106 protein-coding genes, 4 tRNA genes and 1 pseudogene (2 of these 111 cut by a window edge) are annotated in these 115,343 nt (G+C 69.4%); 84 read left to right on the top strand and 27 right to left on the bottom strand.

Going from position 1 to position 115,343, the window contains the following annotated elements; all coding sequences use genetic code 11:
- The 5 genes from thrB to HBK84_RS05010 form a co-directional block, all read left to right on the top strand.
- A protein-coding gene (gene thrB / locus HBK84_RS04990) for a homoserine kinase (RefSeq protein WP_167319129.1) crosses the window boundary here: on the top strand, window positions 1–189 show its 3' end. The gene continues 816 nt to the left of window position 1, outside the view; only the last 189 of its 1,005 coding nucleotides appear in the window; its start codon lies beyond the left edge, outside the window; its stop codon occupies window positions 187–189.
- A gap of 291 nt (window positions 190–480) precedes the next feature.
- A complete protein-coding gene (gene rho, locus HBK84_RS04995; RefSeq protein WP_085106353.1) occupies window positions 481–2,616 on the top strand; it encodes a transcription termination factor Rho in 2,136 nt (711 codons plus the stop codon).
- Between the two features lie 48 nt (window positions 2,617–2,664).
- Window positions 2,665–3,771 (top strand): peptide chain release factor 1, encoded by a 1,107-nt coding sequence (gene prfA / locus HBK84_RS05000; RefSeq protein ID WP_144998098.1) that lies wholly within the window; start codon window positions 2,665–2,667, stop codon window positions 3,769–3,771.
- Between the two features lie 6 nt (window positions 3,772–3,777).
- Window positions 3,778–4,644 (top strand): peptide chain release factor N(5)-glutamine methyltransferase, encoded by an 867-nt coding sequence (prmC, locus tag HBK84_RS05005; protein ID WP_098054778.1) that lies wholly within the window; start codon window positions 3,778–3,780, stop codon window positions 4,642–4,644.
- Window positions 4,645–4,752: 108 nt separating this feature from the next.
- Window positions 4,753–5,781, top strand: coding sequence for an L-threonylcarbamoyladenylate synthase (locus tag HBK84_RS05010; RefSeq protein WP_144998100.1), 1,029 nt, complete (start codon window positions 4,753–4,755; stop codon window positions 5,779–5,781).
- Between the two features lie 127 nt (window positions 5,782–5,908).
- Here HBK84_RS05010 and HBK84_RS05015 read toward each other — a convergent pair whose 3' ends face one another.
- Window positions 5,909–6,877 (bottom strand): NAD(P)-dependent oxidoreductase, encoded by a 969-nt coding sequence (locus HBK84_RS05015; protein WP_085106384.1) that lies wholly within the window; start codon window positions 6,875–6,877, stop codon window positions 5,909–5,911.
- A 244-nt stretch (window positions 6,878–7,121) separates the two neighbouring features.
- Between HBK84_RS05015 and HBK84_RS05020 the strand changes: the two genes are divergently transcribed.
- From HBK84_RS05020 to murA (HBK84_RS05090), 15 genes are all read left to right on the top strand, one after another.
- Window positions 7,122–8,054, top strand: coding sequence for a glycosyltransferase (locus tag HBK84_RS05020; protein WP_144930706.1), 933 nt, complete (start codon window positions 7,122–7,124; stop codon window positions 8,052–8,054).
- Entirely contained in the window at window positions 8,041–8,898 is an 858-nt protein-coding gene (locus tag HBK84_RS05025; protein WP_167318349.1) for a glycosyltransferase, read from the top strand. Before HBK84_RS05020 ends, HBK84_RS05025 begins: the two co-directional genes overlap by 14 nt.
- Window positions 8,899–8,924: 26 nt before the next feature.
- Entirely contained in the window at window positions 8,925–10,883 is a 1,959-nt protein-coding gene (locus tag HBK84_RS05030; RefSeq protein ID WP_231885433.1) for a nucleoside-diphosphate sugar epimerase/dehydratase, read from the top strand.
- Entirely contained in the window at window positions 10,880–12,010 is a 1,131-nt protein-coding gene (locus HBK84_RS05035) for a glycosyltransferase family 4 protein (RefSeq protein WP_167318350.1), read from the top strand. Before HBK84_RS05030 ends, HBK84_RS05035 begins: the two co-directional genes overlap by 4 nt.
- Window positions 12,007–12,600: a hypothetical protein gene (locus HBK84_RS05040; RefSeq protein ID WP_085106347.1), complete on the top strand. Its 594-nt coding sequence runs from the start codon at window positions 12,007–12,009 to the stop codon at window positions 12,598–12,600. Before HBK84_RS05035 ends, HBK84_RS05040 begins: the two co-directional genes overlap by 4 nt.
- The gene (locus HBK84_RS05045; RefSeq protein ID WP_064845328.1) at window positions 12,597–12,977 is read left to right on the top strand and encodes a hypothetical protein; all 381 of its coding nucleotides are present in this window, start codon (window positions 12,597–12,599) and stop codon (window positions 12,975–12,977) included. Before HBK84_RS05040 ends, HBK84_RS05045 begins: the two co-directional genes overlap by 4 nt.
- 30 nt (window positions 12,978–13,007) lie before the next feature.
- Window positions 13,008–13,799: a F0F1 ATP synthase subunit A gene (atpB, locus tag HBK84_RS05050; protein WP_144930710.1), complete on the top strand. Its 792-nt coding sequence runs from the start codon at window positions 13,008–13,010 to the stop codon at window positions 13,797–13,799.
- A gap of 113 nt (window positions 13,800–13,912) precedes the next feature.
- Window positions 13,913–14,113, top strand: coding sequence for an ATP synthase F0 subunit C (atpE, locus tag HBK84_RS05055; RefSeq protein ID WP_035964663.1), 201 nt, complete (start codon window positions 13,913–13,915; stop codon window positions 14,111–14,113).
- A gap of 49 nt (window positions 14,114–14,162) precedes the next feature.
- Window positions 14,163–14,714: a F0F1 ATP synthase subunit B gene (locus HBK84_RS05060; RefSeq protein ID WP_035964661.1), complete on the top strand. Its 552-nt coding sequence runs from the start codon at window positions 14,163–14,165 to the stop codon at window positions 14,712–14,714.
- Window positions 14,714–15,526 carry a F0F1 ATP synthase subunit delta gene (locus tag HBK84_RS05065; RefSeq protein WP_167318351.1) on the top strand — a complete coding sequence of 271 codons (813 nt, stop codon included), beginning with the start codon at window positions 14,714–14,716 and terminating at the stop codon, window positions 15,524–15,526. Before HBK84_RS05060 ends, HBK84_RS05065 begins: the two co-directional genes overlap by 1 nt.
- A 169-nt stretch (window positions 15,527–15,695) precedes the next feature.
- Window positions 15,696–17,321, top strand: a complete 1,626-nt coding sequence (gene atpA, locus HBK84_RS05070) for a F0F1 ATP synthase subunit alpha (protein WP_167318352.1) — start codon at window positions 15,696–15,698, stop codon at window positions 17,319–17,321.
- A gap of 57 nt (window positions 17,322–17,378) precedes the next feature.
- Complete coding sequence (locus HBK84_RS05075; RefSeq protein WP_167318353.1) at window positions 17,379–18,290, top strand: F0F1 ATP synthase subunit gamma; 912 nt, start codon at window positions 17,379–17,381, stop codon at window positions 18,288–18,290.
- Window positions 18,291–18,332: 42 nt separating this feature from the next.
- Window positions 18,333–19,799, top strand: coding sequence for a F0F1 ATP synthase subunit beta (atpD, locus tag HBK84_RS05080; RefSeq protein WP_085106342.1), 1,467 nt, complete (start codon window positions 18,333–18,335; stop codon window positions 19,797–19,799).
- A 2-nt stretch (window positions 19,800–19,801) separates the two neighbouring features.
- Window positions 19,802–20,080: a F0F1 ATP synthase subunit epsilon gene (locus tag HBK84_RS05085; protein WP_064845716.1), complete on the top strand. Its 279-nt coding sequence runs from the start codon at window positions 19,802–19,804 to the stop codon at window positions 20,078–20,080.
- A 131-nt stretch (window positions 20,081–20,211) separates the two neighbouring features.
- Window positions 20,212–21,495 carry a UDP-N-acetylglucosamine 1-carboxyvinyltransferase gene (gene murA / locus HBK84_RS05090; protein ID WP_167318354.1) on the top strand — a complete coding sequence of 428 codons (1,284 nt, stop codon included), beginning with the start codon at window positions 20,212–20,214 and terminating at the stop codon, window positions 21,493–21,495.
- 262 nt (window positions 21,496–21,757) lie between these two features.
- On the opposite strand, the gene HBK84_RS05095 is transcribed toward murA (HBK84_RS05090), so the two are convergent.
- From HBK84_RS05095 to HBK84_RS05105, 3 genes are all read right to left on the bottom strand, one after another.
- Complete coding sequence (locus HBK84_RS05095) at window positions 21,758–21,961, bottom strand: cold-shock protein (protein ID WP_064845714.1); 204 nt, start codon at window positions 21,959–21,961, stop codon at window positions 21,758–21,760.
- Window positions 21,962–22,253: 292 nt separating this feature from the next.
- Window positions 22,254–22,949, bottom strand: a complete 696-nt coding sequence (gene nucS / locus HBK84_RS05100) for an endonuclease NucS (RefSeq protein WP_064845713.1) — start codon at window positions 22,947–22,949, stop codon at window positions 22,254–22,256.
- Between the two features lie 199 nt (window positions 22,950–23,148).
- The gene (locus tag HBK84_RS05105; protein ID WP_240919106.1) at window positions 23,149–24,330 is read right to left on the bottom strand and encodes an AI-2E family transporter; all 1,182 of its coding nucleotides are present in this window, start codon (window positions 24,328–24,330) and stop codon (window positions 23,149–23,151) included.
- Window positions 24,331–24,480: 150 nt separating this feature from the next.
- On the opposite strand from HBK84_RS05105, the gene HBK84_RS05110 reads away from it, so the two are divergent.
- The 4 genes from HBK84_RS05110 to HBK84_RS05125 all read left to right on the top strand — a co-directional run bounded on the left by HBK84_RS05110 (window position 24,481) and on the right by HBK84_RS05125 (window position 28,730).
- Complete coding sequence (locus HBK84_RS05110) at window positions 24,481–25,440, top strand: tetratricopeptide repeat protein (protein WP_064845712.1); 960 nt, start codon at window positions 24,481–24,483, stop codon at window positions 25,438–25,440.
- Between the two features lie 186 nt (window positions 25,441–25,626).
- Window positions 25,627–26,628, top strand: coding sequence for an ABC transporter ATP-binding protein (locus HBK84_RS05115; RefSeq protein WP_167318355.1), 1,002 nt, complete (start codon window positions 25,627–25,629; stop codon window positions 26,626–26,628).
- On the top strand, window positions 26,610–28,355 hold the full coding sequence (locus HBK84_RS05120) for a hypothetical protein (RefSeq protein WP_240919107.1): 1,746 nt from the start codon (window positions 26,610–26,612) through the stop codon (window positions 28,353–28,355). The genes HBK84_RS05115 and HBK84_RS05120 overlap by 19 nt, the downstream gene beginning before the upstream one ends.
- Before the next feature lie 33 nt (window positions 28,356–28,388).
- Window positions 28,389–28,730: a DUF3039 domain-containing protein gene (locus HBK84_RS05125; protein ID WP_082943205.1), complete on the top strand. Its 342-nt coding sequence runs from the start codon at window positions 28,389–28,391 to the stop codon at window positions 28,728–28,730.
- A 58-nt stretch (window positions 28,731–28,788) separates the two neighbouring features.
- Here the strand turns inward: HBK84_RS05125 and HBK84_RS05130 are convergent, their stop codons facing one another.
- Window positions 28,789–28,968 (bottom strand): hypothetical protein, encoded by a 180-nt coding sequence (locus HBK84_RS05130; RefSeq protein ID WP_121544245.1) that lies wholly within the window; start codon window positions 28,966–28,968, stop codon window positions 28,789–28,791.
- On the opposite strand from HBK84_RS05130, the gene HBK84_RS05135 reads away from it, so the two are divergent.
- Window positions 28,969–30,756, top strand: coding sequence for a DEAD/DEAH box helicase (locus HBK84_RS05135; RefSeq protein ID WP_167318356.1), 1,788 nt, complete (start codon window positions 28,969–28,971; stop codon window positions 30,754–30,756).
- A 79-nt stretch (window positions 30,757–30,835) separates the two neighbouring features.
- Here HBK84_RS05135 and HBK84_RS05140 read toward each other — a convergent pair whose 3' ends face one another.
- Entirely contained in the window at window positions 30,836–31,453 is a 618-nt protein-coding gene (locus HBK84_RS05140) for an isochorismatase family protein (RefSeq protein WP_085106335.1), read from the bottom strand.
- A gap of 14 nt (window positions 31,454–31,467) precedes the next feature.
- Window positions 31,468–32,808, bottom strand: coding sequence for a nicotinate phosphoribosyltransferase (locus HBK84_RS05145; protein WP_144998125.1), 1,341 nt, complete (start codon window positions 32,806–32,808; stop codon window positions 31,468–31,470).
- A gap of 112 nt (window positions 32,809–32,920) precedes the next feature.
- Between HBK84_RS05145 and clpS the strand changes: the two genes are divergently transcribed.
- The 8 genes from clpS (at window position 32,921) to HBK84_RS05185 (ending at window position 38,618) form a co-directional block, all read left to right on the top strand.
- On the top strand, window positions 32,921–33,223 hold the full coding sequence (gene clpS, locus HBK84_RS05150; protein ID WP_183085797.1) for an ATP-dependent Clp protease adapter ClpS: 303 nt from the start codon (window positions 32,921–32,923) through the stop codon (window positions 33,221–33,223).
- Window positions 33,223–33,798 (top strand): DUF2017 domain-containing protein, encoded by a 576-nt coding sequence (locus HBK84_RS05155; protein WP_085106333.1) that lies wholly within the window; start codon window positions 33,223–33,225, stop codon window positions 33,796–33,798. The genes clpS and HBK84_RS05155 overlap by 1 nt, the downstream gene beginning before the upstream one ends.
- A 68-nt stretch (window positions 33,799–33,866) precedes the next feature.
- On the top strand, window positions 33,867–34,757 hold the full coding sequence (murI, locus tag HBK84_RS05160; protein ID WP_167318357.1) for a glutamate racemase: 891 nt from the start codon (window positions 33,867–33,869) through the stop codon (window positions 34,755–34,757).
- Between the two features lie 25 nt (window positions 34,758–34,782).
- Entirely contained in the window at window positions 34,783–35,622 is an 840-nt protein-coding gene (locus HBK84_RS05165; RefSeq protein WP_167318358.1) for an MBL fold metallo-hydrolase, read from the top strand.
- Window positions 35,623–35,632: 10 nt separating this feature from the next.
- Window positions 35,633–36,442 (top strand): ribonuclease PH, encoded by an 810-nt coding sequence (gene rph, locus HBK84_RS05170; RefSeq protein WP_085106331.1) that lies wholly within the window; start codon window positions 35,633–35,635, stop codon window positions 36,440–36,442.
- Entirely contained in the window at window positions 36,432–37,133 is a 702-nt protein-coding gene (gene rdgB / locus HBK84_RS05175; RefSeq protein ID WP_098054742.1) for an RdgB/HAM1 family non-canonical purine NTP pyrophosphatase, read from the top strand. Before rph ends, rdgB begins: the two co-directional genes overlap by 11 nt.
- Window positions 37,134–37,136: 3 nt before the next feature.
- Window positions 37,137–37,997 (top strand): phosphotransferase family protein, encoded by an 861-nt coding sequence (locus HBK84_RS05180; protein WP_064845701.1) that lies wholly within the window; start codon window positions 37,137–37,139, stop codon window positions 37,995–37,997.
- 39 nt (window positions 37,998–38,036) lie between these two features.
- Window positions 38,037–38,618 carry a 3'-5' exonuclease gene (locus HBK84_RS05185; protein WP_064845700.1) on the top strand — a complete coding sequence of 194 codons (582 nt, stop codon included), beginning with the start codon at window positions 38,037–38,039 and terminating at the stop codon, window positions 38,616–38,618.
- A 28-nt stretch (window positions 38,619–38,646) separates the two neighbouring features.
- Here the strand turns inward: HBK84_RS05185 and HBK84_RS05190 are convergent, their stop codons facing one another.
- The 3 genes from HBK84_RS05190 to HBK84_RS05200 all read right to left on the bottom strand — a co-directional run bounded on the left by HBK84_RS05190 (window position 38,647) and on the right by HBK84_RS05200 (window position 41,696).
- A complete protein-coding gene (locus HBK84_RS05190) occupies window positions 38,647–39,873 on the bottom strand; it encodes an ADP-ribosylglycohydrolase family protein (protein ID WP_167318359.1) in 1,227 nt (408 codons plus the stop codon).
- Window positions 39,874–40,083: 210 nt separating this feature from the next.
- Entirely contained in the window at window positions 40,084–40,863 is a 780-nt protein-coding gene (locus HBK84_RS05195; RefSeq protein WP_167318360.1) for a hypothetical protein, read from the bottom strand.
- A gap of 326 nt (window positions 40,864–41,189) precedes the next feature.
- Window positions 41,190–41,696, bottom strand: coding sequence for a DUF6318 family protein (locus HBK84_RS05200; protein WP_167318361.1), 507 nt, complete (start codon window positions 41,694–41,696; stop codon window positions 41,190–41,192).
- 587 nt (window positions 41,697–42,283) lie between these two features.
- On the opposite strand from HBK84_RS05200, the gene HBK84_RS05205 reads away from it, so the two are divergent.
- The 3 genes from HBK84_RS05205 to HBK84_RS05215 are packed head-to-tail and all read left to right on the top strand — an operon-like array spanning window position 42,284 to window position 48,087.
- Window positions 42,284–43,507 (top strand): exonuclease SbcCD subunit D, encoded by a 1,224-nt coding sequence (locus HBK84_RS05205; protein WP_167318362.1) that lies wholly within the window; start codon window positions 42,284–42,286, stop codon window positions 43,505–43,507.
- Window positions 43,504–46,791, top strand: coding sequence for an AAA family ATPase (locus tag HBK84_RS05210; protein WP_240919108.1), 3,288 nt, complete (start codon window positions 43,504–43,506; stop codon window positions 46,789–46,791). Before HBK84_RS05205 ends, HBK84_RS05210 begins: the two co-directional genes overlap by 4 nt.
- A 9-nt stretch (window positions 46,792–46,800) precedes the next feature.
- Window positions 46,801–48,087: a hypothetical protein gene (locus tag HBK84_RS05215; protein WP_240919109.1), complete on the top strand. Its 1,287-nt coding sequence runs from the start codon at window positions 46,801–46,803 to the stop codon at window positions 48,085–48,087.
- A 79-nt stretch (window positions 48,088–48,166) separates the two neighbouring features.
- Here the strand turns inward: HBK84_RS05215 and HBK84_RS05220 are convergent, their stop codons facing one another.
- The 8 genes from HBK84_RS05220 to bcp form a co-directional block, all read right to left on the bottom strand.
- Window positions 48,167–48,850 carry an MBL fold metallo-hydrolase gene (locus HBK84_RS05220; RefSeq protein WP_167318363.1) on the bottom strand — a complete coding sequence of 228 codons (684 nt, stop codon included), beginning with the start codon at window positions 48,848–48,850 and terminating at the stop codon, window positions 48,167–48,169.
- Complete coding sequence (locus tag HBK84_RS05225) at window positions 48,847–49,944, bottom strand: S-(hydroxymethyl)mycothiol dehydrogenase (protein WP_167318364.1); 1,098 nt, start codon at window positions 49,942–49,944, stop codon at window positions 48,847–48,849. Before HBK84_RS05225 ends, HBK84_RS05220 begins: the two co-directional genes overlap by 4 nt.
- 257 nt (window positions 49,945–50,201) lie before the next feature.
- Window positions 50,202–51,281 carry a YihY/virulence factor BrkB family protein gene (locus HBK84_RS05230; protein ID WP_167318365.1) on the bottom strand — a complete coding sequence of 360 codons (1,080 nt, stop codon included), beginning with the start codon at window positions 51,279–51,281 and terminating at the stop codon, window positions 50,202–50,204.
- 313 nt (window positions 51,282–51,594) lie between these two features.
- A complete protein-coding gene (locus HBK84_RS05235; protein WP_231885488.1) occupies window positions 51,595–51,945 on the bottom strand; it encodes a MarR family winged helix-turn-helix transcriptional regulator in 351 nt (116 codons plus the stop codon).
- Window positions 51,946–52,251: 306 nt separating this feature from the next.
- Window positions 52,252–53,736, bottom strand: coding sequence for a malate:quinone oxidoreductase (locus HBK84_RS05240; RefSeq protein WP_167318366.1), 1,485 nt, complete (start codon window positions 53,734–53,736; stop codon window positions 52,252–52,254).
- 115 nt (window positions 53,737–53,851) lie between these two features.
- Complete coding sequence (locus tag HBK84_RS05245) at window positions 53,852–55,459, bottom strand: ABC transporter substrate-binding protein (RefSeq protein WP_240919110.1); 1,608 nt, start codon at window positions 55,457–55,459, stop codon at window positions 53,852–53,854.
- 52 nt (window positions 55,460–55,511) lie between these two features.
- Window positions 55,512–55,596, bottom strand: a tRNA-Leu gene (locus HBK84_RS05250).
- Window positions 55,597–55,753: 157 nt separating this feature from the next.
- Complete coding sequence (bcp, locus tag HBK84_RS05255; protein WP_167318367.1) at window positions 55,754–56,227, bottom strand: thioredoxin-dependent thiol peroxidase; 474 nt, start codon at window positions 56,225–56,227, stop codon at window positions 55,754–55,756.
- 287 nt (window positions 56,228–56,514) lie between these two features.
- Here bcp and HBK84_RS05260 point away from each other — a divergent pair, with 287 nt between their 5' ends.
- Window positions 56,515–57,030, top strand: coding sequence for a MarR family winged helix-turn-helix transcriptional regulator (locus tag HBK84_RS05260; RefSeq protein ID WP_167318368.1), 516 nt, complete (start codon window positions 56,515–56,517; stop codon window positions 57,028–57,030).
- A 127-nt stretch (window positions 57,031–57,157) separates the two neighbouring features.
- On the opposite strand, the gene HBK84_RS05265 is transcribed toward HBK84_RS05260, so the two are convergent.
- Window positions 57,158–57,230, bottom strand: a tRNA-Lys gene (locus HBK84_RS05265).
- A gap of 165 nt (window positions 57,231–57,395) precedes the next feature.
- On the opposite strand from HBK84_RS05265, the gene HBK84_RS05270 reads away from it, so the two are divergent.
- The 13 genes from HBK84_RS05270 (at window position 57,396) to HBK84_RS05330 (ending at window position 73,092) form a co-directional block, all read left to right on the top strand.
- The gene (locus tag HBK84_RS05270) at window positions 57,396–58,373 is read left to right on the top strand and encodes an NAD(P)-dependent oxidoreductase (protein ID WP_131332693.1); all 978 of its coding nucleotides are present in this window, start codon (window positions 57,396–57,398) and stop codon (window positions 58,371–58,373) included.
- 364 nt (window positions 58,374–58,737) lie between these two features.
- Entirely contained in the window at window positions 58,738–60,615 is a 1,878-nt protein-coding gene (locus HBK84_RS05275) for an acetolactate synthase large subunit (protein ID WP_167318369.1), read from the top strand.
- A gap of 3 nt (window positions 60,616–60,618) precedes the next feature.
- Window positions 60,619–61,128, top strand: a complete 510-nt coding sequence (gene ilvN, locus HBK84_RS05280; RefSeq protein WP_064845687.1) for an acetolactate synthase small subunit — start codon at window positions 60,619–60,621, stop codon at window positions 61,126–61,128.
- A 98-nt stretch (window positions 61,129–61,226) separates the two neighbouring features.
- A complete protein-coding gene (ilvC, locus tag HBK84_RS05285) occupies window positions 61,227–62,252 on the top strand; it encodes a ketol-acid reductoisomerase (protein WP_085106315.1) in 1,026 nt (341 codons plus the stop codon).
- Between the two features lie 144 nt (window positions 62,253–62,396).
- Window positions 62,397–63,950 (top strand): methionine--tRNA ligase, encoded by a 1,554-nt coding sequence (gene metG / locus HBK84_RS05290; RefSeq protein WP_167318370.1) that lies wholly within the window; start codon window positions 62,397–62,399, stop codon window positions 63,948–63,950.
- A 212-nt stretch (window positions 63,951–64,162) separates the two neighbouring features.
- The gene (locus HBK84_RS05295; RefSeq protein WP_167318371.1) at window positions 64,163–65,251 is read left to right on the top strand and encodes a 3-isopropylmalate dehydrogenase; all 1,089 of its coding nucleotides are present in this window, start codon (window positions 64,163–64,165) and stop codon (window positions 65,249–65,251) included.
- Window positions 65,252–65,359: 108 nt separating this feature from the next.
- A complete protein-coding gene (locus tag HBK84_RS05300; RefSeq protein ID WP_167318372.1) occupies window positions 65,360–66,457 on the top strand; it encodes a branched-chain amino acid aminotransferase in 1,098 nt (365 codons plus the stop codon).
- Between the two features lie 117 nt (window positions 66,458–66,574).
- The gene (locus HBK84_RS05305; RefSeq protein ID WP_131332698.1) at window positions 66,575–67,348 is read left to right on the top strand and encodes a fumarylacetoacetate hydrolase family protein; all 774 of its coding nucleotides are present in this window, start codon (window positions 66,575–66,577) and stop codon (window positions 67,346–67,348) included.
- 232 nt (window positions 67,349–67,580) lie between these two features.
- Window positions 67,581–69,101, top strand: a complete 1,521-nt coding sequence (gene gltX / locus HBK84_RS05310; RefSeq protein ID WP_144998158.1) for a glutamate--tRNA ligase — start codon at window positions 67,581–67,583, stop codon at window positions 69,099–69,101.
- 143 nt (window positions 69,102–69,244) lie between these two features.
- Window positions 69,245–69,316: transfer RNA gene (locus HBK84_RS05315), tRNA-Gln, on the top strand.
- 164 nt (window positions 69,317–69,480) lie between these two features.
- Window positions 69,481–69,553: transfer RNA gene (locus HBK84_RS05320), tRNA-Glu, on the top strand.
- Window positions 69,554–69,673: 120 nt separating this feature from the next.
- Window positions 69,674–71,428 carry a dynamin family protein gene (locus HBK84_RS05325; protein ID WP_167318373.1) on the top strand — a complete coding sequence of 585 codons (1,755 nt, stop codon included), beginning with the start codon at window positions 69,674–69,676 and terminating at the stop codon, window positions 71,426–71,428.
- Window positions 71,425–73,092 carry a GTPase gene (locus HBK84_RS05330; protein ID WP_167318374.1) on the top strand — a complete coding sequence of 556 codons (1,668 nt, stop codon included), beginning with the start codon at window positions 71,425–71,427 and terminating at the stop codon, window positions 73,090–73,092. Before HBK84_RS05325 ends, HBK84_RS05330 begins: the two co-directional genes overlap by 4 nt.
- 63 nt (window positions 73,093–73,155) lie before the next feature.
- Here HBK84_RS05330 and HBK84_RS05335 read toward each other — a convergent pair whose 3' ends face one another.
- Complete coding sequence (locus HBK84_RS05335; RefSeq protein ID WP_085106309.1) at window positions 73,156–73,968, bottom strand: IclR family transcriptional regulator; 813 nt, start codon at window positions 73,966–73,968, stop codon at window positions 73,156–73,158.
- 160 nt (window positions 73,969–74,128) lie between these two features.
- Between HBK84_RS05335 and leuC the strand changes: the two genes are divergently transcribed.
- The 7 genes from leuC (at window position 74,129) to HBK84_RS05370 (ending at window position 81,797) form a co-directional block, all read left to right on the top strand.
- Window positions 74,129–75,562, top strand: coding sequence for a 3-isopropylmalate dehydratase large subunit (gene leuC, locus HBK84_RS05340; RefSeq protein WP_085106308.1), 1,434 nt, complete (start codon window positions 74,129–74,131; stop codon window positions 75,560–75,562).
- A 46-nt stretch (window positions 75,563–75,608) separates the two neighbouring features.
- The gene (leuD, locus tag HBK84_RS05345; protein WP_035964598.1) at window positions 75,609–76,208 is read left to right on the top strand and encodes a 3-isopropylmalate dehydratase small subunit; all 600 of its coding nucleotides are present in this window, start codon (window positions 75,609–75,611) and stop codon (window positions 76,206–76,208) included.
- 97 nt (window positions 76,209–76,305) lie between these two features.
- Window positions 76,306–77,625 (top strand): UDP-N-acetylglucosamine 1-carboxyvinyltransferase, encoded by a 1,320-nt coding sequence (gene murA / locus HBK84_RS05350; protein ID WP_064845678.1) that lies wholly within the window; start codon window positions 76,306–76,308, stop codon window positions 77,623–77,625.
- A 72-nt stretch (window positions 77,626–77,697) separates the two neighbouring features.
- Window positions 77,698–78,441 (top strand): 1-acyl-sn-glycerol-3-phosphate acyltransferase, encoded by a 744-nt coding sequence (locus HBK84_RS05355; protein WP_167318375.1) that lies wholly within the window; start codon window positions 77,698–77,700, stop codon window positions 78,439–78,441.
- Window positions 78,438–79,508, top strand: coding sequence for an NAD(P)H-dependent glycerol-3-phosphate dehydrogenase (locus HBK84_RS05360; RefSeq protein ID WP_167318376.1), 1,071 nt, complete (start codon window positions 78,438–78,440; stop codon window positions 79,506–79,508). The genes HBK84_RS05355 and HBK84_RS05360 overlap by 4 nt, the downstream gene beginning before the upstream one ends.
- Entirely contained in the window at window positions 79,505–80,656 is a 1,152-nt protein-coding gene (locus HBK84_RS05365; protein WP_035964592.1) for a D-alanine--D-alanine ligase family protein, read from the top strand. The genes HBK84_RS05360 and HBK84_RS05365 overlap by 4 nt, the downstream gene beginning before the upstream one ends.
- Window positions 80,657–80,714: 58 nt before the next feature.
- The gene (locus HBK84_RS05370) at window positions 80,715–81,797 is read left to right on the top strand and encodes a sulfite oxidase (RefSeq protein ID WP_167318377.1); all 1,083 of its coding nucleotides are present in this window, start codon (window positions 80,715–80,717) and stop codon (window positions 81,795–81,797) included.
- Between the two features lie 9 nt (window positions 81,798–81,806).
- On the opposite strand, the gene HBK84_RS05375 is transcribed toward HBK84_RS05370, so the two are convergent.
- Window positions 81,807–82,430 (bottom strand): DUF3515 family protein, encoded by a 624-nt coding sequence (locus tag HBK84_RS05375; RefSeq protein WP_167318378.1) that lies wholly within the window; start codon window positions 82,428–82,430, stop codon window positions 81,807–81,809.
- A gap of 74 nt (window positions 82,431–82,504) precedes the next feature.
- Here HBK84_RS05375 and thiL point away from each other — a divergent pair, with 74 nt between their 5' ends.
- From thiL to rsmD, 4 genes are all read left to right on the top strand, one after another.
- A complete protein-coding gene (gene thiL / locus HBK84_RS05380) occupies window positions 82,505–83,620 on the top strand; it encodes a thiamine-phosphate kinase (RefSeq protein WP_167318379.1) in 1,116 nt (371 codons plus the stop codon).
- Window positions 83,610–84,557, top strand: a complete 948-nt coding sequence (locus HBK84_RS05385) for a DAK2 domain-containing protein (protein ID WP_240919111.1) — start codon at window positions 83,610–83,612, stop codon at window positions 84,555–84,557. Before thiL ends, HBK84_RS05385 begins: the two co-directional genes overlap by 11 nt.
- Before the next feature lie 65 nt (window positions 84,558–84,622).
- Window positions 84,623–86,830, top strand: coding sequence for an ATP-dependent DNA helicase RecG (locus HBK84_RS05390; protein ID WP_167319137.1), 2,208 nt, complete (start codon window positions 84,623–84,625; stop codon window positions 86,828–86,830).
- Window positions 86,827–87,420: a 16S rRNA (guanine(966)-N(2))-methyltransferase RsmD gene (rsmD, locus tag HBK84_RS05395; RefSeq protein WP_167318380.1), complete on the top strand. Its 594-nt coding sequence runs from the start codon at window positions 86,827–86,829 to the stop codon at window positions 87,418–87,420. The genes HBK84_RS05390 and rsmD overlap by 4 nt, the downstream gene beginning before the upstream one ends.
- Before the next feature lie 140 nt (window positions 87,421–87,560).
- On the opposite strand, the gene HBK84_RS05400 is transcribed toward rsmD, so the two are convergent.
- On the bottom strand, window positions 87,561–88,739 hold the full coding sequence (locus HBK84_RS05400) for an aminotransferase class I/II-fold pyridoxal phosphate-dependent enzyme (protein WP_370520630.1): 1,179 nt from the start codon (window positions 88,737–88,739) through the stop codon (window positions 87,561–87,563).
- Window positions 88,740–88,867: 128 nt separating this feature from the next.
- Between HBK84_RS05400 and coaD the strand changes: the two genes are divergently transcribed.
- The 8 genes and pseudogenes from coaD to HBK84_RS12835 all read left to right on the top strand — a co-directional run.
- Window positions 88,868–89,338, top strand: coding sequence for a pantetheine-phosphate adenylyltransferase (gene coaD / locus HBK84_RS05405; protein ID WP_167318382.1), 471 nt, complete (start codon window positions 88,868–88,870; stop codon window positions 89,336–89,338).
- A 341-nt stretch (window positions 89,339–89,679) separates the two neighbouring features.
- On the top strand, window positions 89,680–89,883 hold the full coding sequence (locus HBK84_RS05410; protein WP_167318383.1) for a hypothetical protein: 204 nt from the start codon (window positions 89,680–89,682) through the stop codon (window positions 89,881–89,883).
- A gap of 60 nt (window positions 89,884–89,943) precedes the next feature.
- A complete protein-coding gene (locus HBK84_RS05415; RefSeq protein WP_064845669.1) occupies window positions 89,944–90,534 on the top strand; it encodes a DUF177 domain-containing protein in 591 nt (196 codons plus the stop codon).
- A gap of 2 nt (window positions 90,535–90,536) precedes the next feature.
- Entirely contained in the window at window positions 90,537–90,740 is a 204-nt protein-coding gene (rpmF, locus tag HBK84_RS05420; protein ID WP_012398114.1) for a 50S ribosomal protein L32, read from the top strand.
- Window position 90,741: 1 nt separating this feature from the next.
- Window positions 90,742–91,446: a ribonuclease III gene (rnc, locus tag HBK84_RS05425; protein WP_167318384.1), complete on the top strand. Its 705-nt coding sequence runs from the start codon at window positions 90,742–90,744 to the stop codon at window positions 91,444–91,446.
- 7 nt (window positions 91,447–91,453) lie between these two features.
- A complete protein-coding gene (gene mutM / locus HBK84_RS05430; protein ID WP_167318385.1) occupies window positions 91,454–92,383 on the top strand; it encodes a bifunctional DNA-formamidopyrimidine glycosylase/DNA-(apurinic or apyrimidinic site) lyase in 930 nt (309 codons plus the stop codon).
- 129 nt (window positions 92,384–92,512) lie between these two features.
- A complete protein-coding gene (locus HBK84_RS05435) occupies window positions 92,513–93,169 on the top strand; it encodes a cation transporter (protein ID WP_167318386.1) in 657 nt (218 codons plus the stop codon).
- Between the two features lie 62 nt (window positions 93,170–93,231).
- Window positions 93,232–93,336 (top strand): annotated as a pseudogene (locus tag HBK84_RS12835) (type II toxin-antitoxin system YoeB family toxin); the annotation flags it as partial.
- Between the two features lie 85 nt (window positions 93,337–93,421).
- Here HBK84_RS12835 and HBK84_RS05445 read toward each other — a convergent pair.
- The 3 genes from HBK84_RS05445 to HBK84_RS05455 all read right to left on the bottom strand — a co-directional run bounded on the left by HBK84_RS05445 (window position 93,422) and on the right by HBK84_RS05455 (window position 98,641).
- A complete protein-coding gene (locus HBK84_RS05445) occupies window positions 93,422–94,627 on the bottom strand; it encodes an NAD(P)-dependent oxidoreductase (RefSeq protein WP_167319138.1) in 1,206 nt (401 codons plus the stop codon).
- Between the two features lie 200 nt (window positions 94,628–94,827).
- On the bottom strand, window positions 94,828–97,569 hold the full coding sequence (locus tag HBK84_RS05450) for an alpha/beta fold hydrolase (protein ID WP_240919112.1): 2,742 nt from the start codon (window positions 97,567–97,569) through the stop codon (window positions 94,828–94,830).
- A gap of 46 nt (window positions 97,570–97,615) precedes the next feature.
- A complete protein-coding gene (locus HBK84_RS05455) occupies window positions 97,616–98,641 on the bottom strand; it encodes a 3-oxoacyl-ACP synthase III (RefSeq protein WP_098056099.1) in 1,026 nt (341 codons plus the stop codon).
- Window positions 98,642–98,975: 334 nt separating this feature from the next.
- Between HBK84_RS05455 and smc the strand changes: the two genes are divergently transcribed.
- Window positions 98,976–102,626 (top strand): chromosome segregation protein SMC, encoded by a 3,651-nt coding sequence (gene smc, locus HBK84_RS05460; RefSeq protein ID WP_167318387.1) that lies wholly within the window; start codon window positions 98,976–98,978, stop codon window positions 102,624–102,626.
- Window positions 102,627–102,832: 206 nt separating this feature from the next.
- On the opposite strand, the gene HBK84_RS05465 is transcribed toward smc, so the two are convergent.
- Both HBK84_RS05465 and HBK84_RS05470 read right to left on the bottom strand, forming a co-directional pair.
- A complete protein-coding gene (locus tag HBK84_RS05465) occupies window positions 102,833–102,991 on the bottom strand; it encodes a hypothetical protein (protein ID WP_167318388.1) in 159 nt (52 codons plus the stop codon).
- 6 nt (window positions 102,992–102,997) lie between these two features.
- The gene (locus HBK84_RS05470; protein WP_370520618.1) at window positions 102,998–104,344 is read right to left on the bottom strand and encodes an MFS transporter; all 1,347 of its coding nucleotides are present in this window, start codon (window positions 104,342–104,344) and stop codon (window positions 102,998–103,000) included.
- A 46-nt stretch (window positions 104,345–104,390) separates the two neighbouring features.
- Between HBK84_RS05470 and ftsY the strand changes: the two genes are divergently transcribed.
- The 14 genes from ftsY to HBK84_RS05540 form a co-directional block, all read left to right on the top strand.
- Window positions 104,391–105,497 carry a signal recognition particle-docking protein FtsY gene (ftsY, locus tag HBK84_RS05475; RefSeq protein ID WP_206069197.1) on the top strand — a complete coding sequence of 369 codons (1,107 nt, stop codon included), beginning with the start codon at window positions 104,391–104,393 and terminating at the stop codon, window positions 105,495–105,497.
- Window positions 105,498–105,771: 274 nt separating this feature from the next.
- Window positions 105,772–107,091, top strand: a complete 1,320-nt coding sequence (locus HBK84_RS05480; protein ID WP_239321680.1) for an ammonium transporter — start codon at window positions 105,772–105,774, stop codon at window positions 107,089–107,091.
- Window positions 107,088–107,426: a P-II family nitrogen regulator gene (locus tag HBK84_RS05485; protein ID WP_064846134.1), complete on the top strand. Its 339-nt coding sequence runs from the start codon at window positions 107,088–107,090 to the stop codon at window positions 107,424–107,426. Before HBK84_RS05480 ends, HBK84_RS05485 begins: the two co-directional genes overlap by 4 nt.
- Window positions 107,427–107,539: 113 nt before the next feature.
- Window positions 107,540–109,111, top strand: a complete 1,572-nt coding sequence (gene ffh / locus HBK84_RS05490; RefSeq protein ID WP_064846133.1) for a signal recognition particle protein — start codon at window positions 107,540–107,542, stop codon at window positions 109,109–109,111.
- Between the two features lie 6 nt (window positions 109,112–109,117).
- Window positions 109,118–109,612, top strand: a complete 495-nt coding sequence (locus HBK84_RS05495; RefSeq protein WP_167318389.1) for an NUDIX hydrolase — start codon at window positions 109,118–109,120, stop codon at window positions 109,610–109,612.
- Window positions 109,609–110,595, top strand: coding sequence for a hypothetical protein (locus HBK84_RS05500; protein ID WP_167318390.1), 987 nt, complete (start codon window positions 109,609–109,611; stop codon window positions 110,593–110,595). The genes HBK84_RS05495 and HBK84_RS05500 overlap by 4 nt, the downstream gene beginning before the upstream one ends.
- Window positions 110,596–110,772: 177 nt before the next feature.
- Window positions 110,773–111,201, top strand: a complete 429-nt coding sequence (rpsP, locus tag HBK84_RS05505) for a 30S ribosomal protein S16 (RefSeq protein ID WP_064846130.1) — start codon at window positions 110,773–110,775, stop codon at window positions 111,199–111,201.
- A 2-nt stretch (window positions 111,202–111,203) separates the two neighbouring features.
- Complete coding sequence (locus tag HBK84_RS05510; RefSeq protein ID WP_035964545.1) at window positions 111,204–111,446, top strand: RNA-binding protein; 243 nt, start codon at window positions 111,204–111,206, stop codon at window positions 111,444–111,446.
- A gap of 124 nt (window positions 111,447–111,570) precedes the next feature.
- Entirely contained in the window at window positions 111,571–112,146 is a 576-nt protein-coding gene (gene rimM, locus HBK84_RS05515) for a ribosome maturation factor RimM (protein ID WP_167318391.1), read from the top strand.
- Between the two features lie 3 nt (window positions 112,147–112,149).
- A complete protein-coding gene (gene trmD, locus HBK84_RS05520; protein ID WP_167318392.1) occupies window positions 112,150–113,100 on the top strand; it encodes a tRNA (guanosine(37)-N1)-methyltransferase TrmD in 951 nt (316 codons plus the stop codon).
- 177 nt (window positions 113,101–113,277) lie between these two features.
- Complete coding sequence (gene rplS / locus HBK84_RS05525) at window positions 113,278–113,640, top strand: 50S ribosomal protein L19 (protein WP_064846126.1); 363 nt, start codon at window positions 113,278–113,280, stop codon at window positions 113,638–113,640.
- Between the two features lie 10 nt (window positions 113,641–113,650).
- Complete coding sequence (gene lepB / locus HBK84_RS05530; protein ID WP_167318393.1) at window positions 113,651–114,340, top strand: signal peptidase I; 690 nt, start codon at window positions 113,651–113,653, stop codon at window positions 114,338–114,340.
- Between the two features lie 132 nt (window positions 114,341–114,472).
- Window positions 114,473–115,288, top strand: coding sequence for a signal peptidase I (lepB, locus tag HBK84_RS05535; RefSeq protein ID WP_167318394.1), 816 nt, complete (start codon window positions 114,473–114,475; stop codon window positions 115,286–115,288).
- A protein-coding gene (locus HBK84_RS05540) for a ribonuclease HII (protein ID WP_240919113.1) crosses the window boundary here: on the top strand, window positions 115,285–115,343 show its beginning. Its footprint extends 643 nt past the window's final position; only the first 59 of its 702 coding nucleotides appear in the window; the start codon lies at window positions 115,285–115,287; its stop codon lies beyond the right edge, outside the window. Before lepB (HBK84_RS05535) ends, HBK84_RS05540 begins: the two co-directional genes overlap by 4 nt.

Raw genomic sequence — 115,343 nt, forward strand, 5'->3', positions numbered from 1 at the left:
GCGGGCCCCACCGTGCTCACGCTCGCGAACGGCGCGGAGCACGCTGGGCGAGTGGCTGCGGCAATCGAGGAGATCGCGGCGGACGCGGCGTCGTCGGCGCGCGAATACCAGGGGCGAACGGTGACGTGGCGTGTTCATGTCCTGCGGGTGCCCGAAGAGGGTGCTAAAGTGAGCGTATCCACGCAATAGGCCCCGGGTTCGCGTCCGTGCCGGACAGTGCAGCCCCGCAGCCGAGCCTCGTGCGCAGTTCCTCAACGCAGGTGTTCGACCGCGTCGCCTCTCTGCGATCCTCTTCCGCGTAGACCAGCCACCTCTGTAATGTGGCGTCCCGGCTCCGCGGGAGATTCGGGGGACTTCATTGCTGATGACGCGCGCCTCCGGCGCGCACTTTCGTGGCCCGCCGCGGGTGGCCCACACCATCATCGTCGGGTTGCTGGCGATCTGAGTGCCGCAACCCCCATCGAGTCAGAAGGAAGCTTCGTGACAGAAACCACCGCCCCCGAACAGGGAACGGACACCTCGAACGCCCAGAGCACCGGTCTGTCCGGGCTCAAACTCGCGCAGCTGCAGGCCCTCGCGGCCCAGTTGGGCATTACCGGCGCGCGTCGCATGCGCAAGTCCTTGCTGGTCGAGGCCATCGAGGCCCACCAGCGCGGGGGCGCCGTCGCCGAGCGCGACAAAGCCGTGGAGGCCAAGATCGAGCAGACCGCTCGCAAGGCCTCCCAGCGCCACTCCTCCGACGCTCCGCAGTCGTCCTCCGCCGACGACGCTCCGGCCGCCGCGTCCGCGGACGCGGCGTCGTCGGACTCCTCCTCGAAGCCCCAGGAGGGCTCGGAGGGCGAGAACGGCGAACAGAACGTCCCGCGGCAGGGCGGTTCGCGCCGTTCCCGGCGCGCCACGGCCAGCGGCACCGGTGAGCACGGGCGCTCCGGCCAGGACCGTTCCGCCCAGAACCAGCAGGACAAGGACCAGGCGGAGAAGGGCCGGGACGAGTCCGGGCAGGACTCCGCCCAGGGCTCTGACGACTCCGGCAACGAGTCCGGGCGCGGCCAGCGCAACCAGCGCGGTCGCCGCAACGAGAAGTCCGAGCAGAACGGCTCGTCCCAGGACGAGAACCGGCGCGAGAACAAGCAAGGTCAGGTGGACGGTTCCCGCCACGCCAACCACCAGAAGGATTCCAAGGACAACGGTCAGGACCGGGACAACCGCCGTGACTCCAAGGGCCAAGGCGGTTCCAACGATTCCGGTGACCCCAAGGACGGCGGTCAGGACAACCAGAACCGCAACGACCGGCGCAACCGCAACAACAACGATCGCAACAACGACGGTGAGGGCAACTCCCGCCGCAACCGGCGCAACCGCAATCGCAACGATCGCAACGACCGTAACGATCGCAACGACCGCAACGAGCGGCGCAACCGTCGCAACCGGCACAACGGTCCGGACGTGGACGACGTCGAGATCACCGAGGACGACGTCCTGCTGCCCGTGGCGGGCATCCTGGACGTGCTCGACAACTACGCGTTCGTGCGCACCTCGGGCTACCTGCCCGGCCCGTCGGACGTGTACGTGAGCCTGTCCCAGGTCAAGAAGAACAACCTGCGCAAGGGCGACGCGATCGTGGGTGCCATCCGTGCTCCCCGCGAGGGCGAACAACACAACAACTCGCGCCAGAAGTTCTCCGCGCTCGTGCAGCTGACCACGGTCAACGGCCGCAAGCCCGAGGAGAACAAGGACCGGGTCGAGTTCAACAAGCTCGTTCCGCTGTACCCCCAGGAGCGGCTGCGCCTGGAGACCGAGCCCAAGAAAATCGGTCCCCGCGTGGTGGATCTCGTGGCCCCGATCGGCAAGGGCCAGCGCGGTCTGATCGTCTCCCCGCCCAAGGCCGGTAAGACGCTCATGCTGCAGTCGATCGCCAACGCGATCACGACCAACAACCCCGAGGTCCACCTCATGATGGTGCTCGTGGACGAGCGCCCCGAAGAGGTCACGGACATGCAGCGCACGGTCAAGGGTGAGGTTATCGCCTCGACCTTCGACCGGCCTGCGGACGACCACACCACGGTCGCGGAGCTCGCGATTGAGCGGGCCAAGCGCCTGGTGGAGATGGGCATGGACGTGGTGGTCCTGCTGGACTCCATGACCCGCCTGGGCCGCGCGTACAACCTCTCGGCACCGGCGTCCGGCCGCATCCTCTCCGGTGGTGTGGACTCCGCCGCGCTGTACCCGCCCAAGAAGTTCTTCGGCGCCGCGCGCAACATCGAGAACGGTGGCTCGCTGACCATCCTCGCGACCGCGCTCGTGGAGACCGGGTCCAAGATGGACGAGGTCATCTTCGAGGAGTTCAAGGGCACGGGCAACATGGAACTGCGCCTGTCCCGCCAGCTCGCGGACCGGCGGATCTTCCCGGCCGTGGACGTCAATTCCTCCGGTACCCGCCGCGAGGAGAACCTGCTGTCCGCGGACGAGATCAAGATCATGTGGCGGCTGCGCCGCGTGCTCTCCGGTCTGGAACAGCAGCAGGCCCTGGAACTGCTCACGAGCAAGCTGCGGGATACCCAGTCCAACACCGAGTTCCTGCTGCAGGTCCAGAAGACCACGCTGGCCGGTCACTAGGAACCCGCGAGCACCGCGTTCCACCCGTCGATCCCAGGAGAGCACCGTATGTCCGACCCCGTTCAGCCGCTGCTGGATGAGCACGCCGAGCTCCAGCGCGCCCTGGCGGATCCCGCCGTCCACGCGGACGCGAGCAAGGCCAGGAAACTGGGTCGGCGCTACTCCGAACTCAACGGCATCGTTGAGGCGCATCGCCGGGTGGAACGCATCTCCGAGGACCTGGGCGCCGCGCGCGAGCTCGGGAGCGTGGATCCCGAACTCGCCGCGGAGGTCAAGCCCCTTGAGGACGAGCTCGTCGTGGCGCGCGAGGAACTGCGCCGCAAGCTCATTCCGCGGGACCCGGACGACGGCCGCAACGTGATCCTCGAGGTCAAGGCGGGTGAGGGCGGGGACGAATCCGCCCTGTTCGCCGGGGACCTACTGCGCATGTACATGCGTTTCGCGGAACAGTCCGGGCTCAAGACCGAGATCCTCTCGTCAACCCCCACCGAACTGGGCGGCTACAAGGACGTCCAGCTCGCGGTCAAGGGGTCCTCCTCCGATCCGGCCGAGGGCGCGTGGGCCCGGTTCAAGTACGAGGGCGGGGTGCATCGCGTGCAGCGGGTGCCCGTGACCGAGTCCCAGGGGCGCGTGCACACGTCCGCTGCGGGGGTGCTGGTCTTCCCCGAGGTGGACGAGCCGGACGAGATCGACATCAACCAGAACGATCTCAAGATCGACGTCTACCGGTCCTCGGGTCCGGGTGGGCAGTCGGTGAACACCACGGATTCCGCGGTGCGGATCACGCACGTCCCTACGGGCATCGTGGTGTCCATGCAAAACGAGAAGTCCCAGCTGCAGAACCGTGAGGCGGCCATGCGCGTATTGCGCGCCCGGTTGCTCGCGCACCAGCAGGAACAGATCGACGCCGAGAACGCCGCAGCCCGCAAGTCGCAGGTGCGCACCGTGGACCGTTCGGAACGCATCCGCACCTACAACTTCCCCGAGAACCGCATCGCGGACCACCGCACCGGGTACAAGGCCTACAACCTGGACCACGTCCTGGACGGCGCATTGGAACCCGTGATCGCCTCCGCCGTGGAACTGGACGAGAAGCACCGGTTGGAACAACTGGGTCAGGACTCCGCACAGCACGGGTCCGTGGGCGGGAAGTAACTTCCCGTGGCCACGACTCTCGCCCAGGCGATCGCGTGGGGCCGGTCCCGGTTGCTTCGCGCGGGTGTGGCCTCCCCGGACGTCGACGCCGTGTTGCTCGCCGCCCACACGCTGGGCCTGGGCCGCGGGGACACCGAAGCGCGGGCCATCCTGGGCGCGCCGGAACCGCACGGGTACCGCGACCTCGTGGAACGCCGCGCACGGCGTGAGCCCCTGCAACACATCACGGGCACGGCCCCGTTCCGTAAGCTCGAGCTCGCGGTGGGTCCCGGGGTCTTCGTCCCCCGCCCGGAGACCGAACTGCTCGTCCAATTGACCCTGGATCTGGTGCGCGTATGGCGCGGGGCCGGCGAGACCCACCCGGGGGTCATCGACCTCGGGACGGGCAGTGGCGCGATAGCCCTGGCCGTGGCGAGCGAGGATCCCGCGAGTAGGGTCACCGCCGTGGAACGCGAACCGGCCGCACTGGAGTGGACCCGGCGCAATCTGGCGGGCTCCCGCGTGCGCTTGCTCGAATCCGACTACCGCGATGTCACGGTCGAGTCGGCGGGGCGGTTCTGCGTGGTCGTGACCAACCCACCCTACGTCCCGGACGGTGAGATCCCGGAGGATCCCGAAGTACGCGATTACGATCCACCCACGGCGCTGTACGGCGGGGACGAGACCGGGATGACGTTCCCGTGCGCCGCGATGGACACCGCCGTGCGGATCCTGCGTCCGGGCGGTTCGTTCGTCATGGAACACGCCGAGTCCCAGGTCGCGGCCGTCGCCCGCGCCCTCGAGGACCGGGGGTTCCGGGACATCCGCACGCACCACGACCTGACCGACCGCCCGCGGGCCACGACCGCCACGCTGCCGGGGCCGGGGGGCTGAGAGACCGGGCGCCGCAGCGCCGTCGTGCCGGGAGACGTACCGTGAACGGGACGGCCGGGTGCGCGGAGCACGGGAAGAACACGAAACACGTCAGCAGAGGAGTTGCTCGTGAGTGAGATCCGATCCTGCGGGACCCCGCAGGAACTCGAAGCGGCCGTGACCGAGGCCGCGGGCGTCGTCGCGGACGGCGAATGCCTCGTGCTGCCCACGGACACCGTCTACGGCATCGGCTGCGATGCGTTCTCGGCGCCCGGTGTCCAGGGACTGCTGGGCGCCAAGGGCCGCACGCGGGAAATGCCCCCGCCCGTGCTGATCGCCCGCCCCGAGGTGATCGACGGCCTCGCGGACCAGATCTCCGACGACGCCCGCGCGCTCGCGCAGGCGTTCTGGCCCGGCGCCCTCACGATCATCTGCTGGGCCCAGCCCACCCTGGGCTGGGACCTGGGGGAGACCCATGGGACAGTGGCGCTACGCGTTCCCGACGACGCCGTGACCCGCGCGGTCCTCGAGCGCGTGGGTCCCATGGCCGTGTCCTCCGCCAACCGGACGGGGATGCCCGCCGCGCGCACCGCCGAGCAGGCCCGCGAGATGCTGCAGGACCGCGTGGCGCTCTACCTCGACGACGGTCCGCGGCCCGCGGGTGAGGTCCCCACCGGTGCGCAGGACGTGGCCTCGACCATCGTGGACTGCACGGGGGAGACGCCCGTGGTGCTGCGCCACGGCGCGATCACGCTGGCGCGGCTGCGCGAGGTCGTCCCGAACGTGGACGGCGGCACCGAACCGGCAGCTCCGGCGACCGGTGAGAGCCCGGAGGCGGCCGCTGCAGCCGGCGGTGCCGGCGCGGCGGTCTCGGACGACGACGCCGCGGCGTCGACACAGTCCGCGCGTCAGAACCCCGAAGCGAATGCACCGGAATCGTTCGGCGAGGGCGCGGCCCTCTCGGCCGGCTCGACTCCCGCGGACGAGGACCTCGTGACCGACCTGGTCCGCAGTTCCCCCGCGGAGGCCCGTCCGTTCGTGGACCAGGGACGGGAACGCACACCGGACACCGAGCCGCGCTGGGACGGGACCGGGGCACTGAGCATGGAGGAGGCGCAGCGGCTCGTCGCCGGGGGACCCGAGAACCACGGGGCCTGAACAACAGGCGACTTGACGAGACGATCCCCGCACCATCCCTTGACGGGTACGGTGCGGGGATCGTTCTGTCAGCGCGGGAGTGCTCCGGACCGGGCCCGGCCGCGCTGCGAAGAACCCAACGCGCGGCTCAGCGACCCAGCGCGAGGTGCGCCTGGCGCAGCACCTCCTGCACGTGGGGCTCGGGGAGCACACCGTTCTCGTGGGCCCACCCGGGGACCTGGCGCTGACCGAACCACGTGACCTCCAGGCGGCGGATGAGCCCGCCGTAGCGGTAACCGGCAGCGGCCGAGGCCGTGCGCGCGGTCGCGATCACCGCCCGGCACACCCAGGACGGCAGCTGCAGGGGGTGGCGGCGTCCGGCGTCGCGCAGCACGGAACCGGTCGTGGCGCCCTCCCACGGTTGCAGGATCACGGGGGGCAGGACCTCAGGGAACTCGCCCACGGCCACCGTGAACTGCGCGAGGGCAGTCACGGAGGTCACGGGGGTGGGGGCGGAACCGTCCCCGGCGACCGAGCTCAGGGGCGAGGACGCGAACCGTGCGAGCATGCGCGTGGTGCGCCGCCCGCTGCCCATCACGGACGTCGCGCGGATCACGCTCAACTGCGGAGCGCCGGATTCCTCGCGCCATTGGGAGCGCAACCGGTAGAGCGCGGACTCGCCCAGGGCCTTGGAGAAGGAGTAGGGGGAGAACGGTGCGGTGCGGATGGACTCGTCCAGCACGGGTGCGTCGGCCTGCACGGACGCGGAACTCATGTGGATCACCCGGCGCACGCCCGTGCGGTGGGCGGCGAGCGCCACGAGGACGGGAAGCAGCGCGTTAGCCCCGGTGAGGGACTGCTGGTGCGTCTGATCGGGGGCGGCCAGACCGGCGGCGTTGACCACCACGTCCGCGCCGGCGAAGGAATCGGCCAGGTAGTCGATCACGGACTCGAGGCGGTGCGCGTGCTCAATGAGGTGGTGCACCGTGGTCGCGGGCGAGGCCAGTCGGGGGGTGGCCACCGGGGTGACCGGGATGTTCCGGGTCTGCAGGGCAGTGGTGATGGCGGAACCGATGAACCCCGTGGCCCCGAGAACGCGCCAGCTGTGAGCCGTCACTGTTGTGTCTCCTCCTGTGATGGTGTCTTCATCGTACGGTAGCGCCCCGGACCCGTTCTTGGTGGTCAGCCCGTGGTCGTCAGCACGGCACATCACCCGTACGGGTGACGTCGAGGTGGCGTCAAGGTACGCGTTGATAGACTCCCGGAGTTCACCGGCGTGCCGGGCGCCCGCGCGAGCGGCTGCGCGTGCGCCGCGGTCGAGCACATCTTCCTTGCACATCACGAGTCGTCCCGGGGGCGCCATGACCGAATCCACCGCGCGGGCGAGCGACCGTCCGGACGCGAACGTGAGCGTCGCGTGCGTCACGCAGGACCGCCCCGAGGACGTCGCGGCGCTGATCGACGCGCTGCGCGTCCAGACCGACCCGATCGCGAGTCTGTGTCTCGTGGACGCCGGGCACACTGCCCTGGACGAGGCCGCGCTGGGGGAGCGGATCGGGGGAGCCTTCACGCTGCACTACCGCCGCTCCGTGGCCAATCTGGGCGGGGCGGGCGGATTCGCGCTCGCCATCCTCACGGCGCTCGCGAGCGGCGCGGACCAGGTGTGGCTCATGGACGACGACGCCCATCCCGAGGACCCCGAGTGCCTACACACCCTGCGCGAAACAGCGCGCGAGCGGGGGCTCGCCGTGGTGTCACCGCTCATCGTGGCGCCCCAGGACCACGACGCCCTCGCGTTCCCGTTCCGCTTGGACGGTGGGATCACCCACCGTCGCGCGGACCTGGAACCGCTGGGCTTCATCGATTCCTACGCCAATTTCTTCAACGGTGCGCTCATGGACGAGTCCGTGTTCTTCCGGGTGGGGTTGCCGGACCTGAAACTGTTCCTGCGCGGGGATGAGGTCGACTTCCTCGTGCGCCTGCGCAAGAGTGGGCTGCCGTTCGGCACGGTCACGACCACGGCCGTGTCCCACCCGCCGGGCTGGGCCGAGGAACACGTGGTGATCCCCGGCAAGCTGCAGGTGTTGATCCCGCCGGGGGAGTTCAAGCAGCGCCACTTCTTCCGTAACCGCGGGTACGTCTCGTGGCGTTACAAGCGCGTGGTGCAACTGGTCGCGGACGCGATCGGATACCCCGCCCACTACGCGCGCCACCGTGATCTGCCCGGACTGGTGCGGTGGGCGCGGCTCTACGGCAACGGCATGCGCGGACGTGGTTTCGGTGGCCCTCGCTGACCCGCTGACCCCCGCGCAACTGCCGGCTCGGTTCTCGGTGCTGATCCCCGTGTACGCCGCGGACACCGCCGAGCGGATCCGGCGCGCGGTGGAGTCTAATTCGGTGGAGCAGACCCGCCCGCCCGCGGAGGTGCTGCTCGTCCAGGACGGTCCGGTGCCGGCGTCGGTCACGGCGGAGCTCGAGCGGCTCGCGAAAGAATCCCCGATCCCCGTCCGTGTGTTGCGGATCCCGGAGAACGGTGGCCTCGCCCAGGCGCTGACCGTTGCGTTGCCGCGGTGCGCGTACGACGTCGTCGCGCGCGCGGACGCGGACGACGTCTCCTACCCCCGCCGGTTCGAGAGGCAACTGCCCCTGATCGAGGACGGCGCGGACCTCGTGGGTGCGTCCATGCACGAGATCGGCGACGACGAGACTCGGCCCGTCGCGCTGCGCACAGCCCCCGTGGGGGCCGCGCGGATCGCCGCGGTGAGCCGATATCGCAACCCCATCTCCCACCCCACGGTCGTGCTGCGCCGCAGTGCCGCGCTCGTCGTGGGTGGTTACGAGGACGTCCCCATGGCCGAGGACTACTGGTTGTGGACGCGCATGCTCCATGCCGGGGCGGACGTGCGCAACGTGGCGGAACCGCTCGTGGGTTATCGCGTCTCCGCGGGCTCCTACGAACGCCGCGGCGGGTACCGCGTGCTGCGGGCCGAACTGACGTTGCAGCACCGGTTGCGCACCCTGGGCCACGTGGGGTTCCTACAATGGGCCGTGAACGTCATGGTGCGCGGCGGCTACCGATTCGTCCCCCTGAGGGTACGGGAAACGGCGTACCGGCTCATGGTGGGTCACCGCGACTGACCCGCACCCGAAAGGACTACGACTGCATGGTCACCCCCGCAAGCCCCACCCCCCGAGCGGACAAACCGGTCGCGTGGCTGTGGATCCAGATGATCTTGGATTCCGTCGCGTGGATCGTGGCGCTGTGGGTCGCGGCGTTCCTCCGGTTCGAGATGAACGTGGAGCTCATCTCCGTGGGGGGCGTGATCATCACGTGCGTGGTGGCGGTCGTGCTGCAACTGCTCGTGGGCTTCTCGTTCGCCCTCTACAAGGGCCGGTACTCGTTCGGCAGTTTTGAGGAGGCCAAGCTGCTCGTGGTCGTGACCGTGATCGTCACGGCACTGCTCGAGGCCGTCCTGCTGGTCTTCGGTGTGGCCCTGTGGATCCCGCGCTCGCTGGGGTTCATCGCGTTCCCGTTCGCGTGCCTGCTGATGGCCGCGTTCCGCTACCTCAAACGCATGTACCAGGAATCCACGGCCAAGCCGGGTGAGCAGGCGCAGAACGTGGTGATCTTCGGTGCGGGCGCGCTGGGCACGTTCCTGGTACACCGCATGATGCAGGACCCCGCCTCGGGTTTCCTGCCCGTGGCCCTGCTCGACGACGACCCCGCCAAGAAGCACCTGCGCATCTCCTCTGTCCCAGTCATGGGCACGCTGCACGACGCCGCGTCCGTCCTGGAGCACACGCGCGCCGGCGTGCTGATCGTGGCCGTCGCGGACGTGGACCCCCGCACCATGCAACGCGTCTCGGAAGCCGTGGAGGGCACCGGGACCCGCGTCATGACCGTCCCGCCCCTGACCGAGATGCTCACCGGCGCAAACCAGAGCGTGGACCTTCGTGACATCTCCATGGAGGACCTCATCGGACGGCGGCCCGTGGACATCCACGTGGAGGCCATTGCGGGGTACGTGACCGGCAAGCGCGTGCTCGTCACGGGCGCGGGTGGGTCGATCGGTTCGGAACTGTGCCGCCAACTCGTGGGTTTCGAACCCGCCGAGCTGATCATGCTGGACCGTGACGAATCCGGATTGCAGGCGACCCAGATCTCCATCACCGGGCGTGGCCTGCTGGACGGCAACGACACCGTGCTCTGTGACATCCGCGATCCGGACGCGCTCACCCGGGTGTTCCAGGACCGCCGGCCCCAGGTGGTCTTCCACGCTGCGGCGCTGAAGCACGTGTCCCTGCTCGAGCAGTACCCGGACGAGGCGTGGAAGACCAACGTCATGGGCTCGCTGCACGTGTTGAGCGCCGCGGCCGCCGTGGACGTGGACGTGTTCGTGAACATCTCCACGGACAAGGCCGCCAACCCCACCACGGCGCTCGGTCACTCCAAGCGCGTGGCGGAGAAACTCACCGCGTGGATGGGGGACCGCACGGGCAAGCGCTACGCGTCCGTGCGCTTCGGCAATGTCTTCGGTTCGCGCGGGTCCATGCTGCCGCTGTTCGCGGAACAGATCCGTCAGGGCGGGCCGATCACCGTGACCCACCCGGATGCCACCCGGTACTTCATGACCATCCCCGAGGCGTGTCAGCTCGTGATCCAGGCCGGTGCGATCGCGCACGGGGGAGAGGTGCTCATCCTGGATATGGGGGAGCCCGTGCGGATCCTGGACATCGCCCGCCGGTTGCGGTCGATGTCCGGGCGCGAGGACATCAGCATCGAGATCACCGGGCTGCGCCACGGTGAGAAGCTGCACGAGGACCTCATCGGCACGGGTGAGACTGACGAGCGGCCCTTCCACCCCAAGATCTCCCACGCCAAGGCCGAGCGCCTGGATCCCGCGAACCTGGACCGTCACGTGTGGAAGGTGCGCGGCGGGATGATGTTCACGGGGTCCATCCCGCAGGTCGTGGTGAGCACCCAGCCCAAGGTCACGGACTTCTCCGTGCCGCGCGCCGCCGAGTGCGCCCCGGCCACCGGACCCCGCGCCGAGGACGCGGACGCTGACGGTGCGGACGGCGACGCCGCCGAGGGACACACGGGCTGGAGGCGCCACGCATGAGCACCGTCCTCGCGTCCACCGCGTTCCTGCCCGCCCACGGCGTACCCACGGCCCCCGCGGTCGTCACCGGCCCCGCCGCTCTCACGGACGGCCAGGCGCTGAACCTGTTGCTGGCCCTCGCCCCGTGGACACTCGCCGCTGCCTTCGTGCTCTCAGTGCTCCTGCCGTTCGCGGTCAAGCCGTTGCTGCGCCGGTGGGGCGTGATCGACATCCCGTCCGACCGGTCCTCGCACTCGCGGCCCGTACTGCGCGGGATGGGACTCGCGGTGGCCATCGCCCTGATCCTCACGTACGGGTTGTCCCTGGGGTTCGGTCTGATCCCCGTGGACCGCTCGCTCGCCCTGTCCGTGCTCGCCATGACCGCGGCCAGCGCGGCCCTGGGCTGGGCCGAGGACTACCGCGGCGTGTCCGTCGGAGTCCGGTTGGGCATGCAGGCCCTCGTGGGCGCGCTCGGGACCGCCGCCATGATCGTGGCCCTGGGCATCCCCGCGTGGTGGTGGCCCGTGGGTGTGCTCGCGACCGTGGCCTACGTCAACATCGCCAACTTCATGGACGGTATCAACGGGATCTCCGGGCTGCACGGCGGCGTGGTGGGGCTGTTCTACGCGTGGGCCGGTGCGGCAAATGGGATGCCGTGGATGGTGTGCGCGGGCTTCGCGCTCGCCGGTGCGTTCCTGGGCTTCCTACCGTGGAACTTGGGGCGCGGTACGGTCTTCCTGGGCGACGTCGGCTCCTACGTCCTGGGCGGTGCCATCGCCGCGATCGCGATCGGCGCGTTCCTCTCGGGCGTCTACGTGGAGTACCTGCTGTCCCCGCTGCTGGTCTACCTCGCGGACACCGCCGTGACGCTCGTGCTGCGGATCCGCCGCGGAGAGGTCTGGTACACACCGCACCGGCAGCACGTCTACCAGCGCCTCACGGACGTGGGCCTGTCCCACGTGCAGTCCGCCGCGGTGGTCACGACCGCCACGGCGTGCGTTAGTCTGATCTCCCTCTACGGTCTGCGGGCCGCGGGCACGGGTTCCGTGCTCGCCGGTGTGGCCGTGGTGCTCGTGATCGTGCTGTACCTCGTGTCCCCGGTGCTGCTCGACCGCGCCCGGAGCACCGCACGGAGTTTGCGCTCGTGACCCCTGACCGCGCTCCGCGTTCGTCGGCGGAATCCGCCGCGCACGACGCCGCCCGCTCCCGCCCCCCTTCCTACGCCCGGGGTGTGCGGGCCGGGGCCGTCATGTTCCTGATCCTGGGTGTGATTCTGCTTACACTTTCAGCCGTCGTGGACATGCTCTCGGCACCGCGCTCGGTGCTGCTCGGGGCGGGGATCATCGCGGTCAGCTCCGCAGCCACCGCCCTCGTGGCGGCTCAGATGTACCGCGTGGCACCAGCGGCCACGGCTCCCGCGCTCGCCGCGCTGTACCTCCTCAAGGTGCTCGTGCTGGGCTGGTTCCTGCTGTTCCTGGGGGCCCCGCCGTGGCTCGTCCCGCGCGTGTTCGCCGTGACCGTCCTGGTGTGTCTCGTACTCGCCCTGGCCGGTTTCACCGTGCTGACCCGCGGTGTCACCCGGCAGGACGCGCCCGAGCCCGCACCCCACGCGGCGTCGTCGGCCGTCGAACACGCCCACGACGACGCCGCTGCCGCCCCGTCCGTCCCTCCCGCCCGTGACTCGAGTGGCGGCCGGGCGGGGCACGACCGACCCACTCACGAAAGGCGAACGCCATGAGTTCCGCACCGAACGAGCCGGGAGACCGGCGCCCCAGGGACCTGCGGGGGATGTCAACGCGCATGCGGGACAACGCGCGCAAGGAAACCCTCCACACCGCGGGGGAGCTCGTGGAGCGTGGCGGTCTGGGTGGTGGGATCGCGGTCCTGCTGTACATCGTGGTCGGTGCGGTGTTTTGGAGTTTGGTAGGCTGGTTCCTGGATCACCTACTGGGAACTCGGTGGATTGTGATCGCGGGAGCTGTCTTTGGGGCGGCCGCCGGGGTGTACCTCGGTTATCTTCATATGAGGGACGCCTTGAACCGCAGTACCGCCCCGCAAAAGACCCCGTCGGAGACGAAGAAGTCATCCGGCATGGGCCCCGAGCCCAGAGTGTGACCGGTCTGGATACCGCAGAAAGGACCCGTATTGAACCCCGCCCTGAGGATTCCGGCCGAATTCGTGGCCCCGACCACGGAAGATGCGCATCTGCCCCCGTTCTTCGAAGTGGGTTCCTTCGCCCTCGGTAAGCACTCGTTGCTGATCCTGTTGTCGGTCGTTCTGATCGCCGCGTTCTTCATGTACGTGGTGCGGCGGCGAGCGCTGGTCCCCACCAAGGGCCAGTACCTGGGTGAGATGGGCTACGGGCTCGTGCGTAACCACCTGGGTCGCGACATCATCGGCGAGAAGGACTTCCGCCCGTTCGTGCCCCTGCTGTTCACCTTCTTCTTCTTTATCCTGGTGAACAACCTCTTCGGGTCCATCCCCGTCCTTCAGCTGCCCACGTTCTCGCACCCCGGCACCGCGTACGTCTTCGCGGCAATCGCCTACGTCGTGTGGGTCGGGGTCGGCATCAAGCGCCACGGTCTGGGCCACTTCATGGCCAAGATGACCATGCCGCCGAACGTCCCCAAGGTCCTGTACCTCATCCTGATCCCGCTCGAGTTCCTCTCGAACATGATCATCCGCCCCGTGACCCACGCACTGCGTGTGTTCGCCACCATGTTCGCCGGCCACATGGCCATCATGGTCGCGGCGGCCTTCATGGCGTACCTCGCCACCGAGGTGGGCGGCGCCCTGGGCATCGGCGGTTCGATCTTCGGTCTGGTCCTCGGACTGTTCATCTACTTCCTGGAGGTTCTGATCCAGATCCTTCAGGCCTACATCTTCACCCTGCTGTTCGCCGTGTACGTACAGGGCGCACTGCAGGAGGGGCACTAGCCCCACGAAGGAGCGCGACCTCCGGGCCGCTCACGTGACCATCGACCATTCACGGTTTCCCGTAATGGCACCACGGCCCGCTCCAGCGGGCACCCAGAAAGGAAATATCCATAATGGAAGGTTCGCTCAGCGTTATTGGCTACGGTCTCGCTGCCATCGGCGGTGGCATCGGTGTGGGTCTCATCTTCGCGGCTTACATGCAGTCCGTGGCCCGTCAGCCCGAGTCCCAGCGCGTGATCCAGCCCATGCTGTTCATGGGCTTCGCCGTGGTCGAGGCGCTCGCCATTCTGGGCTTCGTCCTGGCGCTGCTCTAAGGGCTCTCCCTTTCGCACTCGCCCTAACTAGAGAACAGGAATCGCGCTCATGAACGCAATGGTGTTGGCAGCTGAAGAGGGGCAGAGCCCTCTGTTCCCCAACGGCTGGGAAATGCTGATTACCTTTGTGGGGTTCGCAATTCTGCTCTTCATCGCGTACAAGTTCATCGTCCCGGCGTTCGAGAAGGTCTTCAGGGACCGCGCTGACGCCATCGAGGGTGGACTGGCCAAGGCCAAGGCTGCTCAGGCCGAGGCGAAGGCCGCTCGCGACGAGTACAACCAGCAGCTCGAAAGTGCCCGGCTCGAGGCCCAGAAGATTCGTGAGGAAGCTCGCTCCGAGGGCGAGAAGATCCTGGCGGACTTCAAGGATCGCGCCAACCTCGAATCCGCGCGGATCACCGAGAACGCCCACAAGGCCATCGAGGCCGAGCGTGCGGCCGCGGTGGTCTCACTGCGTGACGAGGTCGGCACTTTGGCAACACAGCTCGCGTCCAAGATCGTCGGGGAGTCCTTGAACGACGACGATCGCGCCAACCGCGTGGTCGATCGTTTCCTGGCTGATCTCGAGGCCGAGCAAGGTCGCACGGGAGCTGCACGGTAATGGCAGAAGCATCGAACGAACCCTATCGTCCGCTCTCCGTGGACGTTGACCGCTGGGCATCTGCCGCGAGTCCCGAGATCGCACACCAGTTGTTCGAGATCCTGGACGTCGTGGACGAGAACGGCGCACTGCGCCGCGCTCTCACGGATCCCTCCCGGCCCGCAGAGGACCGCGCCCGGTTCGTGCACACGCTGCTCGACGGCCGCGCGCACGAGGTGGCCGTGGACGTCGTCGCCGAACTCGCGTCCCAGCGCAGCGCCACCGAGCGCCAGCTGGGTGACGGGATCGAACGCACGGCCGTGTTGTTCGCGGCCGCGTCCGCCGAGAACCGCGGCGGCGTGAACGCGCTCGAGACCCTCGTGGACGAACTGATCCGGTTCAAGTCCGTACTGGAACACTCCACCGAGGTGCAGAACGCGTTCTCGGACTCGCGCGCGAGCGCGCAGGCCAAGGTCACCCTGGCCCGTCGTCTCATGACGACGAGCTCGGAGGAGGTCTCCTTGCTGATCGAACGCGCGGTGAGCGAACCCCGGGGCGCACTACCCGGTCGCCTGCTCGGGCACTTTGCCGAGTGGGTCGCGGACCGTCAGCAGCGCTGGATCGCGCGGATCACCACGGCTCGTCCCCTCCGGGAGGACCAGACGGAGAAACTGCGCCAGGGTCTGAACCGGCTGTACGGACGGGACCTGAAGCTCACCACGGAGGTGGACCCGTCGTTGGTGGGTGGCCTGCGGGTGCAGGTGGGCGAGGAGGTCATCGACGGATCGGTGACCCACCGGCTGGAACAGTTGCAGCAGCGGATCGCAGCCTGATCCCCGCGCGCAGCGGGGATCGCGGGGAGTCGGTCGATGCCGGCATCTCGTCACGTTGCCCCCCGACCGCTGAGGCGGCCGCACGGCGATGGGGCAACGCATCGCGACAAGTACAACCGTGGTCATGGCTCGAGCGATGATCACAAGACGTAGAGAGCAGGGACAGTAGATGGCCGATGTGACCATCAATGCCGATGAGGTCCGTAGTGCGCTGAAAGAGTTCGCGGCGTCCTACGATCCCGGCAATATGGAACGAGTAGAAGTCGGACGCGTGTCGTCCGCCGCGGACGGTATCGCGCATGTGGAGGGCCTGCCCTCCGTCATGGCGAACGAGTTGCTCAAGTTCGAGAACGGGGTGCTGGGCCTGGCCCTGAACCTCGACACCCGCGACATCGGCGTCGTGGTGCTCGGTGACTTCCAGGGCATCGAGGAAGGCCAGGAGGTGCACCGCACCGGCGAGGTGTTGTCGGTGCCCGTGGGCGAGGGCTACCTCGGCCGCGTCGTGGACCCCCTGGGCGAGCCCCTGGACGATCTCGGACCCATCGCCACCGAGGGTCGCCGCGAACTGGAGCTGCAGGCTCCGGGCGTGACCATGCGTAAGTCGGTGCACGAGCCGCTGCAGACCGGCATGAAGGCCATCGACGCCATGATCCCGATCGGGCGTGGCCAGCGTCAGCTGATCATCGGTGACCGTCAGACCGGTAAGACCGCAATCGCCGTGGACGCCATCCTGAACCAGCGCTCCAACTGGGAGTCCGGTGACGTGGACAAGCAGGTGCGCTGCATCTACGTGGCCATCGGTCAGAAGGCCTCCACGATCGCCGCGGTGCGCCAGACCCTCGAGGACAACGGCGCCCTGGAGTACACCACGATCGTGGCCGCTCCCGCGTCCGAGTCCGCCGGTCTGAAGTACCTGGCCCCCTACTCGGGTTCCGCGATCGGTCAGCACTGGATGTACGGCGGCAAGCACGTGCTCATCGTCTTCGACGACCTCTCCAAGCAGGCCGAGGCCTACCGTGCGGTGTCGCTGCTGCTGCGCCGCCCGCCGGGACGTGAAGCGTACCCGGGTGATGTCTTCTACCTGCACTCCCGTCTGCTCGAGCGTTGCGCCAAGCTCTCCGACGAGCTGGGCGCGGGCTCCATGACCGGTCTGCCGATCATCGAGACCAAGGCGAACGACGTCTCGGCGTTCATCCCGACCAACGTCATCTCCATCACCGACGGCCAGATCTTCCTGCAGTCGGACCTGTTCAACGCCAACCAGCGTCCCGCTGTGGACGTGGGCATCTCGGTGTCCCGCGTGGGCGGTGCCGCGCAGGTCAAGGCCATGAAGAAGGTCTCCGGCACGCTGAAGCTGGACCTCGCGTCCTATCGTTCCATGCAGGCGTTCGCCATGTTCGCCTCGGACCTGGACGCCGCGTCCCGTCAGCAGCTGACCCGCGGTGAGCGGCTCATGGAGCTGCTCAAGCAGCCCCAGTACACGCCGTACCCCGTCGCGGACCAGGTCGTGTCCATCTGGGCCGGTACCACGGGCCAGCTCGACGACGTCGACGTCGCCAACGTCGCGGACTTCGAGCGCGCGCTGCTGGACCAGGTACGGCGCACGACCAACGTGATGGACTCGATCAACTCCACGGGCAAGCTCGAGGACGACGCGGTCGAGGCGCTCAAGACGGCCGTGGCCGAGGTCAAGCGGGACTTCCACGGTTCCAAGCACGGGATCGAGGCCGGGGTCGAGGAGCACGAGTCCCTGGGCGCGACCGCTGTGAACCAGGAAACGATCGTCAAGAAGTAACCGTTCTCGTGGTGCGCCGGGATCCGGCGCACCACGGCGGTGCCGAAAGGAAATTTCATGGGAGCGCAGATTCGGGTCTACCGACAGAAGATCGCGTCCACGTCGTCGATGAAGAAGATCTTCAAGGCGATGGAGATGATCGCGACCTCGCGCATCAACAAGTCCCGTCAGAGTCTCGAAGCCGCGTACCCGTACGCCAATGCGCTGACCCGCGCGGTCTCCCAGATCGCCACGCAGCACAACATCTCCCACCCCCTGACCACCGTCCCCGACGATGTGCGGCGTTCGGCCGTCCTGGTGTTCACGTCGGACCGCGGGCTCGCGGGGTCCTACTCCTCCAACGTGCTCAAGCGCACGGAGGAGTTGCTCGAGCGGTTGCGTTCGCAGGGCAAGGAAGCGCGCGTGTACCTCGTGGGCCGCAAGGCCAAGGCGTACTTCGACTTCCGGCACCGTGACTACGACGAATTCTGGACGGGCAACACGGACAACGCCACGACCGAGCGCGCCGAGGAACTCACGGACCAATTGATGCGCGACATCAACGCCCCGTACGTGGACGGTGGCGTGGACGAGGTGCTGCTCGTGTACACGCAGTTCAACTCCATGGTGAACCAGGAGCCCCGGGTGTTGCGCCTGCTGCCCCTGGAGGTCGTGGACGCGAACGACCTCGGGGACGAGATCTCCGAGCGTTACGAGGCCCTCGAGGAGACGCAGAACAACTTCGAGTTCGAGCCGAACGCGGAGGAGCTCTTCAACCAGATCCTGCCCCGGTACGTGAAGGCGCGGATTTACTCCGCCCTGTGCCACGCGGCGTCGAGTGAGCTCGCCTCCCGCCAGCGCGCCATGAAGGCCGCCGGGGATAACGCGACCGAGCTCATCAAGAAGTACACGCGCTTGATGAACAACGCCCGCCAGGCCGAGATCACCACCGAGTTGACCGAAATCGTCAGTGGCGCCGAGGCACTGTAGCCCGCGCTGCCCGCCCTTGCCAGCCGAAACGAAGTGAGAGAAATGACTGCCACAATCAACGACCAGGCCACCCAGCCGGTCTCGGAAGGTGCCACCGGCCGCATCGCCCGGGTGATCGGGCCCGTGGTCGACGTCGAGTTCCCCGAGAACCAGGTCCCCGACCTCTACAATGCGCTGACCGCGGACTACGAGTTCAACGGTCAGCCCCGCCGGATCACCTTCGAGACGGCACAGCACCTGGGCACCAACGTGGTGCGCGCGATCTCCCTGCAGCAGACCGACGGTCTGGTGCGCGGGACCCCCGTGCAGGACACGGGCGCCCCCATCTCCGTGCCCGTGGGTGACGTGGTCAAGGGCCACATCTTCAACGTACTCGGTGACGCGCTGGACCTGCCCACCTCCGAGCTGGACATCAAGGAGCGCTGGCCCATCCACCGCAAGGCCCCGTCCTTCGCGGAGCTCGAGGGCAGCACCGAGATGATGGAAACGGGCATCAAGTCCATCGACCTGCTGACCCCCTACATCAAGGGCGGTAAGATCGGCCTCTTCGGCGGCGCGGGGGTGGGCAAGACCGTGCTGATCCAGGAGATGATCACGCGTGTGGCCCGCAACTTCGGCGGTACCTCCGTGTTCGCCGGCGTTGGTGAGCGTACCCGTGAGGGCAACGACCTGTGGGTCGAGATGGAGGAGGCGGGCGTTCTCAAGGACACCGCCCTCGTGTTCGGCCAGATGGACGAGCCGCCCGGAACGCGTCTGCGCGTGGCCCTGACCGGTCTGACCATGGCGGAGTACTTCCGCGACGTGCAGAACCAGGACGTGCTGTTGTTCATCGACAACATCTTCCGGTTCACGCAGGCCGGTTCCGAGGTCTCCACGCTGTTGGGCCGCATCCCCTCCGCCGTGGGCTACCAGCCCACCCTCGCGGACGAGATGGGTGTGCTCCAGGAGCGCATCACCTCGACCCGTGGTCACTCCATCACGTCCATGCAGGCCATCTACGTGCCCGCTGACGACTACACCGACCCGGCTCCCGCGACCACGTTCGCGCACCTGGACGCGACCACCGAGCTCTCGCGTGAGATCGCCTCGCGTGGTCTGTACCCCGCGATCGACCCGCTGTCCTCGACCTCCCGCATCCTGGACCCGCAGTACGTGGGCCAGACCCACTACGACGTGGCCACCCGTGTCAAGGGGATCCTGCAGGAGAACAAAGAACTGCAGGACATCATCGCGATCCTCGGTGTCGAAGAACTCTCCGAGGAGCAGAAGGTCGTGGTCTCCCGCGCCCGCCGCATCGAGCAGTTCCTGTCCCAGAACACCTACACCGCCAAGCAGTTCACCGGCGTGGAGGGCTCCACGGTTCCCCTCGAGGAGACCGTCGAAGCCTTCGGCAAGATCTGCGACGGCGAGCTGGACAACGTCCCCGAGCAGGCGTTCTACAACGTCGGCGGCCTGGATGACGTCATGCGGCGCTGGGACGAGATCAAGGCCGAGACGGGCGAGAAGTAATCATGGCCGAACTCATCGTGGAAATCGTCGCCCTGGATCGCAAGATCTGGACGGGTACCGCGCGCCTCGTGCGGGTACGCACCACCGAGGGCGACATCGGCATCATGCCGGGACACGAGTCCATGGCGGGGCTGCTCAAGCCGGGGGAGTTCGCCATCGACCGTGTGGACGGCGACCGTCTCGTGGGCAGCATCGACTCCGGGTTCGTCTCCGTGGACAACAACCGTGTCACGGTGGTTGCGGACGAGGTCTCCCTGGATTCGGAGGCGCGTTCCGCCTGAGCGGTATCGCGTGACCCGTCGACGTCGACCCTCGTGCCTTCGGGTGCGGGGGTCGACGTCGTTCGCGTACCGTGGTGCGCCGGCCCAGGTGTCGCGGCGGACTGTCCCGTACTCGTGATCGAGGAGAATGCATGGAAGAGAAGATCGAAGTACACGGGCCCACGAAGGTCAACGGTGAGCTGCCCGTGTACGGCGCCAAGAACAGTGTGCTCAAGCTCATGGCTGCGGCGCTGCTCGCCACGGGCCGTTCCACGATCACCAACGTCCCCGAGATCCAGGACGTCACGATCATGGCGGAGCTGTTGCGCCGGCTCGGGTGCGAGGTCTCGTACGAGCCCTCGGCTCACACCGTGACCATCGAGGTCCCGCAGGAGCTCGGTCACCAGGCCGACTACGACCTCGTGCGGGCCATGCGGGCGTCCATCTCCGTGCTGGGCCCGCTCATGGCGCGCTGTCTCCAGGCCGAGGTGGCCCTGCCGGGCGGGGACGCGATCGGAACCCGGGGCCTGGATATGCATCGCGCGGGACTCGAGGCCATGGGGGCCCGGTTGACCATCGAACGCGGGTTCCTGCGAGCTAGTGCACCGGACGGTCTGACGGGTGCGACCTATCGACTGGACTACCCCTCCGTGGGGGCCACCGAGAACCTGATGACCGCAGCCACGACCGCCCGGGGCGTCACGGTGCTGGACAACGTGGCCCGCGAACCGGAGATCGTGGACATCGGCCGGATGCTGCAGGCCATGGGTGCACGGATCGAGGGGCTCGGTTCCACCACGATCATGGTCGAGGGGGTCCCGCGGCTGCACCCGGTCACACACCGCACGGTCCCGGACCGTATCGTGGCCGGGACGTGGGCCTTTGCCGCCGCGGTCACGGGCGGTCGCGTGGAGATCGTGGGTGCGGACCCGGAACACCTGGACGTGGTGCTGGCCAAGCTGCGCTGCGCGGGTTGCGAGATCAACACCGCCGATGGGTGGTTCGTGGTGCGCGGTCCCGAGCGGCCCAAGGCCATCAACGTCTCGACCCTGCCCTATCCGGGGTTCCCCACGGATCTGCAACCGTTCGTGGTGGCGCTCAACGCGGTGGCCGAGGGTAGTGGGATCATCACGGAGAACGTGTTCGAGGCCCGGTGGGGATTCACCGCGGAGCTTGAGCGGCTCGGTGCGCGTGTGCGCCTGGACGGGCATCACGCCCGGGTGGACGGCGTCCCGTCGAACAAGCTGTCGGGTGCTCCCGTGGAAGCCATGGACATCCGGGCCGGCGCGGCTCTCGTGATCGCGGGGATGGCGGCCCACGGGGTCACCGAGGTCTCCGGGGTGGGGCACATCGACCGCGGCTACGAGCACTTCGTGGACCATCTGGCCGGAGCGGGAGCCAAGGTGCAGCGCCGCATGGCGCGCAGTTGGAACTGACCGCCCCCGCGGCGCTCCTCGGATAACCCACCGCGCCCACCCCCACCCCTGCTCCTACTCAGCAAAAGCAGATTTTGGTGCGCTGAGCTGCTTCTGCTCCACTTGACATTCTGTGGAGTGGGATTGCCGCGGCGTGCGAACGTCCCGTGCGTCCCGGCATCTGCCCCTCAGCTCACCCGGCCCCGCGACTCGCTCGCGTCACAGCGGGCACGAGAAAACCCCCGCCACCTCGAAAGGCGACGGGGGTTTCGTCCGGGGAATGTCAGATGACGTTCACGCCGGTGGCCTGCGGGCCCTTCTGGCCCTGACCGATCTCGAACTCGACGCGCTGGTTCTCTTCGAGGGTGCGGAAGCCGCCCGACTGGATTTCGCTGTAGTGCACGAAGACGTCGCCATCAGCGTCGTCCGGCGTGATGAAGCCGAAGCCCTTCTCTGCGTTGAACCACTTAACGGTGCCCTGAGCCATAATGGGGCATCTCCTTCTGGAGTATGTAGTGCGTGCACACGATTGTGCACCTGAACCGGTACCGCGAGAAGGCTGTGGATGCGGCTCACAAGATGTTGTGCCACAGCGCCAGTCAGAACTTCACGCTCGCTACCATTCCTGCGAGCATGTCAAACATGATGCGAGAACACCTCAAGCATCACACACTGCCGCCCCAGGGTCAATCGGCGTCAGGTGATTTACTACGAGATCCGAGAATATGACCGTTTTCCTCCCACGCTATCCGCAGACGGGCTCCGGCATAGGGGGCTGATCAGAAGAGGCGGGACTGGGTGTCCACGTTGCCGCGCATCTCGTCGTAGTCCAGGGTCAGGCACTCGATGCCGCGGTCGCGCGCGAGGACACGGGCCTGCGGTTTGATCTGCTGGGCCGCGTAGACACCTCGCACGGGGCTCAACAGGGGATCGCGGTTGAGCAGTTCGAGGTAGCGGGTCAGCTGCTCCACGCCGTCGATGTCACCGCGGCGCTTGAGCTCCACGGCCACCGTGGCCCCGCCGGCGTCCCGCGCGAGGATGTCCACGGGGCCGATGCTCGTGGGGTACTCGCGACGCACCAGGGAGAACCCGTCCCCGAGCAGGGTGATCTGCTCGGCGAGCAACCGCTGCAGATCGGCCTCCACGCCGTCCTTGACCAATCCGGGGTCCGTGCCGAGGTCGTGGGTGAGCTGGGAGTGGACGGTCATGATGTGGATGATCAGCCGGTCGTCGGACTTGCCCGCCTGGACCTCCCACACCTCGCTCACACCGTCCGCGGCAAGCTCGTCGGAGGGTTCGCGCACGTGCATCGTGGCGGGCGGGCTCATCCAGTTCAGCGGTTTGTAGGATCCGCCGTCGGAGTGGATCAGCACCGAGCCGTCCGCCTTGAGCATAATGAGCCGACGGGCCAGGGGCAGGTGCGCGTTCAAGCGCCCTTCGTACCGGACCGAGCAGTCTGCAATCACTAAACGCACCAGGACAGCCTAGCGGTCCGGCTGCCCCCGGCTCACGCGCTCTTGTGCACCGGCGACGACGTCGCGCGTCGGCATGGGCGGCAACGGCACGGAGCTGCCGCCGCAGACGACGGCCCGCACCTGCCTGCTCGGACAACGACGCGCCCCCAGCTGCACGGGCGACGACGCGGTGCGGCGGGGTACAGCGGCGTCGCCGCCGTCAGCGCGCGTCCTGGCGCGGGACGAAGACCTCGCGCACCAGCAGCAGTCCCGCGGCCGCGGTGGGGATGGCGATGAGTGCACCGAGGATGCCCCACAGCGCACCGCCGGCGGCCACCGCGATCACCGCGACCGCGCCGGGAACGGCCACCGCGCGGGCCATGATCCTGGGCGAGACCACGTAGGCCTCGAGCTGGAGGTACGCGAAGTAGCACAAGGCAAACGGGATCGCGGTGTCCCACCCGCCGAGCGTGGCCATGAGCGTCACGAGGATGCCGGCGAGCACGCCACCCACCAGGGGGATGAACGCGAGCAGCGCGACGAACAGGACCAGCAGTGTGGCGTAGGGGACCCCCGTGACGTTCATGAGGATGAACGCGACGAGCGCGTTGAGCAGTGCCACGCACGCCTGACCCATGACGTAGTTGCCCACGCCCTTGGTCATCTGGTCGCCCAGGTGCTTGACCCGGGCGCGCTTGCTCGCGGGGGCCAGGCGATAGCACCAGGCCTTGATCGTGGGCAGCGAGAAGAGGAAGTACAGGCTCAGCGCCATGACGATGAGCGTCCCGGTCACTGCATTGATCACCACGCCGCTCACGCTCACGACCGAACCGAACATCCCGCCCAGCAGGTTCTCGTCCGTGGCGAGGCGATCCTGGAAGGCCCCGGTGGTGTGTTGCACGGACGCGGCGATGTCGAAGCGGTCGTCCAGGCCCTGGAACAACTCGGAGTTCATGAACTCGGTCACGAGCTCGGGGGCGCGGGCCACGAGTTGCTGGGCCTGCTCGATCATGCGGGGGACCACGACCATGATGAACGCGGTGATCACCAGGGCCAGGGCCAGGATCACCACCCCGGCGGCCACCGCGCGGGGCAACCCCTTGGTCTCGAGCCGGCGGACCAGGGGATCCATCCCAAGACAGATGAACGCGGCCATGACGATCCACCCCACGAGTCCGCCCACGTTGGTCAGCACGTAGTAGCCCAGCAGCGCGATCCCCACGCCCACGGTGAGCAGGAAGCCCGTCTGGATGGGATGCGTCCGCGTGTTCACGGGGTGGTCCCACGGCGCACGCCGCACGGGCTCTCCACCCGCAGCGGGTTCGGGCGGCACCTCGAAGCGGTGGCGGGTCGGACGGAAACGCGCGGGGGGCCGACCCTGCGCTCCTGGGGATGTGCTCACGCCGGAAGCGTACAACGCCGGGCCGCCGGGACTTCCAGCGTTCCCGGTGCACATAATGGGAGCAAAAGACACCCGTCCGTGCGCCCGGGAACAGGGCACACGATCGAGTCCGCGTCGCATGTCGCGGACTCGCCGTCGAAGGAGGTTCCCATGAGCGAATTCCCCCGTTCCACCCCGGACCAGCAGCCCCCACGGGACGAGCAAGCGGTTCCTGCGTCCGTGCGCGGTGCCGTGGATCTCGGCGCGTCGGGCGGTGCCCGGACGGGTGCCCCGAACGACGACGCCGCGGCGGCGTCCGCGGGCGCCGGTAGCTACCGCGTGGAGCTGACCACCGCGAACTTCCAGCGCTACGCCGAGGCTTCCGCGACGTACCCTGTGGTCGTGGTGCTGCACGCGCCCCAGAGCCCGGAGTCGGAGACGTTCGTGGACGTGGTCGGGCGGGTCGTGGACGAGTTCCGGGGTCGGCTCATGCTGGGGACCGTGGACGCCGCCGCGGAACCGCAGATCGCGCAGGCGTTCCAGGCGCAGACCGTTCCCACCGTGCTCGCATTGCTCGGTGGGCGCGTGGTGCCGCTCGTGAACTCCACGGTCTCGGAACAGCAGTTGCGTGAGCTGCTGACCGAGCTCGTAAGCCTCGCGCAGCAAAACGGCGTCACGGGGACGGCCGAACCGGTCGCGGCGAACGAGCCCAAACCCCTGCCCCCGCTGCACCAGGAGGCCCTGGACAAACTCGAGGCCGGGGACCTGGCCGGCGCGGAGGCTAGTTACAACAAGGCGCTCGCGGAGAACCCGGGTGACCACGACGCCAAGCTCGCACTCGCTCAGGTGCACCTCTTGCAGCGCGTGAGCGCGATGGACGCGACCGCCGTGCGGGAAGCCGCGGCCGCTGATCCCACGAACGTGCAGGCCGCTCTGGACGTCGCGGACCTGGACCTCTCCGGTGGGCACGTGGAGGACGCGTTCCGGCGCCTGCTCAACCTCGTGCGCACCACGGCCGGGGACGACAAGGATGCCGCGCGGGCGCGTCTCGTGGACCTCTTCGACGTCGTCGGCGCGGAGGATACCCGCGTGGTGGCCGCGCGCGCCCAGTTGATGCGGGCGCTCTTCTAGGCTGCCGCTGATGTCCGGGCTGCGGCTGAAGTCGACCGGTACGGGCGGTGGGCCTTGCGGCGACGCGCGGCCCCGGACGGGCGTCGTTCAGCGGCCCCGGTGAAGAGTTGGCGGGATCCTCGGGTCGACAGTGACGAGGTCCGGTGAATCCGCCATGCCACGCGGGTCACTCAGTACATTGGTGACATGAGTAGCCCAGTGAACGGACCCACGACCCCGCGCCGCGAGCCCGCCCCCGGCGCCGGGGGACCCGTGGCGAACGACCCCTCGACCGAGCAGCAGGGAGCACCCCGGCACGCGGCGCCCTCTGAGCATGCGGCACCCCCTGGGGCCGCCCAGCGGTATGCGGCGCCCCATGCCACCACGCAGTACGCGCCCCGAGACCCCGCGCCGCACTCCGGCACGGGGACGCCCGCGCTCGCCGTGCGGGACCTCACCAAGTTCTACGGCCAGTCCGGCCGACCCGCCGCGGATCATGTGAACCTCACGGTGCCGCGGGGCTCCTTCTACGGCCTCGTAGGGCGCAACGGCGCCGGCAAGACGACCACGCTGTCCATGGCCACGGGCTTGCTGCGTCCCTCCGCGGGCTCGGTGCTCGTGGGCGGGGGAAGCCGCGACGAGCTCGTGGACGTGTGGCGTGATCCCGTGACCGCCAAGCGACGCATGGGTGTGCTGCCCGACGGCGCCCACCTGTTCGACCGGCTCACGGGACGCCAGCTCGTGACCTACTCGGGTCTGCTGCGCGGGATGGACCGCGAGCTCGTCGCGCAACGGACCGAGGACCTCATCGTGGCCATGGACCTGCAGGACGCAGCGGGGCGCCAGGTGCAGGACTACTCCGCGGGTATGACGAAGAAGATCGCCCTGGCCGCGGCCATGATCCACGCACCGAGCCTACTCGTGCTGGACGAGCCGTTCGAGTCGGTGGACCCGGTCTCCGCCGCGAACATCCGATCGCTGCTGCACCAGTACACGAATTCGGGCGGCACCGTGGTGGTCTCGAGCCACGTGATGGACCTTGTGCAGCGCATGTGCGATCACGTGGCCGTGATGGACCAAGGCCGTGTCCTCGCGCAGGGGACCATGGACGAGGTGTGCGCCGGCATGTCCCTCGAGGACCGGTTCGTGTCCTTGGTGGGCGGACGCACCGAAGCGGGGGAGGGGTTGCAGTGGCTGCGTCCCGAGTGAACGACCCGCGCGACGCCGCGGCTCCCGACCACCTCGACACCGCATTCGCAGAAGGCCCCGCACAGGACGTCGCGCCGGACGCCGCCGTTCCCGCCTCCGTGCGCCCCTCGCACGGCGGGGGTGAACCCGTCACGCGCAGCATCGGGGCGTTCGAGGAGGCCCGGCGGCTGGCCGGGCTGAAATGGCGCGTGCTCATCAACACCCTGACCCGCAGCACGTGGATCCTGGTGGGCACGATTCTGGGTGGCCTCTACGCACTGTTCCTCCTGGGGATGGCGCTGACCGCGTTGATCGCGCTCGGGGGTGAAGCCCTCGAGACCGTGGTGGTCGCGTCGGTCCTGCTGGGCTCCCTGCTGCTCGTGGGCTGGTGGCTCGTACCGCTGGTCTCGTCCAAGGCCGACTCCACGCTGGACCCTTCCCGGCTCGCCCTGTTCCCCCTGAGCACCACGGGTCTGGTGGCCGGCCAGGTGGCGGGCGCGGTCGTCGGGATCCCGGGGGTGCTGACCGTGATCGCCCTGCTCGGCTGGCTGTTCTCGTGGCGCGGTTCCACGGTGGCGCTCATTGCGGCAATACCGTGCGCGATCATCGGCGCCCTGCTCGCGTTCGTCGGTTCGCGCTGCGTTACGGCCCTGGGCGCGAACTTCGCGAAGGGGCGGCGCACGAACGAGATCATCTCCATGGTCGTGCTGGTTCTCGTTGTGCTGCTGGGGCCCCTCATCTCCTTGTTTGCGACCGGCCTGGGCCAGGTGTGGCAGCTGCTGCCCACATGGGCGGGAGTTCTCGCGTGGACCCCCCTCGGTGCTACCTGGGCGGTCCCCGGCGACGTCGCGTCGGGTCACTGGCTCGCGGCCCTCGCCCGGGTGGCGATCTCCCTGGTCACGCTGCTCCTGCTCGTGGTTGTTACGTGTGCGGGTCTGCGCCGCGCCCTCGGCGACGCCGCCGGCGGAGCCGCCCGGGGGACGTCCCGCCCGCAGGAGGGCGTCGGTCTGTTCGACCGGTTCCCGGCGAACCAATGGGGTGCGGTGGCCGCACGGTGTCTCACGTACTGGCTCAAGGACCCGCGCTACTCGGCGTCGCTGCTCATGATCCCCGCGATCGGGGCGGTCTTCTGGTTCATCGCGGGTGAGTCGGGGTTCAGTCTGTGGGCGCTGCCCCTGTTCGTGTCGCTGCTCATGGCGTACGCGATCTCCGCGGACGTCTCCTACGACAACACCGCGTTCAGCCTTCACGTGCTGGCACCGGTCTCCGGGCGTGCGGATCGACTGGGGCGCGTGGTGGCCCTGCTGATCGTGGCCGTGCCGCTGGTGCTGCTCTCGATCGTGCTCTGGCTCGCGGGCGTGCAGCGCTGGGACGCCCTGCCCGCCGTGGTGGGCGTGTGCGTGGGGATCCTGCTCGGTGGCGCCGGCGTGGTCTCGATCGTCTCGGCCCGGTACACGTATCCCACGCCGCCCCCGGGCGCGTCCCCCATGAAGACACCCCAGGGGTTCACGATCCTCAACATGGTGGTGCAGTTCGTGATCATGGGTCTGATGGCCCTGCTCGCGCTCCCGGCCGGGATCCTGCTGATCGTGTACCTCGTCACGGGAGCCGCCGTGTGGTGCTGGCTCGCGCTCGCGGTGGGCCTCGTGGAAGGCTTTGTGGTGTTGTGGATCGGCGTGCGTTCGGGCGGTAAGTGGCTGGACGCGCGCGGGCCCGAACTGCTCCAGGAGGTGGCCGCCTACCGGTGAGCCGGGCCCGGTGCGCGGGGTAGAGTGGGGGACATGGAAATCACCGAAGCCCAGGAATTCACGGATCCTTCCGTGCGCTCCTCCCGGGTGATCAGCAACGGTCTGTTCGGCACGAAGCCCGAGACCGTGGGTGGCACCTCCACGATCGAGCGCGAGGACACCCGGCAGCTGCAGGAACCCGGTGATCACGAGCGGTTCGCGCACTACGTCCGGAAGGAGAAGATCATGGAGTCGGCACTGTCCGGCGAACCCGTGATCGCCCTGTGCGGCAAGGTGTGGACCCCGGGTCGGGATCCCCAGAAGTTCCCCGTGTGCCCGGAGTGCAAGGAGATCTACCAGGGCCTGCGTCCCGGCAAGGACGAGCCCGAGAACTGACCACCCTTCCCTTCTCGTGAGGTCCCGCGCCGGGCGAGACCACCGGCGGCGCCCGCGCTCAGCGGGCGCCTTTGCCGTGCAGGGTCGCGCGGGCGTCGTCGTCCGTGCCTCGTACGACGGCGATCCGAGCGTCGTCGTCCGCGCGAGCGAGACCCCCGATCCGTGTGACGGGACCGGAGTGGATGCGCGCCAACGAGCGTGCGGAGAGGACGAGCACCACGTGTCTGACAGCGATCAAATGTCCCTTTTCGGAGCCGCGGCGGATCTCCCGCCGGCCTATCCGGACCGGGCGGCGTGGGGGACCGCGCCCAAGTTGCGCGCGTGGCAGGCGGAGGCGATCCACCGCTACGAACAAGCCCAACCGCGTGATTTCATGGCCGTGGCGACCCCTGGTGCGGGTAAGACGACCTTCGCGTTGACCGTGGCCAAGAAGCTGCATGACGCGGGGACCGTTCAGCGCGTGACCGTGGTGACCCCCACGGAACACCTCAAGCGCCAGTGGGCCGACGCCGCGGCGCGCGTGGGACTCGCGATCGACCCCAACTTCAAGAACGCGGACGGCCAGCACGGCCGCGGCTACATGGGCGCGGCCGTGACCTACGCACAGGTGGCCAACAAGCCGCTGCTGCATCGCGCGCGCACCGAGGCCGGGCGCACGCTCGTGATCATGGACGAGATCCACCACGCCGGTGACTCCCTGTCCTGGGGCGACGGGCTGCGCGAGGCCTTCGAACCCGCGACCCGCCGGCTCGCCCTTACGGGTACACCGTTCCGCTCGGACACCTCGCCCATCCCGTTCGTGAGCTACGAGGAGGACGGGGACGGGATCCGCCGGTCCACGGCCGATTACACGTACGGGTACGCGGACGCCCTGCACGATCACGTGGTGCGTCCCGTGATCTTCATGGCCTACTCGGGTCAGATGCGCTGGCGGACCTCGGCCGGTGAGGAGATGGCCGCCCAGCTCGGGGAGGGGTTCACCAAGGACATCACGTCCCACGCGTGGCGTACCGCCCTGGACCCGCACGGGCAGTGGATCCCGTCCGTGCTGCGCGCCGCCGATCAGCGGCTCACGCAGGTGCGGCGCACCGTCCCGGACGCCGGGGCGCTCGTGATCGCCACGGACCACCAGGACGCCAAGGCCTACGCCGAACAGTTGCACGCCATCACGGGGGAGCGGCCCACCGTGGTGCTCTCGGACGACAAGACCGCGTCCAACAAGATCGACGAGTTCTCCGAATCCGACAAGCGCTGGATGATCGCGGTGCGCATGGTCTCCGAGGGCGTGGACGTGCCCCGGTTGGCCGTGGGCGTGTACGCCACGTCCACCTCCACGCCGCTGTTCTTCGCCCAGGCGGTGGGTCGCTTCGTGCGCGCCCGCAAGCGCGGGGAGACCGCGTCCGTGTTCCTGCCCTCGGTGCCCACGCTCATGGCGCTCGCCAACTCCATGGAGGAGGAGCGGGACCACGCGTTGGACAAGCCCAAGAACATGCCGGGGGTCGTGGACTTCGACCAGCCCATGGAAACGGGCTGGGACGACGACCTGCTGGATGAGGCCAACCGCGAGGACAAGGCGTCGTCGTCCCTGGCCCAGGGCAACTTCCAGGCCCTGGACTCGGACGCGTCCTTCCACGGTGTGCTCTTCGATGGCGGCGCCTTCGGCGGTGGCGCGGCGGTTGGTTCCGAGGAGGAAGCCGAATACCTGGGGATCCCCGGGTTGCTCGACGCGGACCAGGTCTCGGCCCTGCTGCGGGAGCGGCAATCGCGCTCGGCCCAGCGCAACGGTCGGAGCGGCCATGACGCACCCCAGACCCCCGCGGTGCCGGATCACCGCCGCCTGAAGGACCTGCGCTCGCAGCTGTCCAAGAACGTCTCCGCGTGGTCCGCGCGCACAGGAACACCGCACGGGGTGATCCACAACGAATTGCGCACCAAGTGCGGAGGCCCGGCCGTGGCCCAGGCCTCCGAGGACCAGCTGACCGCACGGATCGCCCTGTTGCAGCGCTGGTTCATCGGCCGGAAGTAGCCGACGCCGCGTAGTGGCCGACGCGGCGACGCGGCCAAGCGACGCAGCGGCGCGGCCCGCACGGCGGCGCGGCGGGCGTTTAGTCCAGGTCGGTCACGACCTCCGCGCCCGCGGCCTCGAGTTCCTCGACCGCCCGCTCACCGGACTCGGCTGCCACGGGCGCGGTGAGCGGCAGCAGCACCCGGGTCTCATAGCCGGCCTCCACGGCATCCTTGGCGGTGGCCAGCACGCAGTGGTCCAGCGCGAGACCGACGACGTCCACGGCCTCGACGCCGCGTTCCTGCAGCCAGTCGTCCAGGCTCACGCGTTCTTCGTCGGAGTCCTCCTCCGATTCCCCCATGGGGACGTCCACGTCCGGGGCGGACAGGCCCTCGAAACCGGAGTAGGCGGCGTCGTATGCGCCCTTACGGAAGTACTCCGTGACGTACTCGGTGTCGAGATCGGGGTGCGTGTCAGCGCCGGTGGTCTCCGCGACGCAGTGCACGGGCCAGCTCGTGACGAAGTCGGGGGTGTCGCTGAAGTGCTCCCCGGGGTCAACATGCCAGTCCTGGGTCGCGGCCACGGCAACGTAGTCGCCGTGGTGGTCCTCGAGGTACTCGGAGACCTGCGCGGCGACCGCCGCCCCGCCTTCGACGGCCAGGCTGCCGCCCTCGCAGAAGTCGTTCTGGATGTCCACGATCAGCAATGCAGTGCGCATGGCTACCTCCCTGGTCAGTGTGCGGTTCCGGGTTCGATCACGGTGGGGATCACGGGCTCGCCCTCGGAGAGTCGGCGCGCCGCGCGGGGCAGTTCGGCCACGGAATCGACGTGGCGCTGCCGGGCACGGGTGACGGCCTCGGGGCCCGTGTAGCCGTCGTGCAGCTCGCCGCCGGTGACGTAGTCCACGAGCAGGGGGCGGTCATCGCCGTCGTCCTCGGGCATGTGTGACACGCCCACGATCTCGTGTGTGGCCACGCCCTTGGGATCACGACGGCGCAGCGCGTACTTCTCGCCGCCCACCGACTTCTTGCCGGAGGACGCCTTGGCCACGGGTTCCATGGCACCCGAGGCGCCCTCGCGCGAGACGAGCTTGTAGACCATCGACGACGTGGGGGCACCCGAGCCCGTGACGAGGCGCGTGCCCACGCCGTATGCGTCCACGGGAGCGGCGCGCAGGGCGGCGATCGCGTACTCGTCCAGGTCGCTGGTGACCGTGATCCGGGTGTTGGAGTTGCCGAGCTTGTCGAGCAGCGCGCGCACGGACGTGGCCTGCGTCACGAGGTCGCCGGAGTCCAGGCGTACGCCCCCGAGGTCCTTGCCCGCGATCTCGACGGCGAGCGTGACGGCCCGTTCGACGTCGTACGTGTCGACCAGAAGGGTCGTGGACACACCCAGCGCGTCCAGTTGGGCGCGGAACGCCTGCTCCTCGGAGTCGTGCAGCAGGGTGAATGAGTGGGCCGCGGTGCCCACGGTCTTGACCCCGTAGCGGAAACCGGCCTCGAGGTTGGAGGTCGAGTCGAAGCCCGCGACCACGGCGGCGCGGGCCGCGGCCACGGCCGCCTGCTCGTGGGCGCGGCGCGATCCCATCTCGATGCACGGGCGCTCTCCCGCGGCACCCACCATGCGGGAGGCCGCCGAGGCCACGGCGGAATCGAAGTTCAGGACGGAGAGGATGTAGGTCTCCAGGACGCACGCCTCGGCGAACGAGGACTCCACGCTCAGCAGCGGCGAGTGGGGGAAGTACGTCTCGCCCTCGGCGTAGCCGCGGATCTGGCCGGTGAAACGGAAGTTCTCGAGGTACGCCACGGTCTGGGCGTCCACCACGGCGGTGTCCCGCAGGAACCGCAGCTGCTCGTCGGTGAATCGGAACTGCTCGAGCCCCTCGAGCACCCGGCCCATCCCGGCGAACACCCCGTAGCGGCGGCCGTTGGGGAGTCTGCGGGCGAAGACCTCGAACACGCTGCGGCGGGACGCGGTGCCTGCCCGGAGCGCGGCCTGCAACATGGTGAGCTCGTAGTGGTCCGTCAGCAAGGACGTGGGCTGCGGGTGCCAGGAATAGGTGTGCTCGTTCACGTGGCCAGCCTAGTGGGCCGTCCGTCGTGCGCACATCCGTGTCCCCGTGACTACCATGGAGGCGATGTTCACTACGCACCGCGCCGTCCCCGCCCGGATCCCGGCCGTCCTGATGAGCTCCGCGCCGGCGGAGTCCCCCGTGCTCGAACGGGAGGAGCAGGCGGTCACGGCCATGAACGTGCCGTGGAACGTGGTGGTGTGGGACGATCCCGTGAACCTCATGAGCTACGTGGTCTACGTGTTCCGCACCCACTTCGGCTACTCCGACGCCAAGGCCCGCACACTCATGCTCGAGGTGCACAACCGGGGCCGCTCGATCGTGTTCACGGGAACCCTCGAGGAGGCGGAGACGCACGTGAGCTCGCTGCACGGCTACGGCCTGTGGGCCACGTACGAGAAGGCGGGGGAGCACTGATGGCGCACGGGTTCAAGCGCACGCGCAAGGGCATCGTCGGTCGGTTCGAAGCCCCCGAGGTGCGGTTGTTGCAGAAACTGTTCTCGGACGTGGGGGAGACCCTGGCGCCCGCAGCGCGCGAGGACGGACCGGCTCGCAACGACGACCCGCTCGAGGCGCTGGTCGGCTGGGACGAGGAGGTGGCCGAACCCACGGACCCGGCGGTGCGCAGGCTGCTGCCCGCGGCGTCGTCGGACCCGGAACAGGCCGCGGAGTTCCGGCGACTCACGGACCGCTCGCTGCGCGAACGCAAGACCGCGGCGTTGCGTGCGTCCTCCCTGGCCCTGGAATCCCAGCCCGTGGTGCTGAGCCTGGCGCAGGCACAGGACTTCGCGCGCTCCCTCAACGACGTCCGCCTGGTGCTGGCCTCCCGGCTCAACATCGACTCGACCGAGGCCGCCGAGCGCGTGGCCGAGCTGACCGACTTCGGCCGGGCCGAGGACGTGGAGCAGTACATGGGTGTGGTCTACAACTTCGTCTCCTGGCTTCAGGAGACCCTCATGAACGCGCTGCTGAAGACCCTGCCGCCCCGGTGACCGGGGATCGCCAAGGTCACACGTCTCATGCGCGAGGGCGCGCGCGAAAAGCACTACAGTTTTCCGGTATGCAGGTGCACGAACGTCCCACCGGTCCCAATCCCAACTCGCCCATCGGCGTGTTCGATTCGGGTGTGGGCGGGCTCACGGTGGCGCGGGCGATCATCGACCAGCTGCCCAACGAGGAGATCCTCTACGTCGGTGACACCGCGCACGGCCCCTACGGGCCCCTGCCGATCGCCGAAGTGCGTTCCAACGCCCTGCGCATCATGGACGACCTCGTAGATTCCGGGGTCAAGCTGCTCGTGATCGCGTGCAACACCGCGTCCGCCGCAGTGCTGCGGGATGCGCGCGAGCGTTACACGCGCGGTTACAACATCCCCGTGACCGAGGTCATCCAGCCCGCGGTGCGCCGCGCGGTGGCCACCACACGCTCCGGTCGGGTGGGGGTGATCGGCACCGAGGCGACGATCGGCTCGCGCGCGTACGACGACACGTTCGCGGCCGCACCCCAGCTCGAAATCACGTCCGTGGCGTGCCCCGAATTCGTGGAGTATGTGGAGCGCGGCGTCACCACGGGGCCCGATCTGTTGCGCACCGCCCAGCACTACCTCCAGCCCCTCAAGGGCGCGAGCGTAGACACCCTGGTGCTCGGGTGCACGCACTACCCGCTGCTCACGGCGGTGATCTCTTACGTCATGGGCGAGAGCGTGAACCTGGTCTCGTCCTCGGAAGAGGCCTCGCGGGACGTCTACCGCTGCCTGTTGGACAACCACCTCGAGCGGGATCCCGAGCTCGCTCCCCACCACGAATTCCTGGCCACGGGGGACCCCGTGAGCTTCGAGGTCCTCGCCCAACGGTTCCTGGGCCCCGAAGTGGTCCGCGTCCGGCACGCGGCGTCCGTCGCGGAGCAGTACCCCACCGGTTCCCTCGCCACGATCCACGCGGCTCAGCGCTGAGTCGGCACCAGAAAGGCGATCACCCATGATCCTCACAGTGATCGGTAACACAGGAAGTTTTCCCGGGCCCGATGCCCCCGCCTCGTGCTACCTGCTCTCCGGCGAAGACGCGCACGGGCGCACGTGGCGCATCGTGCTGGACATGGGCAACGGTGCCCTGGGTGTCCTGCAGCGCCACATCGACCTGCACGAGATCGACGCGATCATGCTCTCCCACCTGCACCCGGACCATTGCGTGGACGTGGGCGGTCTGCACGTGGCCGTGAAGTGGGATCCCCGCGGATGGCAGGGCGGTCGCATCCCGATCTACGGTCCGTCCATGCTGCACGGCTACCTCAACCAGCTGCACCTGTTGCCGCCCGAGCATTCGATGGACACCGAGTTCGACTTCCACGTGTGGCAGGCCAACCAGCCCGTGACCGTGGGTCCGTTCACGGTCACACCCCACCCAGTGAACCACCCGTGCCCCGAGCCCTATGCGCTGCGCGTCGAGTACCGCGGGGCCCAGGGCACGGAAGTCCTCACGTATTCGGGGGACACCGACGTGTGCGACGAGCTCGTGGCAGCGGCCCGCGACGCGGACGTGTTCCTGTGTGAGGCCGCCTACCAGGAGGGCCGCGAGGACCATCTGCGCGGGATCCACCTCACGGGCAAGCGCGCGGGAGAGACCGCGACCGCCGCGTGTGTGCGTCGGTTGCTGCTGACCCACCTGCCCGTGTGGAACTCGGTGGACACGGCCACGGCGGAGGCCGTCGGAGCGTTCTCCGGCCCGGTCACGGTGGCCCGCGTGGCCACGAGTTACGACGTCGCCGGGCCGACCGACCAGTCGTTCACTGCATTGGCAAGCGCGGTGACCGGGGACTAGGCTGAAACCCATGACTTCGCCTACCGAGCCGGCACGATCCACCGAGAATTCCACGGGCGAGGGTGGCTCCGCCGCATCGGGGCTGGTACGAGCGGACGGGCGCGCCGTCGACGAACTGCGGCCCATCACCATCACCCGCGGTTGGTCCGAACAGGCCGAGGGTTCCGCCCTGATCGAATTCGGCGGCACCCGTGTGCTGTGCACCGCGTCCCTCACGGAAGGCGTTCCCCGCTGGCTCAAGGGTGAGGGCCGGGGTTGGGTCACCGCGGAGTACGCCATGCTCCCGCGCGCTACCTCCACGCGCTCGGCCCGCGAATCGGTCAAGGGCAAGGTCGGTGGCCGTACCCATGAGATCTCGCGTCTGATCGGCCGCTCTCTGCGTTCGATCATCGACCTCAAGGCCCTCGGGGAGAACACCGTGGTCCTCGACTGCGACGTCCTGCAGGCCGACGGCGGTACGCGCACCGCGTCCATCACCGGCGCGTACGTCGCGCTCGCCGAGGCCATCCGCTGGGCCCACGACAACGGCATCCTCAAGCCGCGGGTCAACCCCCTCATCGACACGGTCTCGGCCGTGTCCGTGGGGATCATCGACGGTGTTCCCATGCTGGACCTGCCGTATGTGGAGGACGTGCGCGCGGAAACCGACATGAACGTCGTCGTGACCGGCTCGGGGGACTTCGTGGAGGTCCAGGGCACGGCCGAGGGCGCACCGTTCAAGCGCGCCGAACTGGACGTGCTGCTCGACCTCGCCGTGGCTGGGTGCGCCCAGCTGGCCGAGATCCAGCGGGAGACCCTGGAGGCCACCCGTGGCCGATGACGTACGCGGTGCCCGCGTGGTGCTCGCGACACAGAACGCGGGCAAGGTGCGCGAGCTGCAGGCCATGCTCCGCGACGCGGGGCTGACCGATCCAGGGATCGTGGTGGACGCGCGCACGGCCGGGCTGAGCGACGTCGTCGAGACGGGCGTCACGTTCCAGGAAAACGCGCTGCTCAAGGCGCGTACTGCCGCCGCGGAGACGGGACTCATCGCGCTCGCGGACGACTCGGGACTCAGCGTGGACGTCATGGGCGGCGCCCCGGGCATCTTCTCCGCGCGGTGGAGCGGGGTCCACGGCGACGACGCCGCCAACCTCCAGCTGCTGCTCGCCCAGCTCGGGGACATCGCCCCCGAAAACCGCCGCGGCTCCTTCCTGTGCGCCGCCGCGGTCGTCGCACCAGACGGCGCCGAGCACGTGGTCACGGGTGAGCTGCCCGGGAACATTCTGCGCGAACCCGCGGGGGAGAACGGGTTCGGCTACGACCCGATCTTCGCCCCGGACGGCCAGGACGGCCTCAGCTGCGCGCAGTTGAGCCCAGAGCACAAAAACAGGATCAGCCATCGTGCGCAGGCCATGGCCGCCGTGTTGCCGCACTTGTTGCAGCTGCTCACGGGTTCGAGTGGGACCGCGCGGCAGGACGGGCCGGAAGCCACAGTGGCGTCCCCCCTGGAACCGGAGCCAGAGGACTGACCCATGACTTTCGCGTGCGGACACCTACCTTTTGCTCCGGCTGTCGAGGCTGTGTTGGCGGAGGCCAGGGTGCGCGTGGATCGCTCCGAGTGGGAGCTGCACGCCGGCGGGTCCGCGCACATCGTGGTCAACGCGGGGCACGTGATGAGCGTGCGGATCGCCAAGAACCCGACCTCGGGGGAGAACGTGCGCAGGCGTACCCGTGCGCTGTCGCGGCTACCGGAGTTCGACTTCGCCGTGCCGCGCCCCCTGACCCCCGTGCTGCAGGACGGGCGGTACACCGCGGTGGGGATGACCTGGATCCCGGGCAGCCCCCGCCCGCCGGGGCACGCGGACCCGCGGGAGCTGCGCAGGGTCCTCGAGCAGGTACATAATGCGGACGCGCGCGCGGCGGAACCGTGGCTGGACCGGCCCGGTCAGCACTGGGGCGGTCACCGCCGTCGCCACGTCCTGCTGGACCAGGTGCTGCCGCTGCTGCTCCCGCGGAACCGGGACCGCGCCATGAATGCGATCGAGGACCTCGTGGCCCTGGACAACGTCCCGCCGCGGCTCGTGCACGGGGACCTCATGGGCTCCAACATGCTGTGGCAGGACGATCACCTGGTGGGCGTGATCGACTGGGACCACGCGAGCATGAGCGATCCCGCGTACGACGTCGCGTCCCTAGGACTCTGGTTCGGCTGGTCCAGCGTGCGCCAGGCCACGGACGAGGAGAACTATCTGCGCGCGCGGTTGCACTCCCGGATCTTCCCGCTGCAGGCCGTGGCATACGCGCTGCACCATGAGCTCGACACCGCCCAGATCCGCCAGGCCGTGGAGAAGGCGGACGCGTGGTACGAGACCCGCGCCATGGCCTCCGTGTGAGCGACATGCCATGTCGGAGGCGTTGCCTACCCTGATCGGGTGCCCGTCAGTTTCACCGCCATAGATTTCGAGACCGCCAATCGCAGCCCTGCGTCCGCGTGCGCCCTGGGGGTGGTACGGGTCCGGGACGGCCAGGTGGTGGACACCCGGTACTCACTCATCCGTCCGCCGCTCGGTCACGACGGGTTCGAGCCCGGCAACGTCCGGATCCACGGCATCCGGCCCGCGGACGTCGCCCACGCGCCCACGTTCGACCTGCTGTGGGACTGGATGTGCGAGAACATCAGCCCGGAGGATCCGGATTCGGTTCTGGTGGCACACAATGCCGTCTTCGACACCGGCGTGATCAAGGCGGCGAACCGGGCGTGCGGCGGAACCGCTCGGAACTGGGACTACGCGTGCACTCTCCGCTTGGCCCGTGCGGCCTACACGCTGCGTTCCTACGCTTTGCCGTCGGCGTCCCGCGCGGCGGGGGCGGAGGTCGTGGAGCACCACAATGCGCTCAGTGACTCCCTCGCGTGCGCCGGGATCGTGCTCGATCTCGCGCGCCGCAGTGGGGCGCGCAGCATGGCCGAACTCACGGCGCACTACGGGGTCAGGCTGCAGCGCGCGACCCTGTGACGCGACGCGCCTCCGATCGGGGTGATTCTCAGGCGTGCGGCCGCCACAGGGTGAGCCAGCGATCGGCCAGGGCGAGCAGTTCACGGCGGGTCGCCGCGCGGGTTCCGGAGGGATCGGTGCCGGATGTGTCCGTGCCGCTGTGCGTTTTTGTGGTGCGGCTGTTGTCGTCGGCCACGGCGTCCTGCCGGGCCATGCGGTCGTCGCCGGCGGCGCCGTTGCCGCCGGGCGCGCCGTTGCCGCCGGGCGCGCCGTTGCCGCTCTCCCCGATGTCCTCGCCGTGTGTGGCGTCGCCGAGCCCCCAGCGCGCGGCAGCAACACTGACCGCGACGGTACGTGCCGCGTCGTTCGCCGCCGGGTGACCGGACAGCAGCGAGAGAGCCCGCTGAGCGACGTCGTCCCCCGAGTTGTCCGCGTGCGGCGCATCCTCGGCGCACAGCACCGCCGCGAGCCCCAGTGCCAGGGCCGACGACGCCGCGGTTCCGTCCCCCACGGCCCGCGTGAACGCTCCCGCGGGTTCCGTCATCCCATCGAACAGGGAGTCCCGGGCGGATCGGTCCGCGCACAGGTCGAGCAGCTCCCGGGTGAGGGGCGCGGGCCGGGTCATGAGTGCGACCACTCGGCCGGTTTCCTCGACCACATCCTGCAGTGAGGCCCCACTGCCCCGCGCACGGCCCGCCGCGTGAACGGTCAGGGCCGCACCAACAGCCGCGGTCTGTGCCTCGGCGCTGCCGTGGGTGATCGCGGCCGAGTCCACGGCGAGGGCCACGAGCGACTTCCACCCGATGTGGGGCACCAGTCCATAGGGCAGCGTGCGGGCCAGGATCTCGGCGCTGTCCGCGAGTGGCAGGACCGGACGAGTGACCTCGCCCAGGCGGCCCATGGACAAGGCGGTGAAACCGTCCCCGGCGTGCTCACCCGGTGCGGTGAGGAGGGGGTAGTCGTGGTCCAGGTCGTCGTCGGGCGGGTGCGGTGCGTCGCCGGGGAGCTTCGCGCCGTTGCGCACGGCCCAGCGCAAGTACGCGAGCCACGCGCACGCCGTGGGATCCGCGGCCTGACCGTCATTCGCCCAGTGGGCCACCTCGTTCAGCGCCCCCGCGGTGCGCGCGAGGAGTTGGGTTCCCTCGCCGGGTCGTTCGGCCGCGGTCGCGCGCCACGGCGCGAGGAACACGCTCCTCACGAGCGACGGATACCACGACGACGCCGCGTCCAGACCGCGGTCTTGTTCCAACAGTTCGGGCGTGCGCGGTGAGGTCATGGGATCAGTCTATGAGGGTGGCAATGGAGCGTGCGGGGTGATGCAGCTCGGGCATGGGGCCGTTCAAGAGGTCCGGGCGGCATAGGAGCCTGCCCGGGCTGGGGGCGCCTCGGGTACGGGATGGATCAAGTCGGCCGGGTGTCTCAGGAGCGTGTGCGGGCGTACGGGCATGTCCGGCCTCGAGAGCGTGGGGGCCTTCCCTGGGCTCGGCTATTTGTCGGTGCCGGGGCAGCCGATGCCGGTGGGGTTGGTGTGGCAGTCATCGGCGACGTTGTGCACGGTGGCCCGCCACACACTCAACGCGACCGGGGGTGAGGTGACTTGGTTGTAGCCGGCGACCGGTTGCCAGCCGGTGTCGGCGATGTTGTATTCCCCGTAGAACGAGGTTGTCAGGGTCACGATGAAGTCCCCGGTGGTCGTGTACACGTGGGAGGTGTCGGTGGGCTCATCCCACGCACCGTCGGGTAAGGGTGCCCCGGTCAGGGGTGTGGGGCCCAGGGTGGTGCCGTCCCCGTAATACCAGGTGTATTGGACGGGGTAGGCCCTCACCTGGACAGGGTAGCCACCCAGGGTCGTGGTGAAGGTCTGGGGTTGGGCCTGCGCATAAACATTGGTGTGCATGTTCTTCAAGGTGTCCGGGGCGGGTTGGACGTGACTGGCGGCGGGGGCGACGGCCAGTTGTTGGAAGTCCTGGAGGGTGAACACCGGCAGCGGCACGTACCCGTCGTCGCTGGCTTGATCGGCTTGGGTGTTGCTGACGCACAGTTGGGTACCGCGCGCGGCGCGGGTCCTGTCATTGGCCCCGCCAATGACGATGTCCATGTTCACACCGGCGGCCCCGGTGTCGTCGGTGCATTCTTGGGTGGTACGGCACCGTGTGAGTGCTGCCCCACGTTGGTCGGTGCAGGGGTCTTGGAGGCCGTAGACGGTTTTGTTCTTGGCGGTGTCCATCAGGCGGGCGTTGAAGAAGATTGAATCCTCGTTGGACATGAGCCGGTCACGCAGCGCCTTCTGGAACGTGGGATCGGTATCCGGATCCCACGTTCCAGCCTGGCTGGTGTCCGGCGCGCCTGCGCCCTGTGGCCTGTGGCCCGCAAACCCATGCCCGCTCCCGCCGGCGTTCCGGGATTGACGGAATCGGAGTTCGATGAACCCCTGACTCGCCCGCGCTGATGAACTGAGTTGCGCTGATTCCGCGGTCATACCGCTGTCGATCGGGGACGACTCGTGGCCGCGGCCCCCAGTGTTGGTAGGAACGAGCGAATACAACGCGGTCAACAAGGCGCAAACCAGATGAACTGATATCGCCCGCCGTGTCACAGCGATCCCCTGGGTGACGACGTCAGGTACCGCCACACGCCGTTCTCCCGATAGATGTACACATCGAAGGCATACGACGCGTCAAACGGAAGTTGCCTGGCGGTGACTTTGTTGTCGTCAATTCCTACAGTTCCGCTACTGGTGACGGATACGGGGATGTTGTAGCCACCATCCGGTCGCTTGACGAATGTGTCGCTCAATATTGTGGGTTTCTCGAAACCGCCGGCCGCCCAGTCACCATTGGCATATCTACTGTCATACGCGTCGTATTGCTCGGTGCACTTCTCGCAATCCGTCGAGGTGACTTCCCGAATCAGCGAGGTGTCCCCGGTCTGGATCGAGTACCACTGGGCATCGGCGCGATAGTCCAGGAACGCCTGCGCGCCGGCCTCGGTTTCCTCCCTGGCCTCCGCGGGCATCACGGGCTTGGGAACATTGCGGGCCGGATGCTCCAGCGTGGCGGGTTCGTAGTCCTCTGGGACCTTCTGGCCCGTGGCCAGCACCGTGGGTTCCTCCGGACGCCAGTCATCGGGCAATGCGCTGTCGGACCCGCTCGGGGACCCGCTCTGCGGCGTCGTCGGGGATGCGGGGGAGGCCTCCGGCGCGGGGGACGTGGGCTGCGCCGTCGTCCCCGCGGAAGTGGCTCCCGTGGGCGCGGCGCTGTCACCCCCACCCGCTCCGGGCGAGCCGTTACCGCACCCGGTGAGTAGCAGCGCTGCGAGCAGGGCGAGGGTCGTTCCCCGGCCGGCCGTGGCGATCAGTCGCGGTGAATGCATCCCGGTGAACCCCCTCGTGCCACACCGTCGTGTGACGTACCAGACATCCCCCAGAGCATAGAGGCGCAAGACGGCGCGGGCCATGGCCGGGCCGTAGCTTGTGGACGACGAAGAACATGCGCATGCATGACCCCTGGTCACAGCGTGGAAGAGGGAACTAGCGAGTAGAAACAATCCGCCACGTGGCGCGCCGCCGGCCTAGCGAAGCGGTGGCGGCCGCGGTGGATCACACCGTCAGGGGCGCCCGCGCCGTGTGACCTGCACATGTGCGGGAGGTCGCTGTGGGTGTCCGAGACCGCGGTTACATTGACCCCATGCTGATCTTGCACACCTCCGACTGGCACCTGGGGCGTACCTTCCACGGCGTCGACATCCTGGACATCCAGGCGCAGGCCATGGCCGAGATCGTCGAGTGGGTACGGCACCACGGTGTCTCCGCGGTCCTGGTCTCGGGGGACGTGTACGACCGCGCCCAGCCCCGCACGGAGGTGGTGGAGCTGCTCAGCACCACCCTGGCGCAGATCCGCGAGGCGGGCGCGTACGTGATACTCACGAGCGGCAACCACGACTCCCCGGCGCGGTTGGGTTTCGGCTCCGGCATCATGTCCCACGGCGGCGTCCACCTGTTGACCCGCGTGCCGGACGCCCACGTCCCGGTCCTGCTCTCGCAGTCGACGGACTCCACGATCACGGTCGCCCGGGCGACGGCGCCGCCCGCCCCCGACCCGCGCGGTGCCACCCTGCCGGGGGCGTTCACGGTGGCCGTGTACGGCATCCCGTACATCGAACCGCGCGCGGCCGCGCCGTCGCTCGACTGTGCACCCACGCACCAGGCCGTGCTGGGCACCGTGATGGAGCGCATCGATGCGGACAGGAAAGAACGAGGCGACATCCCGTCCGTCGTCATGGCGCACGCGTTCGTGACGGGGGCGCAACCCACGGATTCGGAGCGCGTCGTCGATTCCGGGGGCCTCGGCACCGTCCCGGCGGAGGTCTTCGCCCGTCATGACTACACGGCGCTCGGCCACATCCACCGCCGGCAGCGAGTCGCGGACGCCGTGCGCTACAGCGGCTCGCCCGTGGCCTATTCCTTCTCCGAGGCCGGACACCTCAAGGGAGCGTGGCTCGTGGACGTCCAGGAGACCGGGGTCCATGAGGTCACCGGCTTGGACCACGCCGCGCGCATGGATCTGGCGTGCCTGCGGGGGACACTCGACGAGTTGCTACGGGATCCGGCGCACACCTCGGCGGAGGGTGCCTGGTGTCAGGTGGTCCTCACGGATCGTGACCGCCCGGCATCCGCGATGGATCGGATCAGGACGCGGTTCCCCCGCACGGTGGAACTGCGCTGGGAACCCGAGGGCGGCCGGACTCTGACCCAGCAGGCGTACAGCGCGCGGGTCGCGGAAGCCGCAGGTGCCGAGGAGCTGTGCGCCCAGTTCTACGACCACGTGCGGCACCGGGGGCTGTCCGGGCCGGAACAGGACGAGATCGCGGACGCGGTGGCCGCCGCGCGCAGCAGGGGAGTGGAGCAGTGAAGCTGCATCGGATGGAGATCACCGCCTTCGGGCCGTTCGCCAAGCGGGAGACGGTGGATTTCGACGTCCTGAACGAGGCAGGGGTCTTCCTGCTCAACGGCGAAACCGGGTCGGGTAAGACCAGCGTGTTGGATGCCATTTGCTTCGCGCTCTACGGATCCGGGCCCACGACTGCCGCCAAGGGCGGGCGCAAGGCCCAGCACAGTGATCATGCGGATCCCCGCACCGGGCCGCGCGTCGAGCTGGAGTTCACGGCGGGTGGCCGGCGGTGGCACGTGAGCAGGACGCCCGCGTGGCGCGAACCGTCCTCCCGGGCTGCGTCCGGATGGAGCGACCGTCACGCCACGGTGTCATTGCGGGAACACGTGGCGGGGGAATGGGTGGACCGTGGTTACCGCCCGGACGACGTGGGGCAGACCATCCACCACGTCGTGGGCCTGGACCGTGAGCAGTTCACCCAGGTGATGATGCTTCCCCAGGGCCAGTTCGCCAGGTTCCTGCAAGCAGGTTCCAAGGAGCGGGAAGACCTCCTGGAAACGCTGTTCGGCACGGACGTCTACGCGGACATCCAGGATGAGCTGAAAACGCGCTCGGATCGAGCCAAGAGCGTCCTGTACGAGGCGGAACGCGAGGCGGAACGAGCGGACGAGGTTCTCGCCCGGCTCAGGGAACGCGTGGCCCACACGGTCGCCCGGTTACCGGAGGACGTCTTATCGGACCTCCCCGGGGCGCTCCGGACCCGATTGGATCTCCCGTCGGACGAGGGGTCGGTCGGCGACGTCGCCGTGGGCACTGCGGCGGACCCCAACGGTGGAGAAACTGACGCGGGTTCGTCTGACCAGGGCCGAGCCTCGACCAGTGCTGCGTCGGCCGCTTCGGAGGAGGGGCCTGCGGACGGGAAATCGGGGGACGCCGACAACGAAGGGGTCCCGGATCGATGGCGTGAGCTGGTCGACGACTGCGACACCCTCGTAAACACGGTGGGCCGGGCACGGGACGGCGCGGCGTCGTCGTACACAGGGGCCCAGCAGCGCTACGCACAATTGGAGACCCTGCATTCGCTGGTCAGGAGGCGCGGCGAACTCACGCGGCGCCGGGATGAACTCGCGGAGCACGCGGAGCAGTCGGAGGACGCGGCCCGACAACTGCGCGAGCACGAGGCGGCACAGGAATTGCAAGCGCCGCTCGTGGAACTGCGTGACGCCCGACGGCGCGTCGCGACCCTTGACGCCGCCGTCACCGACCTGCGTGCCACTGTCACGGGGGACGCGCCGTCGGCCCGCGTGGCTCAGCACATTCTGGGCCCGAACGCGAGCCTCATGGACGCCGTGGACGAGTCCGGGCAGGTGCCCGCGGGTCTGCGCGATGCAGTCGTGACCGCGCGCGAATCCGCTAGGGGCGCCGTGGCCCAGGAGGAGTCGCTCACGAGGGACGAGGAGGAGGCGGCTCGCGAACGCAAGGCCCTTTCGGCGCTCGAAGAGCGGGCGACGCACCTCACCCGGGATCTCGCCTCAGCGCGGGACGCCTTGACCCGCGGCGAGGAATCGCATCGCGAACTCCTGGGGGAGGTCAAGGACGAGGCCCTCGTGCGCGAACGGGCCCGCACCGCGCGGGAGGCCGTGGCCGCGAGTCGGGAATACGCACGGGCCCGGGCGGAGGAGCAGGAACGGGCGCGCCGGTACCGGGAGGATGAAACCGCACGGCGGGCCGCCGCCCAGCACGTGGAAGCGCTCGAAGCGCAGCGCTACGCGAGTGCGGCCGCGACCCTCGCCACCGGGCTGGAGCCGGGGGATCCGTGCCCCGTGTGCGGAGCCACGGAGCACCCGCACCTCGCCGGCGCCGGAACCGAGGACGAGGTCACCGATGACGCACTCGATCGCGCACGCGCCGCCCGGGACACCGCACAGGACACCGTGGATGCCTCCCACGCAGCGTGGCAGCGGGCGCAGACCGGTGCGGCCGAGGCGCTCGCGCGCGGCGCGGACACGGACGTCGACGCCGCCGTGGACCGGTGCCGCCACGCCGATGAGGAACTGGCCCGACTCGAGCAGAGCCTGACCCGGGTGCGCCGGGGTGAGGCCGAGATCGCGGCTGCTCGGCGGGAGGTCCAAGATCTCGAGGGGGAGGGGACACGGATCAACGGTGACATCGCGGGGACCCGTGCGCGCCTCGAGGGACTCCTGACACGGTGCGACCGGGCGCGTGAGGAGTTGGCCCGGCGCATCAGGGGTTTCGATTCGGCCACCGAGTTCCTCGAACGGTCCGAGCACCTCGTGCGCACGGTGAGCGAGTGGGAATCGCAACAGCGGGCGCTGGAGGCCGCGCAACACGAGGTCCGCACCGCGCAGGGTGCCGTGGAACGTGCCCTTGACGCGTCCCCGTTCGAGACCCAGAGCGCCGCGGACGAGGCTCTCATGGACCCGGCGGACGCGGCCGGACTCTCCGAGCGGCTCACCGCTCTGCAGGAGGAGCGGGACTCAGTCTCGGCGGAACTCGCGACCCAGGACATGCAACGCGCCGAGGGGCTCAGCGCCGAGGAACGCGCGGGCTTGTCCGAGGAAGCACTGGCTCGCACCGCCGCCGAACGGGACGGGTACGAACAGTTGCGGGATGCATTGAACCAGAAGCTGGGCGGACTGCAGACCCTCGCGGCCGACGCCGCATCCCACGCCGAGCACATGCCCGCCCGACACGCCGAACTCGAGCGCGCTCGAGAGAATGCCCAGCGCCTGAGCGGACTCGCGGACGTGGCCACCGCGAACTCCCCCGAGAACGCCCTGCGGATGACCCTGACCTCGTTCGTGCTCGCCGCGAAGCTCGAGCACGTGGCCGCGGTGGCCTCCGAACACCTGGCACGGATGTCCTCCGGTCGCTTCACACTAGTGCATACGGATCGCACCCGAGGGGGTGGCAAGTCCGGGCTCGGACTCGAGATCGACGACTCGTGGACCGGTGTCCGCCGCGGCACGGAGACACTGTCGGGCGGGGAATCCTTCTTCACCTCGCTCGCGCTCGCCCTGGCTCTTGCGGATGTCGTCCGGTCCGAGGCCGGGGGACAGGAGATCGACACGCTCTTCGTGGACGAGGGGTTCGGCTCCCTTGACGAACAAACCCTCGAGCAGGTCCTCGAGACCCTGGACGGGTTGCGCCGCACGGGGCGGGTCATCGGTGTGGTGTCCCACGTGAGCGAGATGAAACAACGCATCGACACCCAGCTCGTGGTCACCAAGACCCCCGGTGGCTCGCATCTGTCGGTCGTCGCGGGGCCGTGGGATGCCGCGTAGGCTGAGGTCGTGAGTACCGCGATCCGCCGCCCCGCGCCCGAGAAGCCCGGCAAGGTGCTCACCCCGCGTGAACGCACCGTGCGCAGTGATCGCAGGCTGGGCGCGATCACCCTGTTGCTCCGCCTGCCCCAGGTCATGGCCCCGTTGGGCCTGCTCACGCTCGTGGCGGTCTCGTCCTCCTCGGCGTGGACGGCCGCGTTGAGTTCGGCGTCCCTGTGTCTCGGCATAGCCGTGAGCGGCGTGGGTGTGGCCGCGCTGGCCAACGCCCGCTGGCGATTGTGGGCCCTGGTCGCGTTCTCCCTGATCCAGGGGATCATCCTTTGGGTGCTGTCACGAGCCCAGGTCACCGAGATCCCGGTCTCGTGGGATGCCGTGTCCGCGCTCGCGCCGTTCTTCGTGGCCGGCGTGGTCATGACACCCATGGGACTGGCCGCGCGGCTCCGCTGGGCCTCCGTGTTGCAAGCACAGGACCGGTCACAAGCGTTCCCGGCGGCCATGCGCCGCGAATCCGTGAACGAGGGACTGGCCACGGTGCTGGGTGCCGCGCTCACGGGACTGCTCGCTGTGACCATGGGCCCGGCGGTGGTGCTGCGTTTCGCCGCTGTGTGGACCGTGCTGATCACGGCGGCATTCGTCCTGCATTCCTCCGCCCGCTGTCCCCGCGCGGACATGCCCCTCTGGTCCTGGCGACGCCCCCGCGGCGCGCCCGGGCGCAGCCGTGCCGTGTTCCGGCTGAGCCATGGATTGATCTACGGTGTGGCGGCGCTGAACGCCCTCATGGGCGCGGTACTCGGGTGCCTCGTGGTGTACTCAGTGTCCCTGGACAGCGTGGAGACCATGGGGGTCATCTATGCGTTGCTGGGGTTCGGGGCCGCCGTGGGGTCGAGCCTGGCCGTGCGTTTCCGCCGCCGGTTGAGCGCTGAGAACATGTGGATTCTCGCCGCCACGGGTGCATTGCTGGCATCCATGCTCATGTCCGGGCCGTCCGGTTTCGTGGGGTATTCCCTCGTGCTCCTCGCGCTCGGGTTGTTCTCAGGCCCGTGCCTGCTGTGCCTCCACAGCAGTGCCGGTTACGTCACTGCGGGCAGCGACGTCCTGGGACTCGTGGCACGCATGACTGTGACGTCGAGCATCGCCACGGCGCTGGGACTCACGCTCAGCGCGTACCTGGGCGTACACTTCGACGACATGACCGCGGCCATGGTCCCCATGGCGGCCGCTATGGTGCTGTTGGCCACCGCCCTCATCTTCAATTACACGCAACGCCGCAGCCCCGGGCCCAGGCCCCGCATCTGACGCTGCTCACACGACGACGCCGCCCGGGCCGGTTCGCAGGGGACCGGGCCGAGCGGCGTCGTACCGCAAGCGCGATCACTCAGTGGCCGCGGGCGATCCATTCACTCAGGTGTGGCTTCTCCTGGCCGATGGTCGTGGAGTCGCCGTGACCCGTGAGCACGAGGGTGTCCTCGGGCAGCGTGAGCAGCCGTTTCTCGATGGAGTCGATGATCGTGGGGAAGTCCGAATAGGACCGCCCCGTGGCACCCGGGCCGCCCTGGAATAACGTGTCCCCGGTAAAGACCACCCCGTTCTCACCCAGGTGCGGGGCGTGGAACACCACGGACCCGGGAGAGTGGCCGGGCGTGGCCAACACGGTGAACACCACGGTGCCCGCAAGGATCTCCTGTCCGTCTCGCAACGGCTCGGGCTCCGGCCCCTCCGGGTAGACGGCGCGCCACAGCATGAGGTCCTCGTGGTTCATCATGATCGGGGCGTCCGTGCCCGCGCGGTCGGTGAACTCGCGCACCGCCGCGATGTGGTCGTCGTGACCGTGGGTCAGCAGCACGTGCGTGATGGTGCGGTCCGCGACTGCGGCGAGCACGGCGTCGGGGTTGTGCGCGGGATCGATCACGACGCACTCGGCCTGGTTACCCACGACCCACACGTTGTTCTCCACGTCGAAGGTCTCGCCGTCCAGGCTGAACGTACCCTCCGTGACGCAGTTCGTGACGGTGACGCCGCCGCGCGGGTCGGTCAGGACGGTCTGCGGTGTGCGCGTCATCGGGCCAGTTCCACGACGGAACGCAGGACCTTGCCGGACTTCATGGTCCCGAACGCGGCGTCCACGTCCTCGAGGGCGATGCGCTCGGAGACGAAGGCATCCAGGTCCAACCGGCCCAGGAGGTACTGGTCCACGAGCATCGGGAAGTCGCGCGAGGGCAGGGTGTCCCCGTACCACGCGGACTTGATGGACCCGCCGTGGGAGAACACCTGGTCCAGCGGGATCTCCGCCACGGTCCCGGGATTGGGAACGCCCACCAGGACCATGCGACCCGCGAGGTCACGCGCCTGGAAGGCCTGCATGAAGGTGTCGGCCACGCCCACGGCGTCGATCACGAGATCCGCGCCGTGACCGCCCGTGAGCTCGCGGATGGTCTCCACGGGATCCACAGACCGAGAATTGACCGTGTGGGTCGCGCCGAGCCGCTGCGCGGTGCTCAGCTTGTCGTCGTCCACGTCCACCGCGATGATCGTGGTCGCACCAGCGAGCGCCGCACCCGCGACCGCGGCGGTGCCCACGCCGCCGCAGCCGATGACCGCTACGGACTCTCCGCGCTTGACCGCACCGGTGTTGATTGCCGCGCCGATCCCGGCGGTGAGGCCGCAGCCCAGCAGACCCACCGCGGCGTACTGCCCGTCCTCGAGCGGGGACTCGATGCGGGTGCACTGCCCGGCGGCGACCAGGGTCTTCTCCGCGAAGGCGCCGATCCCCAGAGCCGGCTCGAGTTCCGTGCCGTCCTCGAGGGTCATCTTCTGCTCGGCATTGTGGGTGTTGAAGCAGTACCACGGCTCACCGCGGCGGCAGGCCCGGCATTCGCCGCACACCGCTCGCCAGTTGAGGATCACGTGATCGCCCACGGCCACCTCCGTGACGCCCTCGCCCACGGCGCTCACCACGCCCGTGGCCTCGTGCCCCAGGAGGTAGGGGAAGGCGTCCCCCACGCCGCCCACCTTGTAGTGCAGGTCCGTCTGACACACCCCGCACGTAAGCACGTCCACGAGTGCCTCGCCCGGCCCCGGATCGGGGACCAGGATGGTTTCCACGGTGGCGGGCTCGTTCTTGGCCCGCACCACCACGCCTTTGACCTTGTGCATACGGTTGCCTCCGTCGTCTCGCAGCTTTCTAGGGTCCTTCCCAGTATGCGTGGTGGCCGCCACACGGCGCACGACGACGCCGCGTACGTTCGCCCCGCGACGAATACCGGGCGCGGATGACGAGCCGGGAGATGATCTGGGTCGACGCAACCAAGTCGGGGAAACCGGTCGGCGACACCGGATGGCAGGCCCTGAACATGAGAACGCGGGCCCGCACGATGGTGCGGGCCCGCGTTGTGAAGGATCGTCGTGGTGACTCAGGAGTCCTGCGAGTAGTCGACGTGCTCGGTGCGCAACCGGATCTTGCGCCCCTCGGCCTCGAGCTTCTCCTCCTTCTCCTTCTGCTTCTTCACCTGGGTGGTGTCCCGGGGAGGCAGCTGGACGGCGTGCTCGGCACGGATCCCGCCCTGCAACTGGCGGCCACGCTCGAGTTCGGCGTCCACCTCGGCGCCGAAGAGGAGCACGTTGTTCATGATCCACAGGCCCAGGAGCAGGATGATCACGGAGCCGATGATGCCGTAGGTCGCGTTGTAGCTCGAGAAGTTCGCCACGTAGAAACCGAACCCGAGCCCGGCGATGATCATGAACACGAGCGCGATCGCTGCGCCCGGGCTCAACCACTTGAACTTGGGCTGCTTCACGTTGGGCGTCGCGTAGTACAGGATCGCGATGAGCAGCACGAGCAGGAACAGGATGACGGGCAGCTTGGCCCAGTTCCACACGGTCACGGTGGTGGAACCCAGACCCACCAGGTCACCCACGGTCTGCGCGAAGTCACCGGAGAGCAACACCATGAACATCACGGCGGCCACGATCAGCACGATGATCAGGGTGATCAGCAGCATGATGGGCTTGAGCTTCCAGAAGGGGCGACCCTCGGCGATCTCGTAGATGCGGTTCATCGCCCGGGAGAACGCACCGGTATAACCCGATGCGGTCCATAGTGCACCCAGGACACCGACGACCAGGGCCAGTCCGGCCCCGGACTGAGTGGTCAGCTGGGAGATGGGTCCGGAGAGCAGATCCACGACGGACGAGGGAGCATAACGGTTCAGGAAGTCTAGGATGGCGCTCGTGGTGGCCTCACCCTGGCCGAACACACCCAGCAGGGACACCAACGCCAGAAGCGCCGGGAAGATGGAGAGCACCGCGAAGTACGTCAGTGTCGCGGCGAGGTCAGTGCATCCGTCCTTACTGAATTCGGACAGGGCGCGCTTGAAGACGTAACCCCATGACTGCCCCTTGAGCTTGGTGGGGGAGTCGGGTTTGGCATCATGGTCCGGGTCCGGGGCCGCGTCCCCCCGACGCGCCGTGGACTCCAAATGCTGAGTTGTCATGGGGGTCCTCTCCAGGAGCGAATGTGGTGGCTGCGCAAAGCAGGTACTCCCAGAAGTTTAGCGACCTTTCGACCCCCGCCCACGCACCGTGCGCCTATACGGCGCCGGCCCCGGTACTGCCGACGACGCCGCCGCACGGCGCAGCGCCATCGGGCGCGGCACTGCATCATATGGTATCGGGGCATGCGGCACCGCCGGGGCGCGACTCCGCTGTACGCGACGTCGCCGGACACGACACCGCGCCCACGACGAATCGTGGGCGCGGTGTGGGCCGCCGTACGGGCGGGTCAGTGCGTGCAGCGGTGCGGATCGGTCACCGTGACAAGGACAACGCGTACTGATGGATGCGTTCACTCAGTCGCGTGAGCACCCTGATCTCCTGGGCATCCAGAGCGGTGCTCATGACGTCCGCGACCATCTGGTCGTTGTCCTGCGAGATCTGCTCGTAGAGCTGGGTCCCGGCATCGGTCAGGGCGACCCGCACACCGCGCAGGTCCTGGGAATCCTGGCGCCGGGTCACGAGCCCCTTGTTCTCGAGACGCTCGAGCATGCGTGAGAGGCTCGATTGCGTCAACAGCACGTGGCTGTTGAGATCGCGTAACCGCAGGCCACCCCGGCCGGTGGTGCACAGCGCGGCCAGGACCTCGAACTCACGACGGGACAAGCCGCGTAAATCCACTCCGCGTTGGAGCTGACGTGTCACCGACACATGGCAGCGGCTTAGTGCATCCCACGCTTCGACACTCCCCCTTGATGTCATTCTTCCCCCTTTGGCAACGTCCACCCCCTATGGACGTTATCTACATGTTACGAGAGGGGATGAGCGCGCCCCCAGCGAGCGGTGTCCACACTTGTGGCCGGGAGGACAGAGCCTGTCCACGCATTGGGGCACAGCTGATCAGGGGTGGAGACGACGGAGGGTCTTTGTGCGCAGTGCAAAAGACCCTCCGTAACGTCCGCCGGAACGGGACTACTTGATGCCGAGCACCTGGGCGGTGTGACCCATGATCTCGTCCGCGAGCTGCGGGTTCTCATTGAGCTTCTTGCCGTAGGAGGGGATCAGCTCCTTGATCCTGGGCTCCCACTCGGACATCTTGGCCGGGAAGCAGCGGGAGAGCAGGTTGAGCATGATCGGCACGGCCGTGGACGCACCGGGGGAGGCGCCCAGCAGAGCACCAATCGAGCCGTCCGCGCTGGTCACGAGTTCGGTGCCGAACTGCAGCACGCCACCCTTCTGTCGATCCGACTTCATGACCTGCACGCGCTGACCGGCCTCGATGAGCTCCCACTGGGACTCCTCGGCGGTGGGGTAGTACTCCCGTAGAGCGTCCATGCGTTGGGACCGGGTCTTGGTCAGTTCGCCCACGAGGTACTTGACTAGGTCCAGGTTGGCCAGACCCGCACGGGTCATGGGGTAGAGGTTGTGCGCGCGCACGCTCTTGGGCAGGTCCAGCAGGGAACCGTGCTTGAGGAAGTTGGGCTTGAACCCGCCGTAGGGCCCAAACATCAGGGTGCGCTCGCCGTGGACGTAGCGCGTGTCCAGGTGGGGCACGGACATGGGCGGGGCGCCCACGGAGGCCTGGCCGTAGACCTTGGCGTTGTGCTGGGACGTGACGGTGGGATCGGTGTTGCGCAGGAAGAGACCGGAGACGGGGAACCCGCCGAAGCCCTTGGCCTCCCGGATCCCCGACTTCTGCAGCAGGGACAGCGCGCCGCCGCCGGCGCCCAGAAAAACGAAACGCGCGTGGATGACGCGGTTGTTGTCGCTGTTGAGCCTGTCCTCGACCGAGACGTTCCAGGAACCGTCGCTCCGGCGTTTCAGGGTGGTGACTTCCTGGCCGTAGCGCACGGTCACGTTGCGCCCGGTCAGGTGGGTGAGCAGCTGGTTGGTGAGGGCACCGAAGTCCACGTCCGTGCCCTCGGGGGCGAAGGTCGCCGCCACGCGACCGGCGCCGCGGCCGTGCATCGTGAGGGGCGCCCACTCGGCGATCTGGTCGCGGTTCTCGGTGAACTCCATGCGCTCGAACAGCTTGTGAGGCTTGAACGCGTCGTAGCGGGCGCGCAGGTAGTCCGCGTGGTCCTCACCGAACACCATGGAGATGTGGGGCACGGGGTTGATGAACGTGCCGGGGGACTCGAGCGTGCCGTTCTCCACGAGCGAGCTCCACAGCTGGCGCGTCACCTGGAACTGCTCGTTGATGTTCAGGGCCTTCTTGGCGCTCACAGTGCCGTCCGCGGCCTGGGGTGCGTAGTTCAGTTCGCACAGCGCAGAGTGTCCGGTGCCCGCGTTGTTCCAGGCATTGGAGCTCTCGAGACCCGCGGCGTTGAGGCGCTCCAGGACGGTCATGGACCAGTCCGGCTGCAGGTCGCTGAGCAGGGTCGCGAGCGTGGCGCTCATGATGCCGGCGCCCACCAGGACGACGTCGACGGATTCGGTGGGTTGAGATGAAGTCACATTGTCTCCCGTGCGTGCATGATCGACGCGGCACTGCGCCGAGGCTTTCCGGTGTCCAGGGTATCCCCAGCTCCGGCCAACTCCCAACGGAGCCGCCGGGCACACATGGTGCGGTTCAGGCCAGGCGCAGCTCGTTGAAGCGTTCGAACCCCGTGGAGGTCAACGGGAAGGACGCCACGCGCGAGTTCACGGCCACCGCCGAGACGGGGTGCGCGAGCGGCACGGCCGGGATCACCGCCGAGACGCGGTCATTGAGCGTGCGGTACGCGGCATTGCGGGCGTCGCCCTGGGGCATGGTGGCGGCGCGGTTGACCGCGGTGAGCAACCCGGCGTCGTCGTCCCCCAACTGCGCGTCGGGGGTGCCCAGCAACGGGCCCATGAAGCCGTCGGGGTCGCGGAAGCTCCCGCTCCAGCCCAGGAGGCTGAACGCGTGGCCCGCGGTGGGATCGGTCACGGCGTCCACGTACCCGTCGTCCCAGTCCATGGGGACGGGGTCCAGACGGAAGCCCGCGCGGGTGAGCTGCGCCGAGATCTGCGCGTACACGCGCTCCGGTTCCTGCAGGTACATCCGGGACGTATTGCGCGGGTAGTAGAAGCGCAGGGCCTGCCCCCGGTAGGAACTGGCCCGCAACTGGTCCCGGGCGCGCTGGGGGTCGTAGCCGGGGATCTGCAGGTTCTCGCCGTCCACGTTGAACCGGGCGGGGACGAACTGGTCCGCCACGTTGGACCCGCTGGGGTACAGCTGGGACGCCAGGGCACCGCGGTCGATCGCGGAGGCGACGGCGCGGCGTACCGCGACGTCCCGCAGCACGGGGACGGAACGGTTGAACCCGAGGTAGGACACGGAGTAGGGGTCGCGGTAGAGCACCTGCACGCCGCGGCGCGCGAGGGGCGCGAAGGCGTCGAGCCCCACGAGGTCGTACGCGTCCACCTCACCTGTGAGCAGGGCCGCACAGCGCACATGTGCGTCACGGATGACCCGCATCTCGAGGGTGCCCACGTCCCCGAGCTCGCCCCAGTAGCCCTCGTGGGCGGAGAGCTTCACGGTGTCGGCGGTCGCCGAGTCGAAGCGGAAGGGGCCCGTGCCCACGGGGTGCTCGTTCTCCGTTCCCGCCTCGATGCTCGCGGGGGAGGCGATCCCGAACGCCGGCTGGGTCAGGGCGGCCAGCAGCGGCGTGTAGGGGCGGGTGAGCTTCACCACCACGGTGCGCTCGTCCGTGACCTCCGTGCCGGCGTAGGCCGAGGCCACGAGCGGGCTCGACGTGCCGTGGCGGAAGGCCGTCGCGAACGCACAGCGCGAGGCCCACGGTTCGGAGGACTCGGCCTGGGCCTGCCACTTGTCGAAGTTCGCCTTGACCGCGGCGGCGTCCAGCGCGGCACCGTCATGGAAGCGGACCCCCCGGCGCAGGGTGAAGGTCACGGACCGACGATCATCCGCGAGCTCCCACGACTGCGCGAGGCCCGGCGCGGGCTCACCGGTCGAGCGGTCCGCCGTCACGAGCCCCTCCAGAATCTGCGTGGCGATCCGGGCCGTCTCCTGCGAGTTCCTCCGGGAGGGGTCCAGCCCCGCCGGTGCCGCGGCGTGCGCCAGAACAAACGTGTTGCGGGGTGCGGTGGCGCTCGCCGAGGGGCGGGCGGTCGTGGACCCGCAACCGGTGAGCATGAGCCCCGCGCCCGCGAGGGAGAGGAAGGAACGCCGTCCGAGGCGGTTCTCAGCAACCACGGCGCATCCTTTCTCTGGCCGCCGCGTCGTCGCACGGCAGTACGCGGCATCATGGTGCGCAAGACGGGAATCGAACCCGCACGCCGTGAGGCACAGGAACCTAAATCCTGCGTGTCTACCAGTTCCACCACTCGCGCTGACATCGGGACCCGGACCCGGCCTGAACGCGGAGGGGGTGCCCGGAATCGTCCACCATACTAACCAGTGACTAACCAGTGCTTCCTCCGCGCTCGCCGAGAAGCGCGCGCGGTGCGGCCCCGGTTCCGGGTCCCAGGCCGGGCGGCGGCCGCCCGCTCAGTTGTCGAGGCCGAGGTCCCGGCGCAGCTTGGCCACGTGCCCCTTGGCGCGCACGTTGTACTGGACGAGGCTCACCGTCCCCTGTTCGTCGAGTACCACGGTCGAGCGGATGAGACCCTCATAGACCTTCCCGTAGTTCTTCTTCTCGCCCCACGCGCCGTACGCCTCCGCCACGGCATGGTCCTCGTCCGAGAGCAGCGGGAAGCCCAGACCCTCGTTCTGTGCGAAGCGCTCGAGGGCAGCGGGAGCGTCCGGCGAGATCCCGAGCACACGGTAACCCTCGGCATCGAACGAGGCCATGTTGTCCCGGAAGTCGCACGCCTGCGTGGTGCAGCCGGGGGTCGCGGCGCGGGGGTAGAAGTACAGGATGACCTTGCTCCCGCGCAGGCCCGCCAGGGCGACGGGCTCCCCGTGGGCGTCGGGCAGGGTGAAATCGGGAGCGGCGTCCCCGGGGGACAGACGAACGGTCACGGCGTGATCCTTCCTGGTGAGTGACAGGTGTTCCCTAAGGACGCGTTCTCACGTACAGTTCAGGGATGCACCCGAGCATGCCATGCTTCGGGTTCACGCACCGGCTCCGGTCTCGGTCCCGCCGTACGACGTCGCTGCGTCCGCCCCGCGCCCAGTGCGCACGATCCCGGGCGGTTCCCGCAGTCGCACGAGAGGGGTTCGCAAGACGATGTTCGGCGCGGGGATTTGACTGGCGGGGTGCCCCGTAGTATTGTTCAGCGATTTCGTCGAGCGGATACGATAGTCCTATGTCCTACAAGAACCAGTGGCCCACGAACCGTCTGCTGTCCACGGCGGCTCGCCTCGTGGAACACGCGTGGAACGAGAACCTCGCGTCTCTCGGTATCACCCACGCGGGCGTGATGGCCCTGGACGTCCTCCGCTCGGAGGGCAGCATGACGCAGGCGCAACTGGCCCACCAAGTGCGCGTCCAGGCCCAGACCATGGGCAAGACCCTGCACCGGTTGGAGGTGCATGGTCACATCACGCGTTCCCGCAACGCGCTCGACCGCCGTTCCCACATGGTGAGCATCTCCCCGGCGGGGGAGCGGGTCCTTGTGGACGCCGCGCGGTTGGAGAAGGGGTTGCTGGGTAGCGACCGTGACACGGATGAGCAGTTCCGCCGCAAGCTCATCGACCTGATCTCCACCCTGGGTGGTGCACGCTGGCGCATGGAGGTCGAGGACGGCGCCGAGACCCCGGCCGGTCCCACGGAGGGTGCCGACTCACCGACGGAGTCGGAACACGGCGCCACGTCGCGCTGACCCGGGCGGCGCAGCGGCGTCGTCGTGACCCGGAACGCGACGAGCGGCGGGGCCACTGCGCACGCTCGTTGAGTTCAGACAGCGAAAGGACCGGATCACATGTGATCCGGTCCTTTCGGTCGTTCCGTGCGCCCCCAGGGACTTGAACCCTGAACCCATTGATTAAGAGTCAATTGCTCTGCCAATTGAGCTAGAGGCGCGGGCGTTGGACGGGTCAGCGGGCGGTGTTCGCCGTTGCTTTCTCCCTCGCAACGAGAGATTACTTTAGCACCACGGCGGGGGGAGTCAAATCGGGCTGCGGGGTGCCGAGGGCCACGTCCGTTGTACAGGTCCTACGGCGTATACCGGACCGTAGAATCGGGGGCATGAGCCACTCCCAGGATGTTCCGCTGTCAGACCTGCGTGTGATCTCCTTGCCCGAGCAGCAGCTCTTCGACGAGATCAGCGCCGAAACCACCGATTTCACGTGCGTGCTGTGGGATCTGGAGAACGAGCCGGAGGGCTGCGCCCGGGAGGACGTGGACATCGCCGTGGCTCCCTACTACAGCGGGCGTTGGCTCAAGGATCCCTCCGTCGTGCGGGACGTGAGTCTGGTGCAGTTGCAGTCCACGGGCTTCGACGGCGTGCCCGAGAAGATCGGTGAGGACGTGGCCCTGGCCGCCGGCGGCTGGGTGCACGCGGCCGGGACCGCGGAGATCGCCCTGGGACTGATCATCGCCGCGCAGCGCAACCTGGACCGGGCCGTGTTGCAACAGCACGAGGGTGTCTACAAGCGGTACTTCTCGCGCGCGGTGGCTGACTCCCGCGTTACCGTGGTGGGCGTCGGGGAGATCGGAGGCGCGGTCATCTCCCGACTCGCACCGTTCGAGGTGGAGCTCACCCGAGTGGCTTCCCACGCCCGCGAGGACGAGGCCGGCCGTATCCACGGCATTGACGAACTCGACGAGATCCTGCCGCGCACCGACATCCTGGTGCTCGCGCTACCCCTCGGCGATGCGACCCGCGACCTGGTGGGCGAGCGGACCCTGGCACTGCTGCCGGACGACGCCCTCGTGGTCAACGTGGGCCGGGGTCCCGTGGTGAACACGGACGCCCTGACCGCGGAGGTCGTCTCGGGCCGTCTGCGCTGCGCGCTGGACGTGGTGGACCCCGAACCGCTTCCCGGTGACCACTCCCTGATGAGCGCGGCGGGCTCGATCGTGCTGCCCCACGTGGGCGGCTCCAACGTCTCCTTCCGCCCCCGGGTGCGCAAGCTGATCCTGGAGCAGCTGGAACTGATCCGGCAGGGTCGCTCACCGCAGTTCCTCGTGCAGCCGGGCCGACTGGCCCTGCAGGACGAGTGAGCACGGACACCCACGGTCCCGCACGGTCGACCACGGACGGGCTCGCGCACGCGGACGGGGGTGCCACGGTGGGGGACACAATGTTTCACATTGTGAGAAGGGGTGTCCGTAGTTTGACACCCGCGTTCTGCGGGTCACACCATGGGCGGTATGACAACGGCACTGCGCATCGTGGTAGACCTCGTACCGGTCGTCCTCATCGGACACCGGGCCTGAGGAGTACTCGACGCGCGTACCCGCCAGGCCCTCAGCCCACGGAACCCGTGGCAAGGGCCTTTTTCCATGTATGACGACCTGTCACCGGCTCGCCCCGCGCCACCCCGCTCGGCATCTCGCACAACACAGCAGGTAAGGACACAGCACTATGAGTAAGGATCAGCCGATCTCACCGGCGGTGATGGCCCAGCGGCGGCCGCCCGCGGCTTCGGTGCCCCGGCCCGCGGAGACGGACCAGGCACGGCTGACGGGTACCGCGGCGGAGGTCGTGGCCCCGGAGGAGATGACCGGTTCCCAGGCGATCATCCGCTCCCTTGAGCAGCTCGGTGTCACGGACGTCTTCGGTCTGCCGGGTGGTGCCATCCTGCCCACCTACGACCCGTTGCTGGACACCGAGAAGATCAACCATATCCTCGTACGCCACGAGCAGGGTGCGGGGCACGCTGCGGAGGGCTACGCCCTGGCCTCGGGTCGCGTGGGCGTGTGCATCGCCACGTCCGGTCCCGGTGCCACGAACCTCGTGACGGCGCTCGCGGACGCCAACATGGACTCGATCCCCATGCTCGCGATCACCGGTCAGGTGGTCAGCTCCGCGATCGGTTCGGACGCCTTCCAGGAGGCGGACATCGTGGGCATGACCATGCCGGTGACCAAGCACTCCTACCTGGTCACGGACGCCCAGGAGATCCCCCGGGTCATCGCCGAGGCTTTCCACCTCTCCTCGACCGGGCGTCCGGGACCCGTCCTGGTGGACGTGGCCAAGGACGCCCAGCAGGCGATGATGACCTTCAGCTGGCCCCCGCAGATGGAACTGCCGGGCTACCGTCCCGTGACGCGCGGGCACTCCAAGCAGATCAAGGAGGCCGCCCGCATGATCGCGGCGGCACAGCGTCCGGTGCTCTACACGGGTGGCGGCGCCATGCGGGCGGACGTGCCCGCGGAACTGCTCGAGCTCGCCGAACTCACCGGCGCGCCGGTGGTCACCACGCTCACGGCGCGCGGGATTTTCCCCGACTCGCACGACCAGAACCTGGGCATGCCCGGGATGCACGGGACCGTGCCGGCGGTGTACGCGCTGCAGCAGTCGGACCTGCTGATCACCCTGGGAGCGCGCTTCGACGACCGCGTGACCGGTCAGCTGAGCTCGTTCGCCCCGAACGCCAAGGTGATCCACGCGGACATCGACCCCGCGGAGATCTCCAAGAACCGCGTGGCGGACGTGCCCATCGTGGGGGATCTCAAGTACGTGATACCGGACCTCACCCAGGCCGTGCGCCAGGAGTTCGAGGAAACCGGCACGCCGGATCTGGGTCTGTGGTGGGATACCCTGAACTCCCTGAGCGAGACCTATCCGCTGGGCTACACCAAGACCGATGACGGTCTGGGCAGTCCCCAGTACGTGATCGAGCGGATCTCCGAGCTGACCGGGCCGGATGCGGTCTACGTCTCCGGTGTGGGGCAGCACCAGATGTGGTCCGCGCAGTTCGTGGACTACGAGCGGCCCCGGCAGTGGCTGAACTCCGCGGGCCTGGGCACCATGGGTTTCGCGGTCCCCGCGGCCATGGGTGCGCAGGTGTCCCAGCCGGACCGCGTGGTGTGGGCGATCGACGGTGACGGGTGCTTCCAGATGACCAATCAGGAACTCGCCACGTGCGTGATCAACAATATTCCCATCAAGGTCGCGGTGATCAACAACTCGTCCCTGGGCATGGTGCGCCAGTGGCAGACCCTGTTCTACGACGGTCGCTACTCCAACACGGAGCTGAACACGGGTCACAACTCCCGCCGCATCCCCGATTTCGTCAAGCTCGCGGAGGCCTACGGCTGTGCCGCCCTGCGCTGTGAGAAGGACGAGGACGTGGACGAGACCATCAAGAAGGCGCTCGAGATCAACGACCGCCCCGTGGTGATCGACTTCGTGGTCTCCGCGAACGCGATGGTGTGGCCCATGGTCCCCGCCGGGGTCTCCAACGACCAGATCCAGATCGCCCGCAACATGACGCCCGAGTGGAACACGGAGGACTGATCGATGAGCCGACACACTCTTTCCGTCCTGGTGGAGGACAAGCCGGGCGTGCTGACCCGCGTGGCGGGGTTGTTCGCGCGGCGCGCGTTCAACATCCACTCGCTCGCGGTGGGCCCCACGGAGCTGAACGGGATCTCCCGGATCACCGTGGTGGTCGACGCTGAGGGTGAGCTGCTCGAGCAGGTCACCAAGCAGCTGAACAAGCTGATCAACGTGATCAAGATCGTGGAGCTGTCGCCGGAGTCCTCCGTGCAGCGGGACCACATCCTGGTCAAGGTCCGCGCGGACGCGGCCACCCGGTTGCAGGTCACGCAGGCCGCGGACCTGTTCCGCGCCACGATCGTGGACGTCTCCACGGAATCCGTGGTCATCGAGTCCACCGGATCGCGCGACAAGATCCACGCCCTCATGGACGTCCTGGAACCCTTCGGGATCCGGGAGATCGTGCGAGCCGGCACCGTGGCCCTGGGCCGCGGCCCCAAATCCATGTCCGATCGCGCCCTGCGTCACTGACCGCTCGGCCGCAGGACACCGCATCTCGCGCAACGCCCGTGCCGTTGCGCCCCGACGTGCAATGCCCATCCGCTATTCGAAGGAGATAGAGCAAGCCCATGGCAAAGATCTACTACAACGACGACGCCGACCTGTCGATCATCCAGAACCGCTCCGTGGCCATCATCGGCTACGGTTCGCAGGGCCACGCCCACGCGCTGAACCTGCGTGACTCGGGCGTGGACGTCCGCATCGGCCTGTCCGAGAACTCCAAGTCCCGCGCCAAGGCGGAGGCCCAGGGCCTGCGCGTGCTGACCGTGGCCGAGGCCGCCAAGGAAGCGGACGTCATCATGATCCTGACCCCGGACCAGGTCCAGGCGCAGGTGTTCGAGGAGTCCATCAAGGACAACCTGGACGAGGGTGACGCGATCTTCTTCGCGCACGGCTTCAACATCCGTTTCGGTTACATCACGGCCCCCGAGGGGGTGGACGTGGCCATGGTCGCCCCCAAGGGCCCGGGCCACACCGTGCGCCGCGAGTTCGAGGCCGGGCGCGGTGTCCCGGACCTCGTGGCCGTCGAGGTGGACGCGTCCGGTCAGGCGCTGCAGCTCGCGCTGTCCTACGCCAAGGGCATCGGTGGCACGCGCGCTGGCGTCATCAAGACCACCTTCACCGAGGAGACCGAGTCGGACCTGTTCGGTGAGCAGGCCGTGCTGTGCGGCGGCATGTCCCACCTGGTCCAGTACGGCTTCGAGACGCTGACCGAGGCCGGCTACCAGCCGGAGATCGCGTACTTCGAGGTGCTGCACGAGCTCAAGCTCATCGTGGACCTCATGGTCGAGGGCGGCATCGCCAAGCAGCGCTGGTCCATCTCCGACACCGCCGAGTACGGCGACTACGTCTCCGGCCCGCGCGTGATCGACCCCTCCGTCAAGGAGCGCATGCAGGACGTTCTCAAGGACATCCAGGAGGGCGTCTTCGCGGACCGCTTCATGAAGGACCAGGCCGCCGGCGGCAGCGAGTTCAAGGAGTTGCGCGCCAAGGAGGAGAAGCACCCCATCGAGACAACGGGCCGCCAGCTGCGCTCGCTGTTCGCGTGGGAGCAGACGGACGAGGACTACACCGAGGGCACCGCCGCTCGCTGATCCCTCCTCCCGTTGCCTCCGCGCCAACGGAGCGTGACATGACTGACGACGACGCCGCGGTGCCCCTCCCACGGGAGGGGCACCGCGGCGTCGTACCCACTTCAAGGGCGACGGGCACGGTGCGCGGGTCGATAGAGTGGTGGGGTGACTGAGCAGACTCCCTTCTACGTGACCACGGCCATTTCCTACCCCAACGGCGCGCCGCACATCGGCCATGCCTACGAGCACATCGCCGCGGACACCCTGGCCCGGTTCAAGCGGCTGGACGGCTTCGACGTCCGCTTCCAGACGGGGACGGACGAGCACGGCCAGAAGATGCAGCAGACCGCCGAGAAGCTGGGCGTGAGCCCTCGTGACCTCGCGGACGCCAATTCCGCGCGCTTCCTGGCCATGGACGACAAACTGCAGATCGGTTACGACCGCTTCATCCGCACCACGGACGAGGACCACTACGCGGCGTCGCAGGAGCTGTGGCGGCGCATGGAGGCCAACGGGGATATCTACCTGGGCAAGTACGCCGGCTGGTACTCCGTGCGGGACGAGGCCTACTACGCCGAGGACGAGACCGAGGTGCGCGCAGATGGTCAGCGCTACTCGATCGGTACGGGCACGGAGCTCACGTGGACCGAGGAGGAGAGCTACTTCTTCCGGCTCTCCGCGTACCAGGACCGCTTGCTCGAGCTCTACCGCACCGGGTTCGTTCAGCCCCAGACGCGCTCGCACGAGATCGCGTCCTTCGTGAGCGGCGGACTGCAGGACCTGTCCATCTCCCGCGCCACGTTCGACTGGGGCGTGCCCGTGCCGGGCAACCCCCAGCACGTGATGTACGTGTGGGTGGACGCCCTGACCAACTACCTCACGGGTCTGGGCTACCCGGACACGGACGCCGAGCTGTTCCGGGCGTTCTGGCCCGCGGACGTGCACCTGATCGGCAAGGACATCGCGCGCTTCCACGCCGTGTACTGGCCGGCGTTCCTGATGTCCGCGGGGCTCGAGCTGCCCCGGAAGGTCTTCGCGCACGGGTTCCTGTTCAACCAGGGCGAGAAGATGTCCAAGTCCGTGGGCAACGTGATCGATCCCCACGCCCTGATCGGCGAGTACGGGCTGGACCAGTTGCGCTTCTTCCTATTGCGAGAGGTCCCGTTCGGCCAGGACGGCAACTACTCGCACGACGCGATCGCCGGACGCATCAACTCGGATCTCGCCAACGACCTCGGCAACCTGGCCCAGCGCAGCCTCTCGATGATCGCCAAGAACCTCGGGGGCGCGGTGCCGGAACCGCGGGACTTCACTGCCGAGGACCTCGAAATGCTCGAACAGGCGGAGTCGGCGGTGGGGGACTACCGCGCGGCGTTCGACGAGCTCGCGTTTCACCGCGGTCTGGAGACCGTGTGGCGGGTCATCGCCTCGGCCAACCGCTACTTCACGGCGCAGCAGCCGTGGGTGCTGCGCAAGACCGATCCGGAACGGATGGCCACCGTGCTATACGTGACGGCGGAGGTGCTGCGCATCGTCGCGATCCTCGTACAGCCGGTCATGCCGGATTCCATGGCCAGGCTGCTGGACCAGCTCGGTCAGCCCGAGGGGCAGGCGCGGCAGTTCTCGGCCCTGGGGACGCGGCTCGCCGCGGGGACCGAACTGCCCAAGCCCTCCGGCGTGTTCCCGCGCTACGAGGCCCCGGAGGCGCTCCAGGACTGAGGTACTGCGGTATCGAGGGGCGGTGGCCGGGTCGTCGTCGGGCGGCCCGGCCGTTGCCTGTCCGCACGACGCCGCAGCGACCGTTGCGGGCCGGCCGAGCGTCGTCGGTCCGGTCGGCTGTCAGCGGATCTCGCGCCCACTGTTTGTCTCGCTATATGAAACCCGGGTTCACCATGTGGAAGGCCGCGGCGGGCGCACCTAAGCTGGCCTCCATGAGCCCGACGTCACCTTCCGCACCCGCCCGCAGCCACTCGATCGCCGTCCTGCCCGGTGACGGTATCGGCCCGGAGGTCGTGGCCGAGGCCGTCAAGGTCCTCGACGCCGTGACCCGCCCCGCGGGGGTGACCCTCGAGAAGACGAGCTACCCGCTCGGCGCCGAGCACTGGCTCGAGACCGGGGAGGTGCTCAACGAGGACACCATGGAACGGTTGCGTTCCCACGACGCGATCCTGTTCGGTGCCGTGGGTGCCGCCCCCAACGACAAGCGCATCCCCTCCGGGATCCTCGAACGCGATCTGCTGCTCAAGCTGCGCTTCGGGTTCGACCACTACATCAACCTGCGCCCCGCGGTGCTGTACCCCGGTGCCACGAGCCCTCTGTCGGACCCGGGGGAGATCGACTTCGTGGTCGTGCGCGAGGGCACCGAGGGGCTCTACGCGGGTAACGGTGGCACGCTGCGCACGGGCACCGAGCACGAGATCGCGACCGAGGTGTCCGTGAACACCGCCCATGGTGTCCGCCGCCTGGTGCGCTACGCGTTCGACCTCGCGAACAGCCGCACGCGCAAGCGGCTGACCCTGGTCCACAAGCACAACGTCCTGGTCAACGCCGGGCGGCTCTACCAGCGAACCGTGGACGAGATCGGGGAGCAGTACCCGGACGTCACCGTGAACTACATGCACATCGACGCCGCCACGATCTTCATGACCACCGACCCCGCGCGCTTCGACGTGATCGTGACCGACAACCTGTTCGGGGACATCCTCACCGACCAGGCCGGCGCGGTCACCGGGGGTATCGGTCTGGCGCCCAGCGGCAATATCAACGCGGACCGCACCGCGCCGTCCATGTTCGAGCCCGTCCACGGCTCCGCCCCGGACATCGCCGGTACCGGCACCGCCCAGCCCACGGCCGCGATCCTCGCGGGCGCCATGATGCTCGAGCACCTGGGCCACCCCGATCTCGCGGAACAGGTCAACGCCGCCGTGCGCGCAGACCTGGAGGCGAACGGTTCCGCGCAGCGCAGCACGTCGCAGGTGGGCGACGACGTCGTGGCGCAGTTGGGTGCGCGCAGCGTCTAAGGTCCGCGTCCCGGCCACCGCGGGCGGGATACTGGGAGCACATCATCACGTGCCAGCGCACCGCCTCAGCAGGGATGCCCGGCAGCACGCCGTCGAAGGAGAACACCCGTGAGCACTGAATTCGTCAAGCAGCTCAACCCCCACCCCGCAACCGATGAGGTGCGCGAAGCCGTGTTGCAGAACCCCGGTTTCGGCAAACACTTCACGGACCACATGGTGTGCATCGACTGGCAGGGGGACGTGGAAGCGAACACCGGCCGCTGGGACAACGCACGGCTGCAGCCGTACGGCCCGCTGAGCCTGGACCCGTCCACCGCCGTGCTGCACTACGGCCAGGAGATCTTCGAGGGACTCAAGGCCTACCGGCACGCGGACGGATCCGTGTGGAGCTTCCGCCCCGAGGCCAACGCCGCGCGGCTGAATCGCTCGGCGCAGCGGCTGGCCCTGCCCACGCTGCCCGAGGAGACGTTTGTAGATGCCATCCGCGAGCTCGTGGCCCAGGACGAGAAGTGGGTTCCTTCCGGGGAGGGCGAGTCCCTCTACATCCGTCCGTTCATGATCGGTACGGAGCCGTTCCTGGGGGTGCGTCCGTCCAGGCAGGCGCTGTTCTCCGTGATCGCGTCCCCGGCGGGCAATTACTTCGGCACGGTCGAACCCGTGGACATCTGGCTCTCGCGCACGTATGCCCGCGCGGGCAAGGGCGGCACGGGCTCCGCGAAGTGCGGTGGCAACTACGCGGCGTCGTTGATCGCCCAGATGGAGGGGGACGCGCACGGGTGCAGCCAGGTGCTCTTTCTGGACCACGAGCGCGGGGACGCGGTCGAGGAACTCGGTGGCATGAACGTGTTCTTCATCTTCGACGACGGCCGGCTCGTGACCCCCGAACTGACCGGGACCATTCTCGAGGGGATCACGCGCGACTCCGTGATCCAGCTGGCCAAGGAGCGCGGGCTGCAGGTCGAGGAACGCGCCTTCACCCTGGACGAGTGGCGCGAGGGCGTGAACTCGGGTCACCTCACGGAGGTCTTCGCGTGCGGCACGGCCGCGGTGATCGCACCCGTGCGGCGGCTCGTGAGCCACGACGAGACCATCGGCCCGGAGGACGCGGCTCCCGGCGAGGTGACCATGTCCATCCGCAAGCAGTTGCTGGACATCCAGACCGGTAAGGCGGAGGACACGCACGGTTGGTTGACCCGCTTGGCGTGATCCACGTGGCGTGAATCCCTCGGCACGCTTCGCGTGGCGGGGTCCGTGCCACCCGTTCGACCAGCCGCCCCCGGTCCGACCTCGGTTGCACCGGGGGCGGCTGTGTAGCCTGTGAGCATGCGCATCGCACGGTTCACACACGACAACGAAATCCACTTCGGCACGGTGCACGGGGAACCCGGCGCCGAGACGCTGCGGTACCTCACCGGCGACCCCCTGTACGTGGGGATCCAGGAGCTCGAACGCACCGTGGCCGTGTCCGAGGCCCGGTTGCTCGCCCCGGTGATCCCGCGCTCCAAGATCGTGTGCGTGGGGCGCAATTACGCAGCGCACGCGAAGGAGCTCGGCAACGAGCTGCCGCCCGCTCCCATGCTGTTCTTCAAACCGAACACCGCGGTGTCCGGTCCCGGCGATCCCGTGACCCTGCCCAGCTGGACCGAGGAGGTCTCGTACGAGGCCGAGCTCGCCGTGGTGATCGGGCGCATGTGCAAGGACGTTCCCGTGGAACGCGTTCCCGAGGTTGTGTTCGGCTACACCGCCGCGAACGACCTCACGGCCCGCGACGCCCAGCGCACCGACGGCCAGTGGGCCCGGGCCAAGGGGTTCGACGGCGCGTGCCCGATCGGCCCGTGGATCGAGACCGAGCTGGACACCTCCGCCCTGTCCGTGCGCTCCACCGTGAACGGGCAGCTCAAACAGGACGGCAACACGCGGGACATGATCTTCGACGTGGCCACACTCGTCTCCTACGCGTCCGAGGCCTTCACGCTGTTGCCCGGTGACGTCATCCTCACGGGGACCCCCGCGGGGGTCGGGATCGTGGACGAGGGCGATCAGCTCTCCGTGCAGGTCGAGGGGATCGGCGAGCTCACCACGGTGCTGCGGCGCTGACCCGGCGCGCCGCCGGCCCACCCCGGGGCGCGCCGTTACCGGGCCACCCCGGGGCGCGCCGTCGCCTGACGACCCCCGGGGCGCACGCGTTGCCGAGCCGTCCCTCGGCGCGCCGTCGTCGGAACCGGCCGGGGTGGTGCGGCAGCGCTCGCCGACACCCGCGCGGGCAGTCCCCGCGGGCAGTCCCCGTGCCCGCCGCGGGGATGACTCCTACCCGTAGAATAAACGCATCATGACTGACGACGCAGCGACTTTGCACCCCACCGTTCCCGCCGACGCACCCGTGCGCGTGCGCTTCTGCCCGTCCCCCACGGGCACCCCGCACGTGGGTCTGATTCGCACGGCCCTGTTCAACTGGGCGTGGGCCCGCCACACGGGCGGCACGCTGGTGTTCCGGATCGAGGACACGGACGCCGCCCGCGATTCCGAGGAGAGCTTCCAGCAGATCCTGGACGCCCTGGACTGGCTGGGCATCACGTGGGACGAGGGCGTCAACGTGGGCGGACCCCACGAGCCCTACCGGCAGTCCCAGCGCGGCGAGATCTACCAGGACGTCTTGACCCGGCTCGTGGCCGGCGGCTACGTCTACGAGGACTTCTCCACGCCCGAGGAGGTCGAGCAGCGTCACCGTGCCAAGGGTGAGGACCCCAAGCGCGGGTACGACAACTTCGATCGCGACCTCACAGAGGAGCAGAAGGATGCGTTCCGGGCCGAGGGCCGCAAGCCCGTGCTGCGCCTGCGCATGCCGGACGAGGACATCACGTTCACGGACCTCGTGCGCGGTGAGATCACCTTCAAGGCGGGCTCGGTCCCGGACTTCGTGGTGGCCCGCGCGAACGGCCAGCCGCTCTACACACTCGTGAACCCCGTGGACGACGCCCTCATGGGGATCACCCACGTACTGCGCGGCGAGGACCTGCTGTCCTCCACGCCCCGGCAGATCGCGCTGTACCGCGCCCTCATGGGCATCGGGGTCGCCGAGTTCATCCCCGAGTTCGGGCACCTGCCCTACGTCATGGGGGAGGGCAACAAGAAGCTCTCCAAGCGGGACCCGGAGTCCAACCTCTTCCACCACCGCGACAACGGGTTCATCCCCGAGGGTTTGCTGAACTACCTGGCCCTGCTCGGGTGGTCGCTGTCCGCGGACGAGGACATCTTCACCGTGGACCAACTCGTGGCGAACTTCGACATCCACGACGTCCTGGCCAACCCTGCGCGCTTCGACCTCAAGAAGGCCACGGCGATCAACGGCACGCACGTGCGCATGCTGGACCCCCGGGACTTCCGGGACCGGCTGATCCCGTACCTGCGCTCTGCCGGCCTCGTGGGGGAGACCCTGACCGAGAAGGAGAACGACGTCCTGGATCGGGCCGCCCCGCTCGTGCAGGAGCGCATGAACCTGCTCGGTGAGACCCCCGGCCTGCTGGGCTTCCTCTTCCTGCCGGACGAGCAGATCGAGATCGCCCCGGACGCTGCCAAGCAGCTCAAGGACAGCGCACCCCAGGTGCTCGACGCCGCTCTCACGGCTCTCGAGTCGCTGGAGGAGTTCTCGGCCGAGAAGATTGAGATCGCCCTGCGCGAGGCGATCGTGGATGGCCTGGGGATCAAGCCGCGCCTGGCGTTCGGCCCGGTCCGCACGGCAGTGTCCGGCCAGCGGATCTCCCCGCCCCTATTCGAATCCCTCGAAATCCTGGGGAAAGAATCGTCGCTCAAGCGCATCCGCGCGCTGCGCGAGCACCTCGCCGCGTCCTAACGCGATCCGTCCGCGACGGGTGGGTGTCACCCGGGAGGCGACCCCCACCCCGCGGACCGGTTTGGCAGCGGCGGCTTCCCCGGGTATAGTTATTGCTCGTTGCGCGGCCGATCCGGTGCGGACCGGGCGGGCAGCGAGACCATTGGGATATGGTGTAATTGGCAACACAACGGTTTCTGGTACCGTCATTCTAGGTTCGAGTCCTGGTATCCCAGCGCTTTCTGGCATCGGACGGACCACGGTTCGAACGAACCGAGCATCGCTGTTCCACGGTGGGTTTTCCCAAATTGGAGCATGACCGCGAAGATGTTACTGTTTGGTGCGTCAACGCGGGACCGCACAGGAACGAGTTTCCGACAGCGGTCCACGGAAAGTACACGGCCCCATCGTATAGCGGCCTAGTACGCCGCCCTCTCACGGCGGTAACGCGGGTTCGAATCCCGCTGGGGTCACTACAGAAGAGCCTCGGTTTCCACGGAAACCGGGGCTCTTCGCATGTCTGCCACCCACTGCTCCCGTCCGTTCCCGGCGCGCTGCCGCGACGCCCGCGTGACGGCTGGCACAATGATCGTGTGAACACCGAGAACGCACCGGCCGTGCCGCTCATCGAGTCCCTCGAGACCACGCGTGAGCTCTTGCGCTCCACGACCCTGCCGCTCGCCACGGCGAGCGCGGCGCAACAGCGCGAGAACGCGGCGCGTGCCGTGGCCCAGTTGGACGACTACGTCCTGCCGCGTGTCCGTTCGTTGGACGCCCCGCTGCTGGCCGTGGTGGGCGGTTCCACGGGCGCGGGGAAATCGACCCTGGTCAACGCCCTCGTGGGCCACCCGGTCACACGCTCCGGGGCCATTCGCCCCACCACGCGCAGACCCCTGCTGATCCATCACCCGAGCGACGCGGGGGCGTTCACCACTCAGCGTGTGCTGCCGCACCTGGCCCGGGTCCAGGGGACCCTCGTGGATCCCTCTCGCCCCGCGCCGGCGCCCGACGACGGTGGGACGGCCGTGGAGGACATTGGGTCCCTCGTGTTGCTCGCGGACCAGAACATCCCCAAGGGCCTCGCGATCCTGGACGCCCCGGACGTAGATTCCGTCTCGGACAATAACCGGGCCCTGGCCGCCCAGTTGCTCTCCGCCGCGGACCTGTGGCTGTTTGTCACGACCGCCAATCGCTACGCGGACGCCGTGCCGTGGCAGCTGCTGCGCAACGCTGCGGGGCGCGACATCACGGTGGCCGTGGTGCTGGACCGGGTGCAGGCGTCGTCGGCCGCGGAGATCGAGGAGGACCTGCGGCGGATGCTCAACGAGGAGGGACTGGGTGGCGCCCCCATCTTCGTGGTCGAGGAGTCCCCGCTCAACGAGCTGCGCATGCTGCCCCCGGCCGCCGTGGAACCGCTGCGTGAGTGGCTCGAGACGCTCGGCGCGGACGCGCAGGCCCGCTCGGAGATCGCCGCGCGCACCCTCGGGGGAGCGGTGCGGGAACTCGCGGACACGACCGACCGCACCGCGGAGGCCGTGGCGGGCCAGCAGCACACGGAGGAGCACCTGCGCCGCGAGGTGACCACGTCCTTCGACGAGGCGCTGCGCGCGATCATCGACTCCACTCGGGACGGGACCCTGTTGCGCGGTGAGGTGCTCGCGCGCTGGCAGGACTTCGTGGGAACCGGCGAGTTCTTCCGCAGCCTCGAGGCGGGAATCGGGCGGGTCCGGGACCGGATGACCGCGTTCTTCAAGGGCCAACCCGCACCCGAGGTGCGCGTGGAGGAAGCCATCGAATCGGGTCTGCAGGCCGTGATCGTGGAGAACACGGCCCGTGCCGCGGAATCCGCCGAGCGGCGCTGGCGTGACGAGCCCGCCGGACAGGTGTTGCTCGCGGGCCGGGATGCGGCCGCCCTGCCACCGGACTTCCCCGACCAGGTCGCGGAGAGCATCCGGTCGTGGCAGTCGGACGTCATGCTCATGATCCAGCAGGAAGGCGCGGGCAAGCGCACGCGGGCCCGCGCAATGTCGCTGGGCGTGAACGCGCTCGCCGTGATCCTCATGATCGCCGTGTTCTCGACCACGGGCGGGCTGACCGGCCTGGAGGTCGGGATCGCGGGTGGTTCGGGTGTCGTGGGGACCAAACTGCTCGAGGCGGTCTTCGGTGAGGACGCCGTGCGCCGGATGAGCGACCAGGCGCGCAAGAACTTGGAGACCCGGATTCGGACGATGCTGGCCGGTCGGGCCAAGCAGTTCCTGGACACGATCGACGAACTCGGGGAGCACCCCTCGGCCGAGCAACTGCACGCAGCGGCCGCCCGCGTGCGCGCAGAGAGTGAGGCCCTGTGAACCCGCGTTCCCGGGACCAGGACGTGTCCCTGTCCGATCGGATCTCCGGACTCGCGCAGGCCGTGGACATCGCGGAGGGTCGCCTGGACGCCGAGGTGATCCGGGGTGCGCGGGAGACCCTCGAGCGCGCCGCGCAGCGCCGGGCGCTGTCCGCGGACCACACCGTGGTGGGCTTCTTCGGCGCCACGGGCTCCGGCAAGTCCTCCCTGTTCAACGCCGTGGTCGGTCAGGACCTCGCCCGTAGTGCGGCGCGCCGACCCACGACCTCCGCACCGCTCGCCGCGATCTGGGGGGATGAGGGCAGCCAGCCGCTGCTCGACTGGCTCGACGTCGCTGACCGCAGGGTCGTGGGTCCCGCGCTGAGCACGTCCACCGGGCGCGGGCGCAAGGCGAGCACCACGAGCGGTGGGCTCGTGCTGCTGGACCTGCCGGACTTCGACTCCGTGACGCGGGAACACCGGCAGATCGTCCAGCGCATGGTCGGTCTCGTGGACGTGGTCGTGTGGGTCGTGGACCCCCAGAAGTACGCGGACGCGGTGTTGCACCAGGACTTCGTGCAGCCGCTCGCCCGCCACGGCGCCGTGACCATGGTCGTGCTCAACCAGGCGGACCGGCTCGATGAGCGGGACGTCCCCTCGGTGCTCGCATCGCTCACGGAACTCGTGGCGCAGGACGGCCTCCCCGCGACCGGGCCGAGCGCGCCCGTGGCCGTCTCCGCTCTCACGGGTCAGGGTGTCCCGCAACTGCGGGACCGGATCCACGCCGTGGCCGCCCAACGCGCCGCCGCCGGGCAGCGACTCGAGGCGGACGTCATCCACAGCGCCGGGGAACTCGCGCGCGCCGCAGGGGAGGGCGATCCGCGCGGGATCACCAAGGACGCGAGTGAGCGGCTCACCGCCGGGCTCGCGCGTGCCGTCGGCATCGACCTGGTCGCGGACGCCGCGGCCCGTTCGTACCGGTTGCGCGCGGGGCGGCACACCGGGTGGATCGCCACGCGCTGGCTCACCCGCCTGAGCAAGGACCCGCTCAAGCGCTTGCACATCGAGAGCCATGACAAGCACTCGGACCCCGGGGTGCACCGCACGTCCCTGCCGCCCATGAACGCGTCCCAGAAGGCCGCCGCGGACTCCGCCGTGCGCGGTTTCGCGGACGATGTCTCCCAGGGCGCCGGGGAGCCGTGGCGGCGCAGCATCCGTGGCGCCGCCCGCAGCAACGAACAGCGGTTGCCGGACGCGCTGGACCAAGCCGTCGCACGCACCAAGTTCTCCGCGCGCGGGGCGTCCTGGTGGTGGATCGTCTTCGACGTCCTGCAGTGGCTCGCCATGCTCGTCACGGTGCTCGGTCTGTTGTGGTTGCTGGGTCTGTTCCTGGCCGAGTACTTCCAGATCCCCCTGCCCCCGCCACCCACGGTCGAGGGCTTCCCACTACCCATGCCCACGCTCATGGTGCTCGCGGGGGTCGTGCTCGCGCTCTTCCTCGCGCTCACGGGCGCGGTGATCGCGTCGCTCGCGTCCCGTGTCCGGGCCTCGCGGGTACGACGTCGCTTGCAGCGTTCCGTCCGCACGACCGCCGAGGAGACGGTCCAGGCCCCGGTGGAACACGAACTCGAGGCGCACCGCGAGTTCACCGGGGCCGTGGCACGGGCGGCGCTCACGCGGCGCTGACCTGCACGGCGTGCTCGGGGCTCACCCTTGCCGATGCGCCCGGCCCGGGTTGCGCCCACGGGCTCACGCGGCGCTGACGCGCACGGCCTCCGTGAGGTGCCGGGCCGCCTGGACCACGATGTCCGCGTGCTTCCGACCGGGCTGCTTGGACAGGCGTTCGATGGGTCCCGAGATGGACACCGCGGCGATCACCCTGCCCGAGGGTCCACGCACGGGCGCGGAGACCGAGGCGATCCCCGGTTCGCGTTCGCCGATCGACTGGGCCCAGCCGCGGCGTCGTACCCCGGCGAGGGTCGTGGCGGAGAACCTCGCGTGATGCAGCCCCTCGATCAGGCGCGCGTGGTCCTCCCACGCCACGAGCACCTGCGCGGCGGAGCCCGCCTTCATGGACAACTGGGTGCCCACGGGGATCGTGTCGCGCAAGCCGATGGGCCGTTCGGCCGAGGCCACGCACACGCGCCACTCGCCCTGGCGGCGGAACACCTGGGAGGACTCACCGGTACTGTCCCGCAACTGCAGGAGCACGGGGGCCGCGGCAGAGATCAGTCGGTCCTCACCAGCGGCCGAGGCGAGCTCCACGAGGCGGGACCCGAGGACGAAGCGCCCGTGCACGTCCCGGCCCACGAACCGGTGATGGGCGAGCGCCACCGCGAGCCGGTGGGCGGTGGGTCGCGCGAGCCCCGTGGTCTCCACGAGATCCGCGAGGGAGGCCGCACCGGCCTCGAGGGCGTCCAGGATGAGGGAGGCCTTGTCGATGACCCCCACGCCGGAGGGGGAGAACGAGGACTCCTCGGGCATGCCCGAGCCCGTCCCTCGGCCGCCCAGGGGAGAGCCCAGGGGGGCTCCGGAAGGATCCATCGCGTGCGTCGTGTCCATGCCTTGATATTGCCGTCTCACAATGCGAGAAGCAAGTCCGAGGAGTGGAACTGCTCGCCGCGAGCGATGACCATGATGGCAACGGTCACGTGCGGGACGCGCGAACGCCGCCCACGCGGCGTCGTCCACCGCACGCCAGGACACGAGCAGGAGTGACGAGATGACGAGCACACAGACCACCGCGCCGCGGACGCTGGCGGAGAAGGTGTGGAACGACCACCTGGTGCGCCAGGGTGAGGCCGGACGCCCCGACCTGATCTACATCGACCTCCACCTGCTCCACGAGGTCACGAGCCCCCAGGCCTTCGAAGGCCTGCGGCTGGCCGGACGCGGACTGCGGCGCACCGATCTGACGATCGCGACCGAGGATCACAACACGCCCACCGAAAACATCTTCTCGACCATCGCGGACGAGACCTCCCGCAAGCAGATCGAGACGCTGCGCCGCAACTGCGAGGAATTCGGTGTGCGGCTGCACTCCCTGGGGGACGCCGAACAGGGGATCGTGCACGTGGTGGGTCCGCAGCTGGGGCTGACCCAGCCGGGGATGACCGTGGTGTGCGGTGACTCCCACACATCCACGCACGGAGCCTTCGGGGCGCTCGCGTTCGGGATCGGCACGTCCGAGGTGGAGCACGTCATGGCCACCCAGACCCTCTCGCTCGCACCGTTCAAGACCATGGCCATCAATGTGGAGGGCACGCTCAAGCCGGGGGTCAGTTCCAAGGACATCATCCTGGCCGTGATCGCCAAGATCGGCACGGGCGGCGGGCAGGGTCACGTGCTCGAGTACCGCGGGTCCGCGATCCGCTCCCTGTCCATGGAAGCGCGCATGACGATCTGCAACATGTCGATCGAGGCGGGTGCGCGGGCGGGGATGATCGCGCCGGACCGAACCACGTTCGACTACGTCGAGGGCCGCCCGCACGCGCCGCAGGGTGAGGACTGGGACGCCGCCGTGGAGTACTGGAAGACCCTGCACACGGACGAGGGCGCCACGTTCGACCGCGAAGTGTTCATCAACGCGGATGAACTGGAGCCGTTCGTCACGTGGGGCACCAACCCGGGTCAGGGCGTGCCGCTGTCCCAGGCGGTCCCGGATCCGGAGGACGCCGGGGATGACAACGCCAAGGACGCCGCGCGGCGCGCCCTCGAGTACATGGGCCTGGAAGCCGGAACACCCATGAAGCAGATCCCCGTGGACACCGTGTTCCTGGGCTCGTGCACCAACTCCCGCATCGAGGACCTGCGGGCCGCCGCGGCGATCGTCAAGGGCCGCAGCAAGGCCGAAAACGTGCGGGTCATGGTTGTCCCCGGTTCCGCCAAGGTGCGCTTGCAGGCCGAGGCCGAGGGGCTGGACAAGGTGTTCACGGACTTCGGCGCGGACTGGCGCTTCGCGGGATGCTCCATGTGCCTCGGGATGAATCCGGACCAGTTGGCGCCGGGGGAGCGCTGCGCCTCCACGTCCAACCGCAACTTCGAGGGGCGCCAGGGCAAGGGCGGGCGCACCCACCTGGTGTCACCGGTGGTCGCGGCGGCCACGGCCGTGCGGGGGACCCTCAGCGCGCCGTCGGACCTCGAGCCGGTGGCCTGAGCCCCGCAACCCGCCGCGACGTACACCACCAGAAAAGGACACAGCCATGGAGAAGTTCACCACCCACCGGGGCGTGGGTGCCCCGCTCAAGCAGTCGAACGTGGACACCGACCAGATCATCCCCGCCGTCTACCTCAAGCGCATCACCAAGACCGGTTTCGACGACGCCCTGTTCGCCGGGTGGCGCAAGAACCCCGAGTTCGTGCTCAACCAGCCCGAGTACCGCAACGCTTCCGTGCTCGTGGCCGGCGCGGACTTCGGTACGGGGTCGTCGCGCGAGCACGCCGTGTGGGCGCTACGCGACTACGGGTTCAAGGCCGTGATCTCCTCCCGTTTCGCGGACATCTTCCGCGGCAACTCGGGCAAGCAGGGATTGCTTGCGGCGCAGGTGGACCAATCGGACGTGGAGTTGCTGTGGAAGCTCATGGAGGAGCAGCCCGGCGTGGAGATCCAGGTGGACCTGGAGTCGCGCACCGTCACGTGCGGGCCCGTGACGGTGCCCTTCCAGATCGACGACTACACCCGCTGGCGGCTCATGGAGGGTCTCGACGACATCGGGTTGACCCTGCAGCATGAGGCGGACATCGATGCGTACGAGCGCACCCGCCCCGCGTTCAAGCCCACCACGCTGCCCGCCCGAACCTGAGTGGCGGCTGGACCGATCAGCGGTTCGAGCCGGTAGAATGTCGAGGTCCCGTGCGTGTTCCGCGCCCGGGAGATCCCTTCCCGCAGATCGGTAGGTCATGACTTCTTTGCGCATCACCGGCGGCGTTCCGCTGTCGGGTCAGGTGACGGTACGCGGCGCCAAGAACCTGGTTCCCAAGGCCATGGTGGCCGCGCTGCTCGGCTCCACTCCTTCCACGCTGGGCAACGTGCCGGAGATCAAGGACGTCAAGGTCGTCACGGACCTGCTGAGCCTGCACGGTGTGGAGGTCACGCGCGACGACGCCCGGGGTGAGTTGACGCTCGACCCCACCAACGTGACTCGTGCCCGCCATGCGGACATCGACGCCCACGCCGGCGACTCGCGGATCCCGATTCTGCTGTGCGGCCCGCTGTTGCACGCCCTGGGAGAGGCGTTCATCCCGGACCTGGGCGGGTGCCGGATCGGTGACCGCCCCATCAACTACCACCTCGAGGTGCTGCGCAATTTCGGCGCCAAGGTGGAGAAGCTCGATTCGGGGATCCGGATGAGTGCACCGCACGGGTTGCAGGGCGCCAAGATCGACTTGCCGTACCCGTCCGTGGGGGCCACGGAACAGGTGCTGCTCTCCGCCACGCGTGCCGAGGGCCACACCGAGCTGCGCGGTGCCGCGACCGAGCCCGAGATCATGGACCTGATCGCGATCCTGCAGAAGATGGGCGCGCTCATCACCGTGCAGACGGACCGTGTGATCCGCATCGAGGGCGTTCCTGAACTCACGGGGTACGTGCACAGCGCGCTGCCCGACCGCATGGAAGCGGCGTCGTGGGGTTCCGCGGCACTGGCCACCGGTGGTGACATCTTCGTGGCCGGCGCCAAGCAGGCGGACATGATGACCTTCCTCAACACCTTCCGCAAGGTGGGCGGTGGGCTGGACATCCGCGAGGACGGCATCCGCTTCTATCACCCGGGCGGGGACCTCAACCCCCTGATCGTGGAGACGGACGTGCACCCCGGATTCATGACCGACTGGCAGCAACCGCTCGTGGTCGTGTTGACCCAGGCCAAGGGCGTGTCGATCGTGCACGAGACCGTGTACGAGAACCGTTTCGGCTTCACGCGCGCGCTCAACCGCATGGGCGCCGTGATCCAGTTGCACCGCGAGTGCCTGGGCTCGGTGCCGTGCCGCTTCGGGCAGCGCAACTTCCTGCATTCCGCCGTGATCTCCGGCCCCACGCCGTTGCATGCCACCGACATCCACATCCCGGACCTGCGCGGCGGGTTCTCCCACCTGATCGCGGCGCTGTCCGCGGAGGGCGTCTCGCACGTGACCGGTGTGGAACTGATCAAGCGCGGCTACGAGCACTTCACCGACAAACTGGGTGGGCTGGGCGCTAACTTCACCGTCGACGAGCGGTGAGCCCCCGCCCGCACCGCACGGCTCACCCGATCGAGGGAACTGCAATCCGCCCAGCAAGGAGTGACAGCCCGGATGAGTAGGACCTCGCAGCGTTCCACGTTCCGCGTCCTCGCGGGGATGGTGATCCCCGTCTACCGGCTGTTCGCCAGATCCCACTGGCGTGGCCGGGAGAACTTCCCGGGCTCCGGCGGTTTCGTGGTGGCGGCCAACCACCTCACGGAGCTCGATCCGATCACCGTGGCCTACCCGGTGTACGCGTCCGGGATCATGCCGCGGTTCCTGGCCAAGGAGTCGTTGTTCCGGGTCCCGGTGGTGGGCACCATCATCGCGAAGATCGGGCAGGTCCCCGTGTACCGCGGAACCTCGCGCGCCAAGGACTCCCTGGTGGCCGCCCTGGCCGAACTCGACAGCGGCGGCGCCGTAATCGTGTATCCGGAGGGCACCATCACGCTGGACACCGAGATGTGGCCCATGCGCGGGCGCACGGGAGCCGCTCGTCTCGCGCTCAAGGCCGGCGTCCCGGTGGTGCCCATGGCGCACTGGGGGGACCAGGAGATCCTGTACCGGGACCCCAGCGGTCACCGCACGGTGAGCCTGTGGCCCCGTAAGCGCGTGGACGTGCTCGTGGGAGAGCCGATGCACCCGGAGGACCTCGTCCCCGGCGGTCTCCAGCGTCCTGGTCATCCGTCCTCCGACGAGCTCACGAAGGCCACCGAATCCATCATGGGTGCGATCACCGACCTGCTGGGTGAGTTGCGGCAAGAAGAAGTACCGCGCGAGCTCTTCGACCCGCGAGCCGGGAAGGTGGCCCCGTGACGCCGGATCCGAACGGTCCCCGCAAGGTCACCGTGCTGGGAGCGGGTTCGTGGGGCACCACGTTCGCCAAGGTCCTCGCGGACGCCGCCGCGGATGCCGGCGCCCAGCGCACCGTGTGTCTGTGGGGCCGCGATCCCGAGTCGATGCAGCGGATCGCCCGCGAGCACCGCAACGACCGCTACGTCCCGGAGATCGAGCTACCGGAAATCCTCGAGTATTCGAGCGACCTGCGCTCGGCGCTCGCGGGAGCGGACCTCGTGGTCGCCGCGATCCCCGCCCAATCGCTGCGCGCGCAACTGGGCGCGGCGGCGTCGTACGTGGAACCGGAGGCCGTGATCCTGTCCCTGGCCAAGGGACTCGAATCCGGGACCGGGCTGCGGATGACCCAGGTGATCGCTCAGGTGCTCGCCGAACACACGCAGCGCACCGCGGAGGAGTGGGCCCGGCGCACGTGCGTGCTCTCGGGGCCCAACCTGGCCATGGAGATCGCGCGGGAGGAACCCACGGCCTCCGTGGTCGCGGCCACCGATCACGACACCGCCGCGTGGGTTGCGCGCTGCTGTGCCGCACCCTATTTCCGGCCCTACACGAACACGGACGTGATCGGCACCGAGATCGGCGGTCTCGTGAAGAACGTGATCGCCCTGTGCGTGGGGATCTGCGACGGCCGCGGCTACGGGGACAACTCCAAAGCCTCGGTCATGACGCGCGGCCTGGCCGAGACCACACGGCTGGCCCTGGCGCTGGGCGGCGACCTGACCACCTTGTCGGGGTTGTCCGGGATGGGCGACCTCGTGGCCACGTGCTCGTCCTCCCTGTCCCGCAACCACACGGCCGGTAGGCTCCTGGGGGCCGGACTGGGCCTCGAGCAGGTGCAGGACGCCATGACCCAGACCGCGGAGGGGATCAAGTCCGCCCCCGCGGTCCTCGCCCTCGCGCGCCACCACGGCGTGGACATGCCCATCACGGAGGCCGTGGTGAGCGTGCTGCGCAACGACGTTCCGGTCCACGAACTGGCGCCCAGGCTGTTGGGCCGCGATCTGAAATCCGAAGGGAACAGCGCATGAGCACCACCCACGAGAACCCCGAGTCCACCGCCGCGGGCAGTAAGCCGTGTGTCGCGGTCGTGTTCGGCGGGCGCTCGTCGGAACATTCCGTCTCCCTCATCACGGCGCGCTCGGTACTGCGGGCCATCGACCGTGACACGTGGGACGTGGTGAGTGTGGGGATCTCCACGGACGGCGCATGGTTCCTGTACTCCCAGGAGGAACTCGAGGCGCTGCTGGACGAGCAGCCCATGGCGCAGCTGCCCGTGGGGCGGCGACGAGTGAGCCTGCCCCTGCAGACGGGGGACAGCCGGCTGCTGATCCACGATTCGGACGAGCACGGTGCCGCACTGACCCGCGGCCGCCACGTGGACATCGTCTTCCCGTTGCTGCACGGCCCGTTCGGTGAGGACGGGACCCTGCAGGGGCTGCTCGAGCTCGCGGACCTGCCGTACGTGGGGTGCGGCGTGGCGGCCTCGGCGATCGGGATGGACAAGCACTTCATGAAGCTCGCGTTCCAGGCCGCCGGACTCGAGGTGGGTCCGTACACCGTGGTCCACGACCGCACGTGGCGCACCGACCCGCAGGGCGTGCACCGCGCCGTCGCCGAGCTGGGCTTCCCGGTCTTCGTCAAGCCCGCGCGCGCCGGGTCGTCCTTCGGGATCACCCGGGTGGACGACCCCTCCGGACTGGACGCGGCCATCGAGACCGCGCGCGAACACGACCGCAAGCTCGTGATCGAGGCGGGCATCGACGGCCGTGAGATCGAGTGCGCCGTCCTGGGTGGCCACGGCACCGACGATGCCCGCGCGTCCCTGCCCGGGGAGATCGAGGTGCAGGGTCACGCGTTCTACGACTTCGAGGCCAAGTACCTTGAAGACGACGGCGCTGCACTCTCGTGCCCCGCGAAGCTCCCGGAGGACGTGATCGACACGCTGCGCCGCGAGGCGGTGCGCGCGTTCCACGCCGTGGACGGTGAGGGGCTCGCACGCTGCGACTTCTTCGTGACGCCCGATCACCGCGTGATCATCAACGAGATCAACACCATGCCCGGATTCACCCCCATCTCCATGTACCCGCGCATGTGGGACGCGAGCGGGCTGCAGTACAGTGCACTGATCGACGAGTTGATCACCCTGGCGCTCGAACGGCCCGTGGGGCTGCGCTGAATCCGCCCACGCACGCCGCGTGAGGGTCGCGTGAACGCCGGGGTCGGAAGGGGCACCCGTGTGGCACAAACGCGATGACATGATCGTCCACGAGACCGACCCGTACAACGCGGAACCACCCCGGTCGGGACTCCACGATCCGATCACGACCCCCGATTCCTTCTACGTGCGCAATCACGGCCCGGTGCCCGAGAACGACCCCGGGGACTGGGCGGTCACGGTCGACGGGCTCGTCGACGAGTCCGCGAGCTTCACGCCGGAACGGTTGCGGGAGGAGTTCACGCACCACACGCTCACGGCCACGATGCAGTGCGCGGGCAATCGCCGTGCCGGTTTCCTGCCCGTGCGTGACATCCCGGGGGAGGACCCGTGGGGACCCGGGGCCACCTCCACCGCGCTGTGGACCGGGGCTCGATTGTGCGACGTCCTGCGGTCGGTCGGTGTCGCGGACGGCGCCCGGCACGTGGAGTTCACGGCCTCGGACGTCTCCGACCTCGCGGATCCCCCGCAGGCCTACGGCGGGTCGATCCCGCTCGCCAAGGCGTTGTCGTCCGAGGTGCTGCTCGCGTGGACGATGAACGGCGAACCCCTGCCCGCGGTGCACGGGGCGCCCGTGCGCGTCGTCGTCCCCGGGTACGTGGGGGCGCGCAGCGTCAAGTGGTTGCGCGGGATCACGGTGCGCGCGGACCCGTCCGAGAACTACTTCCAGGCCACGGCCTATCGCGTCCTGCCGCCCGAGGCGGACCCGGATCACGCCGGGCCGGGGGACGGCATCACTCTGGGATCCGTCGCGTTGAACTGCGACATCCTGAGCCCGGGGGAGCACGAGCACGTTCCGGGCGGTCCGGTGCGCGTCACCGGGTACGCGTACGCGGGGGACGATCGCACGGTGGCGCGCGTGGACGTCTCCGGGGACGACGGGCGCACGTGGCACCAGGCCGAGCTGGATGCGGCGGCCTCCCCGTGGGCGTGGCAGCACTGGGAGGCACTCGTCCCGGTGACCGGGGCCGGGTCCCACGTCCTGATGGCCCGCGCGTGGGACAGCACCGGCGCGTGCCAGCCGGAGTCACCGCGAGCGCTGTGGAACCCCAAGGGTTACGTGAACAACTCGTGGGCCCGGGTGGAGGTCGCGGTCGAGTGAGGCCGCCTTCTAGGGGCGGCCCTGCTGCTCCAGGGTGTCCTTGACGGACAGGCACTGCCGGGTCTGCTCGATGTTCTGCACGGCGGATCCCGTGTCCACGAGCGCGGTCGAGGATGGCACGCGGCTGCTGTCGAAGAGCACCTCCACCGCGGGGGAACGGCCGTAGGTCACCGCGCGCCACTGGTCCTTCTGATCCGGCACCTCGGAGATCAGCCAGTCCACGCCGTTGACGTTCGTGCACGGGTCCGTGGTGGGTCCCGGTTCCTCCGCGCCGCAGCGCACGATCATGGCCGACGGGTCCCCGTAGGCCGTGGTGCCCTGGCTCGAGGTCTCCCGCTGATCCATCCCGCTCACCGACTCGGGCATCGCGAGCATCACGGACGCGCAGTCGGGGTTGGCGTTGTCCGGGGCGCCGTCCACGGTCACGGTCGAACCGCACCCGGTGAGCACGAGCGCACCCACCACAGCCGCGCCGGCCACGCGGCGGCGGGACGACGACGGTCGCGCCCTCCCGCGCCCCGCGGCGGCGGCGTGCCCTGCACCCCGTATGACGCCGCGCAGCCGCGGTCGAGTCCCGGGGGCCTGCGCGGCGGATGTGGGCGTGGACGGGTGCTGCGAGGCCGGGGGAATCATGGCACCCAGGATAGGTGCTGCACCCGGGAGTTCGGTGACTGTGCCCGTCGGAGTGGCTCGCTAGTGTAAGGGACATGACGCACGAGCCCGCCGCCCCGCCCGGGACCACCGTGTCCCAGCTCAGCGAGACCGAGCTGCTGGACGCGTTCCTCCCGGGCGCCACCACGGACGGACCGCACGTCCTGGTGGGACCCGGGGACGACTGCGCCGTGATCGCGGCCCCCGGCGAGCGGGTCGTGGTCACCACGGACACGCTGACCGTGGACCAGGACTTCGCGACCGTGTGGCCGTGCGGTTACCGCACCACCGGCGCGGACGTGGGGCACAAGTGCGCCGCGCAGAACCTCGCGGACATCGCCGCCATGGGGGCCGTGCCGACGGCCATGGTCGTGTCCCTCACCATGCCGGGGGACACCCAGGTCGCATGGGTTTCCGAGTTCGCGGCGGGACTCTCGCGGGCCTTCGGTGAACTGGGCGCGGCGGAGTGCGCGCTCGTGGGCGGGGACCTCGGGCGGGGGCGGGAACTGTCCGTCACGGCCACGGTCCTGGGCAGGCTCGAGGGTGAGCCCGTACTGCGCAGTGGGGCCGGACGGGGCGGGACCCTCGTGCACGTGGGCGTGCTCGGCCGCGCGGCGGCCGGACTGGACGCCCTGCAGACCCCCGTGCCGGGGCGCTGGGACGGCGTCCCCGAGCCCGAACGGACCGCGCTGCACCGCGCCCAACTGCGACCGGCCCCGCCCGTTTCCGTGGGGGCGGAACTCGCTCGGGCGGGGGCGATCGCCATGCTCGACATCTCGGACGGTCTGTTGCGCGATGTCCGCCGGATCGCACGAGCGAGCGGCGTGAGCATCGACCTGGACCCGCAGGCCCTGGAACCCGCGGTGCACACGCTCGCCCACGCGGGGGAGGCCGTCGGGGTGGACCCGTGGCAGTGGGTGCTCACGGGGGGTGAGGACCACGGTCTGCTCGCCGTGCTCCCTGTGGATTCCCCGTTGCCGTCCGGGGTCCGTGCGATAGGCTCGTGTGCACCCTTGCCCCGCGAGGACGGCCCCCGGGGCGGTGGCTCGTCAGCAGGGAACGGAGCACGGCAGCGGCGCCACGAGCGCGGCACCGTGACCATTGCGGGCCGGAGCCCACGGCAGTGGTTCGGTCGCGATGTCGTCGAAGGATGGGATCACTTTGAGCCATAGAGCCGGCTCGTCCACCACCGAGATACGCACCTGGCTCGACGCCGCGCACCGTCGGCTGCGCGAGCACGCGGACGTCCTAGACGATCTCAACGTCTTCCCCGTCGCGGACGCGGACACCGGTGCGAACCTCAGCGCCACGGTGGGATTCGCGGCGGAGGCCGCGCACCTGATCGAGGGCAGGGACGTGGGCGAACTGCTTGTCTACGCGGGCCAGGCCGCCCTCGAGCAGGCCCGCGGGAACTCCGGCGTACTGGCCGCGGTGGCGTTGACCGCCATGGGCCAGGCGGTGGAGGGCTGCGTGCGGCTGACCGCCGCGCAGCTCAAGGCGGCGCTCATGGCAGCCCAGGTCCGGTGCTGGTCCGCACTCACCGAGCCCGTTCCGGGGACCATGATCTCCGTCCTGCAGGCCGCCGGGGAGGTCCCCGTCCCGGACACCGCCGCGGAAGGGTCCAATCAGCAGCTCGTCGAGTGGCTGGACCTCATGGTGCAGGCCGCCACGCAGGCCGTGATCGACACCGTAGACCAGATTCCGGTGCTCACTGAACGCGGCACGGTGGATTCCGGCGCGCTCGGCATGCTCGTCATCCTCGCGGCGCTGCGCACCGAACTCAGCGGGGAGGACTCGGCCGCGGACCCCGTGCAGGACATCGTCCGGGACCACGCGCTGCCGCTCACGAGTGGCGAACAGGAGCCATCGGATGGGTACGAGGTCATGGGCACCATGGACCTCTCCGCCCTGGACGCCGCCGAACTGCGCCACGAGCTCGACGACGCCGGGGACAGTGTGATCGTCAGCGCGGTCAGTGAGAACGAGAACGGGTACACGTGGCGCGTCCACGTGCACGTCGCGGACCCGGACACCGCGCTGGACCTCATGCGCCGGCGCGGCACCGCGCGCAATGTGACAGTGACGTCCCTCGCGGCGGAGCCACGGTGACCAGCCACCGGCCGGACGGGGATGCGCCTGCCGCGCCGCAGGGGTTGCCCGCCTTCGCGGACCTGCTGGACCAGCCCCTGACCCGTTACGTCCCCGGGAAGTCCCCGCGCTCCACGGTGTCCCTGCTGGCCCAGGACCTGGGGATCACCACGGTGGGCCAACTGCTGGACCACGCGCCCCGGCGTTACATCCGCCGGGGGAAGATCCAGGCGCTCACGGACCTGGTGGCGGGGGAGCGGACCTCGTTCGTCGCACGCGTCGAGAGCACAAGCACCCGGCGCATGCGCAGTGATCCTCGGCGCAGTCTCACGGACGTCACGGTCTCGGACGACTCCGGTGCCTACCTGAAGATCACGTTCTTCAACGCGTACTCCGCCCAGAAGGACCTCCCCGTGGGGGCGCTCGCCCTGTTCACGGGGAAGCCGGAGTTCTACCGGGGGAACCTGTCGATGGCGGGCGCGGACTACGCCCTCGTGGACACCCCCGAATCGGTGTCCCGTGCCGCCTCGGACTCCGGTGAGCTCATGCCCATCCCCGTGTACCCGGAGTCCGGCAAGCTCACCACGCCGCGGATCGGAAAGGTGGTCCAGCAAGTACTGCTCACCGCGGACCTGGACGCGATCCAGGACCCGCTGCCGCCCGACGTCGTCGCCGCGCAGGGACTGCCGGAACCGGGACAGGCCTACCGGGATCTGCACGTTCCCGAGACCGTGGCGGCCTACGAACGGGCGCGCAATCGGTTCCGGTTCCAGGAAGCGTTCGTCCTGCAGGCCGAGCTCGTGCGCCGTCGCGCGGAGCACGCCGCGCATCCCGTGGCCCCACGACCCCCGCGGGAGGACGGCCTGTTGGCCCGCTTCGACGCCTCCCTGCCCTTCGCCCTGACCCCTGGCCAGCGGGCGGTCGGGGAGGAGATCTCCCGGGAGATCGCGGGCACCGCACCCATGAACCGGTTGCTGCAGGGCGATGTGGGCTCCGGTAAGACCGTGGTCGCGCTGCGGGCCATGCTCCAGGTCGTGGACCACGGCGGTCAGGCGGCCATGCTCGCCCCCACCGAGGTGCTCGCCGCGCAGCACCACGAGAAGATCACGGCCGCGCTGGGCCCCCTCGCCATGGCCGGGCAGCTGGGTGGGGACCCGGAGGCCACACGGGTCACCCTGCTCACCGGCAGCATGTCCGCACCCGCCCGCCGCAAGGCCCTCCTGGACATCGCCAGCGGCGCCGCGGGCATCGTGGTGGGCACCCATGCCCTGATCCAGGACGCGGTGCAGTTCGCGGACCTCGGCTTGGCCGTCGTGGACGAGCAGCACCGCTTCGGCGTGGAACAACGCGACGCCCTCCGGGACAAGGCCGGCCAGGCCCCGCACACCCTCGTGATGACGGCCACACCCATCCCGCGCACCGTGGCCATGACGGTCTTCGGCGACCTGGACGTGAGCACACTGCGGGAGTTGCCGGGCGGGCGCCAACCCATCGGCACGTTCGTCGTGGGCCTCGCCGAGCACGGCCCGGCCTGGGAACGCCGCGTGTGGGCACTCGCCGCGGAGCACGTCGCGCGCGGCCGGCAGGTCTACGTCGTCGCGCCCAAGATCGGCGATGACGCCGCGGTGCCCCCCTTCGAGAGCCTGCGCGATTCCATCGAGACGCAAGAGGAAGATCTCGAGCCCGCGACCGTCACGTGGCTCACCGAGCTCGTGGCCGCACAGCCCGAACTCCGGGGCGCCCGCGTGGCCGTGCTGCACGGGCGCCAGGACACGCCACTCAAGGCTCGCACCATGGCGGACTTCGCGGCGGGGAACACCGACGTACTGGTTTCCACCACGGTGATCGAGGTCGGGGTGGACGTCCCCAACGCCACGCTCATGATCATCGCGGACCCGGAACGGTTCGGAATTTCCCAACTACACCAGCTGCGCGGGCGGATCGGGCGCGGTGAGCACCCGGGCACGTGCTTGCTCGTGACCCGCACACCCCCCGATCATCCCGGGCGCGCGCGTCTCGACGCCGTGGCCGCGACCACGGACGGCTTCGATCTCGCGGAAGTCGATCTGAGCCTGCGCAAGGAGGGGGACATCCTGGGCGCGTCCCAGTCCGGGGGCCGCTCCGGCCTACGGTGGATCAGTGCGCTGCGGGACGAGGCCCTCGTCGCGCGGGCCAGGGCCGCCGCGGAGATCGTGATCCACGACGACCCGCAGCTCACCGAACACCCCGCCCTGCGTGCGGCGATCACACGGGTCCTGGACGAGGACCGACAAGCATTCCTGGAGCGAGGATGACACGGATCATAGCCGGACGAGCCGGCGGCCAACGCCTGAAGTCGGTGCCCGGCTCGGCCACACGACCCACGACCGACCGGGTCAAGGAATCACTGTTCGCCCGGCTCGACGCCTGGGGCATGTGTGAGGGCGCACGCGTCCTCGACCTCTTCGCGGGCTCGGGCGCCCTGGGCCTCGAGGCGGCGAGCCGCGGAGCCGCGACCGTCACGCTCGTGGAACGAGCGGCCGCGGCGGCGGCGGTGTGCCGGGAGAACGCGACGCTCGTAGCGGCGTCGTGCCCGGACACCAAGATCACCACCGTGCAGTCCGCCGTGGCCGGGTACCTGGGCCGCGCCGCGCACCACCGCTGGGACCTCGTGCTCGCCGACCCGCCCTACCCTCTGGACAACGATGAGCTCGCCCGGACGCTCTCGCGGCTCGCGGGTCGGCTGGGGCCGGGCGGGGTGATCGCGGTCGAGCGTTCCACACGCACCGAGGAGCCCGCGTGGCCCCGCGGCCTGCGCCGTTTCGAGGACGGCGAGCATGGCGAGACCCGCTTGTGGTTCCTCGAAGCGGACGATCACGCGCCCGGTGCCTCGGACGCGGACTGACCTCGGTGGCACCCCGGTCCGGGCGTCGTCGACCCGGGCCCCTGCGCGGTCGACCTGGTCAGCTGCACCGGCTCAGGCACCTCGCGAGCCGGAGCTGTGCGAGGCCGAGCGCGCCGTCGTCGGCGCCCGGTAACGGCCTGTCAGACCGCGGCGGCGAGTCCCGCCATGGCCCCGCGCAGCACGTCCGTGCGCTTGCAGAACGCCAACCGCAGCCAGTCCGCGTACAGCCCCCGGTTCGCGGGACCCGCGAACGCCGAGACCGGGATGCCCACCAGACCCGCGTTCTCGGCCCAGTGCCGGCCGAGGTCCGTGGCGTTGTCCACCCCGGCGAGCGCGTAGTGATCGCTCACGTCCGCGACCGCGAAGAACGTGCCCTCGGGAACCGGCGGGGTCAGCCCGGCCTCCCGCAGCCCGGCCACGAGCACGTCTCGGCGCTCGCGGTAGTCCTCGAGCAGCGCATCGTAGAACGCGGGCGGGAAACTCAGTGCATGGGCCACGGCGTGCTGCAGCGGGGCGGCCGCGCTGTGCGAAAGATAGCTCTTCACGGCGATGACCCCGCGCATCAGCTCGGGCGGGCCGCTCACCCAGCCCACGCGCCAGCCCGTGGCGGAGAACGTCTTCCCCGCGGAGGACACGCTCAGGGTGCGCTCCGCAGCCCCGGGCAGGGAGGCGATGGGCTCATGGGGCCCGGCGAACCGGAGGTGCTCGTACACCTCGTCGGTCACGATCACGGCGTCGAACTCCGTGGCGAGCTCCACGAGCAGTTCCTTGAACTCGCGGGACGCCACCGTGCCCGTGGGGTTGTGCGGGTCGTTGAGTATCACGGCGCGGGTGCGGGGGGAGAACGCGGCGCGCACGTCGTCCGGGTCCGGCGTGAAGGTCGGGGGGAGCAGGGGGACGGGAACGGGCGTGGCGCCGGTGAATTCCACGGCCGCGCCGTAGAGGTCATAGCGCGGCTCGAACATGACCACTTCGTCCCCGGGATGCAGCACGGACAACAGCGCCGCGGTCATGCCCTCGGTCGCGCCCGCGCTCACGGCGATCTGCGAATCGGGGTCGAGGTGCAGACCGTAGTGGTCGCGCTGGTGCTTAGCCACCGCCTGGCGCAGTGCGGGGACGCCGATGATGGGCGCGTACTGGTGGTGCCCGGTGTGCAGGGCGGCCATCGCGGCGTCGACCATGGGCTGCGGCGGCGCGAAATCCGGGAACCCCTGACCGAGGTTCACCGAGCCGGTGCGCGTGGCGAGCGCCGTCATCTCTTCGAAGACCGTGGAACGGAGGGCCCCGGAGGGATCCAGCAGCCCGCCGCCTGCGGCCATGCGCTGCCACGGCTGGGCGCGGGGCCTCTCCCGGGCGGGATCGGCGCGGGGTGCGGCCGCGGGCGAGTGGTCGTGAGCGTCTGCGATCATGGGCCCATTCTAGGAATCCCTGCCGCTAGGGTGGTGCCATGCGACGCGCCATCTGCCCGGGGTCCTTCGACCCGCTGCACCTGGGACACTGCGCGGTGATCCACCGCGCTGCCCGCCTGTTCGACGAGGTGATCGTGGCCGTGTCCACGAACCCCAACAAGACCCACCGCTTCAGCGAGGACACCCGGATCAAACTGGTGCGCGAGGTGTTCGCGCACGAACCGGCCGTGATCGTGGAACCGCTCGCATCGGGGCTGATCGCGGACTACGCGGAGCGCCGGGAGGCGGTGGCCCTGATCAAGGGGCTACGCAACAGCGCGGACTACGACTACGAACTGCCCATGGCCACCATGAACCGTTCCCTCACGGGCGTGGAGACGGTGTTCCTGCCGGGGGAGCCGTCCCTGTTGCACGTGTCCTCGTCCCTCGTGATGGAGGTCGCGGCACTCGGGGGCGACGTCGCGTCGTTCGTTCCCGACCCCGTCCTGCGGGCCATCGAACGGCGCTGAGGGGCCCGGCGGAATTGCCAGGTCGGGCATGGCCGCGGGGTGGTAGAGCTCGACCCCGTTGATCGAGTCCCTGACCAGCACCGTGGAAGTGATCCTGTCCGTGTTGCTGTTCATGGACGCTTTGGAGATCCGCGACGCCCCGCGTCGCAGCCGCACGCCGGTGCTGCGCGTGCTGTTCCTGGCCCTGCCCCTCAGTCTCATCGCGGTGTTCTTCGCCGCCATGTACCTGCTGTCGGACGTCCGGTTGTCCCTGTGCCTCGTGCTGGCCTGCATCCTGGTCCCGAGCGACCTGGCCCGAACGCGCCACGATCGCGTGGCTGGATCCGCGCGGGATCGCCTCCGTGGTGCTGGCGCTCCTCGCCCTGCAGGCCGGGATCGATACGCAGATCGGGATCATCCTGGATTGTGTGGTCATGGTCGTGTTCTGCTCCGTGATGCTGCATGGTCTCACCGCGCCGCTGATCGGGCGGGCCGTCGCCCGGCGAGAGCCCGCGGATGCCACGGACGTGCGTCCGGAGGACATCCGGACGGGGCCCGTGGGATGAACCGACGAGGGTCGGCATGCTAAGGTGGTCTGTCGGCCAGTGTCGTTAGCCAGGAGTTTCGTGAATCACCGCAACAGTTCAGCCCTCACGTTCAACGTCAGGGATCTCGAACACCGACCGGGGACCATGGAAACCCTGGATGTCGAGGCACCCGCACCGAAGGACTTCGGTACGGCGCTCATCGGCTCGCCGGAGGGCGCGCCCATGGATCTGCAGCTGCGGCTGGAATCCGTCCACGACGGTATTCTGGTGTCCGGAACCGTGATCGTGAGCGTTCACGGGGAATGCAGTAGATGCCTCGACCCCATCGACTACGAACTACCGGTCGACGTGCAAGAACTTTTCGTCTTCGATCCGTCCCCCCAGGGTGACGAGAACGTCGAGGACGAGCAAGTGTATGAAGTGCGGGACGAGGAGATCGACCTCGAACCGATGCTTCGGGACGCAGTGATCACACAACTGCCGTTCCAACCGGTGTGCCGGGCTGACTGCCCGGGCCTGTGCGCCCAGTGCGGCGCACGGCTCGAGAACGACCCGGACCACCACCACGACGTCCTGGATCCCCGCTGGTCCGCCCTGCAGGGGCTGATGACCGAATCGGGGGATCCGCAGGCGTCGGAGCCGACAACCGACACGAGAGAAGAGAGATAGCCGTGGCTGTTCCCAAGCGGAAAATGTCCCGCGCGAATACCCGGATGCGCCGCTCCCAGTGGAAGGCGCAAGCCCCCAAACTGGTGAAGACCGTGGAGAACGGCAAGGTCAGCTACAGCCTGCCGCACCAGGCCAAGCTGGTCTCCGATTCCGCCGGCACCCCCTTGTTCTACGAGTACAAGGGTCGCAAGGTCGCTGACGCGTAAGGTGACCATTTTGCCGGATCCCGGCGAACTGCTTGAGCGTCTCGGTGTCGACCTCGACACCGAGACGCTTCGCATTGCGCTCACACATCGTTCGTACGCGTACGAGCATCCCGGGGAAGTCCACAACGAACGCCTCGAGTTCCTGGGGGACGCGGTTCTGCAGCTCGCGGTCACGGACGAGATCTTCCACCGTTATCCCGAGTGGGACGAGGGGAGCCTCGCGAAACTGCGGGCATCCGTGGTGTCCGCCCGCGCGCTCGCCGGGGTCGCCAAGACCCTCGGCCTCGGCCCCCACATCCGCCTGGGCAAGGGCGAGATCCGCACGCACGGGGCCGAGAAGGCCTCCATCCTCGCGGACACCACCGAGGCCCTGATCGGCGCCGTCTACGAGGCGTGTGGGCCGTTGCCCGCGCGCGATCTCGTGCTGCGACTGATCGTCCCCCTGCTCGAGGACACCCGCGTGCTGCACGAGGGCCGCGACTGGAAGACCCGCGTGGTGGAACTCGCCTCCCAGTACGAGCTGGGGACCGTGCGCTACGAGGTCGAGGGCACCGGCCCGGACCACGAGCGCCGCTTCGCCGCGGACGTCGTCGTACACGGTGATGTCCTGGGACACGGCGAGGGGACGTCCAAGAAGGCCGCCGAACGCGCGGCCGCCGCGGTCGCGTGCGAGGCAATCGTCGAACGTTTCGCCACCGAGAACTGAGCGCGCCGTGCCTGAGTTGCCCGAAGTGGAAGTGGTGCGCCGCGGCGTCGCACGCTGGGTCGTGGGGCGCACCGTGGAGGACGTGGAGGTCGTGGACCCCCGGTCCCTGCGGCGACACACCGACGGTCCGGAGGACTTCCGCCGCGAATTGACCGGGGTGACAGTTGTCGACGCGTGCCGGCGCGGCAAGTTCCTGTGGTTGCCCGTGCGCGCTGCGGATGGGTCAGAACCTTCCCGCGCACTGCTCGTGCACTTGGGGATGAGCGGGCAACTGCTCGTGTCCTCCCCGGAACACCCCAGGTCGCGCCACGAGCGCATCCGGCTGGAGCTGTCCCCGGCGCTCGACGAGTCCGGGCAGCCGTTGCCAGAGCAACTGCGGTTCGTGGACCAGCGGATCTTCGGTGGGATGCTGCTGGATCGTCTGGTGCCCGCGTCGGACGGCCACGGCACGGTCCCGGAACACGCCGTGCACATTGCGCGCGATCCGCTGGACCCGCTCTTCGACGTCGCGGCCTTCCACGCGGCGCTGCGGCGTCGTCGGACCGGGCTCAAGCGCGCGCTGCTGGACCAGGGGCTGATTTCCGGGATCGGCAACATCTACGCGGACGAAGCGCTGTGGGCGGCGCGCCTGCACTGGGCCGCGCCCACCGAGACCATGACCGCGCCGCGCACATACACACTCGTGGCGGCGTGTCAGGAGGTCATGCGTCGCGCGCTGGACGCGGGCGGCACGAGCTTCGACTCGCTGTACGTCAACGTCAACGGCGAGTCCGGGTACTTCTCCCGATCACTGAACGCCTACGGCCGCGCCGGCCAGCCGTGCCCTCGCTGCGAGGCCGGCGGGGACGACGGCGTCATCGTGCGTGAGCGCTTCGCCAACCGTTCCTCGTATCGCTGCTCGCGGTGCCAGCGGCGGCCGAGACGTTTCCGGCCCTAATGTGAGACCCCGCGGGCGGCACGCCCGTCGGGGTCGAGACCGGCATCGATGTCCCCACACCGCCCAGGCCATCCGGATCACCCGCTGGCCCCGGGGCGACTCCGAGAGCCAATGACGAGAATTGTGCCCATGAACGCTCCCAGTGCACCGGACGAAAACCCGGGGAAGGCGCCCGGCGCCTTCGATGCACCCCGGGTCCGTCGAGCGGTGCTCACGGTCGCCCTCCTGAACTTCGGGTACTTCTTCGTCGAGTTCTTCGTCGCGCTCGGTTCAGGGTCGGTGTCGCTGCTGGCCGACAGTGTCGACTTCCTCGAGGACACCTCGATCAACCTGTTGATCTTCGTGGCGCTTGGCTGGGCCCTGGCCAAGCGCGCCGTCATGGGCAAGGTCATGGCCGTCGTGATCCTCGCTCCGGCCGCGTTCGCGGCATGGGAAGCAGTTCAGCGGTTCGCCGAGCCTATGGCACCGGACGTGCTGCCCGTCGTCCTCGCCTCGCTCGGCGCCATTGTCATCAACGGGACGAGTGCTCTCGTCATCGCCCGCGTCCGCAACCACGGCGGCTCCCTCGGCCGCGCCGCGTTCCTCTCGGCCCGCAACGACGTGCTGGTGAACGTGGCGATCATCGTCATGGCCCTGATCACCGCATGGACGGGCTCGGGAGGGCCGGACCTGGTCCTCGGATGTCTGATCATCCTGCTGGCGTTGCACGCCGCCTACGAGGTGTGGGAGGTCAGTGAGGAGGAGCGCCTGGCCGCCAAGGCCCTCGCCGGCGAAGAGATCGATTGATCCGGGCATCGGTCCCGGCCCTGTCCGGACGTCGTACCCGGTCACTCACGCCAGGATGCACCGGAGGCAGAGGCGCGTGGTCGAGGAGAATCACTGCCGAACACCGGCTGGTCTACATGGTCGTGGGTGACGATCTCGTCATCCTGCAAGCGCGCTACCACTACTGAGCAACCGCACGCGGATGCCGGGTAGCGAGGACTGCCCCCTGGTACGCATCGTGCCCGCGGCTCCACGCCGCGGGCACGACAGCGCCTACTGTGCGCGCACGATCTGCAGGTCGTTGCTCGTCCCGCTCTCTTCTTCGGGGGCGATCGAGGCGTCCTCGGCGCGGGTGCGCTGGTCGTCGGCGACCTCCACCACGCGTGACACCGCGACCGATCCCGTGTTGCGCTGCGGGCGCGGCTTGTCGGAGTAGTACGCGGTGAGCCGCGCGAAGCCCTCGTCCAGGCTCACGGACGGCGTCCAGTCCAGCAGTTCGCGGGTCTCGCGCTGGTCGAACCAGTGGGCCGTGGACAGCTGCTCGGCCAGGAACTCGGTCATGGGCGGCTCGCCGTCCCCGCCGCGGAACTTCGCGGGCAGGTACGGCCAGACCTTCTCGATGACGCGGCCGGCGAAGCGTGCCACGCCACCGGGGATCGAGCGCGTGGGCGCGGGGGCGCCCGCGGCGCGGCACATCCGCGCGATGAGTTCGCCCACGGGGCGGGGCTCACCGTTGGTGATCACCAGCGCGCGTCCGCGCACGGTGTCAATGCGCTCGAGCGCCCGCACGATGCCCTCGGACGCGTTGTCGATGTAGGTGGTGTCGATCATGGCCGCACCGTTGTCCAGGTACGGCATCCGCCCGGCCGCCGCGCGATCCGCGACGCGCTCCACGAGCTGGGTGTCCCCGGGGCCCCACACGATGTGCGGACGTACCGCGGCCACCTTGAGGTCGCGCTGGCCGTCCATGCTCAGGCCGAGCAGTTCAGCGGCGGCCTTGGACCGCGCGTAGTTCCCGCGCGCCGTCTGGGGGTTTGCGGGTTCCGCGCCCGCGCCCTCGATCGACACGCCCGCGTGGGCCACGGACGGCGAGGACACGAAGACCACGTTCTGCACCCCGGCGTTCTGCGCCTGGCACAGCAGTACACGCGTCCCGGTCACGTTGACCCGCACGAAGTCCTCCCAGTCCCCGGTGAAGGAGACCTTGGCCGCGAGGTGGATGACGTCGTTCACGCCGTCGAGCGCGCGCGCCACGTCGTCGGGATCGGTCACCGAACCGAGCACCTCGTCGACGCCTTCGCGCTCGGCCACGGATGCGTGACCCCGCTGGAAGACGCGCACGCGCCAGCCGCGCGAGAGCAGGACGCGGGCGACGTCCCCTCCGAGCATCCCTGACGCGCCGGTCACCAGCACGGTGCGGCCGTCCCCGGTCAGCTCACCCTGGGTCGCGGTGGCGCCGCCACGCTCGGGATCCGCGATCTGCGCGACACCGGGAGCGGTGTCCTGTCGGTCTCCGTTCGATGCGTTTGCATCGGAATTGCTTGCGTTCCCGTCGTTCCGGGGAGCCGACGACGCCGCCCCGGCCGCGGTGGCCCCGGGAGCCGGCGCAGCGGCGTCGTGATCGTCGGCGCGGTGGCGGCCGGCGCCGGAGCGGTCGGGAGCGGGGGTCTGGTCGTGGCTCACAGGGCACTCATCTTTCCGGTGGCCAGGGCCTGCTCGGCCCAGTCACTCAATTCGGCGCGGTCGATCTTGGAGTTGTGGCGGATGTCCGTGGGCTGCTCGGGGATCACGAGCACGGCGCTCACAGCCAGCCCGGTCGCGAAATCGATCGTAGCGCGCACGCGCTCGGCCAGATCCGCGGGGGCCACGTGGGGCTTGGTGGCCGGGGGCACCGTTTCGATCACGGCCACGGGGGACTGGGAACCGCGGGGGCCCACACCCACGACGGCCACGCGGCCCACACCGGGAACCGTCTGGGCGGCGTGCTCCGCCGCGACGGAAGACACCGGCCCGTCGGACATCGTGATCACGTGGGCCAGGCGGCCCTCGTACCACAGCCGCTCACGGGCGTCGAAGTGCCCCACGTCCCCGGTGCGGTGCCAGCCGGGGGTCAGGTCGGAGGTGCGCTCCGTGATCCACAACCGGTCGTAGTGGTCCTTGGCGTGCGGGGCGCGCGCCACGATCTCGCCGGTGACACCCGGGGTGGTCACGATGTCGGGGGAGACGGAGCCGTCCGCGCGCAGCGGCAATACGCCGAGCTGCGCTCCCTCGACCGGGGTGCCCACACACACGCCGCGGCCCGCACCCTCGACGCCGCTCTGGGCGTCCTCCCGTGCCGCGCGGATCACGTCCAAGCTGACGTCGGTCAGGGGCAGCGCCTCGGTCATCCCGTAGGGGGTGTGCAGCTCGGCCGCGGGCATCAGCTCCTGCAACCGGGCGAGCAGCTCCTCGGGGATCGGCGCTCCGGCGGAGAGCATGAGGTCCACCCGGGCCAGCGCATCACGCTCGGCGGGGGACAGCTCGTCCGCGGTGGCCAGGACGTTGGCGATGGCCGCGGGGGACGCGAATACCGCGGTGGCGCCGATCGCCATCGTAGCTTCGGTGAGCGCCTGCGCGGTGAGAGTCTTGGGGCTCGTGACGTCCATGTCCGGTGTGACGGAGGCGGCACCAAGGGCGGGGCCGAGCAGCGCGAACGGCGCGAACCCGGCCACGAGTCCGGTTCCGGCCCGCAGCCCGTAGGTGTCCCGGATGGTGTCGCGCATCCCGGCCATCTGGCGGTGGGTGTAGACCACGCCCTTGGCGGGTCCGGTGGAGCCGGACGTGAACAGCACGGCGGCCGCGGCGTCCGGGTCCACGGCGGGGATGTCCTCCGGGCGCACGGTGGTCACCGAGTCCATGAGCTCGGCCACGGTGTGTTCTACGCCCAGCAGCTTCTTGGACACGGGGTCCAGCCGGTCCGCGGAGATCCGGCGTCCGGGCCAGCCCAGGGCGCGCGCACCCATGAGGGCCTTGCGGATGCCGATGAACCAGTCGGGGGACGAACCGCGCAGCGCCCGGGTTAGTCCCTTGCGGCCCAGCCCCTGGTCCGCGACCACGATCACCGCGCCCATGCGCAGGCACGAGTAGATCAGGGTGGTGAGCATGGAGCCCGGGGGGACCATGAGGTTCACACGGTCCCCGGGGCGCACGCCCGTGCGCAGCAGGGCCACCGCGAGCTGGTCCACGGACGTGCTCAGCTGGGCCCAGGTCACGGTGCGTTCCACGTTGAGCGCCGGTGCGGAACCGTCCACGGTTCCCATGACGGGTCCCATGTCCACGACGGCGGGGGAGGCGTCGCGGCGTCGTGCGTCGAGTTCGGCGAAGAACGGCACGAAGTCCCCGCGACCGCGCGCGCGGCGCTCACGGTGGGCCTGCACCACGGGCTCGTCCTGACCGAAACGCTCACCGAGCCACGTGAGGATCGCTGGGGCGATGTCCCGGGCCTCGGGCAGCAGGTGCTTGGCGCCTTCGAAGCGGTGGACGTCCGCGTGGGGTGCCCGCCGCATGAGGTCCTCGAGGTAACGCTGCTGGAACACGGGATCGTTGGTGCCCCACAGCAGCAGCGTGGGGACCTCGCGCGCGCTCATCCGCCCGGCGATGCGCTCGTACGCCGCGTTGGAGGGGTGGCCCGGTTCTGCGGGGATGTCAGCGACAAAGTGCGCGATGCCCTCGCGGCGCTCGCGGGAGGTGTACGGAGCCTTGTAGGCCTTCTTGAGGTCCTTGGCCGGGGCGGGATCGCACAGGGCCAGGGTGGTGTCCAGGAACGCGGTGGTCCCGGAGGTGAGGGGTTCGTGCACGGCGCGGTTGAGCGCGAGCCGCAGGGCCGAGGGGATGGGCTCGGCGTTGTCGTGGTGAACGGCGGTGTTGGTCATGATGGTCGCCGCGTGGAGCTGCGGGTGTTCCTGCGCCCAGCCCTGGGAGATGAGCCCGCCCCAGTCGTGGGCCAAGGTGACCACCGGCAGTCCGGCATCGTCGATGCCCAGCGCGTGCGTGAGGTCCCCGAGGTCCCGGACGCGGTCCTCGAGCCGGCGGAACAATCCCGTGCGCTCGGAGAAGCCCATGTCCAGCTGGTCCACGGCCACCACGCGCCACGGCTGCTCGGCCGTCTGGCCGGCGCGCACCACGTCCCGCCACAGGTAGGACCACGTGGGGTTGCCGTGCACGGCCAGGATGATCCCGCGGGGGCTGCGGCCCGCCTCGGTGATCGCGTCCCCGTTGTCCAGCACGTGCCAGCGGCGCTTCCTGCCGGGCACGGGTTCCACGACCGCCGTGGTCGGGACGCTCACCGTGGTGGACCACGCGGGGTCCACACCCGGCAGCGGGGTGTCGGTGAAGGGCAGACGCACCGTGGTGGTGCGTTCCGGGGAGGGTGTGGAGAGCACGTTGCTCCTCCGTTCTGTGAGGCGGTGACCGGGGGCTACGGGCGGGCTACCAGGCGATCTCCATGAGGGTCGTGTTCAGGCCCGAGCCCACGCCCAGGCACAGCACGCGCTGGCCGGGTTCGAGCCGCTCGGCCTCGAGCGCGAGTGTCATGGGCAGGGCCGCGGCGGCCACGTTGCCCCAGTACGGGAAGGTGAGGGGGACACGGTCCGCGTCCAGGCCCATGTCCTGGATGAGCTTGTTGGTGTGCGAGTTGGAGACCTGGTGGGTCACGTAGGAGTCCATGTCCCGCCACTGCCAGCCGTCCTTCTCGGCCTCGAGCCACGCCTCGACCACGAGGCCCACCCCGTGGTTGAGCAGCCCGGTGGCGTCCGTGAACATGCCGTCGTCCCCGCCGATGCACAGGTGGTTGAACTCCGTGCCCGCGCGCGTGACGGATCCCACGATGCGGTGCCCGTTCGGGTGGCGGTCCGCGGGGCCCACGACGGCCGCGGCGGCACCGCACCCCAGCGTGAGCGTGGCGAACTCCTGCACCACCTGTTCGCGGGTGATGTCGTCCCCGCGCAACCGTTCCACCGCTGCGTGGTGCCACGGGGAGGGGTCCTCACCGGCGACCACCAGGGCGTACTCGATCGCCCCGGCGTCGATCATGGACGCCGCCACGGTGAGGGCATTGACGAAGCCCAGGCACGCGTTGGTCATGTCGAAGTTCAGCGCGGAGCTCGGCAGGCCCAGCCGGTCGTGGATGCCCACGGCCACGGCGGGTTCGAAGTTGTCGCGGGTCACGGACGCGTTGATGAACAACCCGATCTGCTCCGGGGCCACCCCCGATTGCCGCAGGGCCTCCTGGCCGGCCTCCGTGGCGCCGTCCGTGAAGTGGCGTCCCGGTGCCCAACCGCGGCGTTCCTTGATCCCGGCCAGTCGCTCGAGCAGCCCCTTGGGCATGCGCAGCCGCCGGAAGGTCTCTGCCAACTCCTCATCGAACCGAGTAGACGGGATGACCACGTCCGCCTCCGTCTTGGTCACGGATAGGACTGCGGCATTTCGGTTTCTGATGGTGGAGTTACCGGTCAATGTGGCGCTTTCGATCAGACGCCACCCGTACCGTCAAGGAATCGATCGTGAGAGGAGAGCCTCGGCGCTCGGGTGAACTAGCGGGTTGGACCGGCTCAGTCTAACGGTCCCGACTGACAGCTCCCTTCGGATGTACGTGGCGTTTCTCTGCGGGCGCAGGCCGTTCCGGCCCCGGTGAGCCGCGGGTGTGAGCCCACGCACCGCCGCGGGGCCCGCCCCGGGTAGACTCGGGGGCTGCCCCCGCGCTCGTGATCGCCCAGGTCGGCGCGCCCGTCACCCACCGGTGCGCGCGCCGCGGGGCGGCGTAAGCGACAACGACATTGGAGACCCCCGCGTGCATCTGAAGACCCTCACCGTGCGTGGTTTCAAGTCCTTTGCGTCCGCCACCACGTTCCACATGGAGCCCGGGGTCACCGCGGTCGTGGGGCCGAACGGGTCGGGCAAGTCCAACGTGGTGGACGCCCTCGCGTGGGTCATGGGGGAGCAGGGCGCCAAGTCCCTGCGCGGTGGGAAGATGGAGGACGTCATCTTCGCAGGCACCTCCGGTCGCTCCGCCCTGGGCCGCGCACACGTGTCCCTGACCATCGACAACGCCGACGGCGCCCTGCCGATCGAATACTCCGAGGTCACCATTTCGCGCACGCTGTTCCGCTCCGGGGGCTCCGAATACGCGATCAACGGCCGTTCGTGCCGGTTGCTGGACATCCAGGAGCTGCTCTCCGACTCCGGGCTGGGTCGGGAGATGCACGTGATCGTGGGGCAGGGGCAGCTGGACCGGATCCTGCAGGCCACCCCCGAGGACCGCCGTGGGTTCATCGAGGAGGCCTCAGGGATCCTCAAGCACCGCCGCCGCAAGGAGAAGACCCTGCGCAAGCTCGAATCGGTGCAGGCGAACCTGGACCGGCTCGAGGACCTCACCGGTGAGATCCAGCGTCAGCTCACGCCCCTGGGTCGGCAGGCGCGCACGGCTCGTAAGGCGCAGCGGATCCAGTACGACGTCCGTGATGCGCGCGCCCGTCTGCTCGCGGACGATCTCGTGGCGGCGCGCGCCGGGATGGACACGGACCAGGACGCGAGCCGCGCGGCGCGTGAACGCAAGGCCGAGCTCGAGACCGCGGCCGCGGATCTCGCCCAGCGGCTGCAGGAGACCGAGACCCGTGCCGCGCGCACCACCCCGGAACTGAACGCGGCCCGCACGAGTTGGTACGAGCTGAGCACGGTGCGCGACCGCTACCGGGCGCTGGCGGCCCTGGCCGAGGAGCGCCGTCGGCTGCTGGGCAGTACCGAGGAACCCGCCGCCACGAACCGGGACACGCAGACCCTCGAGGAACAGGCCGCCCGGACACTCGCCGAGGCCGAACAGCTGGCCGAACGGGTCGCGGGGGCGCGCGAGGACCTCGACCGTGCGCATGCGGCGCGTGAGGCCGCCGAATCGACCGCGCGGGACGCGGAAAAGGAATCGGCCGCGCTCGTGCGCCGTGCCGCGGACCGGCGCGCGGGGCAGGTCCGGCTCGCCGCGGCGGTCACGGCCGCGCGGTCGGCGCTCACGGCCGCGGAAGCGGACGTGGAGCGGGTTCGCGGGGAGCTCTCCGACGTCGTGACCCGCGCCGAGAGTGCCCGCCTGGACACCGCGTCCCTGCGCGAGACAGCCGAGGCCACCGCGGTCGAGGCGCAGCGCCTCGGGGAACGGGCCCGCGAAGCCCAGGAAACGGCCGATGCCGCTCGCGCCCGCTCGCGGGAGGCGGACGACCACCGGCAGCAGACCGCGAGCGCGCTGCACGCCCACACCGTGCGCCTCGAGACCCTGCGCGAGTCCGTGCGGCAACCGGACGGCTCGTCCTCGGTGGCGGACGTCGTCCCCGTGCTGGGGGAGGTGCCGCGGGCCGTGCGCGTGAGCCCGGGGTGGGAACGTGCCGTGGCCGCTGCGCTGGGCCCGTGGTCCGACGCGCTCGCCGTGGCGTCCCACACCTCGGCCGCCCGGGTCTTCTCGCGGTTGCGCGATGCCGGGTCGGGTCGCGTGCACCTCGTGATCGCGCAGGAGGACGGCGCGGCCACCGAAGTCACCGGTCCAGCGCTGCCCGAGGGGTGCGTGCGCGCCACGGAGGTCCTCTCCTCGGCCCCGGAGGAATCCGACACCACGGGCCACGCGGCCGTCGTGGCCGCGGTGCGGGCCGCACTCGCCACCACAGTGCTCGCCCCGGACGCGACCGCCGCGCTCGCGGTCCTCGACGCCGCGGCGCAGGACGGGCGGGCCGACGCCGCGTGGCGCGTGGTCACCCGCGACGGTGACGTGTACGGCGTCCATCGGGTCCAGGGCGGAGCCACGGATGCGGCCGGCAACCTCGAGATCCTCGCGTTGATCGACCGCGAGGTGGAAAAGACCACGACCTTGCGGGACGCCGCAGAGACCGCGGCGGAACGGGCCCGGGAGGCCGAGGAACAGCGCGCGGGCGCGGAACGGGAAGTCCGCGAGACCGGCCGGGCCGCGCAGCGGGCCCAGCAGGAGGCCGCGGCGGCCGGGGCGGCGTCGAGCAGGGCGGAGGCCACGGCGTCGTCGGCGGATTCCGAACTGGAACGGCGCCGCGGTGTCCTGGCGACCGCACAGCAGCGTTTGACCCAGCGGGATGCGGAGCTGCGCGAGGCCGTGGAACGCGCCGAGGCCGCGGAGACCGGGGACGAGGAAGACCTCGACCGCGAGCAGCTCGCGGCCGCGTCCGCCAAGGACCGTGCCGAGGAGCAGGCCCGGACCGCCCGCGAGGTCGAGACCGAGGCGCGGCTCGCGCTGCGCGGGCTCGAGGAACAACATCGCCACGCCGAGTCTCGGGCGCAGGCCCAGGCGCGGGCGGCGCGTACCGAACGTGTCGCGCAGGCCGAGGCCGCGCGGCGTGCGGAGCGTCGCCGCGTGCAAGCGGTCGTGGCGCGGGCCGTGGGGGAGGCCGCGCGCTATCTCCGGGAACGCGCCGACGACGCCGCGGCGCGGGCGGCCGCCCAGCGCGACGCCATCGAGACCAGCAGGGCCGGGCTGGACGAGGTCGCGCAGCGATTGCGCTCCGAACGTGACGAGCTCGCCCGGCGGATCGGCGAACTTACCGAACAGCTGCATCGTGCGGAACTGGACCTCGCGCAGCGCCGGGCCCGGCTCGAGGGGCTCGAGACCACGGCCCTCGAGGAGTTGGGGATGACCCCCGACTTTCTCGTGGACTACTACGGCCCCCACCTGCCCGTCCTGGACGCGGACGTAGCGCTCGAGGCGGCCCAGCGCGCCGAGGAGGACGGCGCGCCCGTGCAGCTGGCTCTGCCCCGGATGACCGATGCCGGGACCCCGTTCCGACGCGAGGAGCAGGAGACCCGGTTGCAGCGCGCGCAGAAGCAGCTCAAGGCGCTCGGCAAGGTCAACCCGCTCGCGCTCGAGGAGTTCGCCGCGCTGGAGGAACGCCACAAGTTCTTGGTCACCCAACTCGAGGACGTCAAGAATTCCCGCACGGATCTGCGCAACATCATCCGGCAGGTGGACCAGCACGTCGAAGAGGTCTTCGCCCAGGCCTACCGGGACACCGCGGAACAGTTCGTCTCGGTGTTCGCGACCCTGTTCCCGGGCGGGGAGGGGCGGTTGCGCCTGACCGACCCGGACGACATGCTCAACTCGGGGGTCGAGGTCGAGGCCCGGCCCGCCGGGAAGAAGATCAAGAGGCTCTCCCTGCTCTCCGGCGGCGAGCGCTCCCTGACGGCACTCGCGTTGCTCGTGGCCATCTTCAAGGCCCGGCCGTCCCCGTTCTACGTCATGGACGAGGTTGAGGCCGCGCTGGACGACCGGAACCTGGGTCGGTTGCTCACCATCTTCGAGCAGCTCAAGGAGAGCTCGCAGCTGATCATCGTGACCCACCAGAAACGCACCATGGAGATCGCGGACGCGCTCTACGGGGTCTCGATGCGCGGCGACGGCGTGAGCCTCGTCGTGGGCCAGCAGCTCTCGCAGTTGCGCTGAGCTCTTCCGCCGACGACGCCGCTCGCCCGCCGAGGGTGGGGCGGCTCAGCTTGTCGCCGCGCGGGCGCGGCGCAACAGCGCGGCCCCGCGGCGGCGGAAGGTCAGGTCACTCCCGATCCTCGCGGTCAGCGTGGTGCCGTCGGAAGTCAACTCGGTATCGGGATGGGAGAGGGTTTCCCGGATCCGCTCCGGGGCCACTTCCGGTGTCAGGGACGGAACACCATGGCGAGCACGAGCACCGGCGTGGTGATGATCCCGCGGTCCCGTAGCTCCCTGAGGATCGCGTTCGCGACGAACATCGTCACGAAAACGACCATGAAGAGTACCGCCGTGGAACGGGGACGACGTCGCTCGGTTGCGGCCACGAAGGCTCACTTCCGTCGGGGGGCGGTTCCCTGGGTGCGTGACTCCGGGGGCAGGGTGTCCCTGACCGGAAGCCACGCGACGGCGGCGAGGAGCATGAGCGCTCCCGAGATCCCAAAGGCCCAGCCGAAACCGGCGGCGTCCGCGAGCGCGCCCGCGAGCACGGGGCCGGCGATCTGGCCCGCGTCCGCGCACATCTGGTACCGGGACAGTACCCTGCCGCCCGCTCGATCCGGGCCGATGACATCCGCCACCGCGGCTTGCTGCCCCGGGTTGAGGGTTCCGGAGCCCACCCCGGAGAGCAGGGACAGTACGGCGAACGCCACCACGGACGTGCTCAGCCCCACCCCAATGGTCGCGAGGCCGCACACGAGCAGGCCCGTGAGCACGAGCGGTTTGCGCCCCACGCGGTCGGTGAGCCGCCCCGTGACGGTCAAGGCCGCGGCGTTGCCCACGGCGAACAGTGCCAGCGCGAGCCCGGCGACGGCCGGACCCTCACCGACCACCTGGACGGCCAGGAGAGGGACCAGGGCCACGCGTACGCCCATGGCCGTCCAGCCCGTGGAGAAGCTGGACGCGAGCGCGGCACGGTACGCTCCGGCGTCGAGCGCTTCGCGGACGCGCATGGGCGGCTGGGCCCGGCCGGTGCGTCTGGCGCCGATCGTCTCGTCCTTCAGCCGCAGGTACACCACGAGCACGGCGACCAGCAGAGCGCCGGCGTAGATCAGGAACGGGGCGTGCATCCCGAGACCCGCGAGCAGTCCGCCGAGCACGGGCCCCAGGATGCCGCCCAGCAGGAACGCGGTCGCGTAGTACCCGGAGACCCGCCCGCGCATGGTGGGCGGCGCCAACCTCACGATCAGGCCCATCGCGGACACCGTGAACATCGTGGACCCGATGCCCCCGAGACCGCGGAAGATCAGCAATTGCCCATAGGTCTGCGCGAACGCGGTCGCGGCCGAGGACAGTGCCACCACGATCAACCCGATCAGGTACGTGGGCCGCTCACCCAACGTGTTGACCACCGCACCGCTCGCGGGAGCGAAGACGAGCCGGCACAGGGCGAACGCGCTGATCACGGCGGAGGCCGCGGCCACGCCCACGCCGAAACTGGCCGCGAACTGCGGCAGCACGGGCGCCACGATCCCGTAGCCCAGGGCGATCACGAAGGCCGCAGCGATCAGGACCTTGATGGGCTCGGGGACCCTGCCGCGCGGCACGGGTTTTCCGGCGGCGTCGTCCGATGCAGTGGACGCTGCTGCGGCGGCGTCCGACGCCGCCGCAGCAGCGCGCGCGTCGTCGGGGGAGGCGGGGACGGGATGCTCGGCGGGGTCGCGGGGATCGGGGCGGGACACGCCCTGCAGTTTATGGGACATTAGAAGGGTGATCACGACTGACCTGATGTGGATACTCATTGTCGCCGCGGTGGTGGTGGTGCTGCTCGTGGTGTTCGGCATCCTGCTGCTGCGCCGACCCAAGGCACCGCGGGGAGGTTACACGGACACCCGGGACCTGGACGACGTCCCGGAGACCGAGGGCGACACCCTCGTCGAGGACAGACCGGTCAGCACCCTCGAACGCCCGGAGTCCGCCCGCGGGCGCCTGACCCGGTTGCGCGGACGGCTGGCCAAGTCCAACACCATGCTCGGCAAGGGTCTGCTGGTCTTGCTGTCCCGCGAACGCATCGATCAGGACACGTGGGACGAGATCGAGGACACGCTGCTCATGGCGGACCTCGGCACGGACGCGTCCCTCGAGCTCGTGGAGAACCTCAAGAAGCGCGTGCGGGTCGAGGGCACCAAGGACCCCGCGCAGTTGAAGTCCCTGTTGCGTGAAGAAATGCTCGCGCTCGTGGACCCCACCCTGGACCGTTCCCTGCGCACCGAGTCCGCCCCGGGCAAGCCCGCGGTGGTCCTGGTGGTGGGTGTCAACGGCGTGGGCAAGACCACCACGGTCGGCAAGCTCGCGCGCGTGCTCGTGGCCGAGGACAAGGACGTCCTGCTCGGCGCGGCGGACACGTTCCGCGCGGCCGCCGCTGACCAGCTCGAGACCTGGGGAGCCCGCGTGGGCGTGCCCACGGTGCGCTCCGAGCAGGAGGGCGCGGACCCCGCCTCGGTCGCGTTCGATGCCGTCAAGGCCGGCATCGACCAAGAGGCGGATGTGGTCCTCGTGGACACCGCTGGCCGGTTGCAGAACAAGGCCGGTCTGATGGACCAGCTCGGCAAGGTCAAGCGCGTGATCGAGAAGGCCGCCGAGGTGGACGAGGTGCTGCTCGTGATCGACGCGACCACCGGGCAGAACGGCATGACCCAGGCCAAGGTCTTCGCGCAGGCCGTGGACATCACGGGCATCGTGCTCACCAAGCTTGACGGCACCGCCAAGGGAGGGATCGTGGTCGCCATCCAGCGCGGCCTGGGCGTGCCCGTCAAGCTGATCGGTCTCGGCGAGGGCCCGGACGACCTCGCACCCTTCAACGCCGAGCAGTTCGTGGACGCGATCATCGACTGAGCCTGCTCCCTCTCGCGACGACGACGGCGCCCGCCCCCTTCGTGGGAGTGGGCGCCGTCGTCGTCGGAGCACCGGCACTTGCACTGGCCCCTGGCACTGCACTGGAACCGGCATCGACACCGGTACCTGAGGAGTTAACACGATCGTCACACGCGGACGTGACGTGAAACACCGGCGTCACGAACCCGCGCTGTCGCGGTAACACCCGCCCCGTTGACTGTGTGCAAGAGGCGCAAAGGCTGTGCCGACACGAGACAGGGACGAGGTGATCCGGGTGGAGTTGACCGCCGGACACGTGTGGACCGTGGTGGCCGCGGGGTTGGTGTTCTTCATGACCCCCGGACTTGCACTGTTCTACGGAGGCATGACCCGCGCCAAGGGTGTGCTGAACATGATGATGATGAGCTTCGCGGCGCTCGGCGTGGTGGGCGTCGTGTGGGTGCTGTGGGGCGGTTCCATGCTCGCCGGGGACCCGGTGCTGGGCGGCCTCACCGCGGATCCGTTCGCGCACTTCGGTCTGCACGGCCTGATGGGCACCGAGGACCTGCTGTCCTCGGACTTCTCCGTGACGTTCGCGATCATCACCGTGGCCCTGATCTCCGGCGCGATCGCGGACCGCACCCGGTTCGGCACGTGGGTGGTCTTCACGCTCGTGTGGGTCACCCTGGTCTACTTCCCCCTCGCGTACATGGTGTGGGGTGACGGGCTGTTCTCCGAGGACGGCGCCCTGGGCCGGATCTTCGGCGAGCCGATCGACTTCGCCGGCGGGCTCGCCGTGCACATCAACGCGGGCATCGCGGCGCTGGTGCTCATCCTGCTCATCGGCGCCCGCCGCGGCTTCGGCCGCGACTCGGGCCAGCGCCCGCACAACCTGCCGCTCGTGATGCTCGGCTCGGCCATCCTGTGGTTCGGCTGGTTCGGCTTCAACGCCGGCGCCGCAACCACCGTGGAGCAGGCCGCCCTGATCTGGACCAACACGCTCGTGGCCCCGGCTGCGGCCATGCTGGCCTGGCTGCTCACCGAGCGTATCCGGGACGGGCACGCGACGTCGCTGGGTGCGGCGTCGGGCGTCGTCGCCGGGCTCGTGGCCATCACCCCGGCGTGCGCCGACGTGACCCCGCTCGGCGCGATCCTGCTCTCCGCCGTGGCCGGTGCGTGCTCCGCGATCGCCGTGGGCCTGAAGTACCGGATCCACCTGGACGACTCGCTGGACGTGTGCGGCGTGCACCTGGTCTCCGGCATCGTCGGCACCGTGGCGCTGGGCTTCCTGGCGATCCCCTCCGAGGGCCGGGCCGGACTGTTCTACGGTGGTGGCTGGGGCCTGCTGGGCACCCAGCTCGCCGCGACCCTCTTCGTGACGCTCTACACCAGCGTTCTCACGCTGGTCATAGGGCTCGTCCTGAAGGCCACCATGGGGCTGCGGATCACCCGCCGGGACGAGGTCATCGGCGTGGACCTCACCCAGCACGCGGAGTCCGCGTACTCGCTGAAGGACGAGGCCACCGGCTACTTCGCCGGGCAGGCCCCCGCGCGGCCCCTGCCCGGGACCGCCGAAGCCCCCGTGCCCGCCGCCAGCAAAGGAGACAACCAGTGAAGCTGATCACCGCAGTGGTGCGACCCGAGAAGTTCAGTGACGTCAAAGACGCCCTGGAGAGATACGGCGTGCAGGGCATGACCGTGCTGACCGTCCACGGCTACGGCCGCCAGCGCGGGCACCGCGAGGTCTACCGCGGTGCCGAGTACACGGTGGACCTCCTCGAGAAGGTGCGCATCGAGACGGTCGTGGAGGACGGCGAGGTCCAGGACCTCGTGGACGTCATCGTCACCTCCGCACGCACGGGCGAACCCGGGGACGGCAAGGTGTGGGTCACTCCCGTGGAGAACACCGTGCGCGTGAGCACCGGCGAATTGGGTGACGTCGCGCTCTGAGGTCGCACGCGACGTCGTCGGCACAGGCCCCGTCCGGGCGACCGGGCGGGGCTTCGCTTGCTAACCTGGGACACTGAATTCATCCGTTGTCAGACGAAAGCAGCGACCACCCCGTGTTCAATTCACTGTCCGACCGGCTCACAGCGACCTTCAAGAACCTGCGCGGCAAGGGCCGGCTCTCGGAGGCCGATGTCGATGCCACCGTCCGGGAGATCCGCCGGGCCCTGCTCGAGGCGGACGTGGCCGTGCCCGTGGTCCGGGAGTTCACGGCGATCGTGAAGGAGCGCGCGCTCGGTGCGGAGGTCTCCGAGGCGCTGAACCCCGGCCAGCAGGTCGTGAAGATCGTCAACGAGGAGCTGCAGAACGTCCTCGGCGGCGAGACCCGGCGGATCAACCTCGCCAAGACAGGGCCCACGGTGATCATGCTCGCGGGCCTGCAGGGTGCGGGCAAAACCACCCTGGCCGGCAAGCTTGGCAAGTGGCTCACGGACCAGGGCCACAAGCCCGTGCTCGTGGCCTCCGACCTCCAGCGCCCCAATGCCGTCACCCAGCTGCAGGTCGTGGGTCAGCGCGCCGGGGTACCGGTCTTCGCCCCGGAGCCCGGCGCCACCTCGGAGTTCGACGACCCCACGGGGGATCCCGTGAAGGTGGCCCGCGACGGCGTCGACTTCGCCCGCTCCAAGCTCTACGACGTCGTGATCGTCGACACCGCCGGACGCCTGGGCATCGACCAGGCGCTGATGAACCAGGCGCGCGACATCCGCGACGCCGTGGACCCGGACGAGGTCCTGTTCGTCATCGACGCAATGATCGGTCAGGACGCCGTGAACACCGCCAAGGCGTTCGACGAGGGCGTGGATTTCACCGGCGTGGTGCTCTCCAAGCTTGACGGCGACGCCCGCGGCGGCGCGGCCCTGTCCGTACGTGCGGTGACCGGCAAGCCCATCATGTTCGCGTCCACGGGCGAGGGCGTGCGGGACTTCGAGCAGTTCCACCCGGACCGGATGGCCTCGCGCATCCTGGACATGGGTGACGTCCTCACGCTCATCGAGCAGGCCGAGCGACAGTGGGACAAGACCGAGGCCGAGCGGATGGCCAAGAAGTTCACCGATCAGGAGGACTTCACCTTCGAGGACTTCCTCGCGCAGATGCAGCAGCTGCGCAAGATGGGGTCCATGAAGAAGATGCTCGCCATGATGCCCGGCGCCGCCGGGATGCGCGAGCAGCTCGAGAACTTCGACGAGCGGGAGATCGACCGCGTGGAGGCCATCGTGCGCTCCATGACCCCGCACGAGCGCGTGGCCCCCAAGATCATCAACGGCTCGCGCCGCGCGCGCATCGCGAAGGGTTCCGGCGTCTCGGTCTCCGAGGTCAACCAGCTCATGGAGCGCTTCGCCCAGGCGCAGAAGATGATGAAGCGCCTGGCCCAGGGCAAGGGCGTGCCCGGGATGCCCGGCGGCATCCCCGGGATGGGCGGCGCCGGCGGGGGTGCTGCCAAGAAGGGCAAGTCCAAGAAGAAGAGCTCGCGCTCCGGCAACCCCGCCAAGCGCGCGCAGGAGAACGCGGCACTCGCCTCCGGTCAGAAGCCGGCGGCGCCGGGCAGCGCGTTCGGTGCCCAGGGCAAGGACCTGGACGCCGAGTCGCTGAACCTGCCCAAGGGCTTCGAGAAATTCCTCGGAAAGTAGGCGGTCATGGGTTCATACCTCCCCGACGACGAACTGCGCAGCTTCATCGCGTCGCTGCCCACCCGGCGGCTTGCGTCCGCTGCGATCATCCGGGACGAGAGCGGTCGCGTGCTCACGGTCGAACCCAATTACAAGGACGACTGGACCCTGCCCGGCGGCACCGTGGAGGCGGGGGAGGATCCCCGCACCGGGTGCTTCCGCGAAGTGGTGGAGGAGGTCGGCCTGCACCTCGAGGGCGGGCGGCTGCTCGCGGTGAGCCACGGCGTGGGCATGGGCATGTGGGGGGACTCCGTGTCCTTCCTCTACGACGGCGGGCAAATCCCCTCCGACACCCCCATCACGGTGCAGGAGGAGGAACTGCTCTCGTACCGGTGGGTGGCCCCCGAGGAGCTTGAGACCGTGCTGAGCTCCGGCCTGGCGCAGCACATCCGCGCGGCTCTGGAGGCCTTGCGCTCCGGGACCGTGGTCGAACGCGTCATGGACGGCGGCCGGCACGCATGAGTGCCGCGCCGCGCACCGCGCTGATCGTGCACGCGGACGCCCCGCAGTTGCCGTTCATCGCCACCGCTCTGGGGACCAGGTTCACGGCGCTCGCGCGCAACGGCTGGTCAGTCGTGCTGGTCCCGGACGAGTTGGACCCCGGGGCCCTCGCTGCGGCCGCGGACCCTGACGCGATGGCGGTCCTGATCTCCTCGGACGGGGAGAGCCGCAGCCTGCGGATCTACCCACCCGTGAACTCGTTGAACGCTCGTGAGTCGTGGAGTGCCCAGTTCGCGCGGATCGCGGACGATTCCACGCTGTGCTGGGAACCCGCGGAGTTCGCGACCGACCTCGCCCTCGAAGCGCTCCGGGGGCAGGCGAGCCCGGTGCCCACGGCCCAGCCCGCGCGTGACGCGCAGGACACGAACGGCGCTCTGGATTTCAGCGGCGCCCCCGATACCGTCAGCGCCGCGGGCGCGGACGACGCCGCGTCGTCGCCCGCCGCGGGCACCGCCGAGGCCCGCATGCTGACCACGGTGGAGTTCATCGCGTCCCTGACCGAGCTGGACGCCGCCGCCACGGCCCGGCTCGAGAACTACGCGCGTACGCCCAGCTCGGGGCTGCTACTGGAATCCGTCCTGCAGCTGCTCGGCCTACCCACCGTGGCCGCGAAGCTCGTGGAGTCCCAGCGCGAGCTGCACGAGGTCGACGGTGTCTCGGACTTCGAGCCCCGGCCCCTGGGTCTGTCCATGCTGGCCGCCGCGAGCGTGGAGCCCAGCGGCGGGGACGTGCTGTCCCGGATCCAGCGGGCCTACGTGCGCAGGCCGGGACTGCTGCTCGCGATCGGGGGAGCGGAGATCGCCCTCGGCGCAGGGCTCGCGGGTCTCGCAGCCCGCGGGGGACGCCGTGCCGCCGTGCTCGGTTCGGCGTCGGCGGCGCTGTTCACGGACGCCGCCCTCCAAGCCGCCCTGTGGGCCTCGGTGCGCGCACGCAAGAACCGCTGACGCGTTCGCCCCGACCGCCCTCGGTTTGACACGTATGGCACAATGGTCGGGTACTCGACCCGTGCGGACCCTCTCACCGCGCGTGCTGTCGCGTCCACAGGAAATCCACTCACGGCCCGCCCCACGGGCAGGTGTGTGCGATGTCCGATTCCATTCGAAACAGGAGTAACCACACAAGTGGCAGTCAAGATTCGTCTCAAGCGTATGGGCAAGATGCGTGACCCTCGTTACCGCGTGGTCGTCGTGGATTCCCGCAAGAAGCGCGACGGTCGCGTGATCGAAGAGGTCGGTGTGTACCAGCCCACCGAGCACCCCTCGTACATCAACCTGGTGTCGGATCGCGTGCAGTACTGGCTCGGTGTGGGTGCGCAGCCCTCCGAGGCCGTGCTGTCCCTCATGAAGATCACCGGTGACTGGCAGAAGTTCAAGGGTGAGCCGGGCGCCGAGGGCACCCTCAAGCAGCCCGAGGCCAAGGCCGAGTTCGTGGCCCCGGACAACGGTTCCGTGATCATCCCCGAGGCCATCACCGCCAAGGCCGACAAGGCCGAGGAAGCTCCCGCCGAAGAGACCGCGGCCACGGAGGACGACGCCGAGAAGGCAGAGTGAGCATGCTCGCCGAAGCGCTCGAGCACCTGGTCCGTGGCATCGTGGACAGCCCCGACGACGTGTCGGTGCGCTCCCGCGACGGCCGGCGCGGTCAGACGCTCGAGGTGCGAGTGCACCCGGACGATCTGGGTCGCGTGATCGGGCGATCGGGACGCACGGCCAAGGCCCTGCGCACCGTGGTCTCGGCACTGGCTTCCGGCGAGAACGTTCGCGTGGACGTGGTCGACACCGACCGGCGTCGCTGACGCGAGCACACGAGACACACGTATCACGGCCCCCGTTCCTCGCACCGAGGAGCGGGGGCCGTGGTCGTTGCCCGCGCGGTAGCGTGTGGGCCCCACACAGCACGAGTCGCCACGAGGAGATGCCATGAGCGTTCGGGTAGCCCGGATCGGTAAACCGCACGGGGTGCGGGGAGAAGTCACGGTGGAGTTGTTCACGGACGACCCGCGGGCGCGGTTCGCCCCGGGCTCCGTGCTCGAGGTGCAGCCCGCCCGTGAACGGGGCAGGGGCGAGGGCAATGCACCGGCCGGGGCCGGCTCCCCGCAGCTCGACCACGTGACCGTGGGCGGTTCCCGGTGGAACAAGAACGTGCTGGTGGCGCGTTTCGAGGAGATCGAGGACCGCACCGCGGCGGAGGCCGCGCGGGGTCTCGAACTGTTCGCGGAGGCCGCGGACCTCGAGCTCGACGACGACGAGTGGCACCAGGACGACCTGCTGGGTCTCACGGCGGTGGACATCACACGGGACGACGCTCGGATCGGGACGGTCAAGGCGCTGATCCAGGGTGTCGCCCAGGACCTGTTGGAGATCACCCCGGACGGCGGCGGGCGGCCCGTGCTCATCCCGTTCGTGGAAGAAATCGTCCCCAAGGTGGACCTGGACGCGGGCGTCGTGCTGGTGAGCCCGCCCCCGGGCCTGCTCGAGCTCGCGGAAGCGGAGTGAACCGTGCGCATCGACGTGCTGAGCATCTTCCCCGAGTACCTGCAGCCCCTCAACCTGTCACTGATCGGTAAGGCCGTCACGGACGGGGTCCTCCACCTCGCGGTCACCGATCCCCGCGACTTCACCACCGACCGGCACCGCACCGTGGACGACACCCCCTACGGCGGGGGCGCGGGCATGGTCATGAAGCCCGAGCCATGGACGCTCGCCCTCGAGTCGGTGGTGCGCGCAGGGGGCGACGCCGCGGCGTCGTCGTCCGCTCGGACCGCACCGGAGGCCCCGGAGACCGCGGTACCGGCTGTCGTGACGAACCCTGCGCAGACCACAGAGCCGGGTGCCGCAACGTCGTCCTTGACCGTCGGGAAACACTCCGCGGCACCCGTGCTCGTGGTCCCGTCCCCGGCGGGGGAGGTGTTCACGCAGCGGATCGCGTACGAACTGGCAGCGGAGGAACACCTGATCTTCGCGTGCGGGCGCTACGAGGGGATCGACGAGCGCTTCATCGACAACGCTCGGACCGAGGTGCGGGTGCGCCCCCTGAGTCTGGGCGACTACGTGCTCAATGGGGGAGAGGTCGCCGTGCTCGCCATGGTCGAGGCCGTGACGCGGTTGATCCCCGGCGTGATCGGCAATCCGGAATCACTGGCCGAGGAGTCCCACACGGGCGGGCTGCTCGAGTACCCCGTGTACACGAAACCCGCGGTGTGGCGGCAGCGGGCCGTGCCCGAGATCCTGCTGTCCGGTCACCACGGGCGGATCGAACGGTGGCGGCGGGACCAGCAACTCTCGCGCACCGCGCAGCGCCGCCCGGACATGATCCTGGCCCTGGACCCCACACAGCTGGACAGGGCGGACCTCGCGGTGCTCGCCGAGACCGGCTTCCACGTGACGGGTGGATCGTGGCGCCGTGACGGCGGGCACGCGGCCACGGAAGGCACGCCGGATATGGCATAATAGAACGCTGTGTGTGCGTCGGGCACGCCCCTGCCGCAGGGGGGAGAGCGACCAACGACGCACCACCCGGCACGGCCATCCCAAGTTCCGTCCCGGATCCTGGAGCGATGCCACCCCGCGCGGGGTGACACGCGGACCACACGTGGGAGACCTGCGGCGATCACGAGGAGTTATGTCATGAACATTCTTGACCAGCTTGATGCCAAGTCGCTGCGCAACGACGTCCCGGACTTCCGTGCCGGTGACACCCTCAACGTGCACGTGAACATTGTGGAAGGCAACCGCTCCCGTGTTCAGGTGTTCAAGGGCTTCGTCGTGGGCCGTCAGGGCTCCGGCGTGCGCGAGACCTTCACCGTGCGCAAGGTCAGCTTCGGTGTGGGCGTGGAGCGTACCTTCCCGGTGCACTCCCCGATCATCGAGAAGATCGAGCTCGTGAGCCGCGGCGACGTGCGCCGTGCCAAGTTGTACTACATGCGCGATCGTCACGGTAAGGCTGCTCGCATCCGCGAGAAGCGCGACTCGAGCGCATCGAGCAAGTAAGACACACCGGGTGCCACAGCACACGGAACACGCGGAGGGCCCGGCATCTGCCGGGTCCTCCGCCGTGAAACGGCCCGTTTCCACGCGCCGGTGGTGGTTGTGGGTCGTGGCCATCGCCCTGCTCACGGCCTTCGTCCTGGCCTCGGTCGTGCGCGGTTTCGTGGCGGACGTCTACTGGGTCGGTTCCGATTCCATGGAGCCCACGCTCCAGGGCGGGGACCGGGTGCTGGTGGACAAACTCGTCTCGGGGAACGACGTCGCTCGGGGCGAGCTGGTGGTCTTCGATGGCCGCGGTTCCCTGGACCCGCTGCACTCGACGGACCCGTGGCACCAGCAGGTCGCCCACACCCTGGGCCGCTGGCTGGGCGTCACCGGTTCAGACACCGCTTACGTCAAGCGGGTCATCGGGGTCGCAGGGGACACAGTGTCCTGCTGCACCGCGGACGGACTGGTCACCGTCAACGGCCGGCCACAACACGAGGACTACGTCTTCCCCGGGGACGAGCCGTCCCGGATCCCGTTCACGGTGCACGTGCCCGAAGGACGGGTGTGGCTCATGGGTGACCACCGCAGCGTGTCCGTGGACTCCCGATCGCTGCTGGGCTCGCCGGGCGGCGGCCTGATCCGCACCGAACGCATCGTGGGCACCGCCGAGCGTGTCGTGTGGCCCCCGGAGCGTGCCCGTACACTGCGGGAGTGACGGTCTCGGTGCTCCGCCCCGCCCCGCGCACCCCCGCGCGGACGGCATCCCAGGCGCGAGCGACGTCGCCAGGCAAACTCCCGCGCGCGAACACGCAACCGTGTCCGTGGGACCCGAGAAGAGGAATGCGTAGTGGCTGAGCAGCATGGATCAGGTGTCGAGGGCGTTCCCGGACCGGGTGAGCCCGCACCGCAGCGCGACCCCGGCGGCGCGGCGGCACCCCGGGACGCGCGGGCGAGCGAATCCGGCGCACGGCGCCGCGGCCGCCGGGAGGCCAAGGAGCCCACGACCGGGTGGGGCGCGGTCAAGGAGATCCTGATCGTGGTGGCCCTCGCGCTCCTCATCGCGTTCCTGGTCAAGACCTTCCTGATCCGCGGCTTCTTCATCCCCTCCGGGTCCATGGAACAGACCCTGGAACTCAACGACCGGATCTTCGTCAACGTACTGGACGGCCGCACGGGCAACATCGACCGCGGCGACATCGTGGTCTTCGAGGACACCCAGGGTTGGCTGCCCGAGGCGCCCCGGACCGCGGCCAACCCCGTGCGCGGCGCGCTCGAGTTCGTGGGCCTGCTCCCCGACAACAGCCAGCAGGCCCTGGTCAAGCGCGTGATCGGCGTGGGCGGGGACCACGTGACGTGCTGCGACGCGTCCGGGCGGGTCACGGTCAACGGCGAGGCGCTCGATGAGCCCTACTTGTACCCCGGGGCAGCGCCGTCCGACATCCCGTTCGACGTCACCGTGCCCGACGGCAAGCTGTTCGTGCTGGGTGACCACCGCAACGCCTCCGCCGATTCCCGCTACCACATCGCCACCGGCACCGGGTTCGTGAGCGAGGACGACGTCGTGGGCACCGCGTTCGTGATCGCGTGGCCGCTCGATCGCTTCCAGTTCCAGCACAACCCCGTCGAGGTGTTCCAGGACGTCCCCGCGGCCGGCGGGCAGTGAGCTCCGCGACGCCGCGCACCGTGCCCACGCTCGAACTGGAAACGGAACTCGCGCG

The organism is Kocuria sp. KD4, from assembly GCF_011769905.1.
GTDB lineage: Bacteria > Actinomycetota > Actinomycetes > Actinomycetales > Micrococcaceae > Kocuria > Kocuria marina.

What these genes read in the sequence shown, in the direction of transcription:
- prfA (WP_144998098.1), top strand. Translation starts at nt 2,665, where the DNA reads ATGTCCGACCCCGTTCAGCCGCTGCTGGATGAGCACGCCGAGCTCCAG.
- HBK84_RS05020 (WP_144930706.1), top strand. Translation starts at nt 7,122, where the DNA reads ATGACCGAATCCACCGCGCGGGCGAGCGACCGTCCGGACGCGAACGTG.
- HBK84_RS05030 (WP_231885433.1), top strand. Translation starts at nt 8,925, where the DNA reads ATGGTCACCCCCGCAAGCCCCACCCCCCGAGCGGACAAACCGGTCGCG.
- HBK84_RS05035 (WP_167318350.1), top strand. Translation starts at nt 10,880, where the DNA reads ATGAGCACCGTCCTCGCGTCCACCGCGTTCCTGCCCGCCCACGGCGTA.
- HBK84_RS05045 (WP_064845328.1), top strand. Translation starts at nt 12,597, where the DNA reads ATGAGTTCCGCACCGAACGAGCCGGGAGACCGGCGCCCCAGGGACCTG.
- atpE (WP_035964663.1), top strand. Translation starts at nt 13,913, where the DNA reads ATGGAAGGTTCGCTCAGCGTTATTGGCTACGGTCTCGCTGCCATCGGC.
- HBK84_RS05060 (WP_035964661.1), top strand. Translation starts at nt 14,163, where the DNA reads ATGAACGCAATGGTGTTGGCAGCTGAAGAGGGGCAGAGCCCTCTGTTC.
- HBK84_RS05065 (WP_167318351.1), top strand. Translation starts at nt 14,714, where the DNA reads ATGGCAGAAGCATCGAACGAACCCTATCGTCCGCTCTCCGTGGACGTT.
- atpA (WP_167318352.1), top strand. Translation starts at nt 15,696, where the DNA reads ATGGCCGATGTGACCATCAATGCCGATGAGGTCCGTAGTGCGCTGAAA.
- HBK84_RS05075 (WP_167318353.1), top strand. Translation starts at nt 17,379, where the DNA reads ATGGGAGCGCAGATTCGGGTCTACCGACAGAAGATCGCGTCCACGTCG.
- atpD (WP_085106342.1), top strand. Translation starts at nt 18,333, where the DNA reads ATGACTGCCACAATCAACGACCAGGCCACCCAGCCGGTCTCGGAAGGT.
- HBK84_RS05085 (WP_064845716.1), top strand. Translation starts at nt 19,802, where the DNA reads ATGGCCGAACTCATCGTGGAAATCGTCGCCCTGGATCGCAAGATCTGG.
- murA (WP_167318354.1), top strand. Translation starts at nt 20,212, where the DNA reads ATGGAAGAGAAGATCGAAGTACACGGGCCCACGAAGGTCAACGGTGAG.
- HBK84_RS05095 (WP_064845714.1), bottom strand. Translation starts at nt 21,961, where the DNA reads ATGGCTCAGGGCACCGTTAAGTGGTTCAACGCAGAGAAGGGCTTCGGC.
- HBK84_RS05110 (WP_064845712.1), top strand. Translation starts at nt 24,481, where the DNA reads ATGAGCGAATTCCCCCGTTCCACCCCGGACCAGCAGCCCCCACGGGAC.
- HBK84_RS05115 (WP_167318355.1), top strand. Translation starts at nt 25,627, where the DNA reads ATGAGTAGCCCAGTGAACGGACCCACGACCCCGCGCCGCGAGCCCGCC.
- HBK84_RS05125 (WP_082943205.1), top strand. Translation starts at nt 28,389, where the DNA reads ATGGAAATCACCGAAGCCCAGGAATTCACGGATCCTTCCGTGCGCTCC.
- HBK84_RS05135 (WP_167318356.1), top strand. Translation starts at nt 28,969, where the DNA reads ATGTCCCTTTTCGGAGCCGCGGCGGATCTCCCGCCGGCCTATCCGGAC.
- HBK84_RS05140 (WP_085106335.1), bottom strand. Translation starts at nt 31,453, where the DNA reads ATGCGCACTGCATTGCTGATCGTGGACATCCAGAACGACTTCTGCGAG.
- clpS (WP_183085797.1), top strand. Translation starts at nt 32,921, where the DNA reads ATGAGCTCCGCGCCGGCGGAGTCCCCCGTGCTCGAACGGGAGGAGCAG.
- HBK84_RS05155 (WP_085106333.1), top strand. Translation starts at nt 33,223, where the DNA reads ATGGCGCACGGGTTCAAGCGCACGCGCAAGGGCATCGTCGGTCGGTTC.
- murI (WP_167318357.1), top strand. Translation starts at nt 33,867, where the DNA reads ATGCAGGTGCACGAACGTCCCACCGGTCCCAATCCCAACTCGCCCATC.
- HBK84_RS05165 (WP_167318358.1), top strand. Translation starts at nt 34,783, where the DNA reads ATGATCCTCACAGTGATCGGTAACACAGGAAGTTTTCCCGGGCCCGAT.
- rph (WP_085106331.1), top strand. Translation starts at nt 35,633, where the DNA reads ATGACTTCGCCTACCGAGCCGGCACGATCCACCGAGAATTCCACGGGC.
- HBK84_RS05180 (WP_064845701.1), top strand. Translation starts at nt 37,137, where the DNA reads ATGACTTTCGCGTGCGGACACCTACCTTTTGCTCCGGCTGTCGAGGCT.
- HBK84_RS05190 (WP_167318359.1), bottom strand. Translation starts at nt 39,873, where the DNA reads ATGACCTCACCGCGCACGCCCGAACTGTTGGAACAAGACCGCGGTCTG.
- HBK84_RS05195 (WP_167318360.1), bottom strand. Translation starts at nt 40,863, where the DNA reads ATGTCCAACGAGGATTCAATCTTCTTCAACGCCCGCCTGATGGACACC.
- HBK84_RS05205 (WP_167318362.1), top strand. Translation starts at nt 42,284, where the DNA reads ATGCTGATCTTGCACACCTCCGACTGGCACCTGGGGCGTACCTTCCAC.
- HBK84_RS05220 (WP_167318363.1), bottom strand. Translation starts at nt 48,850, where the DNA reads ATGACGCGCACACCGCAGACCGTCCTGACCGACCCGCGCGGCGGCGTC.
- HBK84_RS05225 (WP_167318364.1), bottom strand. Translation starts at nt 49,944, where the DNA reads ATGCACAAGGTCAAAGGCGTGGTGGTGCGGGCCAAGAACGAGCCCGCC.
- HBK84_RS05230 (WP_167318365.1), bottom strand. Translation starts at nt 51,281, where the DNA reads ATGACAACTCAGCATTTGGAGTCCACGGCGCGTCGGGGGGACGCGGCC.
- HBK84_RS05260 (WP_167318368.1), top strand. Translation starts at nt 56,515, where the DNA reads ATGTCCTACAAGAACCAGTGGCCCACGAACCGTCTGCTGTCCACGGCG.
- HBK84_RS05270 (WP_131332693.1), top strand. Translation starts at nt 57,396, where the DNA reads ATGAGCCACTCCCAGGATGTTCCGCTGTCAGACCTGCGTGTGATCTCC.
- HBK84_RS05275 (WP_167318369.1), top strand. Translation starts at nt 58,738, where the DNA reads ATGAGTAAGGATCAGCCGATCTCACCGGCGGTGATGGCCCAGCGGCGG.
- ilvN (WP_064845687.1), top strand. Translation starts at nt 60,619, where the DNA reads ATGAGCCGACACACTCTTTCCGTCCTGGTGGAGGACAAGCCGGGCGTG.
- ilvC (WP_085106315.1), top strand. Translation starts at nt 61,227, where the DNA reads ATGGCAAAGATCTACTACAACGACGACGCCGACCTGTCGATCATCCAG.
- HBK84_RS05295 (WP_167318371.1), top strand. Translation starts at nt 64,163, where the DNA reads ATGAGCCCGACGTCACCTTCCGCACCCGCCCGCAGCCACTCGATCGCC.
- HBK84_RS05305 (WP_131332698.1), top strand. Translation starts at nt 66,575, where the DNA reads ATGCGCATCGCACGGTTCACACACGACAACGAAATCCACTTCGGCACG.
- gltX (WP_144998158.1), top strand. Translation starts at nt 67,581, where the DNA reads ATGACTGACGACGCAGCGACTTTGCACCCCACCGTTCCCGCCGACGCA.
- HBK84_RS05335 (WP_085106309.1), bottom strand. Translation starts at nt 73,968, where the DNA reads ATGGACACGACGCACGCGATGGATCCTTCCGGAGCCCCCCTGGGCTCT.
- leuC (WP_085106308.1), top strand. Translation starts at nt 74,129, where the DNA reads ATGACGAGCACACAGACCACCGCGCCGCGGACGCTGGCGGAGAAGGTG.
- leuD (WP_035964598.1), top strand. Translation starts at nt 75,609, where the DNA reads ATGGAGAAGTTCACCACCCACCGGGGCGTGGGTGCCCCGCTCAAGCAG.
- murA (WP_064845678.1), top strand. Translation starts at nt 76,306, where the DNA reads ATGACTTCTTTGCGCATCACCGGCGGCGTTCCGCTGTCGGGTCAGGTG.
- HBK84_RS05355 (WP_167318375.1), top strand. Translation starts at nt 77,698, where the DNA reads ATGAGTAGGACCTCGCAGCGTTCCACGTTCCGCGTCCTCGCGGGGATG.
- HBK84_RS05365 (WP_035964592.1), top strand. Translation starts at nt 79,505, where the DNA reads ATGAGCACCACCCACGAGAACCCCGAGTCCACCGCCGCGGGCAGTAAG.
- HBK84_RS05375 (WP_167318378.1), bottom strand. Translation starts at nt 82,430, where the DNA reads ATGATTCCCCCGGCCTCGCAGCACCCGTCCACGCCCACATCCGCCGCG.
- thiL (WP_167318379.1), top strand. Translation starts at nt 82,505, where the DNA reads ATGACGCACGAGCCCGCCGCCCCGCCCGGGACCACCGTGTCCCAGCTC.
- rsmD (WP_167318380.1), top strand. Translation starts at nt 86,827, where the DNA reads ATGACACGGATCATAGCCGGACGAGCCGGCGGCCAACGCCTGAAGTCG.
- HBK84_RS05400 (WP_370520630.1), bottom strand. Translation starts at nt 88,739, where the DNA reads ATGGCCGCAGGCGGCGGGCTGCTGGATCCCTCCGGGGCCCTCCGTTCC.
- coaD (WP_167318382.1), top strand. Translation starts at nt 88,868, where the DNA reads ATGCGACGCGCCATCTGCCCGGGGTCCTTCGACCCGCTGCACCTGGGA.
- HBK84_RS05435 (WP_167318386.1), top strand. Translation starts at nt 92,513, where the DNA reads ATGAACGCTCCCAGTGCACCGGACGAAAACCCGGGGAAGGCGCCCGGC.
- ftsY (WP_206069197.1), top strand. Translation starts at nt 104,391, where the DNA reads ATGTGGATACTCATTGTCGCCGCGGTGGTGGTGGTGCTGCTCGTGGTG.
- HBK84_RS05495 (WP_167318389.1), top strand. Translation starts at nt 109,118, where the DNA reads ATGGGTTCATACCTCCCCGACGACGAACTGCGCAGCTTCATCGCGTCG.
- HBK84_RS05500 (WP_167318390.1), top strand. Translation starts at nt 109,609, where the DNA reads ATGAGTGCCGCGCCGCGCACCGCGCTGATCGTGCACGCGGACGCCCCG.
- HBK84_RS05510 (WP_035964545.1), top strand. Translation starts at nt 111,204, where the DNA reads ATGCTCGCCGAAGCGCTCGAGCACCTGGTCCGTGGCATCGTGGACAGC.
- rimM (WP_167318391.1), top strand. Translation starts at nt 111,571, where the DNA reads ATGAGCGTTCGGGTAGCCCGGATCGGTAAACCGCACGGGGTGCGGGGA.
- rplS (WP_064846126.1), top strand. Translation starts at nt 113,278, where the DNA reads ATGAACATTCTTGACCAGCTTGATGCCAAGTCGCTGCGCAACGACGTC.